This window comes from uncultured Sneathiella sp., from assembly GCF_963973085.1.
In the GTDB taxonomy this organism is placed as follows: Bacteria; Pseudomonadota; Alphaproteobacteria; order Sneathiellales; family Sneathiellaceae; genus Sneathiella.
The window spans coordinates 114,006-229,348 of the sequence record NZ_CAXAXA010000001.1 but is presented as its reverse complement, the minus strand read 5'-3'; the positions used below and the strand labels follow the sequence as shown (position 1 = coordinate 229,348).

Below are 115,343 nucleotides of genomic sequence, written 5' to 3'. Positions count from 1 at the left end.
GGAGAGGAATCCGACGGGGCGATGGCGAGGGCACCGGAATAGCCCGCCGTCCAGTTCACGTCGCCGGGGCCATGCTCCAGCTTGTTGGAGGCCTGCAGACCCGTGCCGACCCAGAGCTGGCCATGCTGCTGCGACAGGGTGATAAAGTAGGTGATGGTATTGAACTTATCACCATTGACCGAGGCGGAAGTCGTGAAGCCGCCCGCGACCTTGTCCTGCCAGGCGAGGGTTGCATATTGCTTGGAGCTTTCATCAGCAAATTTCTTGAACTGCCAGGCCGGGCCGCCCATATAGGTCGGGCTGCCATAGATGATGGCATCGGCATCGGCGAGGGTTGTCCAGACGCTGTCCTCAATGGTGCCGTCGGCCGGGATTTTTATGGTGGTGACAGTGACACCGCTGACCGAGGCCGCGCCTTTTTCGACGGCTTCCGCCTGCTTGACTGTGTGGCCGTAGCCGCTGAAATAGATAATGGCAACTTTCGTCATTTTTTTACTCCTGAGGCTTCCGAAGAAGCGTATAATTTTTTCGAGACAAAAAGCAGGTAAGCCCTTTACTTTCTTTTTGCAAGTAGTTACCTAAAGGTAAGTAATGAGATAATTTCAATTTTATTGGAGATTATGGTCATGGCGGCGAAAGAAGATCACACTCAATGCCCGATGGAGAGCATCCTCGGTCAGATTATGGGGCCCTGGACGCCCTATATCCTGTGGCTGCTCTCGAACGAGGAAACCTTACGATTCGGGGAAATTACGGCGCGGATACCCGGCATCTCGGCCAAGGTCCTGACGGATCGCCTGCGCAAGCTTGAGGCTTCGGGATTGATCCATCGCGACTACAAACCGACGGTTCCGCCGACGGTGAATTATTCCCTGACGGAACGCGGGGCGGAACTTCACAGCGTGCTACAGGGCCTGAACGAGGTGGCGATCCGCTGGGATGAGGAAGACCGCCAAGTCGCGGGCGATCCGGGCAAGGAGACAATTGCCGCGGAGTGAGCCGCGTGATAGCCTGAAAGAAAACGGCCGGGCATAGCGCGGCGCAACAGGGAAATCACGTCATGACCGAGATCAATATCCAGTTCACGCTTTTCTCCGCCTTTTACTCCCCGCTGATCTCGACCATGTCGGGTGGGTTCCTGCAGGAGGAAGGGCTGGAGCCGAAATGGTCCGTCTCCGCCCCCGGCGCGTCGGCCATCGATGCCCTGAAGGACGGCAGCGCCCATGTGGTGCAGTCGGCACTCAGTCAGGGGTTTAATGCGCTTGCCCGCGGCGAGACGATGGAGACCACCCATTTCGCGCAAATCAACGAGATGGACGGTTTTTTCCTGACCGCGCGCGAGCCCGATTCCAATTTTAACTGGAAAAAGCTGGAAGGGGCGGAAGTCGTCCTCTTTGGCGGCGGCCAGCCGCTCATGATGTTCAAATATGCCTGCTACAAGGCCGGGATCGATTTCGACAAGATCAAGGCGATCAATGTTGGCGGCGCGGCGGCCATGGACAAGGCGTTCCGCGATGGGCAGGGCCAATATGTGCAGCAGCAGGGCCCGTTTCCACAGCAGCTTGAAGCGGAGGGCATTGGCCATATCGTCGCCCAGGTCGGCAAGCAGATTGGTACTTGCGGCTTTTCCAGCCTGGCGGCGCGCAAGGACTGGCTGGAGACCGACATGGCGGTGGCCTTCATGCGCGCCTATCGCAAGACGCGGGCCTATATAAACGATGCCCCGGCGATCGAGATTGCAAAAGCTGAAAAACCCTATTTCCCGGACATCGAGGAGGCGGCGCTGGCCCAATGCATCCGGACATATCAGAAGCTTGGCTGCTGGTCCCGGCATCCGGAGATTACCCAGCCTGCCTATGAGGCAACCATGGATATCTTCGCTTATAATGGCCTTCTTGAGGAACGCTATCCTTACGGGCGTATCTGCAGCCTGCCGCCCGCCTAAGGGAGCAGGCTGAGGGCGACCGACGCCACCAGCATCACCGCGAACAGGATATTGACGATCCGGCCGATGGTCGGGTTGCGCAGGACGCGCGCAAGTAGCGCCCCGAAGTACAGCCAGATCGAATTGACGAGCAGGATCACAAGGCTGAGCGTGGCGATCTTGACGATGGTATCGAGCAGCAAATTGTCGGGCAGGAGGATGTTCCCTGAATAGACCGCCCCGATGGCGACATAGGCCTTCGGATTGGCGATGGCGAGCAGGAAACCGCCCGCGAAAGAGGGAGGCTTGCTGGCGGTCATGCCGCTGCCGATGACCGGCGCGGTGGCGATCCGGTAGGCGAGATAGAGGATATAGGCGGCGGCGAGCAGGCCGATGACCGTGGTCAGCGCCGGTTCGGCGAGAATGAGCCCCGTAACCCCGACGGCAATCAGCGAGAGCACCCCGGCTGTCCCGAGGATGATCCCGAAAAGATAGTTGGCGGACTTGCCCGCGCCGAAGGCGGCTCCCATGGCGGCAAGGCTCAGGGTTGCCGGTCCCGGGCTTCCCATCAGCGGTAGCGCCGCCAGCACCAGTAATATCAAATCCCCGGTCATTTCGTCTCCGGCATGGTTCTAGAGCAGGTAACTTAAGCCAAGTCCGCCGATGGCACAAACCAGTAATACCGGCGTGACAGACCATTTCCGGTAGAGCAACAGAAAGGCGGCGACGAATGCAAGGATCAGCACCTTGATATCGAAGCTGGCGAGCGTCGGCTGCCAGAGGGTGACCGGACCCGCCTGCTGTTTCGTCACCTCGGAGAAGAAGACATGCAGCGCGAACCAGATGGAGAGGTTGAGGATCACGCCGACCACCGCCGCGATAATGCTGTTCAGCGCCCGTTCCAGTCGCGGCTGATGGGAGATCCAGTCGATATAGGGGGCGCCGGTGAAGATCCAGAGGAAGCAGGGGATGAAGGTCACCCAGAGGGTGAGGGCGGCACCCGCGAGCCCGAGCCAGAAGCCGCCCGCCTGAAACGCCGCGAGGAAGCCGACGAATTCCGTCACCAGAATGAGCGGACCGGGTGTGGTTTCCGCAAGGCCGAGGCCGTCCATCATTTCGCCCGCACTCAGCCAGCCGAACTGGTTGACCACATCCTGCGCCATATAGGCAAGCACCGCATAGGCCCCGCCGAAGGTCACCACCGCGAGCTTGGAGAAGAACAGCGCGATGTCGGTCAGGATCGGCGCGCCGGAGAGCGGTCCGACCAGCAGCACCGGCGCCCACCAGAGGGCGAGCCAGAAGACAATCCAGAGCGCGGTTTTCAGGAGCGAGCGATCCTTCGGGAACGGCTCGGGCGCGTTTTCCAATTTTCCGCCTTCCCAGAAAAAGCCATAGAGCGCCGTAAGGAGGACGATGAGCGGGAAGGGCAGTTCCAGGAAGAAAATCCCGATAAAGGCGAGGGCGGCGATAATCCAGGGCATTATCCCTTTCAACGCCCGTTTTGACACCTTCAGCAAGGCCTCGATCACGATAATAACCACAGCGGCCTTGATGCCGAGAAACAGCATGCTGACTAGCGGCACTGATCCATAGAAAGCATAGATGCTCCCCAATGCGAGGATCACAAACGCGCCCGGCAGGACGAACAGCAATCCCGCGATCAGCCCGCCGATCACCCCGTGAAGCCGCCATCCGGAGTAGGTCGCGAGCTGCATGGCCTCGGGGCCCGGTAGCAGCATGCAGAAGCTGAGCGCGTTCAGATACTGCCGCTCGCTTAGCCAGGCTTTCTCTTCGACCAGCACGCGATGCATCAAGGCGATCTGCGCCGCCGGGCCACCGAAGGACAGGATGCCGATTTTCCAGAAGGCCGCGAACAACTCGGGCAGGCCGGGTGCGGGACGGGGGATGGCTTGGCTTGATCCGGTTTCCGTGGTCATCGTTTCAAGCTCCCGTCGTCGCAGCGGGCCAGTCGTGGCCCTCATTACTGGCATCCCGAACCCATCTGTAAAAGGCATCATAGAGCGCCATTCCCGCGTCAAGCTGTGCGAGATCATCGCGGTACATGCGCGAAAGACCAAGGGATGCCGCCATCAACCCGGCCGATTCCGGCGCCAGATCATGGCGGTTTGTGTCGGCACCGCGGATGATGGTGGCGAGATGTTTCATGGGCTCGGTTTCAAGGGCGAATTCCCGGATCATGGTGTCAAAGGTACATTGATCGCCGCGATGGCTCCAGAAGACATCTTCAACATCGAAGGGCGTGGCGTTGAACTTTTCGGCCACAGTTTGGACTTCCGACGGCTCGACAAACAGGAACTGGGCGTTGCGATCAACAAAGCGGCGGATCAGCCAGGGGCAGGAAATGCGGTCGATTTTAGGCCGATGACGGGTAACCCAGACGGTTCGTCCTTCCGGGTCGTGTACGGGAAGGGCGGACGCCGGGACCATGGGCAATTCCGCATCGCGCCAGCCGAAGACGCCGCCCTCAAGGCTCTCGGCGGCAATGCCGCAATTGCGGAGAACAGCTGCCGCACCCTGGCTGAGTTTCCGGCCTTTCTGGCATATAACGACGACGCGCTGGCCCGCGAGCTTTGGCGCGAGAGCGGCGATATCCTGATACGGATGACGGAAGGCCGTCGGCAACAGGCGTGGATCATCGGCAAAGTCTTCATCAATGCAGACATCGACAAGAACCGGCGCATCGGGCAGGCCGACCAGGCGGGAAAGCTGTGAAACGGTAATTTGTGTAGGAGACGTCATAGCGCCCATCCTTTCATTTAAAAGGTTGTCGGACGCGAAATTTGGGCTGACGCCTCACGGGGTACTTCGCAAACCCCATAACTACTTATGGGTAGCATCAGCCTGCTTTGTCAACCGGATTTTTATGAAGCTTTGGCGACGCGGGCCTCGACAATCTTCTTGATATTGGCAAGCGCCACCTCGGCCTCCGCATCCATGCGGGCGATCTGGTCGTCTGTCGGCGGTTTCGGGCGCGCCGGGTTGATCATGGTGCGGGTAAAGCGAACCTGACCTTCCTCGGCTTCCGCGACATCATAGCGAACGATGATGGTGCCGATAAAATCCGTGCTTGTCTCCCCGATCCAGACATGCGGCGGCTCGCATTCCGTGACCAGCCAGTCGAGCACGGCGGGGCCGCTCCGCGTATGCCAGTTTTCGCTGAAGGTATCGCCTTTACGAAGCGGGCGGTCCGGGCTGTCGATTTTGTGCGAGGCGGCGAGCCATTCGGGCCAGCTGTTGGGGTTGCAGACATAATCCAGCACATTCGCGGCGGGCGCCGTGATCAGGATATCGTGGCTGCGTTCGAAGGCATGGGTATCGCTCATTATTATTCTCCTTTTGCTTTATTAAACAGCGCGCGGGCGATCCGCTCATTCTGGATTTCGGTGGTGCCGTCAACGTAATTCGCAATGCGGGCGCAGGCGATCTGACGTCCGATCGGATAGTCGCGCCGGAGCCCGGCGGCGCCCATCACCTGCATGGCGCGGGTAAGGTGGGTGTCGGCCATGCGGGCGGCGAACTTCTTGGCATGGGCCGCGGGCAGTTCGGCCGCCGTGCCGTCCTCCACTGCCAGCACGGCGCGATAGGCGAGCAGGCGCGCGGCCTCGATATCCGTCTGGGCATCGGCAAGCTGCCAGCGCAGCCCCTGAAAATCCGCGATATGCCCGCCGAAGGCGGCGCGCTCGCTGGCATAGCGGGCGGCAAGCTCAATGGCCGCCTCGGTCATACCGCAGCACATGGTAGCGACATAGCTCCGCGCAGCATTGACCCCGGCCATGGCGGCCTTGAAACCGTCACCAGGTTCGCTCATCTGGCGGATGTCGGGCACAAGATGATCTTCTAGAATAAAACCGCCGACACCGATGGCGTGGCCCCCCATAATCTCGAACGGTGGCACGCGGGTCACACCCTCCTCACGCGCATCGATCAGGAACCCGGCGACACCCCGCCATCCTGCGGCGGGATCGGTCTGGGCGTAGAGGAACATCAGGTCCGCATGGGCGGCATTGGTGATCCAGGCTTTTTCCCCGTTGATTACCCAGCCGCCGTCGACCTTCTTCGCCGATGTGGTGATGGCGGCGAAATCGCTGCCCGCCTGCGGTTCGCTGAGCGCTGTGCAGCCGATGGCCTCTCCGGCCAGCATTTCGGGAAGATAGCGCTTCTGGATGTCGGCGGGGGCGTCGCGGGCGATTTTCCCGGCGAGGCCCATATGGTTGATCATGGAAAAGGAGAAAGCGAAGCAGTGACGGGCGATTTCCTCGGCGACGCGGGCCTTCAGGCGAAAGCGCATCCCACTGCCGCCAAGGCTTTCCGGCACTTCCAGCCCGGCCAGCCCCGCAAGTGAGGCGGTGCGCAGGGCCTCGATCGGCTGGCGACGCTCTTCCTCCCATGTTTGCGCGTTCGGCGCAACGTGCGTTTCGGCGAAATCGATGGCGCGGGCGAGCATCGCCGCTTCCGCATCGGTGAGTGGCAGTTCCATGAAAGCTCCCTGTTCTTGTTCTTTTAAAGCGACTATAGCTGAGGGCGCAGCTTCACGGAAGCGGCTTTTCCATGCGGAAGTTGATGAGCGCAACACCGCGCCCGTCACTGTGATCGCGTATCTGCGTGATCGATTTGTTCATTTGCAGGGACACTCGGCTTATGAGAAAATAGAGCGATCAGGCGCGCATGATAACAATCCCTTATTGCGTCTGGAAAGGAAAAGATGACACGAGTGTTGGTGGTGGGTGCGGGGCCGACGGGCCTGACGGCGGCGGTGGAGCTAAACCGGCGCGGCGTTGAGGTGGAGATTATCGACAAGCGGGCGGAGGGCTCCGGCCTGTCGCGCGCCGTCGGTATCACCCCGCAGAGCCTCTGCCTGCTGTATCCGTCCGGTGTGACCGACAAGTTGCTGGCCGAAGGCATTCATTTCCGCGAGGCCCGCATCTATCGCCGGTCGGAACTGGGGCTGACCCTGCCGATCCGCGCGACGCCGCCGAAATATGGCTATGACTTCATCCTAGGCCTGCCGCAGGACCGGACAGAAGCCCTGCTTCGGGAGACTGTGGAAGAGGCGGGGGTAAAGGTCCGCTTCTCGACGGAACTCACCGGCCTTAAGGAGGAAGAGAGCGGTGTTCTCGCGACTGTGGCGGATGGTAAAAGTGAGCGGTACGACTATGTACTCGGCGCCGATGGCGTGCATAGCACCACCCGCAAGCTGCTCGATATTCCATTCCCCGGCCATGATCTGCCGGAGACCTGGTCGATCGCCGATGTCAATGCCAAGGACTGGCCGCATCCGGAAACCCTGACCCTGTGCCAGCTGTCGCGAGGCGGGGTGGTGGTCGCCGTTCCGCTTGCAACAGATCGCTATCGCGTTATCTCCAACCGGCCGGACGCGCTCCGGCAGTTGCCACTGGAGATGGACGTGACCAAAATCCGCCGCGAAGGAGAGTTCACCATCTCCATCCGTCAGGTGCCGACCTATAACAGGGGCCTTGTGTATCTTGCCGGGGATGCCGCCCATAGCCATTCCCCGGTCGGTGGGCGGGGGATGAATGTCGGGATTGCCGATGCGGCCGAATTCGCAAAGCGGCTGGCAGAGGGATCGCTTGAGGGATACAGCGCGGCGCGCCTCCGGGAAGGGGCCAAGGTTATCGCCGGGAGCGAGCGGGTCCGGAAAATCGTCACCTCGACAAGTCCGATGACGGGCCGTCTCTTCCGGCTTGCGCTGAAAGCGGCCGCCCTGCTGCCGCCGGTCAGGCGGAAAATTGTCGATGTTCTTCTCTACGGGTGATCCGGCATGGGCGAAGGCGCGCTTATGCTGCGGTGCAACGTGAGTTCATCCGCCCAAGATTTTGTTGCAAAAGAGAAAAATTCATGAACAATGGAGTCTTGAGGCTCCTTGGGGCATCCAAGACGCTCCAAAGGGCGCAAAAAATTTCTGTGATATTTATTGGGAGGATATAAGAATATGCGTAAAGCATTAATGGTTGCGGCGGCCACCGCCGTCTTAATGGCATCCGGCTCCATGGCCTATGCCAATTGCGAACCGGGCGAGATCGTTATTAAATTTGCCCATGTGACGAATACGGACAAGCATCCCAAGGGGATTGCCGCCAGTCTGTTGCAGCAGCGGGTGAATGACGAGATGCAGGGCAAGGCCTGCATGGAAGTCTATCCGAACTCGACCCTTTACAATGACGACAAGGTTCTGGAAGCATTGCTGAACGGCGATGTCCAGCTCGCCGCGCCGTCGCTCTCGAAGTTCGAGCAGTTCACCAAGCAGTTCCGCATTTTTGACCTGCCGTTCATGTTCAAGGATATCCAGGCCGTTGACGCCTTCCAGAACTCCGACACCGGTCAGGCGATGAAGGAAAGCATGACCAAGCGCGGTCTTCTCGGCCTTGCCTTCTGGCATAATGGCATGAAGCAGTTCTCGGCCAACAAGCCGCTGGTCACGCCAAGCGATGCGGAAGGACTTAAATTCCGTGTGCAGTCTTCTGACGTGCTGGTCGCGCAGATGGACGCCCTCGGCGCCAATCCGCAGAAAATGGCTTTCTCCGAGGTTTACGGCGCCCTGCAGCAGAAAACCGTCGACGGACAGGAAAACACCTGGTCGAACATTTATGGCCAGAAATTCTTCGAGGTTCAGGACGGCACCACCGAAACCAATCATGGCGTGATCGACTATCTTCTCGTCACCTCGACGGAATTCTGGGAAGGTCTTCCGGATGATGTTCGCTCTCAGCTTGACACCATCATCAACGAAGTGACGGAAACCCGGAACGCCGAATCAACCAAGGTGAACGAAGAAGCGAAACAGGCGATTATCGCCGCCGGCGGCGTTGTCCGTCAGCTTTCCCCGGAAGAACGGCAAATGTGGGTTGATGCCATGAAGCCGGTCTGGACACAGTTCGAAGCGGATGTCGGTGCCGACAATATCGCCGAGGCCCAGAAGTTCAATATGACCAACTAGGCGTTTGAACCGCTGGCGCGGTGAGGGAGCCGCGCCAGCATCTTTTCGCGTACCGGGCAAGGGGGGAGGCCATGTCGGGGCACAATCCAAAGACAACGCGATCGTTCATCGACTCGCTTGAGGAAACGATGATCGCCATCATGCTCGGCATTATGACGCTGGTCACCTTTGCCAATGTTATGGCGCGCTATGTGTTCAACTCGAACATTCTCTGGGGGCTGGAGGTCACGTCGATCCTGTTCGCCTGGCTTGTCCTGTTCGGCGTCAGCTACTGCGTCAAGAAAACGGCGCATCTGGGCGTCGATGCCATCGTCAGCCTGCTCTCCCCCGCGGCGCGCAAAATCTGCACCCTCCTCGCGGTGGCCTGCTGTATTATCTATGCCTTCCTGCTGCTGAAAGGCGGCTGGGACTTCTGGGCGAATTTCGCCAATCTGCCGGCGACGACCGGACGCTGGTTCCCGACCGGGTTCCAGGAAAAATTCCTCGCCAAGGGTTGGTATGAGACCAACGATGTCTTCATGCCGGAGATGTTCCAGTTTATCGCTGACTGGTTCAACGACGGGGAGCGGTATGAGAAAATCCCGCGCCTGATCCCCTATGTCATGCTGCCGTTCGGCATGGCGCTGCTTCTCTATCGTTTTATTCAGGCCGGATGGGCCGTTTTCACCGGCAAGCAGATGCTGATTATCGTCAGCCATGAAGCCGAAGACGCGGTTGAAGAAGCCGCCGCAAAAGCCGCACGGGAGGAATAGACGATGGAAATTGCCATTCTGTTTGCCGTCGTCATCGCGCTGTTACTGCTCGGTGTCCCCATTGCCGTCGCCCTCGGGCTGACGTCCATCTTCTTTCTTCTCTCGGCGTCGGACAGCTCGCTTGCCTCCGTCGCCCAGACCTTTTACGAGGCCATGGCCGGGCATTATACATTGCTCGCCATCCCGTTTTTCATCCTGGCCTCCAGCTTCATGTCTACCGGCGGTGTGGCGCGGCGTATCATCCGCTTCTCGATTGCGGTTGTCGGGCATTTCAGCGGTGGCCTCGCGATTGCCGGTGTCTTCGCCTGCATGATGTTCGCGGCGCTCTCCGGCTCCAGCCCGGCGACGGTTGTAGCTATCGGCTCGATCGTCATCGCCGGGATGACCCAGGTCGGCTACAGCAAGGATTTCGCCGCCGGGATTATCTGTAACGCGGGCACCCTCGGCATCCTGATCCCGCCCTCCATCGTCATGGTGGTCTATGCGGCGGCGACGGATGTGTCGGTCGGACGGATGTTCCTCGCGGGTGTGATCCCGGGCCTGCTCGCCGGGCTGATGCTGATGGTCGGCATCTATATCGCTGCGAAATGGAAAGGCCTGCCGAAGGGCGACTGGCTGGGCTGGGGAGAGGTCTTCAACGCGGCGCGGGATGCGGGCTGGGGCCTGTTCCTGATCGTGATTATTCTGGGCGGTATTTACGGCGGTGTCTTCACCCCGACGGAGGCTGCGGCTGTGGCCTCGGTCTATGCCTTCCTGATCGCCAATTTCATCTATTGCGACATGGGGCCCCTACATCGGCCGGGGGAGTCGCCGATCCCGCTCTGGCGCGCGCCGCAGGCGCTGATCACCGTGTTCTTTCACAAGGATACCCGCGATACGTTGTTCGAGGCGGGCAAGCTGACCGTCACGCTGATGTTCATCATCGCCAATGCGCTGATCCTGAAGCATGTGCTGACCGACGAGCAGATCCCGCAGCAGATCGCCGGTGCAATGCTCGACGCGGGCTTTAACTGGTGGGTTTTCCTGATCATTGTCAATGTCATCCTGCTGATCGGCGGACAGTTCATGGAACCGTCGGGCCTGATCGTGATCGTCGCGCCGCTGGTCTTCCCGATTGCCATGGAACTCGGCATCGACCCGATCCATCTCGGCATTATCATGGTGGTGAATATGGAGATCGGCATGATAACGCCGCCGGTCGGGCTCAATCTGTTTGTCACCTCAGGGATAGCGGGGATGCCGATCATGAACGTCGTCCGGGCGGCGCTGCCCTGGCTCGGCATCCTGTTCGTCTTCCTGATTCTGGTGACCTATATCCCGACGTTGTCCACCTGGTTGCCGACGACCTTCATGGGCCCGGAACTCGTCATTAAATAGGATGATCCCTGGACAGCCGCTTCTTGATACGCCTGAGCGCAAACCAGACGGCGAGCAGAATGACGGGAATCGACGCGCCCTTGATAAGCTCGACATTGACCGCAAGCCCCAGCGGACGGGCCATCTCGGCGGCATACCCGACGAGGCTGACCAGGTAATAGCTGATAGCGGCGATGGAGAGTCCTTCTACCGTTTCCTGCAGGCGGAGCTGGCGCTGGGCGCGCTGGTTCATGGCGGCAAGCTGGGCCTGGCTCTGTTCGGCCAGCGCGAAGTCCGTCTTGGTCCGCAAGAGATTGGCGGAACGGGTTGCCCGCCGCGAAAGATCGGCGAGCCGGTCGGCAACGGAGTTGCAGGTTCTGACCGCCGGGGCAAGTCGGCGATCGAGAAATTCAGATATGGTCTGGTAAGGATCAACCGGAATTTCCTTCAGTTCGGCAATCCGGGACAGGACGATTTGGTAATAGGCGCGGGTCGCGCTGAAACGGTACGCGGTTTTTGACGCCAGCGTTTCGATCTCGGCCGATACGCGCGTCAGGTCGCGCAGCAGGTCCTTCTCGGCGGCGGCACTGTTTGTCTGGCCCAACTCTTCGGTAAGTTCCGCAAGCTCGCTATTGATCAAGGCAATCTTTACGCTGACTTCCCGCGCGAGCGGCAGCGCCAGCAATGAAAGATTGCGATAGACCGCGATCTCGAAAATACGGAGCAGTACGCGTCCCGCCTTGCGCGGCGACATGCCGCGATCGTAAATAAGCGAGCGGATGTAGCCGTCATTGTCGATCCGCATATCGGTCCAGCGCTGCGCGCCATTGCTGCCGATCAGGCTGCTGACCAGACTTTCGGAAACGAAATATTTATCCAGTTCGGCATCGCTGGGGCGGGATTGCCCCTTGTCCAGGATTTCAGCTTTGATCGCCGTCAAAAGGAGCCCCGGCAGCGCCCGCAACCATTCTTTTGGAACTTCCGAGCAGGCGGTCTTTGCAAATGGCTCCTCATCCTTGTTCTGGCGAAGAAAGGTATAGGTCGTGAATTCTGCATGCCGTTCCCACCTCAACCTGAAATTACCGAAATCCGCCGCAAAGTGGTTGGCGTTTTCCATCGGCGGATGCAGGCCATAGCGACGGCACAGATCGCAGATATGGCGATATTCCTGCTCCTCCTGATGCTCTTCGCTGAACATGGCGTAATGGGTCGCCGTTAGCGGGGCGACAATTTGCTCGAACGGACGGGCATGAATCTCGTTATTGATATCGAAACGCAAGGGGTGCGGTTTCAGTCCGGCGCAATCCCTAGGCATATTCAAGTCATCTTCTACCATCTTCAGACTGCACCTTTACCAATAGTCGTGATCCGGGTACGCAAGGACTAAACTGTCTTAAAATCCATGTCAATTAGCGAGCGCTGATACGCGGAACTATCAAGCGATTGCTGTTCCTTTTTGTGTGGATAACCCTTAAAACACTCTAAATATAGGGGGTTAGGGCCCTTTTTTGCCAGATTTGTCGAAAATATTTGCGTAATTTTTCCATTTGACTCATCATGGCGTCAGTTGGGGGTGGTAACAGTATGCGTAAATGTCATGATTCGATCAGTTGACGGTCATTTGCCGACACTGTCGGCGTCACGGAAACCGCGCCAGTTTGACCCGGTGCCACAGCGGAAAATCTTGCTGGTTTCCATCAATATTCCAAAGAATAATGATCCGTATGGATCACTCGATACCTTTGTCTTCGGCCATGTGCCCGTTGTCTTCCTGATCGCGGAGAACGCAGACGTGGCGGCGGACATGCTGGAGACGCATCCGGATATCGCCGTCGTGATTGTAGATGTGTCTGGTGAGAAGGGTGAGAGCGGTCTCGCGCTGGTACGCAAACTCCGCAAAGAGCTTGCCAACCAGACGATCCGGATTGTCTTGCTGGGGGAGGCGACGGCACCGGGGGAGACGCAGAACCAGTTCCTGGATTATGACGTCAGCGATTATCGCGATATTTCCGAGATCAACCTGCCCAAGCTGTTCACCAGCCTGACCATCGCCCTGCAATCCTATGAGCGCCTGGTCACCGAGGAGGATAACAAGCAGTCGCTTCAGACCATCCTCGATATCACGCGGGAGCTATACGGCGTCCGCTCGGTAGAGGATTTCTGCCTGACGATCCTGACGCAGCTTCAGGTCATCTGCAAGAATGTCGAGGATTGCTTCTTTGCCATCCCGAACGAGCATACCGGGGAACTTTCCGTCACCGCGGGTAAAGGGCATTATATCACCGCCAACAAGCAGCGGGTGAAAGAGGTTGTCGATGAGGAGCTGTTCGGCATGATCCTCGGCGCGACGGTCAGCCGGGAGAATATCTTCACCGAGGTGGTGAGTATCCTTTGTATCAGCCGGGACGACAAGCTGAAGGGGGTTGTCGTGCTGGAAAACGGTGCGCCGCTCACCTTCCTTGAAACCCGTCAGATGGAACTCATTTGCGCGAACATTACGCTCGGCCTTGAGAATGCCGATATGTTTGAGGAAATCAAGCGCCTTGCCTTCAATGACAGCCTGACCGGCCTTGACAGCCGAGCCAAGTTCCGCTCCGATGTGCAGCAATATATCGAGAAGGTGGCGCGGCCGGAGAAAAAGCGGCTCGCGGTGGTCCAGTTTACGCTGGAACATCTGCCGGAGCTGAATATTGCCCTTGGCCATGATGCGGGGGACGAGCTGTTGCAGTTCGTCTCCGAACAGCTGACGCAGCTCTTCCCGAACGCCATATCACTTGCCCGGACGTCGGGAAACGGCTTCGGCCTCTGCATTCCCTACAAGACGACACCGGAGCTCAAGCAAATTCCGAAAACCATCCATCGCCTGTTCGAGCATGGGCCGTCAACGCGGGAAAACTTGCCGCATATCATTCCGCGCATCGGGCTTGCCATTTACCCGGTGGATGCGGACAACGCAACGACGCTGTGGCGCAACACCAATATCGCGCTCGCCAATCTCAAGGTCCGGAACGGCTCTTATTTCTGTTTCTATAACAGCGCCATCGCCAATGACATCAATGCGCGGGTCGAGATGAACAATGCGCTGCGCACCGGCATCGGCCGCAAGGACCTGTCGCTCAAATACCAGCCGCAGGTCGATCTGGATACTGGCACCATCATCGGGGTCGAGGCGTTGATCCGCTGGCAGCGGGAGGCAGGGAAATTTGTCGCGCCGAACGAGTTTATTCCGGTTGCCGAAAGCTCCGGCCTGATCGCGCCGATCAGCGAATGGGTGCTTCAGGAGGCCTGCCGCCAGCGCCGCATGTGGCTGGACGAGGGCGCCGATGATTTCCGCGTGGCGGTCAATCTGTCGCTGTCGATCTTCCAGAATGATGATTTTGTCGACCTGATCCGGAAGACGCTACAGATGACACGCTGTCCGGCCCGGCTTCTGGAGCTGGAAGTGACGGAAAGCGTGATCATGGAGAACCCTGCGCAGACACTCCGGAATTTCCGTGAGCTGCGCGATCTCGGCGTCAGCTTCGCCATTGACGATTTCGGTACCGGCTATTCGTCCCTCAGTTACCTCCGGCAGTTGCCCGTTTCGGCGCTCAAGATCGACAAGACTTTTATCGACGGGCTGACCGAGAATGCGGATGATGCGGCGATTGCCCGGACGGTCATCTCACTCGGCCGCAGCCTCGGCATGAAGGTGTTGGCCGAAGGGGTAGAGACAACGGACCAGGTGGAATTCCTATGGTCCGCCAAATGTCATCAGGCGCAGGGCTTCCTGTTCTCGCGTCCGGCGGCGGCGGACGAGATTTTGCCCTTCATCCGCAACCCCGGCTTTACCACCTTCACCCAGAAATCGCTATTTTAAGAGCTTTCCGGGGTTCATGATGCCGTCCGGATCGAACGCCTTCTTGATCAGGCGCATGAGGTCGATCTCGACTTCCGGCTTGTAATGCACCAGATCGTCGGCCTTGAGCCGGCCAATACCATGCTCTGCACTGATGGAGCCGCGCATTTTCACGGCAATATCATGCACGGCGCGGCTGACTTCCTCCCAATGCCCAAGATATTCCTCCCGGCCCATATCCGCGGGCTGCATCGGATTGTAATGCACATTCCCATCGCCGATATGCCCGAACACGACGGAGCGGAACGTTGGGACGATCTTAGCCACCGCGATATCGGCCTCGCGGATGAAATCGGCATAACGCGAGACGGGGACGGAAATATCATGCTTGATGCTGCCGCCCTCGGGCTTCTGGGCGGCGGAGATTTCCTCGCGCAGGCGCCAGAGATGCTGTTGCTGCGCCTCGCTCGCGGGCACGACGGCATCAAGGACGATCTCCTTCTCGAAACCTTCGGCGAGGATGCTCTCCATCAACTCCTTCAACTCCGGTGTCGCGCTTGACGACAGCTCGACCAGCACCTGCCAGTCATACCGCGCGGGCATTGGATCGGTGAAATCCGGCACATGGCGCACGACCATATCGATGCAGTAGCGGGAGATGAGTTCGATCGCGGTTACCTGATCGCCGCTCATGGCGCGGGCGAGGCTCAGGAACTCGATCGCCGCGTCGACGGAGGGAACTGCCGCGAGCGCCACCTGCTGGTATTTCGGTTTGGGATACATCTTCACCACCGCGCCGGTAACGATGCCGAGCGTGCCCTCCGCGCCGATGAAGAGTTGCTTGAGGTCGTAGCCGGTGTTGTCCTTGCGCAGGCCCGTGAGCCCGTCCCAGATACGTCCGTCCGGCAGCACGACCTCCAGACCGAGCACCTGTTCGCGGGTGTTGCCGTAATGCAGGACCTGGACGCCGCCGGCGTTGGTGGAGATATTGCCGCCGATCTGGCAGCTTCCTTCCGAGCCGATGCGAAGCGGAAAGATGAAGCCGTTGTCTTCCGCCACTTGCTGCAAATTCGCGAGAATACAACCCGCATCGACAGTAAGCGTGCCGTTCAGCCGGTCAATCTCCCGCACAGTGTTCATGCGGTTGGTGGAGAGGACCACCTCATCGCCGCCGGTAAAGGGGATGGATCCGCCCACGAGGCTGGTATTGCCGCCCTGCGGTACGAGCGCGGTTTTTGTTTCGGCGCAGAGCTTGACGACGGCGGCGACTTCTTCGGTCGTTTTTGGCTGTACCACGGCGCGGGCACGCCCGACGAACTTGTCGCGCCATTCCACCACGAAGCCCTGCATGTCGGCCTCGTCGGTAATGACATGCGCCTTGCCGACGATATTTTCCAGCTCCTCGATAATGTTCATGGGCCGACCTCTTCCTTTGCTGGCTTCGGCGCAGCGGCACGACGAAGCCGGTCATTGATGGCAACGCCGAGGCCGATTTCCGGGATCGGACCGACGGCGATGCGCTTGAAATTCATCTCGTCGAGCAGATGCAGGGCGGAGAAGAGCCGTGCTGTCGCTTCGGTCAGGTCGCCTGCCTCGCTCAGGTTGATATCGGCCAGAGTATCATATTCCCGGCCAAAGCCAAGATAGGCCTCGCCGTCCTGTTTGTCGGTGGCGTTGAGGCGGATATCGGCCTTTGGCGCGTAATGACTTTTGAGCATGCCCGGGCTCGACGGCGCATCGTCTGCGTCCGGGCGGAGCAAGGGACCGGCGACGGCCGCAATTGCCTCGCGGGTGATGCCGCCGGGACGAAGCAGGACAGGCTTTTCACCGGCAAAACCGACAACCGTGCTTTCGACGCCCACGGCGCAGGCCCCGCCATCAAGGACCCCGGCGATCTTTCCGCCAAGCCCGTCGATCACATGATGTGCCGTGGTCGGGCTGATCCCGCCGGACGGATTGGCGCTCGGCGCGGCGAGGGGGCGGTCGCAGGCGATCAGGAAGTCGAGCGCCTGCCGGTGACCGGGAATACGGATGGCCAGCGTCTCCAGCCCGGCGCTCGCCAGTTTCGAAACTGGACAATTTTTTATGCGCGGCAGCACAAGGGTGAGGGCGCCCGGCCAGAAACTCGCCGCCAGCCGCTCGGCGAGCGGGCTGAAACTGACATAACGGCGCGCGATGTCGAGGGTGGGCACATGGATGATCAGCGGGTTGAAGCTTGGTCGGCCCTTCGCCTCATAGATGGCGGTAACCGCCCGGTCGTTCAGCGCATCGCCGCCAAGGCCATAGACCGTCTCGGTCGCGAAGGCGACAAGCCTGCCCGCCCGAATCTCCACCGCCGCCGCGTCATTTCCGGCCGGGCCGGGTTTGAATATCTTCATCTCTGGTCGATCCGCTGTTGTCCGTGAGCGAGGCTTTACCCGAAAACGCCGTCCGGTCAAGCGTCGCGGCATTGCGCGAAAGTCTTTTTTCTCATTGCGGGATATGCCATAACATCCCGAGAATGAGAAAACAAATTCGGGAAAGGCGTTTACATGGCAGAATATAGTGCTCCGCTGAAAGATATGGGCTTTGTTCTCAACAATATTGCGGACCTTCCGTCCCTTGCCAAACTGGACGGGTACGAACATGCGGAAGCGGATGTGGTTGAGGCGGTGCTGGAGGAGGCCGGGAAATTCGCGGCCAATGTGCTTTCGCCGCTGAACAAGCCCGGTGACGTACAGGGCTCCCATGTAAAAGACGGCGTTGTGACCACGCCTGATGGCTGGAAAGAGGCCTATGCAGGGTTTGTCGAGGGCGGCTGGAACGGGATTTCCGCGCCGGAGAAGTACGACGGCGGCGGACTGCCGAGCGCGGTGGCGCTTGCGACAGTGGAAATGTGGAATGCGGCGAACCTCGGCTTTTCGCTCTGTCCGCTGCTGACCCAGGGCGCCATTGAAAGCATCATGGCCCATGGTACCGAAGAGCAGCAGGACAAATACATGAAGAAGCTGGTCAGCGGTGAATGGACGGCGACCATGAACCTCACGGAAAGCCAGGCCGGATCCGATGTCGGCGCGCTACGGACCAAGGCGGAACCGGCGGAGGATGGCACATGGCGCATCTCCGGTCAGAAAATCTTTATTACCTACGGCGAGCATGAGATGAGCGAGAATATCATCCATCTGGTGCTGGCCCGAACGCCCGGGGCGCCAGCGGGTACACGCGGCATCTCCCTCTTTATCGTGCCAAAATATCTGGTAAATGACGACGGGACGCTGGGGGCGCGGAACGACCTTAAATGCGTCTCGCTGGAAGAGAAAATCGGTATTCATGCGAGCCCGACGGCAGTGATGTCCTATGGCGATAATGGCGACTGCGTCGGCTATCTGCTGGGGGCGGAGAACAAGGGCATGGCCTGCATGTTCACTATGATGAACAGCGCCCGGCTGAATGTCGGGGTACAGGGCCTTGCCGTTGCCGAGCGCGCCTATCAGCAGGCGGTGGAATATGCCAAGGACCGTCGGCAGGGGCAGGCGCCCGGCATGCCCAAGGGCGAGATGACGCCAATTATCAATCATGCCGATGTGCGGCGGATGCTGATGACCATGCGCGCGAATATCGAGGCCATGCGCTGCCTGATCTATCTGAACGGCGCGGCCCTCGACGAGGCCCATCACGGGGCCGACGAGGCGGCGCGGGAGAAGGCCATGGGCCTTGCGGAACTGCTGACCCCGATGTCCAAGGGCTGGTGCACGGATCTGGGCGTCGAACTGGCGTCAACGGCAGTGCAGGTACATGGCGGCATGGGCTTTATCGAGGAAACCGGCGTCGGGCAATATTACCGCGATGCCCGCATCCTCCCCATTTACGAGGGGACGAACGGCATTCAGGCACTCGATCTTGTGGGACGCAAGCTCTCCTTGCAGGGCGGTGCGCCGGTGAAAGCACTGTTCGGGGAAATGGACGCAACCGTGAAGGCACTGGCGGCGACTGGAGATGAGATGGCCGCCATGTCGCTTCAGCTCAATCTTGCCGTCAGCGCCCTGAAAGAGGCGACGGACTGGCTTTACAGCAACGCGCCCAATGATCCCCATGCGGCCCCGGCTGGAGCCACGCCGTACCTTCGGATGTTCGCAACGACGGTAGGCGGATATCTGCTGGCGAAATCGGCCCTGAAGGCGCGCGAAATGCGGACGGCGGGCGACGCGGACACGGCGTTTCTCGATGCCAAGATCGTGACGGCGCGCTTCTTCATGGCGCAGATCCTGCCGATGGCGACCGCGCTGCTGGGCCCGGTGACGGAAGGGGCGGAGACCCTGTTCGCCATTGACGATGCCCAGCTTTCGGCATAGAACAAAGACAGATATTAACGTTAACGTAAACGTTAAAGACGAAATTGCCGGAGCGGAAATCCCCCGTTCCGGCAAACCGATAATAGGGTTCATAATGAAAAATCAAGAAATAGAATACCCGCTGAGTACGCGTCCTGGCGACGGGGAAGTCCTGGAAGTCGCAGAGGGCATCCTATGGGTTCGGATGCCGATCCCCATCCCCGGGCTGGATTACATCAATCTCTATCTGCTGGAGGATGATGACGGCTGGACGATGATCGATTCCGGCCTCAAGACCCCGAAAATTCGCGAACTGTGGGAAAGCATTTTTAAGGCACATCTGAAAGGAAAGCCGGTAAGTCGTTTGATCTGCACGCATTTTCATCCCGACCATATGGGGCAGGCGGGCTGGGTAACGAAACGCTGGGATATCCCTTTGACCATGACCTTCGGGGAATGGACCTTCGGGCGGATGCTGTATCTGGAGGCGCAGGAGGAAACCCCGGACTTTGTGATCGATTTCTACACCTCCGTCGGCTTTGACGCGGAAATGTTGGAACGGGTGAAGAGCCGCGGGCACAACCATTTCCGCCAGATAATGTCGACGGTTCCTATGGGTTTCAAGCGTATCGCCGACGGGGATGCGATCAGAATCGGCAAGCGCGAGTGGCAGGTGATGGTCGGCAAGGGGCATTCGCCCGAACATGCCTGCCTCTATTCGAGAGCCGATGGTATCCTTATCTCCGGCGATCAGGTGTTGCCGCGGATCACGCCGCATATCGGCATCTACCCGGCGGAACCGCTCGCCAACCCTCTCAAGAAATTTATCCAATCTATTGATAAATTTGAAAAATTACCGCGCGATACGCTGGTCCTTCCGGCCCATAACGATGTTTTCACGGGGCTGCATAACCAGCTCGACTATTATAAATCACACCATGAAGATAGACTTAACCGGTTATTGAACGCTTGTGATTCGCCGCAGTCGGCACTCGACCTCCTGCCGGTCCTATTTGATCGGGAACTGAATGAGGGGGACAGGAGCATGGGCGTTGCCGAAGGGCTGGCCCATTGTCACTACCTGATCGGCGAGGGTCGGTTAGAGAGGGTGAAGGATACGGACGGTGTCTGGAAGTTCCAGCGCCGCGGCGCGGCGCACCTGGCGGTCGCCTAACGGGTTATTTTCTACAACAAACAACAACAAAGAAAAGGAATGAAAATGTCTGACGATCTTCTCTATGAAAAGAAGGATGGCATCGCCACCGTGACCCTGAACCGGCCAGAGGCGCGCAATGCCCTGTCACCGGATATGCGGGAGGGGTTGTTCCAGTCCTTTATCGATGCGGAAAGCGACGATACGATCCGGTGCGTCGTCGTGCGTGGCGAGGGTGAGCATTTCCAGGCGGGCGGCGACGTCAAGGCCTTCAATGAATTCGTCAAATTGAGCCCAAAGGAACGCGAACAGACGTTCGAGCGGCGCATCCACGGTTTGCACCCGACCATCTTTGCCATGCAGCGGATGCCGAAACCGATTATCGCCAGCGTTCGCGGTGGGGCGGCCGGGTTCGGTCTGTCGCTGATGATGGCCAGCGATATGGTGATTGCGTCTGAGGATGCCTTTATCACCCTGGCCTATATCAATATCGGGACGACGCCGGATGGATCGGGCACCTATACCCTGCCGCGCATTGTCGGCCTGAAAAAGGCGATGGAGATTGCCATGCTCGGGGACCGGATCAAGGCGGCGGAAGCCAGGGATCTCGGTCTGATCAATTTCGTGGTTCCGACCGGGGAACTGGAGGCGGAAACGGCGAAGCTGGCCAAGCGTCTCGCGAATGGACCGACGGTGGCCATCGGTCGGACGAAGCAGTTGCTTAATGCCTCACTTGGCAATACGCTGGAGACGCAGCTCTCCCTCGAAGCGCAAGGCTTTGCCTTCTGCGCCGCCAGCGATGACTGGGCCGAGGGAGTGCAGGCCTTTAAAGAGAAGCGGAAGCCTGATTATAAGGGAAAATGACGGGCTCTCCGGTTCTTAACAGAACAAAGGGAGAAATGCGATGGCTGATCTTAAGGGAAAGACCCTCTTCATTACCGGTGCAAGCCGGGGGATCGGCCTCGCTATCGGCAAGCGGGCCGCTGCCGATGGCGCCAATGTGGTGATTGCGGCCAAAACCGCTGAGCCCCATGCCAAGCTGCCCGGCACCATCTATACCGCGGCGGAGGAGATCGAAGCGGCGGGCGGCAAGGCCCTGCCGCTTATCGTCGATGTGCGCGAGGAGGAGCTGGTCGAGGCGGCAATGGCCAAGGCGGCCGGGACCTTCGGCGGGATTGATATTCTTATCAACAACGCCTCCGCCATCAGCCTGACCGGCACGCTCCAAACGCCGATGAAGCGCTATGACCTGATGCACCAGATCAATATCCGGGGCACCTTTCTTTGCTCACAGAAGGCTATTCCGTACCTCAGGAAAGCCGACAATCCGCATGTGCTCAACCTGTCCCCGCCGCTCAATTTCGAGGCGCACTGGTTCGCCCCGCATGTCGCCTACAGCATGGCGAAATACGGTATGAGCCTCTGTGTACTGGGAATGGCCGAGGAATTCAAAAAGGACGGTATTGCCTTTAACGCGCTCTGGCCGCGCACGGCGATCGCCACAGCGGCCATGGACCTGATCGGCGGGCCGGATGTGCAGAAGAATTGCCGCAAGGTGGAGATCATGGCCGATGCGGCGCATATTATCCTGACCAAGCCGTCCCGGGAGTTTACCGGTAATTTCTGCGTCGATGACGAGACGCTGGCCTCCGTCGGGGTGACGGACCTCTCGAAATACCGCTTTGACGGGGTGGCAGAAAAGGATCTTCTCCCCGATTTCTTTGTCTGATCAGGCGGCCTGACGCAGGCCGAGGCGGAGCCAGACATCCTTGAGCGCGCCGACCAGGTCGGCCATCATCGCATCGTCATGGAACGGCGTTGGCGTGATGCGCAGGCGCTCTGATCCGCGCGAGACCGTCGGGTAGTTGATCGGCTGGATATAGATGCCGTAGTCATCGAGCAGCATATCGCTCGCCTGCTTGCACAGCTCCGCATCATAGACCATGACCGGCACGATATGGGTGACCGAGGGGAGGAGCGGCAGAGCCGCCTCCGCGATCAGCTGTTTGAGGGTGGCGGCGCGTTCCTGATGGCGGTTGCGCTCGGCCTGGCTTTGTTTCAGATGACGGACACTGGCAAGCGCACCAGCGGACATCACCGGCGAGAGGGTGGTGGTGAAGATAAAGCCGGTTGCGTAGGAGCGGATGGCGTCAACAATATTCTCGCTGGAGGTGATAAAGCCGCCGACAACGCCGAACGCCTTGCCAAGGGTCCCCTCGATAATATCAATACGGTGCATCAGCCCTTCGCGCTCGGCCACGCCGCCGCCGCGCGGGCCATAGAGGCCGACCGCATGCACTTCATCCAGATAGGTCATGGCGTTATATTTATCGGCAAGATCGCAGAATTCGCGGATCGGCGAGATATCGCCATCCATGGAATAGACGGATTCGAACGCAATTACCTTGGGCCGCGCAGGGTCTATCCGTTTCAGCTTGTCCTCAAGGTCGCGGGCATCGTTATGGCGGAAGATGATCTTCTCGCAGCCCGAATGGCGCACACCGTCAATCATCGAGGCATGATTCAGCTCATCGGAGAGGATCACGCAGCCAGGCAACAGCTTGCCAAGGGTGGAGAGGGTCGCATCGTTGGAAACAAAACCGGAGGTGAAGACGAGCGCGCTTTCCTTGCCGTGGAGATCGGCGAGTTCGCGCTCCAGTTCGCAGATCATCCGGGTATTGCCGGAGATGTTCCGCGTGCCGCCCGCTCCGGCGCCGTAGGTATCGGCCGCGTTCTTGATTGCCGCAAGAACATCGGGATGCTGGCCCATGCCGAGATAGTCGTTGGAGCACCAGATAGTCACATCCTGCCGCTCGCCATTTTCAAGATAACGGGTGGCGCGGGGAAAGTCGCCTGCATGGCGGCGGAGCTCGGTGAAGACGCGATATCGCTTTTCCTGTTTCAGAGCGGCGATCGCCTGCTCGAACATGCTGTTATAATCCATCGCGCGCCCTTAACCTGTGACTGTCATCATCGATTGCCTTCGATAAATACCGAATTCGCCCTTTCCTTGACAAGGGACAAAAGGTCGCAATCGGCACATTGTCGCCATAACGTGATCCCCCCTACAGGGGCGGATGGATCAATTATACTTTCCTAATGCGCCATCAACACCGGGATCGGGCAGTTATTCAGCACTTCCTCGGTCACCGCGCCAAAGAACAGGCGGCGCAGGCGACTCCGGGTGTAGGCGCCCATCACCAGCAAATCCGCGTTGCATTTATCGGCCTGTGCGAGCAATGATTCGGCGGTTGACTTGCCATTTGTTCCGGTAATCTCGCAGCGGTCCGCTGTCACCCCGTACATGGCAAGGTAGCGCTGGACCGCCTCGGGGTGGATATCCTCATCCAAATCGTCGACGGCGGAGATCAGCATCACCTTCTCCGCGCTTTGCAGGAAGGGCAGCGAGAAGGAGAGGGCGCGGCTTGATTCCACCGAACCGTTCCAGGCAAACGCGACCCGCTTGCCGATATCCAACGGGATTGCCTTGTCCATCAGCAGAACCGGATGGCCGGTTTCGCGCAAGGCCGTATTGATCAGCAGGGAGTTGTTAATCTGTTCCTCCCCATCCTGTTTGCAGATCATAATCAGGTCGAAAAGGCGGCCATAGCTGTGGATCGTATCTTCGCTGTTGCCCTGTTTCTCAACAAACCGGCTGGACGGGCCATCTGCTGTCGGGCGGTCGGCGATATTGGTGATAACCGGGATTTCCATGCGCGAGGTGATTTCCTTGAACAGGGCCGCCGCGCGCAGGCGCCGTTCCTCCCCGTCCTTTTCTGCCATCTCGATAACGCTCTCGATCATGGTCGAGGTCATGCCCTCGCCGACGAAGGCGGCGGCCGAGCGCGGATCGATCTTGATATGAAGAGCGTTGACATGGGCGCCGAAACGGATGGCCATGTTGAACGCACTCTCCAACGCCTGGGCGTCGCTGTCATTGGCCGCACCGGACATGGGGACAAGAATATTCTTAAAATGCATCGGGCACCTCAACCTGCGAAATTTCATCCAAATGTAACACTAAGACCCTAAATCTTAAAGGTTTTTATGGCTCAATCCGCATTGCCGCCGGTTTTCGTCTCCGCATCGACATCCACCGGGTCCTGATGGACGATGGCTTCGGCCTCGGGATATTCCGCCATCAGCCGCACTTCGACTGTATCGGCGATGAGATGGGCGTCATGCAGGCTGATGCTGCCGTCCATATCGATATGCATCTGCATGAACACCTGCTGGCCGGAGCGGCGGGTTCGGAGATCATGCAGGCCGAGTACGCCGGGCTGGCTGAGGACGATCGTCTTGATATTCTCCCGTTCCTCGTCATTCAGCTCTTCATCCATTAGATCGGCGAAGGAGGTGCGGATGATGGCAATGGCGCTGTAGAGCAGGATACCGGCAATCAGGATCGCGAACAGGCCGTCCGCATAATGCCACAGGAAGACCATCTCAAGGACAAGTGCCAGGATCACGCTGCCGTTAATCAGCAGGTCGCCAAGATAATGCAGGGAATCGGCAGAAATAGCTACCGAGCGTGTTTTGCGGATAACATAGCGCTGATAGGAGACAAGGCCGAGGGTTAGCAGGATGGAGATCACCATGACGATAATCCCCATTGTCTCCGCCTGAATAGGTTTCGGGTTGAGCAAGCGCTCTCCCGCCTGGAACAGGAGGAAGACTGCGGATCCGGTGATGATGGCGGACTGGAAGAGCCCGGCCAGCGCCTCCGCCTTGCCATGGCCGAAACGGTGATCCCGGTCCGCCGGGACAAGGGCCTGACGTACGGCGAAGAGGTTGATGCCGGAGGCCACGAGATCGAGCAGGGAATCGACCAGCGTTGATAGCATGGCGACCGAATTAGTGGCGAAATAGGCGAACAGCTTGATGCCGATCAGGGTCAGCGCGACGCCCACCGCCGCATAGGTCGCTGAGCGCATCAGGCGGCTATGCTCCTCATTCGTATCTTGCGTAAAGACCTTATCCTGTTCTTCTGTCACGATACTGCTTTCCTATGGGAACAGGACGCTTTCCGTCCAGCCGTCGGCGCCCTTTTCGTAACGGCGGCGTTCATGCAGGCGGAAGGGGCGGTCGCGCCAGAACTCGATACGGTGCGGCATGACACGAAAGCCGGACCAGTATTCGGGACGGGGAATCGGACCAATGGCATACTTTGCTGCGTATTTCGCAACCTCCGCCTCCAGCGTGAACCGGCCCGGCATGGGCCGCGACTGCTGGCTCGCCCAGGCACCGATGCGGCTGTCGCGCGGACGGCTGTCGAAATAGGCGTCGGCCTCGGCATCGCTGACAACCTCGACAGTGCCTTGAATGCGGATGCTGCGCCGGAGGGTTTTCCAGTGAAAGCCGAGCGCGGCACGGGGGTTTGCGCGCAGCTCCATGCCCTTTTGGCTTTCGAAATTGGTATAGAAGACGAACCCCCGCTCGTCCGCGCCTTTCAGCAGGACCATCCGCACCGACGGCTGTCCATCGGCATCAGCGGTTGCCAGTGACATGGCGGTGGGATCGTTCGGCTCGCTTTTCTCGGCCTCCGCCATCCAGTCCTGAAATTCCGCCAGAAGCTCGGTAAAATTTTTCACAGTCATAATTATTCACTCGTTATCTTGCCGGTTAAGCGCAGATTTCCGCCAACCTAGCCCGCGCCGACGGAATTGTCGATCCATGTCGTTTAAACTAAGATAGCCTTTCCCGTAAGTTTTTGAAATTATTTGTGATGGGTCTTTACTACAAAAACGTATGCTGGCCCTATATAGTAGAAGGGAAGGCAATTGCCTGATTAATTGTCAGGGGTAATTTTTTACGATGACAAGGATTGAAGGATGTTTAAATCAAAATTATGGACGGTAACGGCACTGGCTGCAGCGCTTGCCTTGGCGGGTTGTGCGGACGCTCAGAATAACCCTAAAACAACAGGCGGGGCGATTATCGGCGGTATCGGCGGCGCGCTGCTTGGCTCCGCATTTGGTAAAGGAACCGGACGGCTCGTTGCTGTTGGTGTTGGCACGCTTGCCGGCGCGATGATCGGGAGTGAGGTCGGCAAGTCGCTGGATGCGGCAGACCGCGCGGCGATTGACCGCGCCGAGAGACAGGCAACGACCGCCCCGATGGGACAGACGATTACCTGGAACAATCCCGACAGCGGAAATTCCGGATCGATCACACCGGTACGGGATGGCAACCATCAGGATGGCCGTTATTGCCGGGAATTCCAGCAGACGGTTGAAATTGGCGGTGAGCTTGAAAAGGGTTACGGTACCGCTTGTCGCCAGCCGGACGGTTCCTGGCAGATCATGAGTTAGAATAGGGGGAGGGGCGGCCCGTTGGTTTGTAAAATGGCAAGGAAAGGGCCGATCAACAGTATTTATGAAACGGATTGAGCTTTTCACAACGGCGCTGGCAGCGGCGCTGTTGATGTCGTCAATACTGGCCCCTCTTTCCCGCGCCGGGTTTGAGGAGGGGGTCACGGCCTATGAGGCGAAAGACTATATGACCGCCTTCGAGGAATGGCTGCCGCTGGCCAAGAAAAATGATCCGGCGGCAATGCGGAATATCGGCCATATGTACCGCCGTGGCCTTGGTGTGCCGCAGGATTTCGGCAAGGCCATGACCTGGTACAAGCGGGCGGCGACCATCGGTTTCGACCGGGCGCAGGCCAATGTCGCGGGCATGTATCTCGCCGGGGAAGGCGTGAAGCAGGACTATGCCCAGGCGGCTAACTGGTTCGCCAGAGCGGCCCAGCAGGGGCATGTCATCTCGCAATATAACCTTGCGCTGCTGCTGGAAAACGGCCTTGGCGTCCAGAAGGATGAGCGCATGGCGCTCGGCTGGTTTGAACTTGCCGCCAAGGCAGGCCATCCCGGGGCTACAAAAAGGGCTGCGGAGCTAACCGCTGAGTTGAAGACCCGCCCACCCGTCATCGCCGACGCATCTTCACAACAAACAGCGCAGATGACGGAGTCTGCTGACGCAGCGGAAACGGATGTCAGCACCCAATCCGCCACTCAATCCGCGACGTCGGAACAAGATACGACGGCAACTGAAAAGACCCCTGCCATGGCGGAGACGCAATCAGCGGAAAACTCAGGTTCGGCAAAACCGGCAACCGTTGCGGCGGCGACCGCAACAGCCTCTGACCCCGCTTCGTCGGACGGAGTGCAGAAGAAAGGTTTTTATGAGGCCCTTCGGTCGCTGGTGACGAAGAAAGCGGCGGAAGAAAACGCGGTGGAGCCGGCTGTACCGGCCCCGTCGGTCGCCGCGGTGGAAACACCAAAGGATGTCGCTGCGACCAATGCCATAGAACCCGCGACCTCCGGGGCAGTCACCCGCGCGGAAGAGCCGCCGACACCTGCGGCAAAACCCACAGATAAACCGGTGGTTGCCGCCGCCCAGCAGGAGCCGGTGAAGGTTGCTTCCGCTCCCGCCCCGGCGGAGGCAAAAACAGCTCCGAAACCGTCTGCTCCTGCGAACGCGGTGCCCGGATCGGGCCTGAGCATGGCGGAGAAGCTGGAGATGGCGGATCTTGCTTATACCCTGCAACAATATCAGCAGTCCCTTAGTATCTGGGCGCCGCTTGCTGCCGACGGCAATGTCGAGGCGCAGTACCGGCTGGGGGTCCTTTTCAACAACGGGCAGGGGGTTCCGGTAGACCGGGTTCGGGCCTATTACTGGTGGGATAAAGCGCAGAAAAACGGCTCTACCGCCGCCGCATCAGCAATCGGCAATCTGGAACAGACCCTGACGCATCTCGAAAAAAGACAAATAGATCGCGTGAATTAGTTAAAACCTAAGGAAAGAAGTCATATATACTATGAAGGACGTTAGTTTTGACTGAGGTGACGCGTTTGCGTCTGGCATAGCAACGAATGAAGAACTTATACAGTATACTTGGTATTTCGAAGTCTGCGAGCCAGCAGGATATCAAATCCGCGTATCGCAAGCTCGCGAAAAAACATCATCCGGACGCCAATCCGGGGGATACGAAGGTGGAGGAGAAATTCAAGGAAATTTCTTCTGCCTATCATATCCTCGGGGACGAGAAACAGCGCGCCCGCTATGATCGCGGCGAAATTGATGAGAATGGACAGGAGAAAATGACTGGCTTCCACCAGAGCCATCGCGGTGCGGCGGGGGCAGGCGGTTTCGGCGGTGGTGGCGCAGCCGATGATATTTTCTCCGAGATTTTTGGTAATTTTCGCGGTGGCGGCTTTCGCGGCCGGGTGCCGGAAAAGGGCCGGGATCGGAAATTCGCCATCGAGATCGACTTTTCCGAGGCGGCACTTGGCGGCAAGCGGCGGCTCACCATGGGCGACGGTGGACGGACACTGGATGTTTCCATTCCTGCCGGGGTAACGGATGGACAGCAGATTCGCCTGAAAGGCCAGGGGGAGGAAGGTATTGCCGGTGGTCCGTCCGGGGATATCCTGATCAATGTTACCGTCCGTCCGCATAATTTTTTCCGCCGCGACGGCAAGAACATCCTGGTCGAATTGCCCATCAGCCTGCCAGAGGCAGTGCTTGGCGCCACTGTCAAGGTGCCGACCGTGGACGGAACCGTCAATCTCAAGGTGCCGGCGGGATCGAATACGGGAACAACGCTTCGCCTCAAGGGCAAGGGCGTCGGCAAGACTGACCGCGGGGACCAGCTGGTGAAGCTGAAAGTCGTGCTGCCGGAAAAGCAGGACAGCGAGCTTCAGGACCTTGTGGCGAAATGGTCGGAAAAGCATGATTATGACGCGCGATCCAAGCTGAAAGCGAATTAGTCTTTTGACTGCCTTTCACAAGCGGGATAAAAAGACTGTGACAGTTTAGGGTCAAACCCTAAATACGAGAACAGTAGCGAGGGGATCAGTATGACGCAGCAGCAAGGGCTTATGGCTGGTAAAAAGGGCCTGATTATGGGGGTTGCCAATAATCATTCCCTGGCCTGGGGGATTGCAAAAGCACTGAGTGAGCATGGCGCAGAAATTGCCTTTACCTATCAGGGGGAGGCGCTGGGAAAACGGGTGGTACCGCTCGCGGAAAGTCTGGGCTCGGATACGGTTCTGGAATGCGACGTGACCGATGATGCCTCGATGGACGCGGTGTTCGCGGCTTTGAAGGAGAAGTGGGGTAAGATCGATTATTTTGTCCATGCCATCGGCTTTTCCGACAAAACCCAGCTTCGCGGTAATTTTTCCGATACGACCCGTGAAAATTTTGCCATGACAATGGATATCTCCTGTTTTTCCTTCATTGCCCTTGCAAAGCGTGCCTCGGAACTGATGAATGACGGGGGCAGTATGGTGACGCTGACCTATTATGGGGCGGAGCGGGTTATTCCGCATTATAATGTCATGGGTGTCGCCAAGGCCGGACTTGAGGCGGCGGTTCGCTATCTCGCTGTCGAGATGGGGAAGAACAATATTCGCGTCAATGCGCTATCCGCCGGGCCGATCAAGACACTTGCAGCCTCCGGCATCGGCGATTTTCGCTACATCCTTAAGTGGAACGAATATAACTCGCCGTTGAAGCGGAATGTCACTATTGATGATGTCGGCGGATCAGCGCTGTATCTCCTGAGTGACCTTGGCGCCGGTGTGTCGGGGGAGACCCATCATGTGGATGCGGGCTATCATGTTGTCGGTATGAAGGCGGAAGATGCGCCGGATATCACCAAATAGGCCGATTGTCGCGGCGCAGAAAATTTTAAGACGGAAGACCTTATGTCTCACAATAGTTTCGGTCACCTGTTCCGGGTGACGACTTGGGGGGAAAGCCATGGCCCCACGCTCGGCTGCGTCATTGACGGATGTCCGCCGCTTATTGAGGTGAGCGAGGCGGAACTCCAGCACTGGATGGACCGGCGCAAGCCCGGCCAGTCGCGCTTCACCACCCAGCGCAAGGAACCTGATGCCGTCCGCATCCTCTCTGGTGTGTTCGAGGGGAAGACGACGGGCACGCCGATCAGCCTGATGATCGAGAATGTGGATCAGCGCTCCAAGGATTATGGTGACATCAAGGACAAGTTCCGCCCCGGCCATGCGGACTATACATACCATACGAAATACGGCATTCGCGACTATCGCGGCGGCGGACGATCCAGCGCGCGGGAGACGGCAGCGCGGGTCGCGGCGGGTGGTATTGCGCGAAAGGTTCTCGGCGATGGTATCAGGATCAAGGGCTATCTCACCCAGATCGGCGACAGGGAGATTGACCGCTCCCGCGCTGATTTCGACAGCATTGACAACAATCCCTTCTGGTCGCCCGATCCCGGCATCGTTGACGAATGGACGGTCTATCTCGATGCGATCCGCAAAGCCGGTTCCTCTGTTGGCGCGGTGATCGAAGTTGTGGCCTCCGGTGTGCCCGCGGGCCTCGGCGCGCCGATATACGGCAAACTCGATTCCGATCTCGCCATGGCGATGATGACGATCAATGCGGTGAAGGGCGTGGAAATCGGCGACGGTTTTTCTGCCGCCGCGCTGACCGGGGAAACCAATGCCGATGAAATGCGCGCCGGGAATGAAGGCTTCCCCCGGTTCCTGAGCAATCATGCGGGCGGCATTCTGGGCGGGATTTCATCGGGGCAAGATATCGTCGTCCGCTTTGCCGTAAAACCGACGTCCTCCATCCTGAAGCCGCGCGATACCATCGATATTGAGGGCAACGAGACGGAAATCCAGACCAAGGGCCGCCATGATCCCTGCGTCGGCATTCGCGCCGTGCCGGTGGGAGAGGCGATGATGGCCTGCGTCCTTGCCGATCATCTTTTGCGCCATCGCGGCCAGAACGGCTAGACTGAAAAACAATAACACCCAGCGAGAGGAGAGCCCCATGTCCCAACCGAAATATGTTCATGCCCTTGATATAGAAGTGCCCGCGCGCGAGGACCTGGACGAGGGGACCCGCAAGTATTTCGCCATTTGTGACGAGAAGCTCGGGATGGTGCCGAACGTGCTCGCCGCCTACAGCTTCGATGCAGCGAAGCTGCGCCCCTTTTCGGATATGTATGGAGAGTTGATGCTGGGCGAGTCGGGCCTCTCGAAGCTCGAGCGCGAGATGATCGCCGTCGCCGTCTCCTCGGTGAACAACTGCTTTTACTGCCTGACCGCCCATGGCGCGGCGGTGCGGGAGCTCTCAGGCGATCCGATCCTCGGCGAGTTGATGGTCATGAACTACCGCGCGGCGGAGATTTCGGCGAAACAACGGGCCATGCTGGATTTCGCCTACAAGCTGACCAAGACACCGAACGAGATGGAGGAAAGCGACCGTCAGGCGCTCCGCGATGCGGGCTGGACCGACCGCGATATCTGGGATATCTCGGCGACGGCCTCCTTCTATAACATGACCAACCGCATGGCCTCCGCCATCGACATGATGCCGAACCCGGAGTATCACTCCCAGGCGCGATAAGGTCGGCATTGCGGCGGATAACTATCTGTTGATGTTAGCACAGTTTTCTGACGTATTGAGCTGGGGCATTTTTTCAGGAGGTGGCTTTTATGGGTTCATTATATCCAATATTTGATCTCGTCGGGCGCATATTTATGGCGCTTTTATTCATCCCTGCGGGGGCCGGGAAGATTTCCGGTTATGCAGGAACGCAGGGCTATATGGAATCGATGAACGTGCCGGGCATCCTGCTGCCGCTGGTGATCATCGTGGAGCTTGGCGGCGGAATTGCCATCCTCCTTGGGTGGCAGACGCGCATTGTCGCCTTCCTGCTCGCTGGATTCTGTCTTGTCGCGGCGCTGCTCTTTCATTTGCAGCCAGATGACCAGATGCAGATGATTCTGCTGACCAAGAATGTCGCAATCGCTGGCGGTCTTCTGTTCCTTGTCGCCAACGGCGCGGGCGCGTTCAGCATCGACCGCTGGCGCCAGAAGAGCTGATAGGTTAATCGAACCGGGGGCTGCGCCATCCTGCTGCGAGGGCCTCGATCTCAGAGCAAAACCAGCGCTCCCCGTCTTGTTCATTTATGCGCGTCCGGCTGTACCACTTGCTTCCCGGTGTGTGATAGATTTTGCCATTCTCGCTGATATTGCCCTTGATGGCGCAATCATGCGTTTCTTGCGCAACCGTTCGGCTTTCCGCGCGCCAGACCCAGGGCATCCGGAAACTGCCTTGCCAGAGACCCTGGCCGGTGTCCTTTGCCGATTTCTCGACGGAGGCGTATTTTTCCGAATAACGACGATAGGCGACGGCCCAGCCAGCGCGGACCATCTCGGCATTGATATCCCGGGTATTAATATAGCAGGTGGCGATCAGGCGGCCATAGCGGTCGGCCGTGTCGCCTTCGCAGTGGACATCTTGCGATCTGATGAGTTCTTCAAGGGCGTTGCTGGCGGCAATCCCGCAAGGATAGGAGGCGCCGTCATCGGCGAAGCAACTCTGATCCTGTTCCGGCGCGTCAATGCCGTTCATGCGGATTTTTACTCCGGCGACCCAGATCGTATCCCCGTCGATGATTCGCGCAGGTCCGCTAATACTCCCGCCATCGGGGATAGCATCTTTTCCTGCATTGAACGGGGTGGCCGGCATTAGCGCAATAGCTGTTCCCGCGACAATACTGGCGGCACCGATGAGACAATACTGGACAAGGCCCTTCATCTGTCACTGCCTCGTCTGCGGTTTCAGGGAAATCATATTTTTCTTATGAGAAGGCGCACGCCATTTGCCATGCGGGCCGGACTTGCCGCGAAATTTCCTTGAACTGGTCTTCACATGCCTCATCACTGCTCCGTCAGGTCAGATATGACGAACTCAGTTCAATTATGTGATGTGGATATTAAGAAATTCGTAAGCGCGGCGGTTTTTACGGGCTCCCTAGCGGGATTTTGAGGCCGCTTCGGTGAGGATATCGATATCGGCGTCCTTTAGGTGCGCTTTTTCCGAGATATGGCGGCGCCAGGCGCGGGCGCCGGGGCGGCCCTGAAACAGGCCGAGCATATGGCGGGTGATCGAATTGAGCGGGACCCCCGCCGCCATTTCCCGGGTCACATAGGGCAGCATTTGCTCGACCACCTCGCGGCGTTCGGGCGTATCGTCATCGACGCCATAGTAGCGCCGGTCGATCTCGGCCAGAAAATAAGGGTTCTGATAGGCCTCCCGCCCGATCATCACGCCATCGACCTTTTCAAGATGGGCGTCGATCTCCTCACAGCTGCTGATGCCGCCGTTGAGAATGATTTCCAGCTCCGGGAAATCCTGCTTCAGCCGGTAGACCCGGTCGTAATCGAGCGGCGGGATGGTGCGGTTTTCCTTGGGGCTGAGGCCGGTGAGCCATGCCTTGCGCGCATGGATGATGAAGGTCTCGACACCCACCGCCTGCACGGTCGCGATAAAGCGGGTGAGATGGGCGTAGCTGTCGAGATCGTCAATGCCGATCCGCGTCTTCACGGTGACGGGGAGGGAAGTGGCCGCCTTCACCGCCGCCATGCAGGCCGCGACCGTCTCCGGCTCCGCCATCAGGCAAGCGCCGAAACGGCCATTCTGCACCCGGTCCGACGGACAGCCGACATTGAGGTTGATCTCCTGATAGCCGTAGTCTTCCGCAATGACGGCGCATTTTGCGAGCGCGTCGGGATCGCTCCCGCCGAGCTGGAGCGCCAGCGGCTGTTCCGCCGGATCGAAGCGCAGGAACCGGTCCGCGTCGCCATGAATGATCGCCCCCGTCGTCACCATCTCCGTATAGAGCAGCGCATGGGCACTGATCAGGCGCAGGAAATACCGGTCATGCCGATCCGTCCAGTCCATCATCGGGGCTATGCTTATGGTACGGTTGAGCATTTAATTTAAGACCTTAATCTTACTATGCCAATGTAATATATGAGAAATATGTTCAAATAAATGAAAAACATTTTCGCTCATACTCATACATTACTAAAACAGGTATTGTCTGATATTTTTTACACGTCTAGACTAACTTTCGGAGCAGCGTGATTACAAGGTTTAAGGCGCGAGTCGCGTCTACCGTTAAAGGAACCACTTGCTTTTCGTGTGTCGCGCTGCTCCACCATTGAAGGTAGGTTGATGACGAATTTCGACTATGATCTAAGGCTTGTAAAAACAAGAGTACAGCTTTTAAAATATTTAAGCTTGAATAACCATGATCTGAATCGCATTCTTCAATTTGACCCTCTCCAGTATGATGAACGCAATGATTCTGGAAGCCCAATTAGTGCCCTTCCGCCCGTTTTTTTTCGGCATGAAATACCGAAGCGAAATAAAGCGAGAGGATATCGGTCAGTTTGGGAAGCACATGAGTATTCGGATATTTATAAAGCTGCCTCCCGCCGGTTGGGTATTTTTTTAAGTGAGGTAAAAGAAGGTTTTCCGCATCCCGCAGCATACGGTTATGTAAAAGGACGCAATATTCGCGAGAATGCTAGTAGGCATATTGGCAAACGGTTTTTACTTAAAACAGATATAGAAAATTTTTTTCCGTCGATCAGTATTGAGCGTGTAGTAAATCTATTTAGTGACTTAGATGTATCAAACGATATTTCTAAACTTCTGGGAAATTTTCTTACTATAGGCGATCGCCTTCCGCTAGGACTCGCAACAAGCCCTTTAATTTCCAATGTTGTGTGTTTTGATTTGGATGCGGACTTGACAGCATTAGCGAATAAGATGGGTGCAGTTTACACGCGTTACGCTGATGACATTACTTTCTCAAGCGATGATGCTCTTCCTGAAACTATTCAAATTGCAAATATTATTGACAGGTATTGTTTTAAAATGGTCAATGAGAAGACGCGGCATTCAAAGCGCGGACAATCACATTATGTTACCGGATTAAGCATCTCGGACCCAAGGGCGCCTCACGCGCCCAAGCGAATGAAAAAATCGCTACGGCAAGAATTGTATTTTGCGGAAAAATTTGGCTTAAGAGATCATCTAAATAATTTGGGTATAGATCGCATAAGTCATCAGCATTTTATCAATAGACTTGATGGGTTGGTGAAATATGTTTCGCATCATGAGCCTAAACTAGCACCCAAGCTTTATGAAGTCTGGGCGGAGATTTTGACAGAAAGCGGCTGTAGCCCAAGCTTCGAGCCAAAAAATCAAAACAGAACTGGCTTTCAAATGTTCTTCGATGAAACTGAATTCGACTGGAAAAATAAAAAATATTTGGCGTTAGGAGTTTCTGTTTCGCAGCACCAAGAACAAATAAATGACGAAACCAAGAGAATATTGAACGACTGGATAGCTGACCCTCTTTCCGATGGTGATAAAAGCGCTATTCAAAAAAACGGGCTGCATTATGCTGACGCAACTGAAGATTTAAAGAAAATTTATGTTGAATGCCTTCAATGCCTTCCCTTCAGGGGGTATGTTGCATTTGCAAAACTTGATAGTGATTATTCTTATCAAGCTACTTACTTAAAATTACTGGCAGCAATTATAAAAAGGCGTTTGATGGCTGCGGAAAGTAGGTTTGCACGCCTATACTTCGAAAAGAACAACAAAGTTGATGAAAGTCTAATTGAAGATATCGTTAATAAGACGTATACGGCGCTACTTTTAGAGAAAAACCGTCGCCCAGTGGCGTGTAAATCTTTTTTCGTTTCAAAAAAATGTTATGGCGTTAGCGTTTCCGATTTTTTACTTGGCGTACTTCGCAAATACCTGATGTCAGAAAATTCCCCTACAACCAAACAAATTCCGCGAGAACACGTAATGTATGAACGATTACGTGATAAATACAGACTTATTTTAGACGTAGACTCCGGTATAGAGTACTCTCGTCGAAACCCAATTAAACCGTAGACAATTAGTTCCAGTATTTTTCTAACCCGCCCGGGAGAGGCGTTTGACGCAGTCGTTGAGCTCGTTGATGCCGGAGGAGAAGAACTCCATGCTCTGGGAAATCTCGTTGGTAACGACGGTCTGTTCCTCAATGGCGGAGGCGACGGCGGCTACATATTCATTGACCGAGGAGGTCGAACTGGAGATGACTTCCGTGCTGTCCACCACGTCATTGGCCGCCGTCTGCATGGCGTTGATCTCCTGATAGATATCGTCCGTTGCCTTCGATGTCTGGGTGGCGAGGGACTTGACCTCTCCGGCGACGACGGCGAAGCCCTTGCCAGCCTCCCCGGCGCGGGCGGCCTCGATCGTGGCGTTGAGCGCGAGGAGGTTCACCTTTCCGGCAATCTCGCGAATGATCTCGACGACGCTTTCCATGGATTTGGAGGTTTCCTGAAGCCGCGTTGTCAGCAGCTTCGCATGATCGGTCTTGGAGACGATATCCGTGACCGCATGTTGTGACTTGTTCATATTCTGGCTGATCTCCTGAATGGAGGCCTGCATTTCCTGGGTCGCGCCGGCCACGCTCTGGATTTTCTCCTGGGAATCCCGGGACAGATCGGCCGCCTGAAGGCGCGCCTGCATCTGGTCGGTAATGTCGGTCGCGAATTTAACCACCTTGAACGGGTTCCCGTTGAGATCGAGGATCGGGTTGTAGCTGGCCTGTATCCAGACTTCCTTGCCGTCCTTGCCAACACGCTTGAACTCATCAGAGAAAAACTCACCTTGCGCCAGTTTTTCCCAGAATGCCTTGTATTCCTTCGTCGCCGTATGGGCCGGATCGACGAACATGCTGTGGTGCTTGCCCTTTATTTCCGCGAGGCTGTAGCCCATGGCTTTCAGGAAATTCTCGTTGGCTGTGAGGACCGTGCCGTCGAGATTGAACTCGATGACCGCTTGCGATTTGCCGATGGCCGCAATCTGGCCCCGGAAATCGGCATTCTGCAGCCGTCGATCCGTAATATCCGACGCGTACTTAACGACCTTGAAGGGTTTGCCTTTGGCATCGAGAATGGCGTTGTAACTGGCCTGTATCCAGACTTCCTTGCCGCCCTTGCCAATGCGGCTGAAATCGTTGGAGATAAACTCTCCGTTCCCCAGCTTTCTCCAGAAGTCCTTGTATTCGCTGCTTTGTGCATAGGCGGCGTCCACAAACATGCTGTGGTGCTTGCCGGTGATTTCTTCCAGACTGTAGCCCATGGTGTTCAGGAAATTCTCGTTCGCGGAAATGATTGTGCCGTCCATCTCGAATTCGATCACTGCCTGGGATTTGCCAATTGCCTCTATCTGGCCTCGAAAATTGGCATTCTGCCTTTTCTGATCGGTGATATCGGTGGCGTATTTGACAACTTTGAAAGGCTTGCCGGTGGTGTCGAAGATCGGGTTGTAGCTCGCCTGTATCCAGATTTCCTTTTTCCCCTTACCATAGCGAAGGAATTCATCGGAGAAATACTCGCCCTCATTCAGCTTTTGCCAGAAGGCGGCATATTCCGCGCTCTCCCCATAGCCGGGCTCGACAAACATGCTGTGATGCTGGCCCTTGATTTCATCGAGACTGTAGCCGACCGCATTCAGGAAATTGGCGTTCGCATTGCGGATGGTGCCGTCCATGTTGAATTCAATTACGGCTTGAGATTTGCTAATGGCATCAATCTGGCCGCGAAAATCGGCATTCTGCTTTTTCCGGGCTGTGATATCGGTTGCGAATTTCACGACCTTGGAGACTTTTCCGTCGCGACCCATGATCGGATTATAACTCGCCTGTATCCAGACTTCCTTGCCGCCCTTGCCGAACCGCTGATATTCCTCGGACAGGAATTCTCCGCTCCTGAGCGTAGCCCAGAATTTCTCGTATTTATTGGAGGCAGCGAATTCCGGATCCACAAATATCCTGTGATGCTTACCCTTTATCTCTTCAAGTGTGTAACCCATCGCCGAGAGGAAATTGGCATTTGCGTGAAGGATGGTCCCGTTTGCATCGAATTCGATGACGGCCTGTGACCTGTCGAGTGCCTCCAGAAGTGGATTTGAAGTCTCTTTCTTGAAAAGCATGGCAAGCGCCTTTTCTATGGGTTGATTGGAAAGTCCTTCTATATTTGCGATTATTAATTCTGATCCTTAAATATTGATTAATTATCTAATATATAAATATTTAAATAATGTATAAGGTTAATATTTTCAATAAAAGCAAATACTTATCAGTTTAATATTTATGCGAAAAAATTCTGAAATCCAAAAACAACCAAAAATAGAGCGGTGGAAAATGGCTTTTGAAGGCTTTTGACTAACGGTTCCATTGACCTAAATCAATGCTGTGACCAATGGATCGTATAGTGTCTATTGTAATAAATTGTCCACATGGAGAGGAATATGTCGAATAAAAAGGAATCCCCCTCAAATGAAATGGATTTGTCGGGACTGGTCGTTCCCTTGGACATGGAAACATTATTCGGAATGAACCAGAAGATCTACAAAACAATGGTAGCCTGTAATGATGAGTGGATAAATTTCGGCCGTGCCCGCCTGAAGGAGGATCTTGATATCCCGCAGAAGTTGGCCGATTGCAAATGTCCTCAAGATGTTTTTGGTGTCTACGTCAACTTCTATCAACGGGCCGTGAAGCAATATGCAACTGAAGCCAGCAGCCTGACAAAAATCTGTTCGGAGTTGGCGACGGTCCAGCCGGAGGATGTAAAACAATCCGCAAAATGACTTTTTTCGAAGTTTTTTTGTTCGGACCAGAAGTGACTATACACCGGCACCTCAAGGCAGCAGCGGGAATTTGGTGGGGGTGCAATTTTCCGCAATAAAGTAACCATAGTCATTGTTTGCTTTGCCCCGCTTCGCATCTTCCTGTAAAAGAAGCGCAAATATCAAATTGAAGATGCACCCGAGGAAGCAGCGCCGCCCATGACCCGTCACCTGATTACTTCTGCCTTACCCTATATCAATGGCGTCAAGCATTTGGGAAATCTGATCGGCTCGATGCTGCCCTCCGATCTTTATGCCCGGTATCTGCGCGCCCGGGGGGAGGAAGTGCTGTTTATCTGCGCAACGGACGAGCATGGCACCCCGGCGGAGCTGGCGGCCCGTGAAAAAGGACAGGATGTGGCAGAATTCTGCGCCGAGCAGCATCAGGTGCAGGCCGATCTCGGAGCCAGATTTGACCTGTCTTTTGATTATTTTGGCCGATCCTCTTCCCAACAGAATAAAGAGCTGACCCAGCATTTCGGCCAGAAACTGATTGACAACGGCTTTATCGAAGAACGGGTGACACGGCAAGTCTACTCGATCGACGATGAGCGGTTCCTGCCGGATCGCTATGTTGAGGGAACCTGTCCACATTGCGACTATGACAAGGCGCGCGGGGATCAGTGCGAGAACTGCACGCGTTTGCTGGACCCGACAGACTTGCTTAACCCGCGCTCGGCGGTTTCCGGCAGCACCAACCTTGAAATCCGAGAGAGCAAGCATCTTTTCCTGCTGCAATCGAAGCTCGCCGATGAAATCCGCGTCTGGGTCAACCGCCATCAGGACTGGCCCGTGCTGGTTTCCTCTATCGCCCTCAAATGGCTGGATGAGGGGCTGCATGACCGCGGCATCACTCGCGACCTGAACTGGGGCGTGCCCGTCGATCAGCCGGGCATGGAAGGCAAGGTCTATTACGTCTGGTTTGATGCGCCGATTGAATATATCGCGGCGACCAAGGAATGGGCAGACGAAGACCCGTCGAACCGCGACTGGAAAAGCTGGTGGTACGAGGCCGATGATGTGCGTTATGTGCAGGTGATGGCGAAGGATAACGTCCCTTTCCATACGGTGACGTTTCCGGGCACGATCCTTGGCAGTCGCGAACCCTGGAAGATGGTCGATTATATCAAGGGCTTCAACTGGTTGAATTATTACGGCGGGAAATTCTCGACGAGCCAGAAACGCGGGATTTTCATGTCCGACGCGATCGAACTGCTGCCGTCGGATTATTGGCGGTATTACCTTCTGGCGAATGCACCGGAGACGTCTGACGCGAGTTTTACCTGGGACGGTTTCGCCGGCACGGTCAACAAGGACCTGGCTGATATCCTTGGTAATTTTGTAAACCGGACGCTGAAATTCTGTTCCTCCAAATTCGGGGAGCAGCTTCCGGCAGGTGGGGAAATAGGGGCTGCGGAAAAGGCGCTCGCTGACGCGCTGCAGCAGCGGCTGACCGCCTATAACACTCATATGGGCGATCTGCAGATCCGAAAAGCCATGCAGGAGCTCAGGGCGATCTGGGCGCTTGGCAATGAGTATCTGACCGAGGCAGCCCCCTGGACGGTGTTCAAGACCGATCCGGACGCCGCCGCGGCAAGCCTGCGGACAGCGATCAATCTGATCCGGATTTTTGCAATTTTGAGCGCCCCAGTTATCCCGAATGCGGCTGCGAAGATGGCTTCAGCCCTCGGGATTACACTGTCTGGCACCGATTGGATCGAGGGCGATTTTCTGGAGGAGTTGCAGATACTTGAGGCCGGGCATGATTTCGAGATTCCGGATGTACTATTCCGCAAGATTTCCGACGATGAGGTCGCGGCCTGGGAAGAGCGGTTCGGTGGGTCGGAGTAGGGGCCGCGCGGTCCCGCACGCGTCTGATTTCACTGAATTTTACCCAATTTCACTCTAATTCTTAACCTGGCTTTAAGGGCTTTGGGATATTCTCTCACAAAGATTTGTGGAAGGATCGACCATGACGTTACGCGGACTTCTTAAACGTAAAGTTATCAGGGCCTTGGCGCAGGATACCAAAGCGACAACGGCGGTTGAGCTGGCGATGGTTGCGCCCGTTTTGATTATTGTTTTGGTCGGCATCATCGAGCTCAGCCTGGCGATGTTCATCAATACGGTTGTCGAGGGCAGCCTGAAGGACGCCTCGCGTCTTGGACTGACCGGCCAGATCCAGGAAGGATCAAGCAACACGCAGGCCCTTGTCGATATGCTCAACGAGGCGTCTCTCGGTTTGCTCGGCCTGACAACTGCTGATGTAACAACACTTGTCTATGAGAATTTTGCCTATGTCGGGCAGGGAGAGGAATATACGGACCTCAGCGGTGACGGCAGCTGGACACCCGGTCCCTATACTCATTCGGACGGTACAGTCTACCCCGATGGTGAGCCCTGGGTGGAGGTGAACGGTAACGGTATCTATGACGAGGATTTCGGTGTCGCCGGGATGGGTGCGCAGGGCGATATTGTCCTTTACACCGTTGAATATAACTGGAACTTCCTGAGTGGGCAGGTAATCCCGATCCTGGGTGGCATCATTCCTATGCGGGCCTCGATCGTTGTCCGCAATGAGCCTTACTAAAATGTCGCTTGTTTTTATGAGAGGCGGGGACAAGTCCCCGATTTGAGGTTAAAATGAGCCGTTTATTCATTTCATTTTCCGATAAGATTACTCACCATGTGCAGGAATTTATCCGCAATCATCGGGGGGTTGCGATGGTGGAGTTCGCTATGCTTCTGCCGCTTCTGATGCTGCTGACGGCGGGAAGTTTCGAAGTGGCCCGCTACGCCCTGATGACGCAGAAACTTGACCGGATTACCGCGACCCTCTCTGACTTGATTGCGCGATCCGGTAATGAAACGATTACGGAAACGGAAATCTCGAATATTATTGATTCCGCGCTCTTTATGGCCCAACCCTTCGATATCAGTGATGGAAGCGTTATTTTCCTGACCTCTGTTCAGGGCCGCGCGGGCGACGCGCCGGAAATACTCAGCCAGCGGGTTTCCGGCAACCTCACCGGCTATACCAGCGCCATCGGCAGCACAATCGGCGGGGACGCGACCCTGCCGACCGCGTTTCCGGATGCCGGTTCAGGCGAGACCCTGGCAGATGGGGAAACCCTCATCATTGCGGAAATTATCTATGATTACAGCCCCTATCTGACGGGCCGGATCGGCTTCTTTGGCGATATGGCGTTGCGCGCCCGCGCGTATTTCCGGCCCCGCTTTACCGATACCATTACATTCCCTGCGGCTCCCTGAGTCTGACCTTTCTCCCATGAGAGGCCGGCTTGCGGTTGACCTTGCCTGATGCGTGCAGGCAGGCGGGTATAAGCCTAATCTCTCGTCTCTCTTCTCCATATCTGAAAGTATCTGCAGGCTGTCAAAGTCATGTCTCTGGCCTCAGTCCGTATGTCTATATGGCCTGCCATATCGCGGCTATTTCTTACTGGACAGCATGGGGCGCCTATTCAGGCTGAACCGTCCGTTGGAACAAAACCATAATCATTGTCTGAGCCGGACTGCCAAGAAAAAGGGTGGGAAAGGAAAGCTTTCAGGAAGAAGCCATCATGTGCGGAGCAGACTGGTACCATAAAAAATGCGGCGCCCAGAAGAGGAACGCCGCATTTATTTGTTTTGGCTGCTGTATCCCGGTTACTTCGAGATACGCAGGTTACTCAGCTCTTCACCGATGGTGTTGAAGTTATCCTGTAACTCGTCCGCTGAAGTGGCAACAAAGGCATGCTTGGGAGATGTCGCACAATCACGCATCATGCTGGAGTTTCCGTCAACGAGCAGGACGGTGTAGACGATGATGCCTGCGGCCTTCATGGCAGTGCAGGTTGCCAGTACCTTGTCGTCCAGGATATCGGGATAGTTTGAATAGCTACTGCTGTTCAACGCATCCTGATCCAGGAATCCTCTATAATCATAATAGATGGAGTTTGGGGTCTGATCAAAAAGTTCTGCACGGGCAAAAGCATGATAGATATCATAGGCACTGCTGTTGGTACCGAGTGTATTCAAGCCGTCTGTCATCAGGATGACAACCTTGTCCATATGGACTTCATCATACTCAAGCGGCAGAGCCGTATATGGCACGTTCGGCGTGACTTTTGTGTTTGTCGGCAGATTCAGCGTGGACGATCCGTGCCAGAATCCTCTCCAGCGGGGAGAAATCGCGCGCCATCCCCAGGTCATGCCGATATTAACGGCCGTTCCGCCATCATGATCCATACCGTCAATATGTGTTTTGATGGTGCTTTTCTCAGCCGTAAGCGGCAAAACCTTGGATGTGGGGCAGTATTTGTTCGGACCTTGTCCGCCCAGACCGGAGCTGATGGATACACTGCCGTCTGATTTTCGCCAGTCATTCCGCATGACGTTATCGCCGCCGCTGTTATCGCCGTTAAAATCATTGTCCGAATCGCGATGATAGTCGTTCCAGAAATAGGGAACGAAGTCATTTGACGGCGGATCATCTGAGATGTCAACCGTACCACCAAGGAGGTTATCCCGCATCTCGACACAACCTTCCCAGCCATAAACCGTGTCATTGGAGCCATTGCCGGTGACATCCCGACCGAGGGCTGTGTTGGAAGAATCCTGTGTAAAGATACTGTTTGAATTACTCGTCAAGTTGGTTATGTAATAATTTTTAAGCCACTCGATATTTTGCGGGCCAACGTTCACGGCCATTGTATAGGGAACGATACCCACCCAGAGCTTTTCCCGCGTTTCATCATTCCCATATAACGTGTCGATTAGTCCCTTCGCGGATGTTTTTAAAACTCCGAGACGGTCACTGCTGCCAAGCGACTTGTCCATAGACCCGGTATTATCGAGGACCAGCACAAGTTCCATACCACGGTTCTGCCGCTTGATTTCCGTCGCGGCACCGAGAGTAAGGGACGGTTGCCCGAGCACATTCATGAAGGTTGTGCCCATATTGGCATTGACATTCAGCGTGATATTCTCACGCGTGGCATCCCAGGTGACCGTGGTGGCGTCCATCGTAATCGGATCGGTGCCCATAAAGCCGGAGGGGAAGTTCGCATCGAAATACTTCTGCGCATCCGCATAGATTTCGGCGTCGGTCGGCGCGAAGATATTGCGTCCGACGGCAAGGCCTGCCGCATCCAGCGCCGTCGAGAGCTTTGATTTCAGGACATAGGCGCGGCCAAGATCGATTGATAGGCCGACAGCGCCAAAAATGGGAATCGCCAGGAATGCGATAATAACAGCGGACACTCCGCGGTTATCTTTGATGAAACCAGAGGCAATCCGGCGTAGTGAACCAAAAATAGTCTTCTTGTTCATGCTGACACCATGCAATTCAAAATTAAATTTTACTAAGCACAGCATCAGATAAAATTTTTAACAATTCATTAAAAACTAAAATCCATTTCAGTAAAATTGTACTAATTAAGACAATTAACTGGGGCGTAACTCTATATATGTGTATTTTATAATCTCATATAGAAATAAAAATACATTTCTAAGTAATTATTTGAGTATGATTAAGTAAAAATAAAAGTATGAATACTGATTTAATAAAAATTTACGTATTTTATACTATTTTTGAGCACTAAAAAAAATCGACACTTTAACTATTGATTAATGATTTGAGGTTTAAATGCTGATCAAGGCGCGAGGCAAGACGAACTTGGGAAGCGCTTTAAACCTTAAGGGGCTTTTCAGGTTGCGGGGTAAACGCGGGCTAAAAAGTCTGACTACCAATGGGTCTTGAAAACCCGGCGGATTGAAAGCCAAGTTTTGTTTAGTGTCAGGATAAAATCCTGAATTTTAGGAGACTCACTATGATTAAAGTAATCCGTTCTTTTGTAACAGACGAGTCTGGTGCTACGGCTATTGAATATGGCCTGATTGCCGCCCTCGTCGCTCTCGTTGGTGTTGTTGCGTTCACTGCAGTTGGTGATACAATCTTTGACGCCTTTGATGAAATTGCACTTCAGTTGTGTGAAGGTGCTGGTGGTGTATACACCGCTTCCACTTCATCTGTAGCTGGCAGCTGCGCTATCCCGTAATCCAGCTGTTTGACATTGGAGGTAACGTTTATTACGAACGACGTTACCTCCACTCTTTCAAAACAATATAATTACAGTTTCCAAAAAGCAGTAAGTGAATATGGAGGTTGCGATGATCAAGATTGGTACGTTTTTCGCCGATGAGTCAGGGGCAACAGCTATTGAATATGGACTTATTGCCTCTCTTGTCTCTCTCGTAGGTATCGTTGCCTTCACGGCGTTGGGGGACACGGTTCTTGTCGCCTTTACCGATATTTCCAAAGATTTCTGCGTCGCAATTGGCGGCACATTCAGTCTGACCGCAGATGGTGCCGACAGCTGCACCTGAGTAGCAAATTCCTTCTTTCGAGCCTGAACTTCCACTATAGTTAACGGCATTTTGAACGCATTGCTAGTCTGCAATATTACCTCAAATTTTCGGCATATTTTGCCAGTATTTTTCCGACGTGATTTTAGCGTAAATCCCTTTAAATTCCTCAAAATTTCCCACGTAAAGCCCGACAAATTTAACCTGAAATTAAGGTCTTTGGGTCTAGGCTCATTAATTATTGAAACATAATGGAATTAGCACCATGGCGCGAAAAATTATTCTGATCGTTTTTGCACTCCTGATCACCGGGTCCACGGTCTGGTTTGTCCGCAACTGGGCAGGCCAGCAGCAGGCAACAGTAATGGAAACCGCCGATGTTGAAGTGCAACGGGTGGAATCTAATGTTAAGATCCTTGTTGCGGCCACAGATTTGCCGGCCGGCACCCTGGTACAGGAACAGCATCTGACATGGCAGTCCTGGCCGGAAGATGACAGCAATAGCATCGAGGATGTTTATATTGTCGAAAATGTCCGTCCACTTGAAGATTTTATCGGAACGGTTGTTCGCCAGGGAATCGTCACGGGGGAGCCTATTACGGATGCCCGCATGGTTAAACCCGGGCAAAGCGGATTTCTTGCCGCCGTCCTCAACCCCGGTAAACGCGCCGTCTCTATTCCACTTGACATGACCTCTGGCATTGCCGGTTTTGTCTTTCCGGGCGATCGGGTGGATGTCATTCTCGTTCACTCTATTAAGGAATCAGAACTGGAAGAAGATACAGGAACTTCACGCAGAGCGAGTGAAACGATTCTGACTGATGTCCGCGTGGTTGCCATGGATCAGTCTACCAATGATCAGCTGCAGGAAGCCTCAATTCGCCGCGTCGCAACCTTGGAAGTTTCGCCCAAGGGCGCAGAAATTGTTGCAGTTGCAACCGAGCTAGGCCGCCTTACCCTATCACTTCGAAGCATTGCCCGTGTCGAGGATAGCGAGAAAAGCAAGGACGGCACTGTTGCCTTCAAGGCTGAACGGGGCCGGGGACATACCTGGGATAGCGAGGCGAGCCGCCTGATTACCGGGGGAACGCCGCGTACGGGTATTCCCACAACAGTCATCAATGTCGTACGTGCTGGCGAAGCCAAGCAACAGTTGTTCGACTAAGGAGTAGTTTCGATGTTGACAAGACTTTTTACACCATTGGCCGCGTTAGGGCTGGGATTCCTGTTGGCCTTCGGAGCATCGGGAACGATCCAGGCGGCGCAGGTGATCAATTCCAAGGGTGATATTCTTGCCCTGACCCTGAACTCAGGCAAGCTGGTGCAGCTCGATCAACCCGCAACATCGGTTTTTGTCGGAAACCCGGAACTTGCAGATGTGCAGATCCAGTCGCCGACGATTATCTATGTCTTTGGCAAGGGCACGGGCAGCACCAATCTTTTCGCGCTCGATAGCCAGGGCCGCGTGCTGCTTAACTCTCCGGTCTCGATCACCCATGATGTGACCTCTCTGAATGAATCCTTGCAGGAAATCAGTCCGAACGGCGGACTGAAGGCACGCTCGACCCCGACAGGCATCATGCTGACAGGACGGGTGAAATCAGCGGCGAGGGCCGAGGATGCCCGCCGGATGGCGGAGCTATATCTCAATGGAGGAACTGTCTTTAACCGGATTGAGGTCGCGGGCGCCATGCAGGTTAACCTCAGGGTGCGTGTTGCGGAAGTTTCCCGTTCGGTCACCAAACAGTTCGGTGTCAACTGGGAAGTCTTCGGGCGGATCGGTGATGGCTTTCTCGGGCTTGCAACGCCAACGGATATCGTGACGGATGCGACGACCGGGGCAATAACCCGCCTCGGCCAAGGCACAAACTTTCTGTCCGGCTATAGCGACGATAATGTTGATATCCTGAACGTAATTGATGCCCTGGATGAAGAAGGGTTGTTGACCATCCTTGCGGAGCCAAATCTGACGGCCCTGTCTGGTGAAACGGCGCAGTTCCTGGCCGGCGGCGAATTTCCCATACCGGTCCCGCAGGAAGACGGCGCGATTACGGTTGAATATAAACCGTTTGGTGTGTCGCTTGCATTCAAGCCAACCATTGTCGACGATAACCTGATCAATTTACAGGTGCGCCCGGAAGTCAGTCAGCTGTCATCCAACTCCGCCATTAATGTCGGTGGTTCTTTTATCCAGTCGCTTCTGACCCGTCGGGCGGAAACCACGGTTGAACTTGCCAGCGGTCAGAGCTTTGCCATTGGCGGCCTGTTAAGTAATGACGGCGACAACAACATCTCGAAAACACCATTCCTCGGGGATATCCCGATATTAGGCGCGCTTTTTCGCTCTTCCTCCTTCCAGCGGAATGAGACCGAGCTGCTGATTATCGTGACGCCATATCTGGTGAAACCGAGCAATTCACGCATTGCTGAGCCTACAGACGGTTATATTCCGCCGAACGACAAGGATCTTTATGTCGGTGCGCGAAATTTCCGTCCGACCCTGGGCGATGCCGCCCCGGAAAAAGATGGTCGTGATGTTGCCGCAACGACGCAAGCGGAAGATGTCAAACTTGTTGGCCCCGCCGGCTTTATCCTGGAGTAGATCTTATGAAACAGACATATCTTAAGAAAACGGCAACGCTGGCCGGACTGATGGGGTTTCTCCTGATGGCGGCGGGCTGTACATCGCCGGAGGGGTTGTTCGGCGCGATTGATGAAACTGCGAGCCCGGAGAAGGCAAAGCTGGAGAAAAAGATCTCTGTGAGCGAGCTGACCTCGACGGTAATCGTTGAATTCGAATCGGGCCGTTCCGGGCTTGCCGACATGGAAAAAGGCAAGCTGCTTGGCTTTATCGAGGCCCAGCGCCTGAATTTTGGCGAAGCGGTTGAAGTCGAATTGCCGACATTTGAAGGCAGTAACGGTTTGAACGAACAGCGCTTCGTGCAAGTTGCGGAATTCCTGCAGGATCGCGGCTTTAATGTGGCCCCGCGGGTGACCCGTGAAAATGCCCCTGATTCGCTGCGCGTATATTTCGTGCAATATGTTGCGACGGTTGATCCAAACTGCCGGAAGGGCTGGTACAAGCCCGAAGGCATTGGCTATGAAAACCTGCCGCTTCCTTATATGGGTTGCGCCAACGCTGACGCTCTTGCCGGCATGGTAGCAAACCCCAAGGATCTGGTCGCACCGGCGAATTCCGACGCAATGATTGGCGAACGCGCGGCGCGCCCGGTGGAAGTTTACCGTAGGGGCGCAGGATCATCGGCTGCGCCTGCTGCGGGCGGCGGGCAATAAGGGAGTCTGAGGAAATGGCTAAATCATCATCTTTAAGCACGCTTTTCGGTAATGCGGTTTGCGAAGATTTCATGGCTTTCGTCGAGGACGAAAAATCCCTTGAGGTCAGTCGGGAAGTCTGTAAAACCCTCGATTTTTCTTCCGATGCCACCCAGGACGGCGGAATAACAGCGGCATTAACCCGGATCGAGCCGGGACATTCCCCCAAGGTGGTTCTGGCAGACATCACGAAGAGCATTGACCCTGAAAGCGACATTACCCGGCTTGTCCGGAAAATGGGCCCGGAGAAAACACTGATTATTCTCGGTTCTTCAAATGATGTCGGTGAATTCCGGAAAATGATCGCGCTTGGTGCCAAGGACTACTTGGTCAAACCGATGACGGCGGACATCCTGAAAGATGCAGTTGAAAATGTCGATCGCCAGTCACAGGCCCTTCATGCCGCCCAGAGTGGCAAGCTGACCGTTCTCGTCGGCGTGCGCGGCGGTGTCGGGGCGACGACCATTGCCACGAACCTGGCCTGGATCATGGCCAATGAAGAGAAACTGCCGACGGCACTCCTTGACATGGACCTGCATTTCGGCACGACCACTCTTTCGCTTGATATTGAAACAGGTGGCGGCTTCCGCGAAGCGCTTGAAAATCCGCATCGGCTCGACAAGCTGTTTCTCGACAGCGCCATCGTCAAGGACGGCGATCGGCTTGCGGTTCTGGGCACGGAGGAGCCGATCGACGAACTTGTGGATATCAGTGAAGAATCCATCGATGCATTGATCGGAGAGATTAGCCAGGATTACAATCAGGTCATTGTTGATCTGCCAAGGCATCTTCTGCCCACGCAGGGCGCTTTGTTGGCATCCGCCGATACGGTTATTCTCGTTTCCGATCAATCGCTTGCCGGCATCCGGGATATCAACCGGATCACTCAAGCGATGACGACACTCCAGACCAAGGGTCGGATACTGAAGGTTGTCAGCCGCGTTGGATCGGAACGCGCCGCGCAGGTTTCCAAAGCGGACTTCGAGCGCGGACTGAACGAAGCGGTGGACTATGTCATTCCGGAGGATGCGAAATCGCTGACAATCTGCGCTAACGCCGGCAAGGCCATCGGAGAGGTTGCAGCAAAAGCGCCAATCTTGAAGGTCTTGCGCGACTTGTCAGCAGATGTATCCGGATACGAAAAGCCGCAGAAGAAGGGCCTGTTCACGCTGGTTCCGGGTGGCAAGAAAAAGAAAGAAGTGGGACATAAAACGTGAGTTTATGGCGTTCATCTTCATCGGACAGTAAAGGAAAGGTAACGCCGGTCGCCCCGAGCGTTGCCGGACCGCAGGCGGCTGATCTTCTGGCAAAATATATGCCGGAAATCACCGAGGCACTGTTGCCGGGCATTGATGTCAATGAGAACCGCTCTGCCATTGCGCAGATGGTTAAGACATATCTGCGCGATGCGATGAAGCGTGAAAAGATCGAACTGAATGTCCTTGAGCAACGCACGCTCGTCAATGACCTGACCCAGGGCCTCAGGGCGGAACTTTCAAAGAAGAAACCTTCCATTCCATTGGCCCCGGAACCTAATGTCCCGGTTCACGGCGGCGGCGAACAGCCGGAGCCTTATCTGAACGGCACGGATGATAATTCCGGCTATACCCAGATCGTCGAAGAAGGCGTGACCGTCTTTGGCGCCGATCCGGATGCGCCGGTCGAAGTACGGGCGCAATTTGACCGTCCGGCTGAATTAAGGCATTCCGATACCGACGTGGACAGCGAGGATGAAGAGGAAATAGCTCCGATCGTTCCCGTCGCCAAATCTGCGGAAGAAGAGGAAGAGCCCGACGAGAACGACAAATCCGCCTCGCTGTTCAATATATCAATGGCTCCGGAGACAACCGGGGTCAAGATTAATGCGCAACTGGAAGCGGTGAAAAACGTCATCCAGCCGCTGCTGATGGAGCGGATCGATATCAGCGCGGCCGTGACCATGGACCGCCTGGACCTTGCCCGCGATATTTCCGATATCGTCACCGATATCCTGATCGAGGAACGTATCCAGCTTAATCAGCGTGAACAGCGTGAGCTGACCGAAAGCCTCATGCACGACATGCTCGGTTTGGGTCCGCTGGAACCGCTTCTCGCTGACGAATCAATCACTGATATTATGGTCAATGGCCCCAAGCAGGTTTTTGTTGAGCAAAAAGGCAAGCTGGTGCTGTCCGACTGCCAGTTCCGCGACAATGCACATGTGATGCAGGTGGCAGGGCGCATCGTGAGTCATGTGGGGCGACGTGTGGATGAATCCAATCCGCTGGTGGATGCGCGCCTCGCCGATGGTAGTCGTGTGAATATCATCATCCCGCCGCTGGCAATTGATGGTCCGTCGATCTCTATTCGTAAATTTGCCAAGCAGAAAATCACTCTTGATGTGATGGAGCGGCAGAAGAACCTGTCGCCTGCGGCGGCCACCGTGCTTCGTGTTGCCGGTCGCTGCCGCCTCAATATCCTGATTTCCGGTGGTACGGGTTCAGGTAAGACGACCATGCTGAATGCTATCTCGCAGCTTATCGATCCGGGCGAGCGTATTGTTACCATCGAGGACGCGGCGGAACTCCAGCTGCAGCAGCCTCATGTCGTTCGCCTTGAAACCCGCAGCGCCAACCTTGAAGGCGGCGGCGAGATTGCCATGCGCGACCTTCTGAAAAACGCTCTGCGTATGCGCCCGGACCGAATTATCCTCGGCGAAATTCGTGGCAGTGAGGCGATTGACATGCTTCAGGCCATGAATACTGGCCATGATGGTTCACTTTCGACAATCCATGCCAACCGCCCGCGTGAGGCTCTGACCCGGCTTGAAAATATGGTTGGCATGTCGAGCGTCAACCTGCCGGCCAAGGCCGTCCGGACTCAGATCGCCTCGGCCATCGACCTGATTGTCCAGATCAGCCGTATGCGCGATGGTGTACGCCGTATTACCTATATTTCCGAAGTGGTCGGCATGGAAGAAGACGTTATCACCATGCAGGACCTGTTCTGGTATGAATTTCAGGGCGAGGATAAGGGCGGCCGGTTACTTGGCGAATTTAAGTCGACTGGCTTGCGCCCGCATTTCGCACCGCGCGCCGCCTATTTCGGATTGGAAAAAATGCTGTTGGGAGCCATGTGATGTTTGACGCTGCAGGACCTGGTGATCAGTTGACAATGATGCTTGTTGTGGGCGGGGCGACGCTTATGATTTCCCTGCTGTTGTTGCTTGCCTTTGCTGGCGGCGACGGTAATAGCCGCGAATCCAAACGTCGTTTGGACGAAATCAGCATGGGTCAGAAGCCAACAGGTAAAAGCCAGGCCCGCAGTTCCGCCCGCCGGGCACAGGATACCAGCGGTATCAAGATTGTCGACGGCATCGTAAGAGCCCTCATTCCGAAGCCGGATCAGCTGAAGATCAGGCTGGAAAAGACCGGTTTCAACATGACGGTGTCGAAATATGCGACTGTCACCGGAATGCTGATTGTCCTGATCATCGGCTATTCCCATTATCTGTATGGATTGAACTGGTTTCTGGCTGTGCCGGTCGGATTGGCATCCGGGCTTTTTATTCCGCATGTCACGGTCGGATATCTCGGCAAGCGCCGGATCAACAAATTCATGAAAACCTTTCCCGAAGCGATAGAGTTGCTGGTCCGGGGACTGCGGGCAGGTTTGCCGATCAGTGAGGCAATCGTGACCATTGGCAATGACGCACCCGATCCTGTGGGCAAGGAATTTCGCGGCGTCGCCGATGCGATGCGGGTGGGCCAGAGCCTGGAACAGGGGCTTTGGGACGTCGCACGGCGCATTGACCTTCCGGATTTTAAATTCCTGATTATCGCGATCTCCATTCAACGGGAAACCGGCGGTAACCTAGCAGAAACGCTGGGTGGACTGGCCAATACATTACGCAAGCGTCGCCAACTCAAACTCAAAATCAAGGCTATGTCATCAGAAGCCCGGGCGAGCGCCTGGATTATCGGCTCCCTACCGTTCATCATGTTCTTCCTGCTGTGGCTGGCGAATGAATCTTATGTCATGAAGCTCGTCGATGATCCACGCGGTATGTATATGATCGGTGCCGGTCTGACGATGATTGGCTCCGGCGTAGGGGTAATGGCCAAAATGGTCCGCTTCGAGATTTAGGAGACAGAAATGGTTGATATAGCCACCTTGCTGCCCGACTGGTTGCGCGACGAGAATATGCTGGCCCTGATTGCCGGAGCGGCTTCCTTCGCTGTGCTCCTGATGATGTGGAATGCCTTTTTGGTGAAAGATGCCCTGCCGGGCCGGATCAAGAATCTTGAAAAACGCCGCACCAAGCTGAAAACCGATATCGCCAACCAAACCAAGCAACGCAGCAAGCTGGTGATGCGCGAGAATTTCATGCATCGTGTGGTCAAGAAGCTCCAGCTCATGCGCGGGGAGCGGGCGAAGATCATTGCGGCGAAACTGGCAAAGGGGGGCTGGCGCTCGAAAGATGCACTTGTCGCTTATCTGTTTGCCAGAATTTCCCTGCCGGCTCTGTTTGCCATCCTGACCGCAACTTATCTGTTCGGTACTGGCGCCGTTGACTGGGGTGTTGCGGTCAAGATTGTTGTCTGCGCCGCGGCCGGTCTGGTCGGGTTTATTCTGCCCGATACGCTGGTCAAAAACCGGATTTCAAAACGCTATACCGCCATCCGCAAATCCCTGCCCGATGCGCTTGACCTCCTGGTGATCTGTACCGAGGCGGGGTTGAACCTCGATAGCGGGCTGGATCGGGTTTGCCGGGAAATTGCCAACTCCGCACCAGAGCTTTCCGACGAGATCGGGCTCACCTCTATCGAGATTGGCTTCCTGCCGGATCGTAAAATGGCTCTGGCAAATCTAGCCAGCCGTGTCGATTTTCAGGCCATGAGCACGCTGGTCAATACGCTGGTGCAGACTGAAAAATATGGCACGCCGCTTGCTGTCGCCCTGCGGGTGCTCGCAGCAGAAATGCGGGAGGAACGCATGATGAAAGCAGAGGAGAAGGCCGCCCGCCTTCCGGCCATCATGACCGTTCCGATGATTATCTTTATCCTGCCGGCCCTGTTCATTGTCCTCATCGGCCCGGCTGTCCTTAAAGCCATCGACGCCTTCGCTGGCGGTTGATACCCGACGGTTGCAGGGCAGGGACTTCACTTCTTACCCTGTCAGCATTATCTCCTTCAAAACACGAGCTATCCCTCCTGACGCCTTTTCTACAGAGTGTGTGGACTGTGGTCCTTGTCCGGGCCTTATAGGCATCATGTCGTAGTTGGGGCGCAAGGAGACCCACGGGCATGATCCAGCGTGGGAGCGGCTCGTGGACATCGGACCAAAGGGAGTATGCAGTATGGTCTACTGGCAGGAAGGTTACGACTGTCCGCCATGCGCAAGAAAGTTGCTAGCGATTTTCCATAAAAAAACGGGCCCGTATCAGGGCCCGTTTCTATTGGTTCAGTGTCAGGATCAGAGGGCGCCGCCGAAGCTCTCTTTCTCGAAGTCCGCGATCAGGTTGGTGTCACTATCCGATGTCGGGGTTTGATCTTTATTGTCCTTAGCCATCCGTTGGTTCGGGGCAAGGGTGGGGAGGCTGTCCTTTTTGACGGGCGTTTCGGTTTTCGGTGCGCTTGCCATGAAGCAATCGAAGCTACGATCCCGGAGGCTGCTGCACAGCTGCATGGTTTTCATTTTGTCTGAGAAGCCACCGATTTTCAGGCGATAGTAAAGGCCACCCTTTTCCTCACCGAGGTCAATTTCATGAATGACCGGATCGATATCGCCGAGCAGGTCAACATTCTGTGTCTGTACGATCTTCCAGCCTTTTTCTGCCAGCGGCTTTTCCTTGTAAGAGCCAATCTGAAGGAAATAGTTGCCGCCATCGGGCATATAGGCCTCGGCGTTGCTTTTCATTGGCTGGTCATCGGAACGCATCGCGATTTTTGTCGCCTTCGGCGTTTCATCCGCTGGCGTATCGGCGATCATGGGTGCTTCCGGAGCAACCGTCGTTGCTTTCCTGTCCAGCGTCCATTCACGGGCCGGAGCAGCCGATTCGTCCTTCTTCACAAATGTCACTGGCTTCTCATCAACCTGTGTATCGTTCTTTTTCACGAAGGTGACGGGCTTTTCTTCCGCTGGGGCCGGATCCTTTCTAACGAAGGTCACGGGCTTCTCAAGAGGTTTGGCAGGTTTATTGCTGGCGACCACTACCGGTTTTTCCATTGTCTCGGCTTCCGGTGCCGTCTTTTTCGCGACTACAACAGGGGCAACATCCTTTACTGGCGCTGTCTTGGTGGCCGGCGGCTCCGCCTTCGCCATCATCATCGGTGAATCAGAGGCCGGAACCAGAGGTTTGGGGGCTTTTGCTGCCGGAGCACGCTCTTTCTTGGCGCTTGCATCAAGAGACAGCTGCTCCGTTTCAGCGCGGGCCATCAGAACATCCGGGTCTTTCGGCAGTTGCGGCTCGGGCGCTGTCAGAACTTCGGTGACGATGTCGTCCTTAGATGCGTTCATCAGCTTGATCTGGTCATCCAGGGCAAGAACCTGCTCATCAGGCTTGCTGTTGAGGGCCTCGAAATACATGTTGTTGTTGCGGGCATCCTTTTCGGAAAGATCCATGCGCGAATATTTCAGCGCCTCGCCGGATTTGCCCGCCATGCCGTAGGCGAGGGCAAGCGTCTGACGATGTTCCGCCGTCGCCTTCGGATTTTCAGTTACAACGGACAGAATGGCAATTGCCTGTTCCGTCTCGCCCGAAAGAGCGAGGGACAGGGCCAGATTGCTCTTGTAATTGAGATTGTCCGGATCGGCCTTGATCGCAAGTTTATAATATTCCTGCGCCTTCTTGTGCTCGCCTGCCTTATCCATGGAAACAGCAATGCCGCCAAGAGACTTGGCGTTACTGTCATCGATTTTGAGCGCCTCTGCGAAAGTCTGGGAGGCCAGATATGGCTTGCCCATCTGCAACTGGCTGTACCCGATGCCGTGATAGGCCGCTATATTCATCGCATCGAAGCTATGAATGCGTTCATAAACCGCGATTGCATCGGCTGAGCGGCCGGTTTTGCGAAGGACCTCGCCGATCTTCAGAAATGCCGCCGGGTCGTTGGGATGCTGCTTTGCAGCCATGGCGTATAGCCGGAGGGCCGTTGCAGAGTCATTTTTTGCCCAGGCCCGGTCCCCGACGCGTAACATTTTTTCAATAGTCATGCCGTCGGTGGAGGTGGTTTCAGGAACGTTGCTGCTCACAGCAACAGGTTTGTTTTCCGACGGATCAGCTGATGCAGAATGATCAGAGACGGTGTTACATCCCGCAACAACCAGTCCGGTTGTCGCGAGGAGAACTGTCCGAAGACGGGCAGCAAATGGGTTATGTTGCGGCACAGCTTTTGGCCTCTCTTTTGAGAATTAACAAAAATCTATGCTCCAAACTAAAGCCATCTTCCTTAAAAACGGTTAATGTAAAGGGAAAATTATCCTAAAATTCCTTATCTGCCGTCTAAGCCCGGATTTGTGCCGTTTGAACGCTACAGCCGCCTGCGCTTAATGGCAGAGGCGGCGGGCTCCGGCTGGCTTTGCGACGGCTTGCCATGGCGATTGACATCGATAGGCTGTTGCTGTGTCACGCTGACCGGTTCACGATAGGGAGGCGCGGGATTGACCACGGCCGGGTGGGACGGATCGACAAACCGGTCGAACATGCCCGAACGAATCTGGTCCGGCAGAACCTCGAACAGGGAGACGGTATTCTGAAGTCCGATTCCGTTGACGAAATTGGCGATGGCGATGGTCAGCAGCCCTGTGCGCACGGTTCCGGCATCTATTCCCTGCTCGTTACAGCGGGCGAGAGCATCTGAAAATTCCTTGGCGACGATATTGTTCATGTTGTCCCTGTTCATCTGTGGCTCCTTTGGATTAACGCCGCGCCGGGCGGCGCCGTTTGACATGTACAGATAACGTCTGACTTGGCGATTTGTGACGACGGGAAATGAAATCTTTGAAAATGGCGTGTTTTGCTATTTGTCTCTATAATAAGATAAAAATGCAGGAGATTTGAATGTCAGCCGAGCTTGAGGAATTTGCGGATCTGATCAGGATGAGCCGCTCAATTGCGATCTTTACCGGGGCGGGGATCAGCACCGAATCCGGTATACCGGACTTCCGCAGTCCCGGCGGGCTTTGGGAGAAGAACCGCCCCATCGATTTTTCCGAATTCCTGCAATCGGAGGAAGCGCGGCGCGAAAGCTGGCGCCGCAAGTTCGCCATGGAATCTGTGTTGTCGAAAGCCGAACCAAATAAAGGACATATGGCTATTTCCTCACTTTATGAGCAAGGAAAAGTCTGCGCCGTTATCACCCAGAATATTGATGGCCTGCATCAGGCATCGGGCGTTAGCGATGCGGATGTGATCGAGGTGCATGGCAATACCACCTATGCCAAATGCCTTGACTGTGCGGGGCGGATGGAGCTGGAGCAAGTGAAGGAGATTTTCGCCGTCGATGAAACCCTTCCGAGCTGCGAGAAATGCGGCGGCCTGATCAAGACCGCCACCATTTCCTTCGGTCAGGCTATGCCGGTAGAGGAAATGCGCCGCGCGGCGGAGGCGGCGCTCGGTTGCGATTTGTTCGTAGCGATCGGTTCTTCCCTTGTCGTCTATCCGGCGGCGGAGATCCCGCTGACGGCCAAGCAGGCGGGGGCGCCTCTTGTTATCCTCAATCGCGAGCCGACACCGCTCGATGACTATGCCGATCTGGTTCTGCACCGGGAAATCGGGGAAACACTTGCCGCTGTCACAAAACTGTAAAACAAGAGTATCATATAGAGGCAGTCGCGCCATCCGCGACTTCATCACTTGGGCAAGAGAACTCTGAATGTACAACAGTAATGGTTACTTATGGAAAATGCTGCTGTTTATTGCGGTGGCGACAGTGCCCGTTGCTATTGTTTCATTTTGGTTACTGAGCCATGACTACATACAGATCGGCCATGTTGCGCTCCTCATCGGAGCGGCGGTGTTGCCGGCCTTTGTCCTGTTCACCAAACTGGTGCGGGAGATGCAGGCGGTCGCCTTCCGAATGGAGCGGGCGGCGATCATGTCGCCTCTGGAAGGGGAGGATCGGACTACCTTACGCGAGGGGTTGCTGCCGCTCGATAATGTCCTGCTGACCATGGAGCAGTATCGCCGGGTATTGCAGCATATGTTGCGGGAGGCGCAGTCACGCCAGGACGAGGCGTCGCTCCTCTTTGATATGCTGCCGGATCCGGTTCTGGTGCTGGGCAACAAGCGCCGCATTCGCCGGTCAAATGACGCGGCGAATCAGTTTTTCGACGTCCAGGAGATGGAGGGGGACCTGACCCGCTTCATTCGCCATCCGGCGCTGCTGAAGGCGGTTGATACCGCCTATGAGGGAAAGGAGCCGGACAGCCGGATCGAATTCACCATCTCCGATGTTGTGCCGCGCCATGTTGCAGCCTATATCGTCAACCTGAAAGGCGAGAGCAGCGAGGGGTTGCGGCTTATCGTGACGCTGCATGACCTGACGGCGTCCCGCCGGATGCAGCAGATGCGGGTTGATTTCGTCGCTAACGCCAGTCATGAACTCAGAACCCCGCTGGCCATCCTGATCGGCGCGCTTGAAACCCTGATAGGGCCGGCGCGCAACGATCTGGAGGCACATAAGCGATTCTTCACCATGATGCAGGCGCAATCCCTCAGGATGTCGCAGCTTATTGATGACCTTCTGTCCCTGTCCCAGATTGAGATAAATGAGCACAGCCGCCCCTCTGCTCGGGTTGACCTTGGCAAGGTCTTGTGCGGGGTCAGCAGCCTGATCAAGGCGAAAGCGGTCAATCTCGACAAGACGCTCACCCTCGATCTGCCGGAAGAGCCGGTCTTTGTGATCGGCGATTTTGATCAGTTGACCCAGGTCTTTACGAACCTTGTCGATAACGCCTTGAAATACAGCTTCGAGGAGAGTGAGGTTCGAGTCGAGGTCAGCGCGAATGGTCGCGAGGCCAGCGTTGCGGTTATTGACGAGGGGGAGGGGATCGCGGAAGAGCATCTTTCCCGGTTGACGGAGCGGTTTTACCGCGTTGATAGCGACCGCAGCCGCAAGCTTGGCGGGACCGGCCTCGGACTCGCCATCGTTAAGCATATCGTGAGTCGGCACCGTGGCCATCTGGAGATTGACTCAAATGTCGGAAAAGGCTCCCGTTTTACGGTCAGGCTACCCCTTTCGGCCGAATAAGTCTTGGTTTTCCGCCCTTTTTCCGCTGTAACATTACTGTCACAAAACTGTAGTATTTCTGTCGTCATTGAAGCGCATTGTCCCGCCATCGGCGGAGACGCTGTCGGAATAAATTAACGGAGAATGAAACGTGCTAAACAAAACTTTCGGTCTGGCAATCGCCGCAACGGTCGCCACTGTTGCCTTTTCAGGACAGGCCCTGGCTCGCGATCAGATCAGGATCGTTGGGTCTTCGACGGTATTCCCCTTTTCAACCGCAGTCGCAGAAGCCTTCGGCAGCAACGGCAAGTTCAAAACTCCCGTTGTTGAAAGCACCGGTTCAGGTGGTGGTCTCAAGCTCTTCTGTGCCGGTGTCGGCATTGATACGCCGGATATCACAAATGCGTCGCGCCGTATCAAGAGTTCAGAAGTTGAAAAATGCGCCGCTGCCGGCGTGACCGATATTACGGAAGTAAAAGTCGGTTATGACGGGATCGTAATTGCGAATTCCAAAGCGAATGCGCCATTGACCCTGACCAAGAAACAGATCTTCATGGCGCTGGCCAAGCAGGTGCCGATCGACGGCAAGCTGGTCGATAATCCCTACATGACCTGGAAGGATGTTGATCCGTCCCTCCCGGATACAAAGATCGAGGTTCTCGGCCCGCCGCCAACCAGCGGAACCCGTGACGCTTTCGTCGAGCTTGCCATGGAAGGCGGCGCGAAGGAATTCGACATGCTGGCGGAGATGAAGAAGTCAGACAAGAATGGCTTCAAGGCGGCGGCCCATACCATTCGCGAAGATGGCGCCTTCATCGAAACAGGTGAAAATGACAACCTGATCGTTCAGAAACTCGAAGCCAATCCGGATGCCGTCGGCATCTTCGGTTTCAGCTTCCTCGACCAGAATGCCGACAAGCTTCAGGGCGCGACGGTCGGCGGTGTTGAACCGACGTTCGACAATATCGCAGAAGGCAAATACGGCATTTCCCGCTCCCTTTTCTTCTATGTGAAGGATGCGCATGTCGGCGAAGTTCCGGGTATCAAGGAATACATTGCTGAATTCACCAGCGAAAAAGCCTTTGGCGAATTCGGTTACCTCACGGAAAAGGGCCTGATTCCGCTGACTGAAGCCGAGCGCGAAAAAGTTCGCTCTGATGCTATGGCACTTGCCCCTTTGAAACTGATGTAATCAGTAACGCGAGAGCGGATGGCAATAGCCGTCCGCTCTTTCTCTCTTCCCCGTGTCATAAGTAGCTGTGAAAAGAAACAGACATGAGCTTCTATCCTCTTCTTATCGTTCTTCTGCTGATGTCTGCTGTCGGATATTGGTTCGGATCGAAAAAGGCGCTTGGCGCGGTTCGCAAATCCTCCAGCTTTATTACCCCCCGGCCGCATCAGTTTGGCCTTTATGTGGTTATCTGGGCCCTTGTGCCTCCGGTATTACTCGGGGCCCTGTGGGTTATGCTGCAAATGACACCGCTTCAGATGGAGGCGGGGACGACACAACAGATCGACCGGATTTTCTTTCCGGTCCTTATCCTTCTGGCTGCTGGCGCCGGACTTTATATCTCCATCCTGCGGATCAATCCGGATCTTCGGGTGCGCAAGACGATTGAAGGACTGGTCTATATCGTCCTGATCCTGGCGTCGATTGTCTCTATCCTGACGACGCTCGGCATTGTCCTGTCGCTTTTGTTCGAGACGATCCAGTTTTTCAAGAAGGTTCCGATGACGGAGTTCTTCTTCGGCCTTAACTGGAGCCCGCAAACCGCCCTTCGCGCGGATCAGGTCGGCTCTTCGGGTTCCTTCGGCTCTATCCCGCTCTTTACCGGCACCCTGCTGATCACCTTTATCGCCATGTGTGTCGCGGTGCCGCTCGGGCTGTTGAGCGCGGTCTATATGACGGAGTATGCTTCCAGCAAGTTTCGCGCAGTCGTCAAGCCGCTGCTAGAGATTCTCGCGGGCATCCCGACAGTGGTATATGGCTTTTTTGCCGCGTTGACAGTTGGTGTGTTCTTTCGCGACGTTGGCGATGCCGTCGGGATCGATATCGTTTCGGAAAGCGCGCTTGCCGCAGGTTTTGTGATGGGAATGATGATCATTCCGTTTGTCTCCTCCTTGAGCGATGACATCATCATGGCCGTGCCGCAGAGCTTGCGTGATGGCTCATATGGTCTCGGCGCAACGAAATCGGAGACGGTGCGAAAGGTTATCCTGCCGGCGGCATTACCGGGCATTGTGGGCGCGGTCCTGCTGGCTGTCAGCCGGGCTATTGGTGAGACAATGATTGTGGTTATGGCCGCAGGCTTCGCCGCCAACCTGACGGCAAACCCGCTTGAAGCCGTTACAACGGTTACCGTCCAGATTGTTGGCCTGCTGGTCGGGGATCAGGAATTCGACAGTGCCAAGACACTGGCTGCCTTTGCCCTGGCCCTGGTGCTGTTTGTTGTCACTCTATGCCTGAACGTGATCGCCTTGATCGTGGTTCGGAAATATCGGGAAAAATATGACTGATACGAATTCAAATCCTGCGGGAACAAGCTGGAATTCCGAGAAATTTGCGGCAAACCTCGCGAAACGTAAGCGATCCGAGCGGCGCTTTCGCCTGCTCGGCCTGCTGGCGATCGTAACGGCGCTGACTTTGCTGGCAATTCTCCTGTTCAGTATTTTTAGCAAGGGGTATACCGCCTTTGTTCAAACCTACATCACTCTTGACGTCACTTTCACGGAATCTGTGATCGATAAGGACGGAAAGCGCGATCCGGAAATCCTTCGTTATGCTAACTATACAAAGCTGGTGCAGGATGCGTTGCGGGCGAAGTTTCCGGAAGTTGAAGGACGGCGTAACCTTCGAACCCTTTTCTCTCTGGTCAGCAATGACGCGAGCGATACTTTGCGGGATATGGTGGAACAGGACCCGGGCCTGATTGGCAAGACTGTCCAAGTTTCCCTGCTGGCGGGCGATGATGTGGATATGCTCAACAAGGGCTATATCGACCGGAATGCGGATCAAGACAACCGCCGTGTCAAGGATCAGGAGCTTCGCTGGCTGGATATCCTGCAAGACGAAGGCGATCTAGAGCTTCATTTCAATACCAACTTCTTTACCAACGGCGACAGCCGTGAGCCGGAGAAAGCAGGTATTGCGGGGGCCATGGTCGGGTCTTTCTATACCCTGATTATTACCATGGCGATTGCCTTTCCCATTGGTGTGATGACGGCCATCTATCTGGAGGAATTCGCTCCGCGCAGCAAATTCAATGACCTGATCGAGGTGAATATCAACAATCTGGCGGCAGTGCCCTCCATTGTGTTCGGTTTGCTGGGCCTCGCCATCTTCCTTAATGTTGCGCATCTACCGAGGTCGGCGCCGATTGTGGGCGGATTGACCCTCGCGCTGATGACTCTGCCGACGATTATTATTGCGTCCCGTGCTGCTATCCGTGCCGTGCCGGACAGTATCCGCCAGGCTGCGCTCGGCCTTGGCGCCTCGAAGCAGCAGGCTGCCTTCCATCATGTCCTGCCGCTCTCGATGCCGGGGATATTGACGGGAACGATCATCGGCCTCGCGCAGGCGCTCGGCGAGACCGCGCCGCTTCTGATGATCGGGATGGTCGCCTTTATCGCCGACATTCCCGGTGGGATCAACGATCCGGCAACCGTGATGCCGGTGCAGATCTTCCTCTGGGCAGACAGCCCGGAACGCGCCTTTGTCGAAAAAACCTCCGGGGCAATCATGGTATTGCTCGCCTTCCTGATCACGATGAACGCTTTGGCGGTCCTGCTTCGCAAGAAGTTCGAACGTCGCTGGTAAAAGGATATGAATGTGCAAATCCAACAAATAGACGAACAGCAGGCTGCCCGACGGGGCGAGACCGAAGACATGATTATCAAGACGCGGGATGTCGATGTTTTCTACGGCGACAATCAGGCGCTGAAGCATGTCTCGCTGAATATCCCGAAGCACCAGATCACCTCGCTGATCGGGCCTTCGGGATGCGGCAAGTCAACGTACCTGCGCTGCATCAACCGGATGAATGATACGGTCGACGGCTGTCGCGTGGAAGGGGAAATCCTGCTGGACGGCGTCGATATTTATGGACCGGATGTGGACGAGGTTCTGCTTCGGGCGCGGGTCGGGATGGTGTTCCAGAAGCCCAACCCGTTTCCCAAATCGATTTATGACAACATCGCCTATGGTCCCCGCATTCATGGCCTCGCCGCCAATAAGGACGAGCTGGACGAGATCGTGCTAACCAGCCTTGAAAAGGCAGGGCTGATCAAGGAAGTGCAGGATCGCCTGCATTCCTCCGGTACCGGCCTTTCCGGCGGACAGCAGCAGCGGCTCTGTATCGCACGGGCCCTTGCGGTGCGCCCTGACATTATCCTGATGGACGAACCTTGTTCGGCGCTTGATCCGATTGCGACGGCTAAGGTCGAAGAATTGATCGATGAGCTGAAAGAAAACTACACCATCATCATCGTCACCCATTCCATGCAGCAGGCCGCGCGTATTTCCCAGAAAACGGCGTTTTTCCATCTTGGCGAGATTGTCGAGGCCGGGGAGACGGAGAAATTGTTCACCAGCCCCTCCGACGAGCGGACCCAGGGCTATATCACTGGACGGTTTGGTTGATGAAACAGTCAGTTACAGGAGAATCCTATTATGAGTAGCGGCCATATCGTCAAATCCTATGACGAAGAACTTGAAGCGGTGCGCAATACCATTGTCGAGATGGGCGGGCTTGCCGAATCTCAGCTGGAGGCGGCGGTTCGCGCCCTGACCGAGCGGAACTCAGAACTGGCCCTCAAGACGATCGAGGGGGACAAGATTGTTGATGAACTGGAACATTCCGTCGATAACATGGCGATCCGGATGCTGGCGCTCAGAAGCCCGGTTGCGGATGATTTACGGCTGGTGATTTCGGCGTTGAAGATCGCCTCGGTATTGGAACGGGTCGCAGATTACGCGGCGAATATTGCCAAGCGCGTCGTTGCCCTCAATCAAGGACCGACGATTGCCGCAACCTCCACCATCCCGCGCATGGGAGCGATGGTACGGCGGATGATCGATGACGTACTGACGGCTTATTCCAACGGTGATGCGGAACTTGCCCATGATGTCTGGGTCCGTGATCAGGAAGTCGATCAGCTCTATAACAGCATGTTTCGCGAATTGCTGACCTTTATGATGGAAGATCCGCGTAGCATTACAAGCTGTACCCATCTAATATTCATGGCGAAGAATATCGAGCGGATGGGCGATCACATGACCAATATCGCCGAGATTATTATCTATCAGGTAAACGGCGAAATGCCGCGTGAACCGCGCCCAAAGGGCGACAAGACCAGCGTTACCATGATCGAGAATGATGGCTCTGAAAGTACTTGAGTAAGAAAATGAAGATACTTGTTGTTGAAGACGAGCCGGCCATGGTCGAGCTTTTGCGGTACAACCTCGAAAGTGAGGGTTTTGATGTCGCGACAGCCCATGACGGGGACGAGGCAATGCTCGCCTTGGAGGAGGAGCGGCCGGATATGCTGCTACTCGACTGGATGCTGCCGAAAGTCTCCGGGATTGAAATCTGCCGCCGCCTGCGCCGTGACCAGAGGCATGGTAACATGCCGGTTATTATGATCACCGCACGCGGCGAGGAAGCGGACCGGGTGCGGGGCCTTGATGTCGGGGCGGATGACTATGTGGCGAAACCTTTCTCACCGGCCGAACTGATGGCCCGCATTCGCGCCGTACTCCGCCGCCGCAATCCGGACGCAGGGAGTGAGCAGTTGAACGTGGCGGATGTGGTAGTTGATCTGGTCGCCTACAAGGTCCGGCGCGGAACAAGGGAACTGCGCCTTGGCCCGACGGAATTCAAGTTGTTGCGCTATTTCATGGAGCGGGCAGGGCGGGTCCTGACACGGGAGCAACTGCTCGACGGGGTGTGGGGCCAGAACGTCTATGTTGAGGACCGGACGGTCGATGTCCATATCCGCCGCTTGCGCAAGGCGCTCAATGAGAAGGGCGAGACGGACCTGATCCGGACAGTGCGCGCGGTCGGCTACTGCTTCGAAAAAGCATAAACGCCGCCCACAGAAGCCCGTGGACGGCGTTCAGGATAGGTTTGCGGTTTGCCTAGCTGGCGGAGGCAGTCTTGATTTGGTCTTTCAGCTTTTCAATCAGGCCGTCAACGCCGGATTGACTGACGACGGAGGCAAATTCTGACCGGTGCGTCTGCGCCATACTGAGGCCTTCAATGATCACATCGACTATTTTCTCGCCGTTGTCGGTCTTGCGGACACGCCAGTCAAGTTTGATGGGTGGGCCGTCGGGACGGACAATCAAAGAGTGAACAAGCGATTCCTTGTCGTTAAGCGAGGTCGCATTCTTGATCTGCAGGTCTTCCCCGGAGTAGGAGCCGATCTTGTCGCTGTAGCTCGCGACCATGAAGTCGCGAAAAACCTTCAGGAACTCTTCCCGCTGCGTTTCAGTCGCATTTCGCCAGGACTGCCCCAGGACAAAGCGTCCTATCCGCGGCATGTCAAAGCTGTCATCCAGGAATTTTTCGAACTTTTCCCGTTTTTGCGCTTCACTCAGGGACGCATCCGAGAGTGTCTTGACGGCTTCATCGCCGATATTCTTGACCAGTGTCAGCGCTGCCTGTTCTTTCGTATCGTCGGCAACCGCCGGAGAGGGGAGGGTAAGTGCCATTGCCAAGGCAGACATCACGAACCCGCTAAAGAACCTTCTATTCATCAACATTTACAACATCCTCAACGGAAAAAGCCCGTTTGAAAGAAATTAAATTTTGAAAATATTAAAACCAGCGGCGGCCTAGTTTTTCTTGGCCATGTTCTCGTCATCATCGTCAAAGTTCATACTTGGCAATTGTGTCGAATTGCTGGCGCCATTGTGGATTAAATTGTTCCTGTTCTGGCGATAGAGACTTCTGATGGCGGCGTAGAAATCAATGGAGGTCCGCTCAATCTCGTCGAGGGCCCCGAGAGACCGGGAGCGTTGATCGAGCCCCGTAGCGGCCGCGCGGATAATGCCGACATTGTCCATGTCATTCTCACGGGCGGCATAATTGATCGGGTCGAGATAGTAATCGGCAACCCCGCCAACAGCGGCGCGCGTTGTTCTCGGTCCCAGCACAGGAACCACAAGATACGGTCCCTCGCTAATTCCCCAGACGGCGAAGGTCTGGCCCATGTCTTCCGGCTGGGTATTCAGCTTGGCAACATCGAACAGGCCGCCGACCCCGAGGAACGTATTGGTAAAGAACGCGCCCATGTTGTCACCGGCGCGGTTGAGTTCGCCCTGCAGTACGTTATTGATCAGGTAAATGGGCTGTGACAGGTTGGTCAGGAAGTTGGTAACGCTGTCACGGACGGGTGTCGGGACAACCCCGCGATACATTTCCGCCACCGGCTTCAGGAACAGGGCATCGAGCGCATAGTTCACATCGAAGAAATAACGGTTCATGGGCTCCAGCGGATCATAAACCTCATCATTCATGACGGCGACCGCCTTGCCTTCTGTCTGCGGCGGTGTCGCACACCCACTAACGAGAACAAGCAGAACAGCGGCTGCAAGGCCGAATTTTAAGGAGGATGATATCGAACGCAAACCCATATTATTCTTTTCCAACTCTGTACCAAGGACCGAATATACTGAGCACTGTATCCGGGAACGGTTACGAAAGTCTTTAACCTTGTTTGTTAACCCTGTTTAACCGTTTTCGGCAATAAAACAATAGCCTTAGACAGAAATACATTGGCTTTAGTTGGTATCACAAGGTCCATATCAACGCGAGTCGCTGTCATTTAAGCAATTTAGAATCCTGATTTACTGTGGCGAAAAAGTCGCTGTTTATACATCTTTTCCTCTGTACAAAGATATAAGGATATGTTTATATCGTATAACTTTTTGGTTTCATTGAGGTTGCCTTGGAAAATTTGTTACATGGTTTGCGCGCTGCCGGGGAAGAGACCCGGCTTAGATTGCTTGTACTCTGTGCTCATTCCGAGCTGACAGTGAGTGAGCTTACGCAGATTCTCGGCCAGAGTCAGCCGCGTGTTTCCCGTCATCTAAAACTACTGTGCGATGCAGGCTTGCTGGATCGTTATCAGGAAGGAAGTTGGGTGTATTATCGACTCTCCGCCAAGAGCGGCGCGTCCTTGCTGGCGCGTACGCTGGTCGATCTCGTACCCGAGGCCGACCCGGTTGTTTCCCGCGATCTTGAGCGTCTGGAAGCGGTCAAGAAGGTCCGGAATATCGCGGCCGAGGAATATTTTCGGGAAAATGCGGCCCATTGGCGGGAAATCCGCTCGCTCCATGTGCCGGAAGAGGCGGTAGAGGCCGTTCTGCTGGAAATGACAGAGGAACATGATATTGCCGATTTCCTGGATATCGGCACGGGCACGGGGCGGATGCTGGAGCTTTTCGGCCCCCGGGTCGAGCATGCAATCGGCGTCGATACCAGCCGCGAGATGCTGTCTTTTGCGCGCTCCGCGATTGAAGAGGCGGGCCTGCGCAATTGTCAGGTGCGCCTTGCGGATATGTATAACCTGCCGCTCACCAGCGACACACAGGATGCGATCCTGTTTCATCAGGTGCTGCATTATGCGGAAAATCCCGCCACTGCCATTCGCGAGGCCGCTCGTCTTCTGAAAGGGAACGGCATTCTGGCGATTGTCGATTTCGCGCCGCATGATCTTGAAAGCCTGCGCACAGATCATGCGCACCGTCATATGGGCTTTTCCGAAGCCGAGATCTGGCGCTATTGCGAGCAGGCGGGCCTCGTGCCCGGTGATTTCAGAAAACTCGAGGGAGACCCCCTCACCGTGAATATCTGGACGGCGGCCCCGACGGCCGCGTCCCAATCCAAAGGAGCCGTTGCGTCATGATCATGTCAGGAATTCCGGTAAAGGGAACGGAGAGTGACGGCCTTTTGGTTGCCAACCCGTCCAGCCGTGTGAATGTCTCCTTTGAGTTTTTCCCGCCGACTTCCGATGCCCTTGCCGAAAAACATTGGCAGGCGTTGGAGCGCCTTGCGCCGCTGGGTCCGAAGTTTGTCTCCGTGACCTATGGGGCAGGGGGCTCGACTCGGGAAAGAACCCACGCCCTTGTCAGCAAGATCAGGAGGGAAACAACGCTGGAGCCGGCGGCCCATCTGACCTGCGTCGGCGCAACGAAGCAGGAACTCGAAGAGGTAATCGAGCAGTATTGGGAGAGCGGCATCAAACATCTGGTGGCCCTGCGTGGCGATCCGCCGGAGGGGTATCAATCCTTCGCGCCTCATCCGGGCGGTTTTTCTGGCTCCGTCGAGCTCATAGAGTTTCTGAAAAAGAAACATGATTTTGAGGTTTCGGTGGGCTGCTATCCGGAAATTCATCCTGATGCGCGCTCCAGCCTAGCGGATATTGACTACCTGAAGCGGAAAATGGATGCGGGAGCGACCCGGGCCATCACGCAGTTTTTCTTCGATCCGGATGTCTATCTCCGGTTCGTTGACCGGGCGCAGGCCCATGGCATCACCATTCCGATCGTGCCGGGAATCCTGCCCGTCACCAGCTATTCGAAAATCCATCAGTTCAGCAAGCAATGCGGGACGCAGGTTCCGGCCTGGTTGACCCATCTGTTCGAGGAACTGGACGACGATCCGTCCACCCGGAACCTCGTCGCGGCGATGGTCGCGTCGGAGCAATGCCTGCAGCTCCAGCGCGCCGGGGTGACGGATTTTCATTTCTATACGCTGAACCGGGCCGATCTAGTCTATTCCGTTTGCCATACACTTGGCCTCAGAGCGCAAAAAGAAGCCGTAACCGCTTAATATTATTAATTTTCGGACGAACAGGTCGTGTTTATGAAAAAGTCATCCGCCTTCACAGAAATTGAAGCGATCCTCGCCAAACGTATCATGGTTCTTGACGGGGCCATGGGCACGATGATCCAGGGGTGCCGCCTGACGGAGGAGGATTACCGTGGCGAGGCTTATGCGGATGTGCATAATGACCTGAAGGGAAATAATGACCTGTTGACCCTGACCAAGCCGGACGTGATCGAGAAAATCCACGATGATTTCCTCGCTGCCGGGGCGGATATTCTGGAAACCAACACCTTTAACTCAACCTCCATTGCGCAGGCCGACTACAAGCTGGAAAGCGCGGTCTACGAGCTGAACAGGCAAGGCGCGGCGCTTGCCCGCAAGGCCGCTGATCGCTGGAGCGAGAAAACGCCAGAGAAACCGCGATATGTCGCGGGCGTGCTCGGGCCAACCAATCGCACAGCCTCCATCTCGCCGGATGTAAACGATCCGGGCTATCGCAATGTGACCTTCGATGAACTGGTCGCGGCCTATGACGAGGCGCTTCGCGGCCTGATGGACGGCGGGGCGCAGATTATCCTGATCGAGACTGTCTTCGACAGCCTCAACTGCAAGGCAGCGATCTATGCGGTGCTGCGCTATTTCGACGAGACGGGCATCCGCCATCCGGTCATGGTGTCGGGCACAATTACCGACGCTTCCGGCCGCACCCTTTCCGGGCAGACGGCGGAAGCGTTCTGGGCCTCGATGGCGCATGTAAAGCCGATCAGTATCGGGTTCAATTGTGCGTTGGGTGCCAAGGACTTGCGGCCGCATGTTCAGGCAGTATCAAATGTTGCGACGGCGCATGTCAGCGTCCACCCCAATGCCGGTTTGCCTAACGAGCTGGGCGATTATGATGATACCCCGGCCTATATGGCGGAACAGCTGGCGGAGTTTGCGAAAAGCGGCCTTGTGAATATTGTCGGCGGCTGCTGCGGCACCCAGCCCGGGCATATTGCCGCCATCGCAGAGGCGGTCGCGCAATATGCACCGCGCAGTCTTCCGAAAATTGAACCGGTCTGCCGTCTGAGCGGCCTAGAGCCACTCTATATGGATGATGTCGCCGGTTTTGTGAATGTCGGGGAGCGGACGAATGTTGCCGGTTCCGCCAAGTTCAAGAAACTGGTGATGGACGGCGATTATGATACCGCCCTCGATATTGCCCGCGAACAGGTTCTGAACGGCGCGCAGATCGTCGATGTCAATATGGATGACGCCATGCTGGACGCCAAATCCGCCATGGTGACCTTTCTCAATCTCATCGCGTCGGAGCCGGATATCAGCCGGGTACCGCTGATGATCGACAGCTCGAAATGGGAAGTTCTGGAAGCGGGGCTCAAAACCGTGCAGGGCAAGGGCGTTGTCAATTCCATTTCGCTGAAAGAAGGCGAGGAGGAATTTATCGCTCATGCGCGGGAGTTGCGCCGCTATGGCGCGGCGGCAGTCGTCATGGCGTTTGATGAAGACGGGCAGGCGGACAGCAAGGAACGGATGATCGAGATCTGCACGCGTTGCTACAAGATCCTGACGGAAATTGTTGATTTTCCTCCTGAAGATATCATTTTCGATCCGAATATTTTCCCGATCGCGACGGGCATTGACGAGCATCGGAACTTCTCCCGCGATTATATCGAGGCGACGAAAGTTCTGAAGGAAACGCTTCCGCATATCCAGATCAGCGGCGGCGTCAGCAACATGTCCTTTTCGCTCCGCGGTAACAACCCGATGCGCGAGGCCATGCATTCGGTCTTTCTTTATCACGCGATCAAGGCCGGTATGGATATGGGGATCGTTAATGCGGGCCAGCTCGCCGTCTATTCCGATATCCCCGAAGATCTCCGTAACCGGATCGAGGATGTCGTCTTCAACAAGAGTGAGGAAGCAACCGAGCGACTGCTGGAAGTGGCGGAACAGGCCATCGGACAAAAACGCAGCAATGTCATAGACTTGTCGTGGAGAGAAGGGACGGTGGGTGAACGCCTGACCCATTCCCTGGTCAAGGGCATCACCGATTATATCATTGAGGATACGGAAGAAGCGCGCCAGCAGTTTCCGCGCCCCATCCAGGTGATTGAGGGGCCGCTGATGGACGGGATGAACGTGGTGGGCGACCTGTTCGGTTCGGGCAAGATGTTCCTGCCGCAGGTGGTGAAAAGCGCCCGCGTGATGAAGCAGGCGGTCGCGCATTTGCTGCCCTATATCGAGGCTGAAAAGGACAAGAGCGGTGAATCCCAGACCAAGGGCAAGATATTGATGGCAACGGTCAAGGGGGATGTCCATGATATCGGCAAGAATATCGTCGGCGTTGTCCTGCAATGCAATAATTTTGAAGTGATCGACCTTGGCGTGATGGTGCCCTACACCAAGATTCTGGAAACGGCGATTGCGGAGAAAGTTGATATTATCGGGCTTTCCGGGCTGATTACCCCATCCCTGGAGGAAATGGCGACTGTCGCGGCGGAGATGCAGCGACAGGATTTCCACCTGCCCCTGCTGATCGGCGGGGCGACAACGTCGAAGGTGCATACGGCCCTTAAAATCGCGCCGCAGTATGATGGCACGACGATCTATGTGACCGATGCGTCGCGCGCCGTCGGTATCGCGACGCGCCTCACCAGTAACGAGAATAACAAGGAACTGGTGGACAGCATCAAGGTGGAATATGAACAGGTGCGGGAGAATTACCTGAAAAAATCGCGTCCTGACCAGCAATCGACGCTGGAAGAGGCGCGGGCGAATGCCGTCCCGATCGACTGGGACAATTATCAGCCGCCGGTTCCCGCACAGCTGGGCCTGAATGAATTTGCGGATATCGATCTTGGCGCCTTGGTGGATTATATCGACTGGTCGCCTTTCTTCCGTACATGGGAATTGGCAGGGCATTTCCCGAAAATCCTTGATGACGAGGTGGTGGGCGCCACCGCGACAGAGCTTTATAGCGATGCGCGCGCCATGCTCGACAAGGTCATCGCCGAGAAATGGATGAGCGCCAGGGCGATTGTGGGGCTGTTCCCGGCGGCGCGAGACGGCGACGATGTCATTGTCTACACAAACGAGAACCGAGATGAAGTTCTTCACAGGTTCCATTTCCTCCGCCAGCAGATGAGCCGGAAAAACGGACGCGCGAACCACAGCCTCGCGGATTTCATCGCATCAAAAGAAAGCGGCATCCCCGATTATATCGGCGGCTTTGCGGTAACGGCGGGATTGGGAATTGAGGCGAAACTTGAGGAATTCAAGAAAACCCATGATGATTACAGCAGTATTATGCTCAAAGCCCTTGCCGACAGGCTGGCCGAGGCGCTCGCCGAATATATGCATGAAAAGACGCGAAAAGAGCTCTGGGGCTATGCGAAAGAAGAAGAGCTCAGCAATGAGCAGCTGGTGAAGGAGGCCTATCAGGGCATCCGTCCGGCGCCGGGCTACCCTGCCTGTCCCGAGCATTCGGAAAAGCGCGGGCTGTTTGACTTGCTGAAGGCGGAAAAGCGGGTTGGTATTGAACTGACCGAGAGTTTCGCCATGATGCCCGCCTCGTCGGTCTCCGGATTGTATTTTTCCCATCCCGACGCGCGCTATTTCGGGATTGGAAATGTTGGCCGGGATCAGGTTGAGGATTATGCGAAACGCAAGAATATCTCTCCCGATGCGGCGGAAAGACTGCTGGCATCGAACCTCGCCTATGAGCGGACGCGCCGGGCGAGCTAAGGTAACGACCCTAATGACGCAAATTTGATTTTCAGGTGATGAAACGGATGCGGATAATGGCGTCTGTCTAACAAGAGGATCGCCATGTTTCACCGTCTTACGCTTATCGGGTTTTTCTCACTCTTTCTGGGGATTGCAAATGCGTCGGCCTTTGACGAGGTCAACACGTCCTTTTTGGGCGGTCTGGCCGTCGATGGCCATGACAGTACTGCCTATTTCCAGAAGAGCGCGCCAACCGAAGGGGCGGAGGAGTATGTCGTCGAGTATAAAGGCGCGACATGGCGTTTTGCGGATGCCAAAAGTCGCGATCTCTTTGCCGCCGCGCCGGATTCTTACGCGCCGCAATATGGCGGTTACTGCTCCAACCAGATGAGTCTTGGCAATCTTGCCGATATCGACCCCGGTGTCTGGCTGATTTATGAGAACAGGCTCTATCTCTTCGGCCATGACGCGGGGCGCAACCGCTGGGAGACGACCGGCATTCCTGAGCGGATCAGGGATGCGGATGAAAACTGGTGGAAATTCCTCGCCGGAAAATAGCTACTTCCCGAAGCCGCCGCCGCTCGGTGTCTGGATAACGAAGATATCGCCCGCCGCCATGTCGGTCTTGTCGCGGCCCTCTAGCTCCTCGGTCTTTCCGTCCTTCCGGATCACCCATTGCTTGCCGACTTCTCCGTCCTTGCCGCCCATGAGGCCGAAGGGCGGGACCTTGCGGTGGCTGGACAGCAGCGCCGCCGACATCGGCTCATGAAAGCGGAGCTTGCGAAGCGTTCCGTCGCCGCCCTTATGCGCGCCCTTGCCGCCGGAACCTCGGCGAATTTCAAAACTCTCCAGCGTCACCGGAAATCGCCATTCCAGTACCTCCGGATCGGTGAGGCGGGAATTGGTCATATGGGTATGGACCGCACTGGTACCGTCGAAATCCGGCCCGGCGCCGGAGCCGCCGCAGATCGTCTCGTAATACTGGTATTTGTCGTTGCCGAAGGTGAAGTTATTCATCGTCCCCTGCGCCGCCGCCATCACTCCGAGTGCGCCGAACAGGCAGTCTGTGATGCATTGCGAGGTTTCGACATTGCCCGCCACCACGGCCGCCGGATATTCCGGTGACAGCATGGATTTTTCGGGTACGATAATCTCCAGCGGCTTGAGACATCCGGCGTTAAGCGGAATATCGCTCTCAACGAGGCAGCGGAACACATAGAGCACTGCTGCTGTGGTCACCGCCCGCGGCGCGTTGTAGTTGGTCGGATGCTGCCCGCTGGTGCCGGTGAAGTCGATGCAGGCCGTCCGCTCCTGCTTGTCGATCGAGATTTTGACCTTGATTTCATATCCGTCATCGAGGGCATAGGTAAAGCTGCCGTCTTTCAGCACATCCAGTACCCGGCGCACCGATTCTTCCGCATTGTCCTGCACATGGCCCATATAGGCATGAACCACTTCAAGGCTGAAATGATCGACCATCTTGCGGAGTTCCTGAATGCCTTTCTCGCAGGCCGCGATCTGCGCTTTCAGGTCGGCCATGTTCTGGTCTGTGTTGCGGGAAGGGTATTTCCCGGATTTCAGGATATTGACGATTTCCGCTTCGCACAGCTTGCCGCCATCGACGAGCAGGACGTTATCGAGGATGACGCCTTCCTCCTCCACCGTGCGGCTGTCGGGCGGCATGGAGCCCGGCGTAATCCCGCCGATATCCGCGTGATGCCCGCGGCTCGCGACATAGAACAGCACCTCGGTGCCGTCGAGGTCGAAAACCGGGGTAATCACGGTGACGTCCGGCAGATGCGTCCCGCCGTTATAGGGGGCGTTCAGGACGAAGACATCGCCCGCCTTCATGGTCGCCTTGTGCTTGCGGATGACGGCCTTGATGCTCTCCGACATGGAGCCGAGATGAACGGGCATATGCGGGGCATTGGCGATCAGATCACCGTTCAGATCAAAGACCGCGCAGGAGAAATCAAGCCGTTCCTTGATATTCACGGAATAGGCGGTTTTTTCCAGCACTGTGCCCATCTGCTCGGCGACATTCATGAAGAGATTGTTGAAAATCTCCAGCATAACCGGATCGACCTCGGTCCCGATCGCCATCTCCCGGGTGAGTTCCTTTACCCGCGTAAGGATGAGGTGGCCATGGCGGTTCATTTCCGCCTGCCAGCCGGGCTCGATCACATTCGTACCGGTTTTCTCGACGATTACGGCGGGGCCGTCGATGCGCGCACCGGCAGGCAGGGTGTTGCGATCATAAAACGGGCAGTCCTGCCATGTGTCGCCCATAAAGATCTGCTGACGGGAGAGGGGGGTGATGTTGACCTCGCCCTCCGCGTCCGGCAGGGCCGGATCCTCGATCTTGTCGCCAACCCCGACGACTTCGACAGCGGCGGCCTCGACGATCAGTGATTTTTCAGGGGTGGTAAAACCGAAGCGCTGACGATGTGCGGTTTCGAAGGCCTTGATAACCTCCGCAAGCGGCCCGTCATCGACAATCATCGTCGTATCGGAGCCCTGATATTTGATATGGAGTTTCCGCTCAACACGGATACGGGACTCCTCCGCACCTTGCGCCTGCATTTCGGCGTAGCCTTCCTTGGCGAGGGCATCCAGCGTTGCAGCGATGTCGGAAAGGGCGCTTTCGACAAGCGTAACCTCCATCGCCTTTTCCTTCAGCACCCGAAGGTCGGCAAGCCCCATGCCGAAGGCGGAAAGAACGCCTGCGTAAGGGTGCAGCATGATCTTCTTCATGCCAAGGCTGTCGGCCACGAGACAGGCGTGTTGTCCGCCTGCCCCGCCGAAGGAGGTGAGGACATATTCGGAGACGTCATAGCCCCGCTGGACGGAGATTTTCTTGATGGCATTGGCCATATTCTCGACCGCGATAAACAGGAATCCTTTCGCGACTTCCTCAGGCGTGCGGGCATCGCCGGTGGCGGCGCTGATCTCCGCGGCGAGGGTTTTGAATTTCTCGTGAACGGTCTCCACATCCAGCGCCTCGTCTGCATCGGGACCGAAGACCTTTGGGAAAAACTCCGGCGCGAGCTTGCCGAGCATGACATTGCAGTCGGTCACCGTGAGCGGGCCGCCCTTGCGATAGCAGGCTGGGCCGGGGTTGGCCCCGGCGCTGTCCGGGCCGACCTTATAGCGGGCGCCGTCGAACTCGAGGATCGAGCCGCCGCCCGCCGCCACCGTGTTGATCAGCATCATCGGCGCGCGCATGCGCACCCCGGCGACCTCTGTCTCGAAGGTCCGTTCATATTCCCCGCCGTAATGGGAGACATCGGTGGAGGTACCGCCCATGTCGAAGCCGATCACCTTGTCGAAACCCGCCATGGCCGATGTCTGCACCATGCCAACCACGCCACCCGCAGGGCCGGAAAGAATGGCATCCTTGCCTTGGAAAAAATGCGCGTCCGTCAGGCCACCGTTCGATTGCATGAACATCAGCCGAGTATCGCCCAGTTCCGATGCCACCCGGTCGACATAGCGTCTGAGAATAGGGGAGAGATAGGCATCGACGACCGTGGTGTCGCCCCGGCTGACCAGTTTCATCAGCGGGCTGGTCCCGTGACTGGTGGACACCTGTGTAAAGCCGATGTCCTTTGCAATCTCGGCCACCGCTTTTTCATGATCGGGATAGCGGTAGCCATGCATGAAGACAATGGCGCAGGCACGAAGACCATCCTCATAGGCTTTTTGCAGGGTCTTCCGCGCGGCATCGGTGTCGAGGGCACGGATAACCTCTCCGCCTGCGCCCAATCGTTCGGGCACCTCGATCACCTGTTTGTAGAGCATTTCCGGAAGTTCGATATGCAGGGCGAACAGTTTCGGTCTTGTCTGGTATCCGATCCGGAGGCTGTCGCGGAACCCCTCCGTCGTCACCAGGAGGAGCGGCTCGCCTTTGCGTTCCAGCAGGGCATTGGTCGCCACAGTCGTGCCCATCTTCACCGCATCGATCTGCGAGGCCGGAATATCGTCTGTCTTGTCAAGGCCCAAGAGGTCGCGAATGCCCTGAAGCGCCGCATCTTCATATTGCTCCGGGTTCTCGCTGAGCAGCTTGTGGGTGACAATGGCGCCCTCGGGCGTGCGGGCGACAAGGTCGGTAAAGGTGCCGCCGCGATCGACCCAGAATTGCCAGTCGCCGGTTGCTGTGTCATCCGTGGATTTTGTCATTCGTTGTCTCGATTGGTGTTGTGAAGGCTCGGTGGCGCGTTCCTTTTCCATATCATTCGGCAGAGGCCATCGTAAAGCTGTATCGGCAATTGTCCGGTTCTGTATTCACGAAATGACGCTGTCGCGCGTTGTTAGAGCGAAAAGAATTCACGAAAGCGCCCAGCATGACATTAGAAGAACAATCCGAAAACTATGTGCCTCTCTCCCGTTCGGCGATCTGGGAGTTGCAGCGGAGTTATTATTCCCGCCTCGGCATTAACGCCTGGCAGCCGAACATGGTGCCGAACTATGTCACGACCAATCCGTTCATCGCACGAAGCTATGCCCAGGTGATTGAGGGCTTTCTGGAGGATTTTGGAGTGGCCCGTGCGTCCGGCGGAGAACGCGAGCCATATTACATCATTGAACTCGGTGCCGGATCGGGCCGGTTCGCCTATGGATTCCTGAAGTTTTTTTTCTCCCCGGAACAGATGGCTGTTCGCAAGAAGCGTGACGTTGTCTATGTCATGACCGATATCAGCGAAACGACCATCAAATACTGGCGTCGGCATCCGCAGTTAAAATCCTTTATCGACATGGGCGTACTCGATTTTGCCTATCTGGATGCCCTGAAGGACCACCCGATCGACCTGTTGGTCTCGAAGAAAAGGATTGAGCCGGGCAAGCTTTCAAATCCGCTGTCCGTTATCGCCAACTATGTATTCGACAGCATTCCCCATGATCTCTACGCCGCATCGAACGGAAAGCTGATGGCACGACATGTCTGTCACAGGATCGAGACGGATAGCATGGAAATTGACGAGATTGTCCGGGATACGGACTTCGGCTATCACGAGGAACCCTGCGGTACGGACATTTACGACAATGAAGACTGGAACCGCATCCTTGAGATATACCTGAAGGTCAAAGGAGGTATAAATTTCTCCTTTCCGGTGGGCGGGTTGACGGCGCTGGACAGACTTGCTGCGCTTACCTCTGGGCCAATGTTCTGCCTCGCCGGGGACTTCGGGGCCTCGAATCTCTCGGTGCTCGCGGATATGCCGCCGCGCAAGATCGCCCGGAATGGCACCTATTCCCTGCATGTTAATTTCCATGCAATATCAGAATATGTGGCCTTGCGAAAAGGCCGGTATTTTTCACCCGGACATGCAAAATCCTCGCTGGAAATGGCGGGAATCCTGATGAACCCGGGGCGGCGGCAAAATAGGCATCTTGCGCATCGCTTCAATATGCATATCCGCGATACGGGACCGGATGAGTTTTTCATGCTGAAAAAAATGGCTGAGGAGAATTTTGAGACCCATAGTCTGTCAAGGATTCTTGCCCTCTTTCGAATGGGCCATGGCGATATCAAATTATTCCGTGGATGTAGTAACGCCTTGTTGAAGGCGCTTACCGGGGCGAATGAGTTTGAGAGAGACTCTGTTGTCGCAGAACTGATGAAGGTCGATGACATATTTTTCCGCTGCGACCGGACGGCAGACCCGGCCATCTTGATTCTTCAGATTTTACTGAGCCTGAATGCAAAGAAGGAAACCCTTCAGATTCTTTCGCGAAACCGGAAATTTCTGGAGCAGACACCAGAGGGAATCCTTGCCCTTGCGGATTCGCTGCACCGGCTCGGCCGGGCAGAAGACGCTGTTCCACCGCTGAAAATGCTTCTCTCGCGGGAACCCGGGCATCCCGAGGCGAAAGCCCTGATGGCGCGTCTGTCGAGCGGAAAAATGTGCGAAAAATCTGCCTAAGCTGCTGATTTCAGGGATGGAGTAAGAAAATTTAAACTCAATGCCGTTAGTGCTATGCTATGCATCATTCACGCAATCTGAAACGGTATTGAGACAGGATCACATGGCACATAAAGGTATTATTCTCGCGGGCGGAACAGGCAGCCGGCTTCATCCGTTGACACTTGCTGTCAGTAAACAGTTGATGCCGATCTATGACAAGCCGATGATCTATTATCCACTGACCACCCTGATGCTGGCCGACATCCGCGATATTCTGGTAATCACTACGCCGGAAGAACAGGCAGTTTTTCAGAAAGTTCTGGGAGATGGGGCACGTTGGGGTCTGAACATCAGTTATAAAGCACAGCCTTCTCCTGACGGATTGGCACAGGCCTTTATCCTCGGCGCGGAGCATATTGGCGATGACCATTCCGCGCTTATTCTCGGAGACAATATCTTCTATGCCAGTCGTTTTAGTGAACTACTCAAGAGCGCCAAGGCCCGCCAGCAAGGTGCGACCATCTTTGGCTATCATGTCTCGGACCCGACGGCCTATGGCGTCGCCGAATTTGATGAGACAGGTAAGGTCATTGGTGTGGAAGAAAAGCCGAAGCAGCCGAAATCGAATTTTGCCATTACCGGCCTCTATTTCTATGACAACCAGGTGGTGGATTTCGCGAAACACTTGAAACCGAGTGCGCGCGGGGAGCTTGAAATCACCGACCTTAACCGCCTCTATCTCGATCAGGGGGAACTCGGCATGGAATTCCTCGGTCGCGGCAGCGCCTGGCTCGATACCGGGACCCATGACAACCTGCTGGAAGCGTCCCATTTTGTGCAGACGATCGAGAAACGGCAGGGGCTTAAAATTGCCTGCCCCGAGGAAATTGCCTATCAGAAGAAGTTTATCACGGCGGATGAACTTGCGGCCCTCGCCGAACCGCTCCGCAAGAGCGGCTATGGCGAGTATTTGCTCGACCTCATCAAATAAACTCTAGATAAAACCGCGCATCTCCAGCGTGGCGATAATCTGGTCGGCGGCGTCTTCCGGGCTGGTCTTGGCGCCGTCGATGATAATCTCGGCATTCTCCGGCCGTTCATAGTCGGAGGAGATGCCGGTGAAATTCTTGATTTCGCCGGCGCGGGCCTTCTTGTAGAGGCCCTTGATATCCCGCGCCTCGCAGATTTCCAGCGGGGTGTCGACGAAAACCTCCAGAAATTCTCCGTCTTCCAGCAGGCCGCGGGCCATCTGTCGCTCGCTCCTAAAGGGGGAGATGAAGGAGACGAGGGTAATCAGCCCGGCATCGACCATCAGCCTGGCCGTCTCGCCGACGCGGCGGATATTTTCCACCCGGTCGGCGTCAGTGAAGCCGAGGTCCTTGTTCAGCCCGTGACGCACGTTATCGCCATCCAGCAGATAGGTGTGCTTGTTGAGCGCATGAAGCTTCTTCTCAACCAGATTGGCGATGGTCGATTTTCCGGAGCCCGAAAGCCCGGTAAACCAGAGAACGGAGGCTTTCTGCCCTTTCTGTTCGGCCCGCGCCTCTTTATGGATATCCACCGACTGCCAGTGAATGTTGTCGGCGCGGCGCAGGGCAAAATCGATCATGCCTGCGGCGACCGTCGCATTAGTGAAGCGGTCAATCAGGATGAAGGAACCCGTCTCTGGGATATCGGCATAGGGATCGAAGGAAATCGCCTTGTCGAGGGACAGGTTGCAGACACCGATTTCATTCAGCTCCAGCGTCGTGGTCGCCATATGCTCCATCGTGTTGACGTTGACCTTGTATTTGAGGCTGCTGATCCGGGCGGCGGTTGTCCCTGTCCCGAGCTTCAGCAGATAGGTTCGGCTCGGCAGCATCGGTTCGCTATTCATCCAGACGATTTTCGCTTCGAACTGGTCGGCGGTGGCGGGGCGGTTTTGCGGTGCGCAGAGAATATCCCCGCGGCTGATGTCGATTTCATCCTCAAGCGTGAGGGTGACGGCCTGTCCCTTGAAGGCTTCCTTCAAATCTCCGTCGAAAGTGACAATGCGCGCGATCTTGCTGCTCTGGCCGGAACCCGGTTGGACAATCGGATCGCCGACAAGGATGGTGCCACTCGCAACAGTGCCGGAGAAGCCTCGGAAGTCGAGATTCGGGCGATTGACCCATTGCACAGGAAATCGGAAAGGGTGGCTGTCATCGCCGGTACTGACATCGACAGTCTCCAGATGCCCAAGAACACTCGGCCCGTCGTACCAGGGCATGGCCGCGCTGGCGCCGATCATATTATCGCCCTTCAGCGCCGAGACTGGGATGGTCGTGATCTCATCGAAATTGAGTTGTTCGGCAAATTTCGTGTAATCGGCGCGGATTTTCTCAAAGACACCCTCGTCATAATCCACGAGATCCATCTTGTTGATGGCGAGGACAACTTTCTTGATGCCGAGCAAGGAGACGAGATAGCTGTGGCGCATGGTCTGGATCAGCACGCCTTTTCGCGCATCGATCAGGATGACGGCGAGATCAGCGGTTGACGCGCCGGTCACCATATTGCGGGTATATTGCTCATGACCCGGGGTATCGGCGACAATGAATTTTCGTTTGTCGGTGGCGAAGAAGCGATAGGCCACATCGATGGTGATGCCCTGTTCACGCTCGGCCTGAAGTCCATCAAGGAGAAGGGCGTAGTCGATCTCGCCATTCTGGGTGCCGACCCGCTTGCTTTCGGCGGTCAGCGTGGCGAGCTGATCTTCAAACAACAGCTTCGAATCCCACAGAAGGCGGCCGATAAAGGTGCTTTTGCCGTCATCGACGCTGCCGCAAGTGATAAAACGGAGGAGATTCTTCTGTTCCTGTGTCTTGAGATAGGCGTCGATTTCCGCTGTTACGCTGTCCGTCAGCTGATCCATCAGAAATAGCCCTCCTGCTTTTTCTTCTCCATCGATCCGGCCTGGTCCTTGTCGATCAGGCGTCCCTGGCGCTCGGAGTTACGGGCGACGAGCATTTCCTGGATAATCTCGGGCAGGGTAGCAGCGGTCGATTCAATCGCGCCGGTCAATGGGTAACAACCAAGGGTACGGAAGCGGATGGATTTCATCATCGGCGTTTCCCCCGGCTCAAGCGGCATTCTCTCGTCATCAACCATGATCAGCATGCCGTCGCGTTCGACCACCGGGCGCATCTCGGCGTAATACAGCGGGACGATGGGGATACTCTCCATATAGATGTACTGCCAGATATCGAGCTCGGTCCAATTGGAGAGGGGGAAGGCGCGGATGCTCTCTCCCTTGCGAACCCGGCCGTTATAGAGGGACCAGAGCTCCGGTCGCTGGTTTTTCGGATCCCAGCGATGAGCCTCGTTGCGAAAGGAGAAGACCCGCTCTTTCGCGCGGCTCGCTTCCTCATCGCGCCGTGCGCCGCCAAAGGCCGCATCGAACTTGTAGCGATCGAGCGCCTGTTTCAGCGCTTCTGTCTTCATGATGTCCGTATGCAGTGCCGAACCATGGGTGAAGGGCCCAATGCCGCGCTTCACACCTTCGGGGTTGATATGCACCAGCAGTTCTAGCCCGTATTCCTTCACGATGGTGTCGCGAAAATGAATCATCTCGCGGAATTTCCAGGTGGTATCCACGTGCAAAAGCGGAAAAGGAACGGGGGATGGATAGAACGATTTCCGCGCCAGATGCAGCAGCACTGCCGAATCCTTGCCGATAGAATAGAGCATGACCGGTTTTTCAAACTCTGCCGCTACCTCCCGGAAAATCTGAATGCTTTCCGCTTCCAGTTGGCGCAGGTGGGTCATATGCGATGGGCTCATGATGTCATGTCTCTGTTCAGTTACCGGGGCGCCGACGGGCCTGTTGTGCACGGGCTTACATAATATTGAGGGTTGCGACAAGAAGAAACAACCCAAATATACGGTAAAAAAATGTAAAATATTCATTTTATCATAATTTTATCGTGCAAAACGTCACATAGACATCCTGTTGCGGCAATGCAATGGGGAGTTCGGGAATTCAACAGCGGAGCCCAAATACTCTGGCGGGAAAATTCACGAAGGAAATCAATTGAATGCGCCGCATATGCGCTTTATTGTTGAAAATCAAATCGATTGGAGAAAGGGCGGCATGGCAATCGACAAGGATTTTACCTTTACCGACGCGTATCTTGCCTGTCCGGAATGTGACCTTGTGCATGCGGTGCCGTCGATCCGGGAAGGGGAGCAGGGGCGCTGTACCCGTTGCGGCGCCTTGCTCTATGTCCGCCATAAAAACAGCCTGGACCGGGCGCTGGCCTTTGCGCTCACCGGCCTCATGTTTTTCATCCTCGCCAATATGTTCCCGCTGCTCACCTTCGAGATGGAAGGGGTGTCCCAGTCGAACCGCCTGATTGACGGTGCCATCGCTTTCTGGAATGCGGGCTATTGGGAGCTTGGCATTGTCGTCTTTGTCTCCAGCGTCGTGGCTCCGCTGATGGTGCTGCTGGTTCTCATTACACTTTTATTGCCGATGCGCCTGAACCGGGTGCCGCCCAGCCCACAGTTTCAGATCCGCACACTCAACCATCTGCGGCCCTGGGCAATGTCGGAGATTTTTGTCCTCGGGATTATCGTTGCCTTCGTGAAATTGCAGGATTTCGCCGATGTCAGTGTTGGTCTTTCCCTGTTCGCCTTTGTCCTGATGGTGGCGGCGACGGTCATGGCCTATCTGACGCTGGATGAAAACGCGCTCTGGTCGCGGTTGCAGGAGATAAAGGCATGAGCGCCGCACCGGTGACGGCGAAAGCACTGGACGCCGTCTCCTGCCATGTCTGTGGGCTGCTGGTGTCCAACCGTTTTATCCGGGAACGCTCCCGCGACTGTCCGCGTTGCGCGGCAACCCTGCACAGCCGGAAGGTCAACAGCATGGCGCGGACCTGGGCGCTTCTGATCGCGGCGGCGGTTCTATATGTCCCGGCAAATGTCTATCCTGTGCTGACGCTGGTCTCTTTCGGTCAGTCGACGACAAACACGATTATGGGGGGTGTTATCGAGCTGGTGAAGTCCGGACAGGTCGTGATTGCGGTCATTGTCTTCGTGGCCAGTGTCTTTGTGCCTATTTTCAAGATCGCCGCATTGCTTTTTCTGGCCATTTCGGTGCAATTTGGTATGAAGGCGCGACGGCGGGAGCGGACCATGCTCTATCGTTTTACGGAATTTATCGGTCGCTGGTCCATGATTGATATCTTCATGATCTCGATCCTGATCGCACTGGTAAAGCTGCAGGCGCTGGCGACCGTCACGGCGGGACCCGGCGCGATCGCGTTTGCGGCGGTGGTGATTATTACGATGTTTGCGGCCATGACCTTTGATCCGCGTTTGATTTGGGATGAAGAGGGGGAAAATGATGACGGATGATAGTGAACAGAAGGTGCCGGAGGCACGTGTGCGCCGCGGATACGGCAGCCTGATGAGCATCTGGATCGTGCCGGTGATTGCGCTTGGTGTGGCCGCCTATCTGATTTTCCAGGCCGTTGCCGGACGCGGGACGGAAATTAGCATCATTTTTGACGATGCCGAAGGAATGGTTCCCGGCAAAACGCAACTCAAGTATAAGGATGTCAATATCGGCCAGCTGAACCGGATTGATATCCTCGATAATGACGAAGGGGTTTCTCTCGTTGTCGACGTTCAAAAGTCGGCGGAAAAATACCTGACCGAGGACGCGCGTTTCTGGATTGTCGCTCCTGCGATCGGGTTTCAGGGGATTACAGGATTGCAAACCCTGCTGTCCGGTTCTTTCATCGAGATTGATCCCGGTGAGGGCAAGGGCGAGAAGAAAACGGACTTTACAGGCCTTAAGACACCGCCGGTAATCACGTCCAATGACAAGGGGACCGAATATATTCTTTCCACCGGCAAGCTCCGTAATATCAATCGCGGAACACCAGTGATGTATAAGGGTCTCGTTGTCGGCAGCGTCCTCGGCTACAAGCTCGCGGATGACAAGCAGGCAATTGATGTCTATGCCTTTGTCGAAGCTCCCTATGATGACCTGGTACTGGAGGGAACGAATTTCTGGAATGCGGGCGGAATCAATGTGTCTGTCTCAACCTCCGGGGTCGAGCTGGGCGCAAATTCCCTGCAAAGCCTGATTGCCGGCGCGATCGAGTTTGGCACAGCTGACCTTTACAGCAATACTTTTCCGGCTGAGGCGCGCAATGTCTTCAAGCTGTATGATGATGAAAAGGCAAAGGAGGATGCGCGCTACACCGAAAAGATCGTCTATGTGCTGTATTTCGATGGTTCGGTCAGCGGTCTCTCTGTCGGAGCGAATGTCGAGTTCAAGGGAATCAAGGTCGGCAGCGTCCGGGATATTAGCTTGGAGATCGATGAAGAGAACCAGAAATACTATATTCCGGTGCTGATTGAGATTGAACCGCAGCGTATTAGCCTGACGGACGACGGAAAGAAAATCCGCTCGGTTCTGGAAACCCGGGAATTGCGCCAGAAGGTGATCAAGAACCTGATCGCGCGGGGCCTGAAGGCGAAGCTCAAGAGCGCCAGCTTTCTGACCGGCCAGCTTATCGTCGATCTCGACCTGCTGCCGGACAAGAAGGGTGTCTATGTCACCTCAAATGGTCAATATCCGGAAATTCCAACGGTTGAGGCGGATCTCGAAGCCATTACTACCTCTATCTCGCAGTTGATGACGAAGCTGGACAATCTTCCGATTGAGCGGCTGGGGAATAGCTTGACTAACACTGTGGAGGGGCTGGATAAATTCATCAATTCCGGCGAGTTGCAGAGTACGATTGCGCAATATCGTGAACTGGCCGCTTCTGTCCGGGTCGTGGCGCAGAATTTTGACAAGAAGACCTTGCCGTCCATCGACGCAACGCTGGAGAGCACGCGCGAGGCGGTCCAGAAGATCGACCAGACCCTGGCGTCGGCCCAGAGCATGTTCAGCGCCGTCAACGGAATGATTGCCGACGGGTCTCCCTTCAAATATGATCTGACGAACATGCTGCAGGAACTAGCAGCGGCCAGTCGCTCTGTGCGCAGCCTTGCCGATTTCCTGGAACGGAACCCCAGTTCCCTGATCAGCGGAAAGAGATAGGAAAATGCCTGTATTCAACATGATCCGACCCGCTTCGAGATATGCTGTCCTTGTCCTGATACTGTTCGCCATTGGTGCCTGTGCCGGCTTGCCGGGCTCTGCCCCGACGCGCTTCTACATCCTGAAGACGGCCGAGGATATCAAACCGGGAGAGGCAACAATCAATCTGCCGGAAGCCATGACCATTGGTATCGGACCGGTTCAAATTCCTGGCTATGCGGACCGACCGCAAATCGTCACCTTCGATAGCGGTGCGGAAATCAACGTATCGGACTTCGATCATTGGGCGGAACCGCTTAGCGATGCCATCAAACGCGTGGTCAGTAGCAATGTCGCCTTCCTGATCGGGGAAGAGAAAGTCTTCGCTTATCCAGCGGATTTCCGCCCGAACAAAGGCTCCGTTCAGGTTGCCCTTGATATTATCGACATTACCGAGACAGGCACCGGCGTTGCGCGTCTTTCCGTGCGCTGGCATCTGAAAGAGCTGTACGATAACACGGTGCTGGCCCGTCATGCGAAAACCTATGAAATGCCCGCAACAACCGGCGATTACAACAGCTATGCCAACGCGTTGAGCACTCTTCTTGGCCAGTTGTCGCGTGACATCGCGAACTCTCTTGATGGGTTGAATCTGTCCTCATGACGAAAACCAATGTTCTTTTTGTCACCCTTGATCAGTGGCGGGCGGACCATCTTGCGGCGACAGGCAACCCGACCATCCAGACCCCGACAATGGATGCTCTCTGCGCTGACGGGGTTACTTTTCGCAATCATTTCACTTGTATTGCACCCTGCGGCCCGTCTCGCACGACCTTTCTCACCGGCATGTATCCGAGCAATCACCGATCCATCCGAAACGGCACGCCGCTCAATCACAGCCTGACGAACCTCGCGTTTGAGGCCCGTACTGCCGGGTATGATCCGACCCTCTGGGGCTATACGGACACGACACCGGACCCGCGTGTGCTGGGAGAGGATCATGAGGCGTTCCTGACGTATGAAGGGGTGATGCCGGGTTTCAGCGTGGGCCAGCAGTTGCCCGCGAACAGCATTCCCTGGCTCGAATATCTGGCGGGTAAGGGGTATGACATTCCCGGCCCGGGCTACGCCATTTATTTCCCGGATCCGGATTATAAATTGCCACCCGGCCGTCATCCGCTTTTCGCCCCAAGCCGGTTCAAGGCAGAGGACAGCGAAACCCACTGGCTGGCGGATCAGTTGATCAAGGACCTGAAATCAAAGCCGTCAGACCCGTTTTTTCATCATTTGACCTTTCTGCGGCCGCATCCGCCCTTTATTTCGCCGCCGGAATATCATGATCTCTATAAGCCGTCCGATATGCCTTTGTCGGTCCGCGATGGGTCGCCCGATGACATGCGGGCAAAGCACCCGTCGCTGGCCCTGATGTACCAAGCGATTCCGCAGGATGCCTTCTTCATGGAAGGGGAAGGCCGTGCGGTTGATCTCGATGAGGAGGCAACTCAGCAGATCCGGGCAACCTATCAATCCCTGATCACCGAGGCGGATCACAATCTCGGCCGCGTTATCGCCACCCTGAAAGAACAGGGGCAGTATGACGAAACCCTGATTGTTGTGACCTCCGATCACGGGGAGCAGCTCGGCGATCATTATCTTTGGGGCAAGATCGGCTTTTACGATGAAAGCTTCCATATTCCGCTGATCATCAAGCCGCCCAAATGCTGGAATGTAACCACCGGCCGCGAGATCAGTGAATTTACCGAATCCGTCGATCTCATGCCGACAATTCTGGATGGCCTGAATCTTCCCATCCCGCGGCAGTGCGATGGCCACTCTCTGATGCCGTTTCTCAAAGGGGAGACTCCGGCGGGCTGGCGGCGGGCGGTGCACTGGCTTTATGATTTCCGCGATCCCGTGGGGCAGATGCCGGAGACGGCCCTCAATATAAAGTCGTCAGAATGTAACTTGCTTGTCCATCGGGATGCGGAATTCAAATATGTGCATTTTGCAGCTCTGCCACCGCTTCTTTTCGATGTGAAAAATGACCCGGACGAGACGCGCAATCTGGCTGAAGACCCGGATTACCAAGGCGTGGTCCTCGATTGCGTGCAAGAGCTTCTTTCCTGGCGGATGCGCTATGAATATGGCGAACTTGTTAATTTGAGCGCGTCCGACAATGGGCTTGTCGGCAACCGGATGAGCAGATGAACTGGCGAGCTGAGCGAGAGGAACTGATTGCGACGGTGCGGGAAATGAACGCCCGCGGGATAAATCAGGGAAGTTCCGGCAACGCCAGCGTCCGGGTTGACGGAGGGTATCTGATTACGCCGTCGGGCATGGCCTATGACGATCTTGCGCCCGAAGATATCGTCGAAATGTCTTTTGATGGCGAGGTGAGCGGCCGTCGCAACCCGTCCAGCGAATGGCGCTTTCATCATAATCTGCTGGAGTCGCGCGCCGATTTTGGCGCTGTTTTGCACACCCATGGCAAAGGGGTAATGACAATCGCCTGCCAACGGTTGGAACTGCCACCTTTCCACTACATGATCGTGATGGCGGGTGGAAACACAATTCGCTGTGCCGACTACGCGACCTTCGGCACCCAGGAACTCTCCGATAACGCCCTCAAGGCGATGGAGGAGCGCAAAGCCTGCTTGCTCGCCAATCACGGCCTGCTGGTGGGGGAGAAAAACCTGGAAAGAGCCCTCGCACTCGCCGTCGAGGTAGAGACGCTCTGTGAGACGTACTGGCGCATTCTACAGATCGGCACGCCGATCCTGCTCAGCGATGCGGAAATGGACGCAGTGAAAGAACAGTTCAGCAAAGGTTATGGCATGCCACAGGGAGAGGATAGATGAAAAGCCGATTTGCCGTTACCGCCCGCTTCGATGTAATTCAGGGGAAAGAGGCCGCCTTCATGGTGGAAATGAAGAAACAGGCGGAAAATTCCCTCAATCTGGAACCGGGCTGTCATTACTTCGATATCTGCGTGGATACAGAAAACCCCGGCCGTATAATTCTCTATGAACTGTATGAAAACAGCGCTGCCTTCGACGATCATCTTGCCTCCCGTCATTTTGAGGATTTTATCGAAACGGTGACGCCAATGATTATTGGGAAGAAAATTGAACGCTGGAACCGGGTATAGGGCCGCCTGCGATGGATAGGGACTATCGCGAGGGGCAAAATTTCGCTAGAAAAAACCCTTAAATTGATTTGGAGGAAACAATAATGACAAAGACAATATCCAAAGCTGAATTTCTAAATTCTTTCGGAACAGTTTATGGACCCGGGGAGTGGTTCAAGATTGATCAGGAGCGGATCAATAAATTTGCCGAAGCGACAGATGATTTCCAGTTTATCCATGTCGATCCGGAACGCGCCGCCAAGGAGACACCCTTCGGCACCACCATCGCCCATGGCTTCCTCACACTGTCGCTGCTGGCCGGGCTGGTCCCGAAAATCCGGCCGAATGTCGAGAATACCCAGATGGGCATCAATTACGGTATCGACAAGTTGCGGTTTTTACAGCCGGTCAAGGTAGACAGCGAAATTCGGGTTTCAGCCAAGATCCTCAGTATCGACGAGAAACGTCCGGGGCAATATCTCTCCAAAACGGAAGTCACGGTCGAGATCAAGGGCGAAGACAAACCGGCATTGATAGTTGAATGGCTTGGCATGACCTTCCTCGGCGATTAAAAATACTATAAAATCAGATATTTAAGGAGAGAATATGAGTATTCGCTTTGATGGCAAGGTGGCGATTGTCACCGGCGCCGGAAATGGACTTGGGCGCAGCCATGCGCTCGGCCTCGCGGCGCGCGGCGCGAAAGTGGTTGTCAATGATCTCGGCGGGTCCGTCGATGGCTGTGGCGGCTCTTCCGATGCGGCGAAGTCTGTGGTTGCCGAGATTGAGACGGCGGGCGGCGAGGCGATCGCCAACGGTGCGAATGTCACCGACATGGCGCAGGTCTCCCAGATGGTCGATGAGGCGATGGCGAAATGGGGCCGCGTCGATATCCTCGTCAATAACGCCGGGGTGCTGCGGGACAAGTCCTTCTCCAATGTCGAGATGAAGGATTTTGCCTTCGTACTGGATGTGCATTTGATGGGCTCGGTCAACTGCTCAAAGGCAGTGTGGAACATCATGCGGGAGCAGGGCTATGGCCGTATCGCCATGACCACCTCCTCAAGCGGGCTTTACGGTAACTTCGGCCAGACCAACTATGGCGCGGCGAAGATGGGCGTCATCGGCCTGATGAACACGCTGGTGATCGAAGGCGCAAAATACGGGATCAAGGTCAACGCCTTGTCGCCTTGCGCGGCAACCCGCATGACCGAGGATATCATCCCGGAAAATCTTCTGGAGCTGTTGACCCCGGAATCGGTAACTCCTGCGCTTCTTTATATCGTGTCCGAGGACAGCCCAAATCGCACGATCATCACGGCGGGCGCGGGCACCTATGCACGCAGCATCGTCTATGAGACGGGCGGCAAATGGCTGGCCGAGGGCGAACGGACGCCGGAGAAAATCGCCGAGCATTGGGGAGAGATTGCCGATCCAGCCACGCAGCTTGAATATACGAGTGGTAATGACCAGACGACAAATATGCTGACCAAGGCCGCGAACGGCCTCGGCATCAAGCTCTAGGGCTTATTCAAAAACGGCAGATTGAGGTCATTCTCTTTTGCGCAATTGATGGCCTCCTCATATCCGGCGTCGGCGTGGCGCATCACGCCCGTCGCCGGATCATTGAAGAGAACGCGGGCGATCCGCTCGTCGGCTTCCTCTGTGCCGTCACAGACAATCACCATCCCCGCATGTTGAGAAAAGCCCATGCCGACACCGCCGCCATGATGCAGGCTGACCCAGGTTGCCCCGCTCGCGGTATTGAGGAGCGCATTCAAGAGCGGCCAGTCAGAGACGGCATCCGAACCGTCCTTCATCCCCTCCGTCTCCCGATTGGGGCTGGCAACCGACCCTGAATCCAGATGATCGCGGCCGATCACGATGGGGGCGGAAAGCTCACCGGTCCGCACCATTTCGTTAAACGCAAGGCCGAGACGATGGCGCTGACCTAAGCCCACCCAGCAGATGCGCGACGGGAGCCCCTGAAACCTGATCCGTTCCTTCGCCATGTCGAGCCAGTTGTGAAGATGCGCATCGTCGGGGATCAGCTCCTTCACCTTGGCGTCCGTCTTGAAGATATCCTCAGGATCGCCGGAGAGGGCGGCCCAGCGGAACGGCCCGATCCCCCGGCAGAAGAGGGGGCGGATATAGGCGGGCACGAAACCCGGGAAGTTGAAGGCGCTGTCGACCCCTTCCTCCAGCGCGACCTGGCGGATATTGTTGCCATAATCGACGGTGGGGATGCCACGCGCCTGAAATTCGAGCATCGCCCGCACCTGCACCGCCATGGATTTCCGCGCCGCGACCTCGACGGATTTGGGATCGGTTTCGCGCATCTGCTCCCATTGATCCAGCGTCCAGCCTTGCGGCAGATAGCCGTTTACCGGATCATGGGCGGACGTCTGGTCGGTCACCAGATCGGGCAGCATGTCGCCGTCCAGAATCTCCGGGAAGATATCGGCGGCATTGCCGAGCAGACCGACGGAGACCGGCTTGCCGCGCTCAATAGCATCGCGGATGATAGCGAGGGCCTCGGCCAATGTGTCGGCCTTCTCATCGAGAAAGCCCGAGCGCAGGCGGAAATCGATGCTGCTTGGCCGGCATTCTACAGCGAGCATGGAGGCACTGGCCATGGTCGCGGCCAGCGGCTGCGCCCCGCCCATGCCACCGAGACCGCCGGTGAGTATCCATTTGCCGGACATATCGCCGCCGAAATGCTGGCGTCCGGCTTCCGCGAAGGTTTCATAGGTGCCCTGCACGATGCCTTGGCTGCCGATATAGATCCAGGAGCCCGCCGTCATCTGGCCATACATCATCAGGCCCTTCTTATCGAGCTCGTTGAAATGATCCCAGTTGGCCCAGTGCGGCACGAGGTTGGAATTGGCGATCAGGACACGCGGCGCATTCTCATGGGTCTTGAAGACGCCGACGGCCTTGCCCGACTGCACGAGTAAAGTCTCGTCCGCATTGAGATCACGGAGGGAGCGCTGGATCTGGTCGAAGCACTCCCAGTTGCGCGCCGCCCGGCCGATGCCGCCGTAAACCACCAGCTCCGCCGGGTTCTCGGCAACGTCGGGATCGAGATTGTTCATCAGCATCCGGAGCGGCGCTTCGGTCAGCCAGCTCTTGCAGGACAATTCCGGGCCTGTGGGGGCCTTGATCACGCGGCTGTTATCTCGTCTGTTCATCATTGTGGCGTTCCTTTATGCAACGATATTCCGCCGCCCGAAGTCGAGCATGGCATCCAGTATCTGTTTGAGCGTTGGCTGAAGCGCGGAGGCATTCTCTGTCAAGTAGGTGAAGGGGGCCTCCTCCAGCATATAGTCTTCCTGCGCGAGTTCCATCTGCAGCGCCTGGATATTGTTTGCCGGGTCGCCGTAATGGCGGGTGATATAGCCGCCCTTGAACCGGCCATTGAGTGCATGGCTGTAGGGGGAGGCGGCGGCAATTTTCTCCACTGTTTCTTCAAGCGCCGGATCGAGGGAGATTCCATCTCCTGTTCCGAGGTTGAGCGTTGGCAGGCGACCGTCAAAAAACCGCGGCAGGACGGAGCGGATGGAGTGGCAATCATAAAGCAGAACAAGCCCGTGCAGCGCCTTGATCCGCTCGATTTCCTCCGCTAGTACATCGTGATAGGGCTGCCAGAACACGCCACGTCGCGTTTCGATCTCCTCCTCATCCGGTTCCAGTCCGTCGAGATAGAGCTTGGAATTGTCAAATAACGTCGTCGGGCAGAGTTCCGTGACGCTCTGGCCGGGATAAAGCGACGCTCCGTCCGGATCACGATTGAGGTCGATCACGTAGCGGGAATATTTGGCGGTTACAACGGTCGCATCCAGTTCCTCCGCAATGTCCCGATAAAGCCGGTCGATATGCCAGTCCGTATCGGGACGGACTTTCGCTGGCTCCGTCAGGCGGCGCTCAATCGACGGCGGTATTTCCAGCCCGACATGCGGCTGACTGAGGAGGAGAGGGGACGATCCTCTATTTAAAGTAAAAACATCACCTTGCATTCTAACTCTCCAAAGTATCGGGAAGAAAGTCCGCGAACTGGGTCGCGAGCGCTCCGCTCATCACGAGGTTTTTCGCCGCCTCAATATCTGGTGCAAAGAAGCGGTCTTTCTCATAGGGTTCGACAATTTTCCGAATTTCTGCATGCAGTTTTTCGAGCGGTGCAGAGGTTCGAAGGGGGGCGCGCAACTCAATTCCCTGCGTCGCTGCCAGCAGTTCGATCCCGACGATAGCTGCTGTGTTCTCTGCCATACGCAGGAGTCGCCGCGCGCCATGGGTGGCCATGCTGACATGATCCTCCTGATTGGCGGAGGTAGGAATGCTGTCCACGGAAGCCGGATACGCCTGTTGCTTGTTCTCGCTTGCAAGTGCCGCTGCTGTCACATGGGCAATCATAAACCCTGAATTGATCCCCGCGCCCGTCACCAGAAAGGCAGGTAGGCCGCTGATGGAGGTATCGACCAGCATGGCGATACGCCGCTCCGACATCGAGCCGATCTCGGCAATGGCGAGGGCGAGGTTATCGGCGGCAAGAGCGATCGGCTCTGCGTGAAAATTGCCGCCAGAAATGACATCGCCGGTATCTACGAAGACCAACGGGTTGTCAGAGACGGAATTCGCCTCGATCGTCAGGACGCCTGCCGCATGGCGCATCTGGTCAAGGCAGGCGCCCATCACCTGTGGCTGACAGCGCAGGCAATAAGGGTCCTGCACCTTTTCGCATTCCGCATGGGATTTGCGGATCTCGCTGCCCTCGATGAGGGCGCGATAGCTCGCCGCCATTTCCATCTGTCCAATCTGTCCGCGGGCGGCGTGAATGCGGGTATCAAAGGGCGCGTCGGTGCCTTTTGCGGCATCGAGCGAGAGGCTGCCCGCAAGCGTTGCGGCAGCCAGAAGCTTCTCCGTCTCGAACAGGCCGGCAAGGGCAAGTGCGGTCGAGACTTGTGTGCCGTTGAGCAGGGCAAGCCCCTCCTTGGGCCCGAGGGTGAGCGGCATGATCTTGAGCGCCTTCAATGTCGCCTCGGCGGGGACGATCTCGCCATCGAGGCGGACATTGCCGATACCCATCAGCGCAGCCGTCATATGGGCGAGGGGGGCAAGGTCGCCGGATGCCCCGACGGAGCCTTTCGCCGGGATACAGGGATAGATTTCATGATCGAGAAAGGTCATCAGGGCATCGATCACCACCATGCGCACGCCGGAAAACCCGCGTGCCAGGCTGGCCGCCTTCATCGCCATGACCAGCCGGACAATGTCATCGCCGAGTAAGGTACCGGTTCCGGTGGAATGGGAGAGGACAAGGTTGCGCTGCAATTGTTCCAGCTTGTCGGCCGGGATGACTTCCTGAGCAAGCCGACCAAAGCCTGTATTGATGCCATATACCGTCCGGCCTTCCTTCAGGATTGTTTGCACGACCTCGGCGCTGTCGTCCACCATGTCACGGCAGGCCGGATCGAGCTCAATTTTAACCCCGCCCTCGAAAATTGCCCGCAGGTTATCGAGGGTCATATGTCCCGGCGCGAGGGTTAGTAAATTCGATTCGCTGTTCATGACTGACCTCCATAATACCGGGAATAAAGCGGGTTAGAGCCGATGGCCTGGGTTAGTTCGGACGGGTGGTCGATATCCCAGATCGCCAGATCCGCGCGCTTGCCAACCTCCAGCGTGCCAATTTCGCTGGAAAGTCCAAGGGCTGCGGCGCCGTTCCGGGTAAACCCCGCGAGCGCCTCTTCGGGCGTCATCCGGAACAGGATGGCGGCCATGTTCATCATCAGCTGCGGATTTGTCGTGGGGGAGGAGCCAGGATTGCAGTCAGTGGCGAGCGCCATCGGGACCCTGTATTCGCGAAACAACTCTATCGGGGGCTTTCGCGTCTCCCGCAAATAGTAGAAAGCACCTGGCAGGATCACGGCGACCGTCCCCGATTTCGCCATCTCCTTGACGCCCTTTTCATCGATATATTCCAGATGGTCGGCGGATAGCGCCCTGAAATGGGCAGCGAGTTCCGCGCCGTTCTGGTTGCTGAGCTGTTCGGCATGAAGTTTTATCGGCAGGCCCAGCCTGTCCGCCGCCTTGAAAAGCTGCCGTACTTGTTCTTCCGAAAAGGCGATTTTCTCGCAAAAGGCATCGATGGCATCAATCAGACCGAGGGCATGGATCGTCGGCAGCATTTCATGGATGACCTTTGCCATATAACCGTCGCTGTTTCCGGCAAACTCTTCGGGAAGAGCATGGGCGCCGAGAAATGTTTTCTGGACGCGAACCAGATTAATCTCGCCGAGCTGTTTTGCCACCTCCAACATTTTCATCTCTGTTTCCAGATCAAGGCCATAACCGGATTTGATCTCTACGGTCGTTACGCCCGCCTTTATCATCGCTTGAAGCCGGGGTTGGCTCTCGGCGGCGAGCTCACTCTCGCTGGCGTCGCGGGTCGCTTTGACGGTGGAGAGGATGCCACCTCCTGCCGCCGCGATTTCCTCGTAACTTGCGCCATTCAGACCCATTTCGAATTCCTGCGCGCGGTTGCCCGCATGGACCAGATGGGTATGGCAGTCAATCAGGCCGGGAGTGATCCACCGGCCTTCCAGATCAATAATATTTGTGGCATTGCCGGAGAATTCCTCGGCCTGTCCAATGCCGCTGATCCTGTCGCCGGTCAGAGTAAGGGCATCGGCGTTAGCTACTCCGTATGGCTCGCCTCCCGGTGTCATGGTCGCCAATCGGGCGTTGATGAAAAGCGTGTCGCATGTCTTCGTCGCCATATCTTTTTGCCCCCATTATTAATTTGTATATACAAATTATTATGATAGACTTGCCCTTATTATCAAGCATTTTTTTCTGACCATTTTATGGCGCGGAACGGGCACCGTCCGTCAGGAGATGCTGAACGGAACGAATAGAGATCGGCTTCAGGCAGTGGAATGAACATTATCAGTGAACTGAGTATCAACCGCACCGTACCGCTTTATCAACAGATCAAGGACTTGATCCTGTCCAGGATACAAAACGGGGAATGGCAGGTGGGTGACCGGGTGCCGACAGAACATGCCCTGGTTGCCGAGCTCGGTGCCTCCCGCATGACGATCAACCGCGCACTGCGGGAACTGACGCAGGAAGGCGTGCTTGTCCGGCGGCAGGGGTCGGGAACCTTTGTCGGGCCCAGCAAGCTGGAATCGGGCCTGCTGGAAATCCGCAATATTGCAGATGACATCGCAAGCCGGGGAAATAGCCATAGCGCCGAGCTGCTCCGTCTTGAGGAAGTGCCGGTCCCAAAACCTATCGCGAGACTAATGGCGCGGCATGAAGACTGCCTGTTTCATTGCCTGATGCTGCATTCGGAAAATGACATTCCGCTCCAACTCGAGGATCGCTATGTCAGCCCGGCGCTCGTCCCGGATTTCATCAAACAGGATTTTTCAACTGAGACACCGAGTGGCTTTCTGATCAGGACAACCCCCTATAGCCGCGCGGATCACCGCATCAGCGCCGATATGCCGACGGCGGATCAGCGGCGGCTGCTGCGTCTTCAAGAGGGAGAAGCCGTGCTGACGCTTGAGCGGCATACCTTTATCGGGGAGGACATGATCACGACGGTCCGGCTTTTTCATCCGGGCAGCCGTTTTGCCTTCGGCGGGACCTTTATCGCCGACCGTTAGACGTTCGAATCCGCAAATGAATTTTTGCGTTTCGTCATGAACTCCTTAAGCGCCTCGTCAATACTTTCCTCCAAAGCGGGCGCCTGGTAATCCCTCAGCATCTGCTTCCAGATCCCGTTGGCGCGCGTCGCGCTATCCTTGGAGCCGTCCGCCTGCCATTGCTCGACCGAATTGTTGTCGGCGGTGCGGGAGCGGTAGAAGGCTTCCTCAAAATTTGCCTGAGTATGGGCGCAGCCAAGGAAATGCCCGCCTGGGCCGACCTCGCGTACCGCATCCATGGCCTGTCCGTTCTCACTGACATCGATACCGCGGGCCAGCACTTCCATCATCGCGCATTGATCAATATCCATGACGAACTTTTCATAGGACGAACAAAGTCCGCCCTCGAGCCATCCCGCTGCATGGAGGGAGAAGTTAACCCCGGACAAGAGCGTCATCAGCAGGGTCTGGGCGCTTTCACTGGCGGCCTGCGCATCGGGTAGTTTCGACGCGGTAAAAGATCCGCCGGAGCGGAACGGCAGATTGAGTCGCCGTGAGAGCGCTGCCGCGCCGTTGAGCACAAGGCTGCTTTCGGGTGTCCCGAATGTCGGTGCGCCGGACTGCATGGAGATGGAACTCACAAAGGTGCCGAAGATAACCGGCGTGCCGGGCTTGATGATCTGTGTGAGTGCGCAACCCGCCATGGCCTCGGCGAGAAGCTGCGACAGGGTGCCTGCACCTGAAACCGGGCTCATTGCGCCGGACAGGATAAAGGGGGACACGACACAGGCCTGATTGTTCGCCGCGTAAGTTTTAAGCGCGCCCAGCATGGTCGAATCAAAGGTCATTGGGGAGTTGGCGTTGATCAGGTTCAGCATCACGCAGTTATTCTGCACGAACTCTTCCCCGAAGACGAGAGACGCCATATCGACGCTGTCCTGCGCCCGTTCCGGCGCGGTGACGGATCCCATGAAGGGTTTATCGGAATATTTGATATGGCTGTAGACCATGTCGAAATGCCGCTTGTTGACGGGCAGGTCGACCGGCTCGCACACCGTGCCGCCGGAATGATGCATCGCGGGCGCCATATATGCGAGCTTCACGAAATTCTCGAAGTCCTCAATCGTGCCATAGCGGCGGCCCTTATCGAGATCATGCACAAAAGGCGGACCATATACGGGGGCCAGCACCGTATTATTGCCACCAATCTGAACGCTGTTGGCCGGATTGCGGGCGTATTGAGTGAATTCCGCTGGGGCGGTTTTCAGAAGTTCACGGCAAAGCCCCTTCGGGAAATGTACCCGCTCTCCCTGAACATCGGCACCGACCGACTTCCAGAGCTCAAGCGATTCCGGATCATCGCGGAAATCAAGGCCGATTTCCTCGAGGATTATTTCGGCATTGGCCTCGATAATCTCAAGCGCCTCGTCACTCACCAGATTGGTGACGGGAATATTCCGGCTGATATAGGGAATATGGCGGCTGGCGTTGCTTGCCCTTGCTTCACGGCGGGCGTCGCGCCCCCGGCGGCCGCTACGGGATGTCGTTGCACTCATAAATTAACCCTCCAGCTCTAGTCACCAGACGAAAGCGCGTCTTCCATTTTCATTAAATCCGAAATTGCATATGCGACTAGCCAAGGCGCGTCTTTATGCGGCGTTCTCTGACGAATTCAGAACATTTTAAATCACCATTTGGGTGCAATGATTTCCATGGCGGTAAAGGGACAGCGAGCGTCGGAGATCGGTTAGCGATTCCCGGTCGTAATCGCCACGGTAATTTATCAACGCATTGATGCCTGGTGTCAGGGAACAGGGCAAAGGGGACGATAAAATGAAATCACATGCACGGGTAGTTGTCATAGGCGGCGGCGTCGTCGGAGTCAGCACACTATACCATCTGACCAAGAAAGGCTGGTCCGATGTGGTTCTGCTGGAACGGACCGAACTGACCGCCGGATCAACCTGGCATGCGGCGGGCCTGCTTCCACTCTTTAATATGAGCTATGCCGTCGGGCAGATCCATAAATACAGCGTCGATCTCTACAAGAAGCTGGAGGCAGAAACCGGGCAGAATGTCAGCTTCCATGTGACCGGCAATCTTCGCCTTGCGACCAACAAGGAACGCATGGATGAATATCTCAAATATTGCGGAACGGCGAATACCATTGGTGTGCCGTATGAGATTATCACACCTAAGGAAGTAAAAGAGCTTTGGCCCCTTGCGGATATCGACGGTCTTGTCGGCGCGCTCTATCATCCCGACGATGGCCATATTGCGCCAGTCGACGTGACCAATGCCATGGCCATCGGGGCGCGGAAAGGTGGCGCGGAGATCAACCGCCATACGGAAGTCCTCTCGATCGAGCAACAAAAGAACGGGGAATGGCTGATCCGCACCAACAAGGGCGACATTACCGCCGAGCATGTGGTGAGCTGCACCGGCAACTATGCCCGTCAGACCCTGTCCATGGTCGGTCTCGATATTCCGGTGATCCCGGTGGAGCATCAGTATATCGTCACCGACGAAGTGCCGGAACTCCTTGAGCGCAAGAAGGCGGGCCTTCCCGAGATGGCAGTGCTGCGCGAGAGCGATGCGTCCTATTACCTTCGCGAGGAGCGGCAGGGCTATATCCTCGGTCCCTATGAGAAGGGCGCGCCCGCCTGTTTTGTCGATGGCGTCCCGGACACCTTCGGGCAGGATCTGTTCCCGGGCGACCTTGAACGTCTCATGCCGCATGTCGAAGCCGCCATCAAGCGCGTCCCGACCTTTGCCGATGCGGGTATCAAGGATATCGTCAACGGGCCGATCGCCTATACGCCCGACGGCAGCCCTATGATCGGCCCGGCCTGGGGTCTTAAGAATTTCTGGATGAACGAGGGTCACAGCTTCGGCGTGACGGCGGCCGGCGGCTCCGGCTGGCAACTTGCCGAATGGATTACCGAGGGCGAACCCGGTATCGACATGATGGACGTCGATCCGCGCCGCTTCGGCGCCTATGCCACCAAACCCTATACGAAGATCAAAAACGAGGAATGTTACGAGCATGTTTTCGTCATCCATTATCCGGATGAGGAGCGCGGGGCAGGGCGTCCGCTGAAGATGTCCCCCTGTCATGACAGGATGGCGGCGCGGGGCGCTGTCTTCGGCCAGAGATACGGGTGGGAGCGGCCGAACTGGTTCGCGCCGGAAGGGGTGGAGCCGAAAGACCAGTGGAGTTTCCGCCGCTCGAATTATTTTGAGCATATCGGGAATGAAGCCATCAATATGCGCACCAATGCCGGGCTGATCGATATCACCAGCTTCTCGAAATTCGAGGTGTCGGGGCCGGGAGCGGAAGCCTATCTCGACAGGCTCGTCTGCCGCAAGCTGCCGAAGGGGATCGGCCGGATCAACCTCTCCCATGCGCTCAACAAGCGCGGCGGTATCCGTTCCGAATTCACCATCATGCGCGACGGGCCGGAACAATTCTATCTCGTGAGCTCCGGTGCGGCGGAACGCTTCGATCATGACTATCTGTTGAAAAATCTGCCGGGTGACGGATCCGTGCGGCTGGACAATGTGACAACAGCGCATGGGGTGCTTGTACTGGCGGGGCCGAAATCGCGGGATATCCTTCGCAAGATCACCGATGCTGACCTGTCCAACAACGGCTTTAAATGGTTGACCGGGCAGCATATCACGGTCGGCCTTGCGCCCTGCCGCGCGCTTCGGGTGAACTTCGTCGGCGATCTCGGCTGGGAGCTGCACCACCCGATCGAATACCAGAACCATATCTATGACGCGATTGTCGAGGCAGGGGAAGAGTTCGGCCTTGGCATGTGCGGCATGCGGGCTATGGACAGCCTGCGTATGGAGAAGAACTACCGCATGTGGGGGCAGGACCTGACCCGCGAATATTCGGTGTTTGAGGCCGGGCTGGAACGTTTCGTTCATCTCGACAAAGGCGATTTTATCGGTCGGGACGCCTTGATCAAGCAGAAAGAGGAGGGCGTGCCGCAATCTTTCGTCTGTCTTGAAGTGCATGGCATCACGGATGCCGACCCGCTCGGCAATGAGCCGCTCTATGATACAAGCGGAAATATCGTCGGACGGGCGACGGCGGGTGCCTATGGCCACTTTGTCGAAAAGAGCCTCGCGCAGGGCTATATCAAGGCCGGTATGGAGGCCGTAGGCACGAAGCTCGAGATCGAAATTCTGGGCGAGCGCTATCCGGCGACCATCATTGAGGAATCGATTTTCGATCCTGAAAATGAACGGCTCAGGGTGTGATTTCTGGGTCAATTGTTTCAATTTCGTCAAAAGTGTCGCAGGAAAATTATTCCATGTCTGGACGGGAATAGTTTTCCGGCCCCGCCTATATGACACTTTTACGACATAGGCTTCGTTTATTTTATTAGTCAGTGGAGCATTCGATGGAAGAAGAAGATATTGATCTCTCGGCCCTGGATGACGGCGAACTCGTCGAACAGATGCATGATGATCTATACGACGGACTGGCGGACGAAATTTGCGAAGGGGTGAATATCCTGCTGGAACGCGGCTGGGAACCCTATAGGGTTTTGACCGAAGCGCTGGTGGAAGGGATGCGGATCGTCGGCGTTGATTTCCGTGACGGCATCCTGTTCGTACCGGAAGTTCTCCTGGCCGCAAACTCGATGAAGTCAGGCATGGCGATCCTGAAACCGCTGCTGGCGGAAACGGATGCGCCAAAGGCTGGCAAGATGGTCATCGGAACGGTCAAGGGCGATATTCACGACATTGGCAAGAACCTCGTCATCATGATGATGGAGGGCGCCGGGTTCGAAGTAATTGACCTTGGCATCAATAACCCGGTCGAGAAATATCTTGAAGCTCTGGAGGAGCATAAGCCTGATATCATCGGCATGTCCGCGCTTCTGACCACCACCATGCCCTATATGAAGGTCGTGATCGACACCATGAAGGAAAAGGGCATACGGGACGATTATATCGTCATGGTCGGCGGGGCACCGCTTAATGAGGAATTTGCCGACAGCGTCGGGGCGGACGCCTACGGGCGCGATGCCGCCATGACGGTGGAAATTGCCCAGAAAATGGTGGCGGAACGGCGGGCCGCCTGACCAGATAGGGAAGCGGGGACGTATTATGACGGATGCGCCTAAAAAAACGCTTCTGATTGCATGTGGCGCTCTTGCAGAAGAATGCTTTGCGGTTCTCAAGGCCAATGGCTGGGATCATATAGAGGTCACTTGCCTGCCCGCCAAGCTGCATAATCGTCCGGCCCTGATCCCGGAGGAAATGCGTCGCAAGATCCGTGAAAACCGCGATCAGTTCGATACCATCCTCGCGCTTTATGGCGACTGCGGCACTGGTGGCCAGCTCGACAAGGTGCTGGCGGAAGAGGGGGTCGAGCGGATCGCGGGCGCCCATTGCTATGAATTCTTCACCGGGACAGCGATTTTTGATGCCTTGCAGGAGGCGGAAGTCGGCACCTTCTACCTCACCGATTTTCTCGCCCGGCATTTTGAGAAGCTGACGATCGAGGGGCTTGGTATCGATAAACACCCGGAACTTCTGCCACTCTATTTTAGTAACTACACGCGCCTTGTGTACATATCGCAACAGGAAGACCCGGCATTGCAGAAAAAAGCAAAGGCGGCAGCGGATCAGTTATCGCTTGCCTACGAATACCGCTTTACCGGCCTCACGGGTCTTCAGGATTTTCTCACGCGCAAAGCAGGTTAGGAGACGCCTTGGCACAGCTCAGCATTTTATACTGGCGGGACATTCCCTCTCAGGTCGTTGTCAAGCAAGGTCGAAGTAATGCGAAAATCATGCTCTCTGACCGGTTTCAGGAGGCCATCGACGTTGCTGCAATGCGCGACAAGGCGCATGAGTCGGACGCCTATCTTGAAGGCTGGCGACGCGGGGAAGCGGAGAGCGTGGATGGCGATATCCAGGCCGTCGCGGAGGCGCGGGCCGGGGAGATTGAAAGTGATTACGATGCCGAAAAGCTGCGCGCCCTTGTCGTGAGCGGCGGACGGGAGGGACTATAGATGACCAAATCCGCTTATCAGCCCGCCGATACGCACCATGTTGCCCGGACAAGCGCCTTCTATACAGTTCGGCACTGGTCCGTCCGCCATTCCCGCGGGCTGGAACGCATTTACCAGATGCTGGCTACCATCTTCCTGAAACTGCATCCCTTGTGGAAGGCCATCGGCTACCGCCGGGTTGAAAAGCCGGTTGTCGTCGTTGAGAAGACGGTCAAGAGTTTTCTCTTTGATTGCCGGATGTGCGGGCAATGTGTGCTTAGCGATACCGGCATGTCCTGCCCGATGAACTGCCCTAAATCCCTGCGCAATGGTCCCTGCGGTGGCGTGCGGGCGAACGGGAACTGCGAAGTGGAACCGGATATGCCCTGTGTCTGGGTGCAGGCCTGGAAAGGGAGCCGGAACATGCGGGCAGGGGACAATATCCTGCAGGTCCAGCCACCAGTGGATAACTCATATCGGGGCTCCTCAGCCTGGCTGCGAGCAACGGCGGCGGCCGCCGAGAAGGAGGACGCGTGATGAATGTTGAAACATCTGCGGATATCAGCGCCCCACTGCCGCCATCGCCGGGCCATACGTCACGCGGGAGGCTGGAACGGGTTCTGCGCGCCGGTGAATTTGCGGTCACCGCGGAACTGAACCCGCCGGACAGCGCAGATCCGAACGAGGTGTTCGAGCGCGGCGCCATTTTCGATGGCTGGGTCGACGGGATCAATGCAACCGATGGATCGGGCGCTAACTGCCATATGTCGTCGGTCAGTATCTGCGCCCTGCTGACGCGCGTCGGCTATTCGCCGATCATGCAGATTTCCTGCCGCGACCATAACCGCATCGCCATTCAGGGGAATGTGCTCGGTGCCGCCGCCATGGGGGTGAACAACATCCTCTGCCTTACCGGAGACGGTGTGCAGGCGGGCGATCAGCCGGGCGCGAAGCCGGTTTTCGATCTCGATTGTATGTCGCTGCTCCGGACGATTCGCCAGATGCGGGATGAGGGGCGGTTCCTCTCGGGCCGCAAGATTACTTCTCCGCCGCAGGTATTTTTGGGTGCCGCCATCAATCCTTTTGCGCCGCCTTATGATTTCAGGCCCTATCGCCTCGCCAAGAAGATCGATGCCGGGGCGCAGTTCGTGCAGTCGCAATATTGCTTCGATATCCCGATGCTGGAGCGCTACATGACACAGGTGCGCGATATGGGGCTGGATGAAAAATGCTTTATCATGATCGGTGTTGGCCCGCTGGCCTCGGCCCGTGCGGCGAAATGGATTCGCGGCAACGTACCCGGCATCCATATCCCGGATACAATCATCGACCGTCTGGAAGGCGCTGAGGATCAGAAGCTGGAAGGCAAGAAAATCTGCATTGAAATGCTTCAGCAAGTACATGAAATGAAAGGGGTTTCTGGGGCCCACGTTATGGCCTACCGGCAGGAGGAACTGGTCGCGGACATTGTCTACGAATCCGGTGTTCTTAAAGGCCGCAAACCGTGGAAGCGCGAGAGCAACCCCGATTTCGAGGCCGTCACCGATGCCGTTGAAACGGTCCGTGAACAGATCAACAATCCCATCGATCCGGCGGAGGCGGTTGCTGCCGTTTCTGAGGAACAGTAAGTCGGTCCTGAGCAAGAGGAAATGCGGACGGATCGTTTAATGAAGCAAGAGTGACAATCGGCGAAAGCCCCGTATTTTAAGGTATGGCAATATGACGGATACCCTCGTTTCCTCCGCGACCAAGGAAGTCATCATCGGCTTCGATCGACCTTTCGTCATTATCGGGGAGCGAATCAACCCGACAGGCCGGAAACTCCTTGCTGAGGAGATGAAGAACGGCGACTACAGCCGCGTCGAGGCGGATGCCCTGGCGCAGGTTGCGGCGGGGGCTCATATGCTGGATGTGAATGCCGGTATACCGCTGGCAGACGAGCCGCGTATCCTTGCCGAAACGATCCAGCTCGTGCAGAGCCTGACCAATGTCCCGCTCTCCATCGACAGTTCCATCGTCGCGGCACTTGAGGCTGGATTGGCCGTTTATCAGGGCAAGGCGCTCGTCAATTCCGTAACCGGAGAGGAAGACCGGCTGGAAACTGTCCTTCCACTGATCAAGAAATACGGTGCGGCCGTTGTCGCTATTTCCAATGATGAAAGCGGCATTTCCGAAGACCCGAACGTGCGTTTCGAGGTGGCAAAGAAAATTGTCGAACGGGCGCAGGATTACGGAATCTCTCCTGCCGATGTGGTTGTTGACCCGTTGGTGATGCCGGTCGGGGCGCTCAATGACGCTGGGCGGCAGGTCCTGACACTTGTCGGGCGGCTCCGGAATGAACTTAAAGTGAATACGACCTGCGGCGCCTCCAATTTCAGCTTTGGCCTGCCGAATCGCCATGGAATGAACGCAGCGTTTCTCTCCATGGCCATTGGCGCCGGAATGACATCGGCAATTACCAACCCGCTGCATGAGCCGGAAATGGCGGCTGTCAAAGGCGCCAATGTTGTTATGGGACGTGATCCGAACTGCGTCAGCTGGATCAAGACGTTCCGTGAACCAGCAGCCGAGGGCAGTGATGAAGCGCGCCGCGCAGGTCGCCGCCGCAGACGCAATGCCTGACCGCCTCCTGAAAAAAGAAAAAGCCCATCTCGTCGCCTTTATGCCGTCCGGCAAACGGGGACGCTTTCCGGACGGCACACCTGTGCTGGAAGCGGCGCGTGTTCTTGGTGTCGATATTGACAGCGTCTGCGGCGGCCGCGGGATTTGCGGGCGTTGCCAGGTGGATGTGACGGTTGGCAAATTCTCCAAGCACGGGGTGGTCAGTCAGGAAGGATCTCTTTCTGCGTTCAACGAAGTTGAACAGAAATACAAGGATCGTCGTCCGCTGAAGGATGGCCGCCGGTTAAGCTGTCAGTCGTTATTGCATGGGGACGTCGTGATCGATGTTCCGGCAACCAGCCAGGTTCACAAGCAGGTCATTGTCAAGCAGGCAGATGACCGCAAGATCGAGATGGACCCGGCGATCCGCTTGCATTTCGTGCAGGTGCTGGAACCGGACATGCATAATCCGACCGGTGATTTCGAGCGTTTATGTTATGCCCTGAAACAGCAATGGGATCTCGATAATCTTGAATGCGATCTGCGCACCTTGCAGGCGCTTCAGAAAACCCTGCGGAAAGGAAACTGGAGCGTCACCGTTGCAGTTCACCGCGGCACCCGGATTACAAAAATCTGGCCCGGTTTCAATAACCAGGCCTATGGCATTGCCGTCGATGTCGGCTCGACAACCATCGCCATGCATCTGTGCGATCTGTCGACCGGTGCGGTCATTGCGTCATCGGGCATGATGAACCCGCAGATCCGATATGGGGAAGATTTGATGAGCCGGGTGTCCTATGTGATGATGAACCCCGGCGGGGAACTGTTGCTGACAGAGGCGGTGCGCGGCGGTATCAACGACCTGATCGGGGAAGTGACGGACAAAGCGAATGTCGATCCGGATGATATCCTGAACGCGGTTTTTGTCGGCAACCCGATCATGCATCATCTGCTCCTCGGGATTGATCCGACGGAGCTGGGCGGTGCCCCCTTTGCATTGACGACCAATTCGGGGATGATCGTCTGGGCGAGTGAGGTCGGCATGATCTCCAATCCAGATTGCCGCGCCTATTTCCTGCCTTGTATCGCCGGGCATGTCGGGGCGGATACGGCGGCTGTTATTCTTTCCGAGGCCCCGCATTTGCTGCAGCAGATGACCCTGATCATCGATGTCGGGACCAATGCGGAAATCGTACTGGGGAACAATGAGCGGCTGCTCGCGGCGTCGTCCCCGACCGGACCGGCGTTCGAGGGCGCGCAGATTTCCTGCGGCCAGCGGGCGGCGGCCGGCGCGATCGAACGGGTGCGGATTGATCCCGAAACGCTGGAGCCGCGCTACAAGGTGATCGGGTCCGATCTCTGGTCGGACGAGGAGGGGTTCGAAGCGGCGACGAGAAAATCTGGCATAACCGGAATCTGCGGCTCCGGCATCATCGAAGTGATCGCCGAGATGTATCTCGCGGGGATCTTGAGTTCCGACGGAGTTATTGACGGCGCGATGGCGGCAAAAAGTCCGCGGATTGTCGCCGATGGCCGGACTTTCTCCTATGTCCTCCGCGACGGGGAGAGCGAGATAAAGATTTACCAGACGGATGTCCGGGCGATCCAGCTGGCAAAGGCCGCGCTCTATGCCGGGGCAAAACTGCTGATGGATCGGCTCGGGCTGGAAAAGGTGGACCGTATCAAGCTTACCGGTGCCTTCGGCAGTCATATCGACACCAAATATGCCATGATCCTGGGCATGATTCCCGATTGTGAGCTGGATGAGGTTCAGGCCGTTGGCAATGCCGCCGGGATCGGAGCGCGGATTGCGCTGTTGAATAATTCAGCCCGCGACGAGATTGAGGAACTGGTGAAAACGGTCGAAAAGGTCGAAACGGCGGTCGAGCCGAAGTTCCAGCAGTATTTTGTCGAGGCCATGGCCATTCCGCACAAGACAGCCAGCTACCCCAATCTGTCAAAGGCCGTGAAAATGCCGCCGCCCAAGATTATCTCCGATGGTGGCGGGGAGGGCGGTCGCCGCCGTCGTCGCCGCGTATAGGGATCAGTGCCGGACGCGCCGTTCGTCACTCGGGGTGCGGCCGAAATGTTCCCGATGGCATTTCGAGAAATGTGACGCCGAAACAAACCCGCAGGCAAGCGCTACTTCGATAATCGGCAGGCTGGTCTGGGTCAGCAGATAACGCGCGCGATCGAGCCTGAGGCCGAGATAGTAGCGCGTGGGCGAGTAATCGAGATATTTCTGGAAAAGCCGCTCCAGCTGCCGGGTCGACAGCCCGACATTTGTCGCAAGGTCGCTACAGCTCAAGGGTTCCTCAAGATTGTCTTCCATACAGGCAATGGCTGCCAGCAGCTTGGGATGTGAAATACCTAGGCGGGCGCGAAGCTCCATGCGCTGACGTTCCGTTCCCTCACGGATACGGTGATAGATGAGTTGGTCGGCGACAGCGAGGGCCAGTTCCTGTGTCGTCTGCTTCGCAATCAGGCTCAGCATCATATCGAGGGCGGCTGTCCCGCCCGCGCAGGTGTACCGGTTGCGGTCAATCTCGAACAGTTCGGACGTAATGTCGAGATCGGGAAAATCCTCGATAAAGCCGGAGAGATTCTCCCAGTGGATCGTGCAGCGATAGCCTTTCAGGAGTCCGGCCTTCGCCAACACATGGGACCCGGTGCAAATGGCGCCAAGGCTCGATCCATGGGACGACAACCGCCGCAGGTTGGACAGTATCTGCGTATTCGTATGGTTCTGGATATTGACGCCGCCGCAGGTGAAGACCGTTGGCAGCGTGGGCATGTCCGAAATACCACCCTGAACCGAGAATTCAATGCCCGCTGAACTGATGGCGGGCTTGCCATCAATGGAGTAGCATTCCCAGCTATACAACTTTTCTCCATTGAGGCGATTCGCCAGCCGCAGGGGTTCTACAGCCGAAATAAATGCAAGCGATGAAAATTCGGGCAGCAAACAGAATCCAATTCTGAATTTTGCGGCTCCGGTATCCGTTTTACTGTTCAAATTGGCGACTTCCAGCAAAAAAACCTGATAGCGTGACGCTACTTCACATGGCAGAAAAGACAATCATTTTTTTTGCAGCTGTCCGCACAAAATAACTGCTTTGGTCAAGCCATTGGGAGGTTGCTAGAAAAGCCCGATAATTTCTCCGCTCTCATCTACATCGATTGAGTTGGCCGCCGGAACCCGTGGCAAGCCGGGCATCGTCATGATATTACCGCAGACCGCAACAACAAATTCCGCGCCGCTCGCAATCCGGATTTCCCGTATGGGCACCACATGGTTGCTGGGCGCGCCTTTCAGGTTGGGATCGGTGGAGAAGCTGTATTGCGTCTTGGCAATGCAGACCGGATAATGGCCGAAACCGCTTTCCTGCAGGTCCTGAAACTGGTCGCGGACCTTTTTGTCGGCAATAATGCCTTGCGCCCCATAGAGATTCTGGGCGACGGTCCGGACCTTGTCCCAGAGCGGCAACTCGTCCTCATAGAGCGGGGCGTAGTTGCCGCCATTCTGATCAAGCTTCGCGACAACAGCCTCGGCCAGTTCTTCCGCGCCCGCGCCGCCGTTACCCCAATGATCCGACTCAATCGCGTCCACGCCAAGTTCGGCGCAAATCTGGCGAACCTGATTGACCTCGTTCTCCGTATCTGCAGAGAATTTGTTGATGGCGACAATGACCGGCAGGCCGAATTTTTTCAGATTCTCGACATGGCGGGCGAGATTCTCGCCGCCTTCCGTGACCGCCTTGACATTTTCCGCTCTGAGGTCCTCCTTCGCAACGCCGCCATGCATCTTGAGAGCCCGGATGGTGGCGACGACAACGGCGATCTCCGGCTTCAGACCTGCTTTGCGGCATTTGATGTCGAGGAACTTTTCAGCGCCGAGATCCGCGCCGAAGCCCGCCTCGGTCACCACATAGTCGGCCAGCTTCAGTGCGGTTTTTGTGGCCAGCACAGAGTTGCAGCCATGGGCGATATTGGCGAAAGGACCGCCATGGATAAAGGCGGGGTTGTTCTCCAGCGTCTGCACGAGATTGGGCTGGAATGCGTCTTTCAAAAGGACCGTCATCGCCCCATGAGCATTCAGGTCCTTGGCATAAACCGGTTTCTTCTCCCGCGTATAGCCGACAATGATATTGCCAAGGCGCCGCTTGAGATCGTCAAGGTCGGTTGCAAGGCAGAAAATTGCCATGACTTCCGACGCTACCGTAATATCGAAATGATCTTCCCGCGGGAACCCGTCGGCGATGCCGCCCAGGCTGTTGACGATATTGCGAAGCGCGCGGTCGTTCATGTCCATCACGCGCCGCCACAGGATGCGCCGCTCATCCAGCCCCAGCTCATTGCCCCAGTAAATATGATTATCCACCATCGCCGCCAGAAGATTGTTCGCGACGCCGATGGCGTGAAAATCGCCGGTGAAATGCAGGTTGATGTCGGTCATCGGTACGACTTGCGCATAGCCACCGCCTGCGGCGCCACCCTTCATCCCGAAACACGGACCGAGGGAGGGTTCTCGCAGGCAGATGATCGTCTTCTTGCCGATGCGATTGAGGCCGTCACCAAGGCCGACTGTGGTCGTTGTCTTGCCTTCACCGGCAGGCGTCGGGGTCATGGCGGTGACAAGAATCAGTTTGCCATCCGGTTTGTTGTTGAGAGTTTTGATATATTCCAGGGAAAGCTTGGCCTTATAATGACCATAGGGCTCAAGGTTATCACTATCGATACCGAGGCTGTCACTGGCAACTTCCGCAATTCGCTTCATTGAAGCCGCCTGCGCAATCTCGATATCGCTTTTAGGATTTGTATGCTGGTCTGTCATCCTGGTCTGTCCTCCCCCAGAAAAGCCGGGACATTTATTGTCCAACGTCTGCGAACACAGTGGCTGTGCGGTCATCGTAGGTCTATTCATAATGCGACACAAAATCTCCAACAAGCGGACTGGGGCCGGGTTATGGGGAATGTCGCGAATATTCTACTAAATGACCGTTTGCGACGGATATATCTGCCGCTAAACTGTCATGGTCCCGAAAGTCAGGACCGAGCAAGGAAGTTTGATGGTGAAATATTCGATCTTCACGATCGCGCGCAATGCGTTGAGCAGCCATAAGAACTGGCCGCAGCAGTGGCGAAGCCCGGAGCCGAAGCCGGAATATGAGGTGATTATCATCGGCGGTGGCGGTCACGGGCTCGCAACGGCCTATTATCTCGCGAAAGAGCATGGTGTGCGCAATATCGCCGTGCTGGAAAAAGGTTGGCTCGGCGGCGGTAACACGGCGCGAAACACAACGATTGTCCGCTCCAACTACCTCTGGGATGAAAGCGCGGCGATATATGAGAAATCCCTCCAGCTCTGGGAAGGGCTGTCGCAGGAGATCAACTACAATGTCATGCTGAGCCAGCGCGGTGTCCTCAATCTTGCCCATAGCCTTGGCGACGTTCGCGAAGGGGTGCGCCGGGTCAATGCGAACCGCCTGAATGGTGTCGATGCAGAATGGCTGGATGCGGAGGGCGTGAAGGAATTTTGCCCGATCATCAATATCTCCAAAAAATCGCGGCATCCAGTCATGGGCGCCACCTTGCAGCGGCGCGGCGGCGTTGCCCGCCATGACAGCGTCGCTTGGGGCTATGCGCGGGCGGCGGACGCGCTCGGCGTCGATATCATCCAGAATTGCGAGGTTACCGGCATTAGGCGTGAAGGCGGCAAGGTGACCGGCGTGGAAACCACGCGGGGCGATATCGCGACCAAAAAAATCGGCGTTGTCGCGGCAGGGCATAGTTCTGTTATTGCGGAAATGGCGGGCATTCGTTTGCCGGTCACCAGCCATCCGTTGCAGGCGCTCGTCTCCGAACCGGTCAAGCCGGTGATCGACTGTGTCGTCATGTCGGGCGCGGTGCATGTCTATGTCAGCCAGTCGGACAAGGGCGAACTTGTCATGGGCGCCGGGATCGACAGCTTCAATTCCTACGCCCAGCGCGGCAGCTTCCATGTGATCGAGCATCAGCTTGGCGCCTGTCTGGAGTTGTTCCCGATCTTCAGTCGGGTCCGCATGATGCGGAGCTGGGGCGGAATCGTCGATACCTGCCCGGATGCGTCGCCGATCCTCTCCGGCACATCGGTGGAGGGGCTGTATTTCAACTGCGGCTGGGGCACCGGCGGGTTCAAGGCGACGCCGGGATCCGGCTGGTGCTTTGCCCATACGCTCGCAAAGGACGCGCCGCATGCCCTCAATATGCCGTTCAGTCTGTCGCGGTTTGAGAGCGGGGCGCTTATCGATGAACATGGCGCTGCTGGCGTTGCACATTAAGGAGGGGAAGAAATGCTGAATATCGAATGCCCCTGGTGCGGCAAACGGCACGAGACGGAATTCCGCTATGGCGGGGAGGCGCATATCGCGCGGCCGGACGATCCTTACAACCTCGATGATGCGGCATGGGCGGAGTTTCTCTTTATGCGCAAAAATACAAAGGGTTACTTTGCGGAACGCTGGCTGCATACCCATGGTTGCCGTCGCTGGTTCAACGTTATCCGCAACACCGTCACCCATGAGATCGTCGGTTCCTACGAGATGGGCGGTAAGGCACCGAGCCCGGCGGGAGACAAGTCATGACGGGCCGTTTTCGCACTGCCGCCGGTGGCCGTATCGACCGGAGCAAGGCGCTTCGCTTCACCTTCAACGGGGTAAGCTATACAGGATTTGACGGCGATACACTGGCCTCCGCCCTGCTGGCCAATGGCGTTCATCTGCTCGGCCGCAGCTTCAAATATCACCGGCCCCGCGGCATTGTCGCGGCGGGCGCGGAAGAGCCCAATTCCATGGTCCAGCTGGGGGAGGGCGCGACGACCGAGCCGAATATCCGGGCGACGCAGATATCGCTCCATGACGGGCTGGTCGCGAACAGCGTGAATGTCTGGCCAAGCGTCAATTTTGATATCAGCGCGGTCAACGGCCTGTTTGCCAAGATCATGACGGCGGGATTCTATAACAAGACCTTCATGTGGCCGCGCTCCATGTGGATGAAACTCTATGAGCCGGTGATCCGCCGCGCGGCGGGCTGGGGCAAGGCGCCGACGTTGAGTGACCCGGATATCTATGACCATATGCATCTGCATACGGATGTGATGATCGTTGGTGGCGGCCCGTCCGGCCTCATGGCGGCGCTCGCGGCGGGGCGGGCAGGCGCGCGGGTCCTGCTGGTCGATGAACAGAGCGAATTTGGCGGCAGCCTGCTGTCGCAGAATATCCAAATCGGCGCCAAGGACGGGGCGGACTGGATCGCGGCGGTGGTTGAGGAACTGAACGCCATGCCCGAGGTAACGATGCTCTCGCGCTCGACTGCTTTTGGTTATTACGATCATAATTATCTTTGCGTGCTGGAACAAAAAGCCGACCATCTGCCGGCAGCGGAGCGCAAGGGCAAGGTGCGGCAACGCGTCTGGCATGTCCGCGCGGGCCATGTGGTGCTGGCGACCGGCGCCCATGAACGGCCGCTGGTGTTCGCCGATAATGACCGGCCGGGCATCATGCTGGCTGGCGCGGTCCAGACCTATGTGAATCGCTATGGTGTCCTGCCGGGTCGGAAAATGGTGCTGTTCACCAATAATGATAGCGCTTACGCCGCCGCGATCGACCTGAAAGCCGCGGGCGGCGAAGTTGCGGCGATTGTCGATTGCCGTACAGAGAGCAGTGGCGCTCTCGCGGACGAGGCCCGCGAGCAGGGTATTGAGATAATCGAGGGCCATGCGATTACCGGAACGAAAGGCGGCAAGCGGGTGCGCACTGTTGAAGTCCGGGCCATCCAGAAGGGGGCGAAAGTCTATACCTCGGCTGCGCGTGAAATAGAGTGCGATCTTGTGGCCATGTCCGGCGGCTGGAGCCCGGTCGTCCATCTTTTCAGTCAGTCCCAGGGCAAGCTTGAGTATGATGAGGAGAAAGCCTGTTTCCTCCCTGGAAAGCCAATGCAGAAGCTTGAGGTCGCCGGTGCGCTTGCCGGTCAGTTTACATTGAAAGACTGTCTGGCGGGCGGATACAAGGCCGGGGCCGATGCGGCGCGCGCCACCGGCTTTACACCGAAACGCAAACCACCCGCGCCGGAAATAGACGAGCAGGAGGCTACGGCGATAGAGCCCTACTGGATCGTACCGGGCGCCCGACCAATCGGCGAGGGGATGGTTAAGCATTTCGTGGATCTGCAGAATGACACCACCGCGGCGGATATCGAGCTTGCGGTGCGCGAGGGCTTCGAATCGGTCGAGCATATCAAGCGCTATACCCTTACGGGTTTCGGCACGGATCAGGGGAAAACCTCAAATATCAATGCGCTCGCGATCCTGTCGGGCATTCTGGACAAGCCGATCCCGAAAGTCGGCACGACCACCTTCCGGCCGCCCTACACGCCCGTTTCCTATGGGGCGCTCGCCGGGCTTAATCTCGGCGACTGGTCCGATCCGGTGCGCGTGACCAGTATCCATGACTGGCATGTCGAAAATGGCGCATTGTTCGAGAATGTCGGCCAGTGGAAACGCCCTTGGTATTTCCCGAAAACCGGCGAGAGTATGCAGGACGCCCTTAATCGGGAATGCCTTGCGGTACGGAACAGTGTCGGGGTGCTGGATGCATCGACATTGGGGAAAATCGACATTCGCGGAAAAGACGCGGCGGAGTTCCTCAACCGTATCTATACGAATGCTTGGCTCAAGCTCGGCATCGGGCGGGTACGCTATGGCCTGATGTGCCATGAAGACGGCATGGTTTTCGATGACGGCACGACGGCGCGGCTTAGCGATGACCGCTTCCTGATGACGACCACAACCGGCGGTGCGGCCGGGGTTCTCGACTGGCTGGAAGAATATTTGCAGACGGAATGGCCGGAGCTTGAGGTTTATTGCACCTCCGTTACCGAGCAATGGGCGACTGTCTCCATCACCGGGCCGAAAGCGGGCGCCTTGCTCGCCAAGATCGCCCCGGAAATGGACTTATCCCAAGATAATTTCCCGTTCCTCTCCTTCAAGGAAGGGGTGGTCGCCGGGATCGATGCGCGCGTCTTCCGCATCAGTTTCACCGGGGAACTCACCTATGAGATCAATGTCCCCTGGGCCTGCGGCCGGGCGCTGTGGGATGCCGTGATGGCGGCAGGCGAAGAGTTCGGCATTACTCCTTACGGCACGGAAAGCATGCATATCCTGCGCGCCGAAAAAGGCTTTATCATTGTCGGGCAGGAAACCGACGGAACCACCACGCCGCAGGACCTTGGCATGGACTGGATCGTCTCGAAGAAGAAGCCCGATTTTGTCGGCAACCGCTCCTTCACCCGAAGCGATACGGCGCGATCAGACCGCAAACAGCTTGTCGGGCTGCTGACCGATAACCCGGAAGACATCCTGCCCGAAGGGGCGCAGCTGGTGTTTGATCCGAATGCCGCCAAGCCGATGCCCATGGTTGGCCATGTGACATCGAGCTATCACAGCGCCACCCTCGGCCGGTCGATCGCGCTCGCGCTCGTCAAGGGCGGGCATAAGCGCAAGGGGGAGAAGGTTTTCGCGCCGCTTGAGGACAAGACTGTGACGGCGGAGATCGTCGATCCGGTTTTTTACGATAAGGAAGGGGAGCGGCTCAATGGTTGATACTGCTTTTTGGGTAACCCCCGCTGCCGCGATTTCCAGCACCTTTCCCGAAGGCTTGAGAGAACTGGCGCCAACGGGACAGGTCAATCTCCGCGGCAAGGCAGGCGAGGCGGCCTTCACCGGCGGGGTCAAATCCGTCCTCGGGCTTGATCTGCCGACGGAGCCGAACAAGGTGGCCACAGGCAAAGACTGGAAAGCCCTTTGGCTCTCGCCGGACGAATGGTTGATCGTCGGGGGGAATGACGCGGGCGAGTTGGTTGTCACGTTGGAGGAAAAGCTTGCCGGACAGCATGTCGCCATAAATGATCTGAGCGCGAATCGTACGATCTTCGCGCTTGAGGGCCCGCATAGCCATAAGGTGCTGATGAAAAGTTCAGAAGTGGATTTTCATCCCCGTGTCTTCGCGCCCGGCGACTGTGTCCAGACCCTGATTGCAAAATCCCAGGCGATTGTCGAGCAGGTCGATCCGGAGACATTTCATATCTATGTGCGCGCCTCCTTTAACCGTTATGTCGGCGGCTGGCTGGCGAGGGCGCTAGAGGAATATAAACCTGGTACCTGAGCGTGACATGTTTTGTTGATTTAAGCGGATATTTTGCGGAAATATGTGGAGTTGAGACGGGACTGCTGCTATGTAAGCCCCTCCTGACATCATGCAAACCGGAAACATATGTCCAAAGCATTTCAGATGACGGCCCCTGTTACGGGTGACCTCGCCGAACTGGCGCAATTCACCTGTTCTCTTGCCGAGGCGGCAGCATCCGTTACCCGGCCCTATTTCCGCAAGCCGATAGATATCATCCAGAAACTGGATAATTCACCGGTCACGATCGCTGATCGGGAGTGCGAGACACGCATTCGCGACCTGATCACGGAACGCTATCCCAGTCACGGTATCCTGGGGGAGGAGCATGGCTTCGACGGGGCGGATCTTTCGGAAATATGGGTGATAGATCCCATAGACGGTACCAAGAGCTTTATTTCAGGCCTGCCGCTTTATGGGACATTACTCG

The 115,343-nt window shown here is 56.3% G+C and carries 100 protein-coding genes (2 of these 100 cut by a window edge); 69 read left to right on the top strand and 31 right to left on the bottom strand.

What is annotated here, in order from left to right; all coding sequences use genetic code 11:
• Positions 1-488 carry the 5' portion of a flavodoxin family protein gene (locus AACZ19_RS01025; RefSeq protein WP_339630302.1) on the bottom strand. The gene continues 100 nt to the left of window position 1, outside the view, so 488 of the gene's 588 nt are visible here — the first part of the coding sequence; its start codon is at positions 486-488; the stop codon falls past the left edge of the window.
• 138 nt (positions 489-626) lie between these two features.
• On the opposite strand from AACZ19_RS01025, the gene AACZ19_RS01020 reads away from it, so the two are divergent.
• Positions 627-998, top strand: coding sequence for a helix-turn-helix domain-containing protein (locus AACZ19_RS01020; protein ID WP_339630300.1), 372 nt, complete (start codon positions 627-629; stop codon positions 996-998).
• A 62-nt stretch (positions 999-1,060) separates the two neighbouring features.
• Positions 1,061-1,945 carry an ABC transporter substrate-binding protein gene (locus AACZ19_RS01015; RefSeq protein WP_339630297.1) on the top strand — a complete coding sequence of 295 codons (885 nt, stop codon included), beginning with the start codon at positions 1,061-1,063 and terminating at the stop codon, positions 1,943-1,945.
• On the opposite strand, the gene AACZ19_RS01010 is transcribed toward AACZ19_RS01015, so the two are convergent.
• The 5 genes from AACZ19_RS01010 to AACZ19_RS00990 all read right to left on the bottom strand — a co-directional run bounded on the left by AACZ19_RS01010 (position 1,942) and on the right by AACZ19_RS00990 (position 6,515).
• The gene (locus tag AACZ19_RS01010; RefSeq protein WP_339630296.1) at positions 1,942-2,538 is read right to left on the bottom strand and encodes a LysE family transporter; all 597 of its coding nucleotides are present in this window, start codon (positions 2,536-2,538) and stop codon (positions 1,942-1,944) included. The two genes, AACZ19_RS01015 and AACZ19_RS01010, sit on opposite strands and share 4 nt — an antisense overlap.
• Before the next feature lie 18 nt (positions 2,539-2,556).
• Positions 2,557-3,906, bottom strand: a complete 1,350-nt coding sequence (chrA, locus tag AACZ19_RS01005) for a chromate efflux transporter (protein WP_339630295.1) — start codon at positions 3,904-3,906, stop codon at positions 2,557-2,559.
• The gene (locus AACZ19_RS01000; RefSeq protein ID WP_339630294.1) at positions 3,866-4,684 is read right to left on the bottom strand and encodes a sulfurtransferase/chromate resistance protein; all 819 of its coding nucleotides are present in this window, start codon (positions 4,682-4,684) and stop codon (positions 3,866-3,868) included. Before AACZ19_RS01000 ends, chrA begins: the two co-directional genes overlap by 41 nt.
• 122 nt (positions 4,685-4,806) lie before the next feature.
• Entirely contained in the window at positions 4,807-5,268 is a 462-nt protein-coding gene (locus AACZ19_RS00995; RefSeq protein ID WP_339630292.1) for an SRPBCC family protein, read from the bottom strand.
• A gap of 2 nt (positions 5,269-5,270) precedes the next feature.
• The gene (locus AACZ19_RS00990) at positions 5,271-6,515 is read right to left on the bottom strand and encodes an acyl-CoA dehydrogenase family protein (RefSeq protein ID WP_339630291.1); all 1,245 of its coding nucleotides are present in this window, start codon (positions 6,513-6,515) and stop codon (positions 5,271-5,273) included.
• A gap of 132 nt (positions 6,516-6,647) precedes the next feature.
• Between AACZ19_RS00990 and AACZ19_RS00985 the strand changes: the two genes are divergently transcribed.
• The 4 genes from AACZ19_RS00985 (at position 6,648) to AACZ19_RS00970 (ending at position 11,029) form a co-directional block, all read left to right on the top strand.
• Complete coding sequence (locus tag AACZ19_RS00985) at positions 6,648-7,718, top strand: FAD-dependent oxidoreductase (protein ID WP_339630290.1); 1,071 nt, start codon at positions 6,648-6,650, stop codon at positions 7,716-7,718.
• A 177-nt stretch (positions 7,719-7,895) separates the two neighbouring features.
• On the top strand, positions 7,896-8,900 hold the full coding sequence (locus AACZ19_RS00980; protein WP_339630289.1) for a DctP family TRAP transporter solute-binding subunit: 1,005 nt from the start codon (positions 7,896-7,898) through the stop codon (positions 8,898-8,900).
• Positions 8,901-8,971: 71 nt separating this feature from the next.
• Positions 8,972-9,652: a TRAP transporter small permease gene (locus tag AACZ19_RS00975; RefSeq protein ID WP_339630288.1), complete on the top strand. Its 681-nt coding sequence runs from the start codon at positions 8,972-8,974 to the stop codon at positions 9,650-9,652.
• 3 nt (positions 9,653-9,655) lie between these two features.
• Complete coding sequence (locus AACZ19_RS00970) at positions 9,656-11,029, top strand: TRAP transporter large permease (RefSeq protein WP_339630287.1); 1,374 nt, start codon at positions 9,656-9,658, stop codon at positions 11,027-11,029.
• Here the strand turns inward: AACZ19_RS00970 and AACZ19_RS00965 are convergent.
• A complete protein-coding gene (locus AACZ19_RS00965) occupies positions 11,022-12,344 on the bottom strand; it encodes a DUF3422 domain-containing protein (RefSeq protein ID WP_339630285.1) in 1,323 nt (440 codons plus the stop codon). The two genes, AACZ19_RS00970 and AACZ19_RS00965, sit on opposite strands and share 8 nt — an antisense overlap.
• A gap of 261 nt (positions 12,345-12,605) precedes the next feature.
• Here AACZ19_RS00965 and AACZ19_RS00960 point away from each other — a divergent pair, with 261 nt between their 5' ends.
• Positions 12,606-14,867 carry an EAL domain-containing protein gene (locus tag AACZ19_RS00960; RefSeq protein ID WP_339630283.1) on the top strand — a complete coding sequence of 754 codons (2,262 nt, stop codon included), beginning with the start codon at positions 12,606-12,608 and terminating at the stop codon, positions 14,865-14,867.
• Here the strand turns inward: AACZ19_RS00960 and AACZ19_RS00955 are convergent.
• Positions 14,859-16,142 (bottom strand): FAD-binding oxidoreductase, encoded by a 1,284-nt coding sequence (locus tag AACZ19_RS00955; protein ID WP_339630282.1) that lies wholly within the window; start codon positions 16,140-16,142, stop codon positions 14,859-14,861. The two genes, AACZ19_RS00960 and AACZ19_RS00955, sit on opposite strands and share 9 nt — an antisense overlap.
• A gap of 116 nt (positions 16,143-16,258) precedes the next feature.
• Positions 16,259-17,224 carry an L-threonylcarbamoyladenylate synthase gene (locus AACZ19_RS00950; protein ID WP_339630281.1) on the bottom strand — a complete coding sequence of 322 codons (966 nt, stop codon included), beginning with the start codon at positions 17,222-17,224 and terminating at the stop codon, positions 16,259-16,261.
• Between the two features lie 153 nt (positions 17,225-17,377).
• Here AACZ19_RS00950 and AACZ19_RS00945 point away from each other — a divergent pair, with 153 nt between their 5' ends.
• The 4 genes from AACZ19_RS00945 (at position 17,378) to AACZ19_RS00930 (ending at position 22,038) form a co-directional block, all read left to right on the top strand.
• Positions 17,378-19,177, top strand: a complete 1,800-nt coding sequence (locus AACZ19_RS00945; RefSeq protein WP_339630280.1) for an acyl-CoA dehydrogenase — start codon at positions 17,378-17,380, stop codon at positions 19,175-19,177.
• 94 nt (positions 19,178-19,271) lie between these two features.
• Complete coding sequence (locus AACZ19_RS00940) at positions 19,272-20,330, top strand: MBL fold metallo-hydrolase (protein ID WP_339630278.1); 1,059 nt, start codon at positions 19,272-19,274, stop codon at positions 20,328-20,330.
• 45 nt (positions 20,331-20,375) lie between these two features.
• Positions 20,376-21,173 carry an enoyl-CoA hydratase gene (locus AACZ19_RS00935; RefSeq protein ID WP_339630276.1) on the top strand — a complete coding sequence of 266 codons (798 nt, stop codon included), beginning with the start codon at positions 20,376-20,378 and terminating at the stop codon, positions 21,171-21,173.
• Between the two features lie 40 nt (positions 21,174-21,213).
• The gene (locus AACZ19_RS00930) at positions 21,214-22,038 is read left to right on the top strand and encodes an NAD(P)-dependent oxidoreductase (protein ID WP_339630274.1); all 825 of its coding nucleotides are present in this window, start codon (positions 21,214-21,216) and stop codon (positions 22,036-22,038) included.
• On the opposite strand, the gene hemA is transcribed toward AACZ19_RS00930, so the two are convergent.
• From hemA to pdxH, 4 genes are all read right to left on the bottom strand, one after another.
• The gene (hemA, locus tag AACZ19_RS00925) at positions 22,039-23,253 is read right to left on the bottom strand and encodes a 5-aminolevulinate synthase (RefSeq protein WP_339630273.1); all 1,215 of its coding nucleotides are present in this window, start codon (positions 23,251-23,253) and stop codon (positions 22,039-22,041) included.
• Positions 23,254-23,405: 152 nt separating this feature from the next.
• Entirely contained in the window at positions 23,406-24,290 is an 885-nt protein-coding gene (locus AACZ19_RS00920; protein WP_339630271.1) for a universal stress protein, read from the bottom strand.
• A 71-nt stretch (positions 24,291-24,361) separates the two neighbouring features.
• Positions 24,362-25,303 carry a cation diffusion facilitator family transporter gene (locus AACZ19_RS00915; protein WP_339630269.1) on the bottom strand — a complete coding sequence of 314 codons (942 nt, stop codon included), beginning with the start codon at positions 25,301-25,303 and terminating at the stop codon, positions 24,362-24,364.
• A 12-nt stretch (positions 25,304-25,315) separates the two neighbouring features.
• The gene (gene pdxH, locus AACZ19_RS00910; protein ID WP_339630268.1) at positions 25,316-25,906 is read right to left on the bottom strand and encodes a pyridoxamine 5'-phosphate oxidase; all 591 of its coding nucleotides are present in this window, start codon (positions 25,904-25,906) and stop codon (positions 25,316-25,318) included.
• A gap of 234 nt (positions 25,907-26,140) precedes the next feature.
• Between pdxH and AACZ19_RS00905 the strand changes: the two genes are divergently transcribed.
• The 7 genes from AACZ19_RS00905 (at position 26,141) to AACZ19_RS00875 (ending at position 32,191) form a co-directional block, all read left to right on the top strand.
• Positions 26,141-26,620, top strand: a complete 480-nt coding sequence (locus tag AACZ19_RS00905) for an RT0821/Lpp0805 family surface protein (RefSeq protein ID WP_339630266.1) — start codon at positions 26,141-26,143, stop codon at positions 26,618-26,620.
• Between the two features lie 64 nt (positions 26,621-26,684).
• Positions 26,685-28,097 (top strand): hypothetical protein, encoded by a 1,413-nt coding sequence (locus AACZ19_RS00900; protein ID WP_339630264.1) that lies wholly within the window; start codon positions 26,685-26,687, stop codon positions 28,095-28,097.
• An 86-nt stretch (positions 28,098-28,183) separates the two neighbouring features.
• Positions 28,184-29,080, top strand: a complete 897-nt coding sequence (locus tag AACZ19_RS00895) for a J domain-containing protein (protein WP_339630263.1) — start codon at positions 28,184-28,186, stop codon at positions 29,078-29,080.
• Positions 29,081-29,170: 90 nt separating this feature from the next.
• Positions 29,171-29,980 (top strand): enoyl-ACP reductase FabI, encoded by an 810-nt coding sequence (gene fabI / locus AACZ19_RS00890; RefSeq protein WP_339630261.1) that lies wholly within the window; start codon positions 29,171-29,173, stop codon positions 29,978-29,980.
• A 42-nt stretch (positions 29,981-30,022) separates the two neighbouring features.
• Positions 30,023-31,096 carry a chorismate synthase gene (gene aroC, locus AACZ19_RS00885; RefSeq protein WP_339630259.1) on the top strand — a complete coding sequence of 358 codons (1,074 nt, stop codon included), beginning with the start codon at positions 30,023-30,025 and terminating at the stop codon, positions 31,094-31,096.
• 37 nt (positions 31,097-31,133) lie between these two features.
• Positions 31,134-31,712 (top strand): peroxidase-related enzyme, encoded by a 579-nt coding sequence (locus tag AACZ19_RS00880; RefSeq protein WP_339630258.1) that lies wholly within the window; start codon positions 31,134-31,136, stop codon positions 31,710-31,712.
• An 89-nt stretch (positions 31,713-31,801) separates the two neighbouring features.
• Positions 31,802-32,191: a DoxX family protein gene (locus AACZ19_RS00875; RefSeq protein WP_339630257.1), complete on the top strand. Its 390-nt coding sequence runs from the start codon at positions 31,802-31,804 to the stop codon at positions 32,189-32,191.
• Positions 32,192-32,195: 4 nt separating this feature from the next.
• Here the strand turns inward: AACZ19_RS00875 and AACZ19_RS00870 are convergent, their stop codons facing one another.
• Together AACZ19_RS00870 and dusA are read right to left on the bottom strand one after the other, a co-directional pair.
• Complete coding sequence (locus AACZ19_RS00870; protein WP_339630255.1) at positions 32,196-32,909, bottom strand: thermonuclease family protein; 714 nt, start codon at positions 32,907-32,909, stop codon at positions 32,196-32,198.
• A gap of 216 nt (positions 32,910-33,125) precedes the next feature.
• Positions 33,126-34,088: a tRNA dihydrouridine(20/20a) synthase DusA gene (gene dusA / locus AACZ19_RS00865; protein WP_339630253.1), complete on the bottom strand. Its 963-nt coding sequence runs from the start codon at positions 34,086-34,088 to the stop codon at positions 33,126-33,128.
• 243 nt (positions 34,089-34,331) lie between these two features.
• On the opposite strand from dusA, the gene AACZ19_RS00860 reads away from it, so the two are divergent.
• Positions 34,332-36,074, top strand: coding sequence for a reverse transcriptase family protein (locus AACZ19_RS00860; protein ID WP_339630251.1), 1,743 nt, complete (start codon positions 34,332-34,334; stop codon positions 36,072-36,074).
• 21 nt (positions 36,075-36,095) lie between these two features.
• On the opposite strand, the gene AACZ19_RS00855 is transcribed toward AACZ19_RS00860, so the two are convergent.
• Positions 36,096-38,165: a PAS domain-containing methyl-accepting chemotaxis protein gene (locus AACZ19_RS00855; RefSeq protein WP_339630249.1), complete on the bottom strand. Its 2,070-nt coding sequence runs from the start codon at positions 38,163-38,165 to the stop codon at positions 36,096-36,098.
• A 318-nt stretch (positions 38,166-38,483) separates the two neighbouring features.
• Here AACZ19_RS00855 and AACZ19_RS00850 point away from each other — a divergent pair, with 318 nt between their 5' ends.
• From AACZ19_RS00850 to AACZ19_RS00835, 4 genes are all read left to right on the top strand, one after another.
• Positions 38,484-38,825, top strand: a complete 342-nt coding sequence (locus AACZ19_RS00850) for a phasin family protein (RefSeq protein ID WP_339630247.1) — start codon at positions 38,484-38,486, stop codon at positions 38,823-38,825.
• A 198-nt stretch (positions 38,826-39,023) separates the two neighbouring features.
• Positions 39,024-40,715 carry a methionine--tRNA ligase gene (gene metG, locus AACZ19_RS00845; protein ID WP_339630246.1) on the top strand — a complete coding sequence of 564 codons (1,692 nt, stop codon included), beginning with the start codon at positions 39,024-39,026 and terminating at the stop codon, positions 40,713-40,715.
• A 121-nt stretch (positions 40,716-40,836) separates the two neighbouring features.
• Positions 40,837-41,454, top strand: coding sequence for a TadE/TadG family type IV pilus assembly protein (locus AACZ19_RS00840; protein ID WP_339630244.1), 618 nt, complete (start codon positions 40,837-40,839; stop codon positions 41,452-41,454).
• A 53-nt stretch (positions 41,455-41,507) separates the two neighbouring features.
• A complete protein-coding gene (locus tag AACZ19_RS00835; RefSeq protein ID WP_339630242.1) occupies positions 41,508-42,137 on the top strand; it encodes a TadE/TadG family type IV pilus assembly protein in 630 nt (209 codons plus the stop codon).
• A gap of 393 nt (positions 42,138-42,530) precedes the next feature.
• On the opposite strand, the gene AACZ19_RS00830 is transcribed toward AACZ19_RS00835, so the two are convergent.
• Entirely contained in the window at positions 42,531-44,195 is a 1,665-nt protein-coding gene (locus AACZ19_RS00830; RefSeq protein WP_339630240.1) for a TadE/TadG family type IV pilus assembly protein, read from the bottom strand.
• Positions 44,196-44,695: 500 nt separating this feature from the next.
• Between AACZ19_RS00830 and AACZ19_RS00825 the strand changes: the two genes are divergently transcribed.
• From AACZ19_RS00825 to AACZ19_RS00785, 9 genes are all read left to right on the top strand, one after another.
• On the top strand, positions 44,696-44,923 hold the full coding sequence (locus tag AACZ19_RS00825; protein WP_339630238.1) for a Flp family type IVb pilin: 228 nt from the start codon (positions 44,696-44,698) through the stop codon (positions 44,921-44,923).
• Between the two features lie 112 nt (positions 44,924-45,035).
• Entirely contained in the window at positions 45,036-45,251 is a 216-nt protein-coding gene (locus AACZ19_RS00820) for a Flp family type IVb pilin (protein ID WP_339630236.1), read from the top strand.
• Positions 45,252-45,495: 244 nt separating this feature from the next.
• The gene (gene cpaB, locus AACZ19_RS00815; RefSeq protein WP_339630234.1) at positions 45,496-46,395 is read left to right on the top strand and encodes a Flp pilus assembly protein CpaB; all 900 of its coding nucleotides are present in this window, start codon (positions 45,496-45,498) and stop codon (positions 46,393-46,395) included.
• 12 nt (positions 46,396-46,407) lie between these two features.
• Entirely contained in the window at positions 46,408-47,832 is a 1,425-nt protein-coding gene (locus AACZ19_RS00810) for a type II and III secretion system protein family protein (protein ID WP_339630233.1), read from the top strand.
• Positions 47,833-47,837: 5 nt separating this feature from the next.
• Positions 47,838-48,524, top strand: a complete 687-nt coding sequence (locus tag AACZ19_RS00805; RefSeq protein WP_339630232.1) for a CpaD family pilus assembly lipoprotein — start codon at positions 47,838-47,840, stop codon at positions 48,522-48,524.
• Between the two features lie 14 nt (positions 48,525-48,538).
• Positions 48,539-49,780 carry an AAA family ATPase gene (locus AACZ19_RS00800; RefSeq protein ID WP_339630230.1) on the top strand — a complete coding sequence of 414 codons (1,242 nt, stop codon included), beginning with the start codon at positions 48,539-48,541 and terminating at the stop codon, positions 49,778-49,780.
• Positions 49,777-51,681: a CpaF family protein gene (locus AACZ19_RS00795; RefSeq protein WP_339630229.1), complete on the top strand. Its 1,905-nt coding sequence runs from the start codon at positions 49,777-49,779 to the stop codon at positions 51,679-51,681. The genes AACZ19_RS00800 and AACZ19_RS00795 overlap by 4 nt, the downstream gene beginning before the upstream one ends.
• Positions 51,681-52,688, top strand: coding sequence for a type II secretion system F family protein (locus AACZ19_RS00790; RefSeq protein WP_339630228.1), 1,008 nt, complete (start codon positions 51,681-51,683; stop codon positions 52,686-52,688). Before AACZ19_RS00795 ends, AACZ19_RS00790 begins: the two co-directional genes overlap by 1 nt.
• A 9-nt stretch (positions 52,689-52,697) precedes the next feature.
• Positions 52,698-53,678 (top strand): type II secretion system F family protein, encoded by a 981-nt coding sequence (locus tag AACZ19_RS00785; protein WP_339630226.1) that lies wholly within the window; start codon positions 52,698-52,700, stop codon positions 53,676-53,678.
• Positions 53,679-54,017: 339 nt separating this feature from the next.
• Here the strand turns inward: AACZ19_RS00785 and AACZ19_RS00780 are convergent, their stop codons facing one another.
• Both AACZ19_RS00780 and AACZ19_RS00775 read right to left on the bottom strand, forming a co-directional pair.
• Entirely contained in the window at positions 54,018-55,931 is a 1,914-nt protein-coding gene (locus AACZ19_RS00780) for a tetratricopeptide repeat protein (RefSeq protein WP_339630224.1), read from the bottom strand.
• Positions 55,932-56,074: 143 nt separating this feature from the next.
• Entirely contained in the window at positions 56,075-56,446 is a 372-nt protein-coding gene (locus AACZ19_RS00775) for a hypothetical protein (RefSeq protein WP_339630222.1), read from the bottom strand.
• 158 nt (positions 56,447-56,604) lie between these two features.
• Between AACZ19_RS00775 and AACZ19_RS00770 the strand changes: the two genes are divergently transcribed.
• The 8 genes from AACZ19_RS00770 (at position 56,605) to phoB (ending at position 64,858) form a co-directional block, all read left to right on the top strand.
• On the top strand, positions 56,605-57,351 hold the full coding sequence (locus tag AACZ19_RS00770) for a Sir2 family NAD-dependent protein deacetylase (RefSeq protein WP_339630220.1): 747 nt from the start codon (positions 56,605-56,607) through the stop codon (positions 57,349-57,351).
• Between the two features lie 67 nt (positions 57,352-57,418).
• Positions 57,419-58,795, top strand: a complete 1,377-nt coding sequence (locus AACZ19_RS00765; protein ID WP_339630218.1) for an ATP-binding protein — start codon at positions 57,419-57,421, stop codon at positions 58,793-58,795.
• Positions 58,796-58,925: 130 nt separating this feature from the next.
• Entirely contained in the window at positions 58,926-59,966 is a 1,041-nt protein-coding gene (locus tag AACZ19_RS00760) for a PstS family phosphate ABC transporter substrate-binding protein (protein ID WP_339630216.1), read from the top strand.
• 83 nt (positions 59,967-60,049) lie between these two features.
• Entirely contained in the window at positions 60,050-61,291 is a 1,242-nt protein-coding gene (gene pstC / locus AACZ19_RS00755; RefSeq protein WP_339630214.1) for a phosphate ABC transporter permease subunit PstC, read from the top strand.
• Positions 61,284-62,591: a phosphate ABC transporter permease PstA gene (pstA, locus tag AACZ19_RS00750; protein WP_339630212.1), complete on the top strand. Its 1,308-nt coding sequence runs from the start codon at positions 61,284-61,286 to the stop codon at positions 62,589-62,591. The genes pstC and pstA overlap by 8 nt, the downstream gene beginning before the upstream one ends.
• 12 nt (positions 62,592-62,603) lie before the next feature.
• Complete coding sequence (pstB, locus tag AACZ19_RS00745; protein WP_339630210.1) at positions 62,604-63,413, top strand: phosphate ABC transporter ATP-binding protein PstB; 810 nt, start codon at positions 62,604-62,606, stop codon at positions 63,411-63,413.
• 30 nt (positions 63,414-63,443) lie between these two features.
• Complete coding sequence (gene phoU / locus AACZ19_RS00740) at positions 63,444-64,169, top strand: phosphate signaling complex protein PhoU (protein ID WP_339630208.1); 726 nt, start codon at positions 63,444-63,446, stop codon at positions 64,167-64,169.
• Positions 64,170-64,177: 8 nt separating this feature from the next.
• Complete coding sequence (gene phoB, locus AACZ19_RS00735) at positions 64,178-64,858, top strand: phosphate regulon transcriptional regulator PhoB (RefSeq protein WP_339630206.1); 681 nt, start codon at positions 64,178-64,180, stop codon at positions 64,856-64,858.
• Between the two features lie 52 nt (positions 64,859-64,910).
• Here phoB and AACZ19_RS00730 read toward each other — a convergent pair whose 3' ends face one another.
• Together AACZ19_RS00730 and AACZ19_RS00725 are read right to left on the bottom strand one after the other, a co-directional pair.
• Positions 64,911-65,537 carry an ABC transporter substrate-binding protein gene (locus tag AACZ19_RS00730; RefSeq protein WP_339630205.1) on the bottom strand — a complete coding sequence of 209 codons (627 nt, stop codon included), beginning with the start codon at positions 65,535-65,537 and terminating at the stop codon, positions 64,911-64,913.
• 72 nt (positions 65,538-65,609) lie between these two features.
• Positions 65,610-66,410 (bottom strand): VacJ family lipoprotein, encoded by an 801-nt coding sequence (locus AACZ19_RS00725; protein ID WP_339630203.1) that lies wholly within the window; start codon positions 66,408-66,410, stop codon positions 65,610-65,612.
• A 314-nt stretch (positions 66,411-66,724) separates the two neighbouring features.
• On the opposite strand from AACZ19_RS00725, the gene AACZ19_RS00720 reads away from it, so the two are divergent.
• The 4 genes from AACZ19_RS00720 (at position 66,725) to AACZ19_RS00705 (ending at position 72,891) form a co-directional block, all read left to right on the top strand.
• Positions 66,725-67,684, top strand: coding sequence for a metalloregulator ArsR/SmtB family transcription factor (locus tag AACZ19_RS00720; RefSeq protein WP_339630201.1), 960 nt, complete (start codon positions 66,725-66,727; stop codon positions 67,682-67,684).
• Positions 67,681-68,610 (top strand): methylenetetrahydrofolate reductase [NAD(P)H], encoded by a 930-nt coding sequence (metF, locus tag AACZ19_RS00715; RefSeq protein ID WP_339630199.1) that lies wholly within the window; start codon positions 67,681-67,683, stop codon positions 68,608-68,610. The genes AACZ19_RS00720 and metF overlap by 4 nt, the downstream gene beginning before the upstream one ends.
• Positions 68,611-68,643: 33 nt before the next feature.
• On the top strand, positions 68,644-72,351 hold the full coding sequence (gene metH, locus AACZ19_RS00710) for a methionine synthase (protein WP_339630198.1): 3,708 nt from the start codon (positions 68,644-68,646) through the stop codon (positions 72,349-72,351).
• Positions 72,352-72,435: 84 nt separating this feature from the next.
• Positions 72,436-72,891, top strand: coding sequence for a YHS domain-containing (seleno)protein (locus tag AACZ19_RS00705; protein WP_339630197.1), 456 nt, complete (start codon positions 72,436-72,438; stop codon positions 72,889-72,891).
• On the opposite strand, the gene AACZ19_RS00700 is transcribed toward AACZ19_RS00705, so the two are convergent.
• Positions 72,892-76,512 carry a hydantoinase B/oxoprolinase family protein gene (locus AACZ19_RS00700; protein ID WP_339630195.1) on the bottom strand — a complete coding sequence of 1,207 codons (3,621 nt, stop codon included), beginning with the start codon at positions 76,510-76,512 and terminating at the stop codon, positions 72,892-72,894.
• Between the two features lie 164 nt (positions 76,513-76,676).
• Between AACZ19_RS00700 and AACZ19_RS00695 the strand changes: the two genes are divergently transcribed.
• Together AACZ19_RS00695 and rfbA are read left to right on the top strand one after the other, a co-directional pair.
• Positions 76,677-78,257 (top strand): SAM-dependent methyltransferase, encoded by a 1,581-nt coding sequence (locus tag AACZ19_RS00695; RefSeq protein ID WP_339630193.1) that lies wholly within the window; start codon positions 76,677-76,679, stop codon positions 78,255-78,257.
• A 103-nt stretch (positions 78,258-78,360) separates the two neighbouring features.
• Positions 78,361-79,230: a glucose-1-phosphate thymidylyltransferase RfbA gene (gene rfbA, locus AACZ19_RS00690; protein WP_339630191.1), complete on the top strand. Its 870-nt coding sequence runs from the start codon at positions 78,361-78,363 to the stop codon at positions 79,228-79,230.
• A 3-nt stretch (positions 79,231-79,233) separates the two neighbouring features.
• Here rfbA and cysN read toward each other — a convergent pair whose 3' ends face one another.
• A complete protein-coding gene (gene cysN, locus AACZ19_RS00685; RefSeq protein WP_339630189.1) occupies positions 79,234-81,132 on the bottom strand; it encodes a sulfate adenylyltransferase subunit CysN in 1,899 nt (632 codons plus the stop codon).
• Positions 81,132-82,166 (bottom strand): sulfate adenylyltransferase subunit CysD, encoded by a 1,035-nt coding sequence (cysD, locus tag AACZ19_RS00680; protein ID WP_339630187.1) that lies wholly within the window; start codon positions 82,164-82,166, stop codon positions 81,132-81,134. Before cysD ends, cysN begins: the two co-directional genes overlap by 1 nt.
• A gap of 124 nt (positions 82,167-82,290) precedes the next feature.
• On the opposite strand from cysD, the gene AACZ19_RS00675 reads away from it, so the two are divergent.
• From AACZ19_RS00675 to AACZ19_RS00635, 9 genes are all read left to right on the top strand, one after another.
• A complete protein-coding gene (locus tag AACZ19_RS00675) occupies positions 82,291-82,983 on the top strand; it encodes a paraquat-inducible protein A (RefSeq protein WP_339630185.1) in 693 nt (230 codons plus the stop codon).
• Positions 82,980-83,618, top strand: coding sequence for a paraquat-inducible protein A (locus AACZ19_RS00670; protein WP_339630183.1), 639 nt, complete (start codon positions 82,980-82,982; stop codon positions 83,616-83,618). The genes AACZ19_RS00675 and AACZ19_RS00670 overlap by 4 nt, the downstream gene beginning before the upstream one ends.
• On the top strand, positions 83,605-85,320 hold the full coding sequence (locus AACZ19_RS00665) for an MlaD family protein (protein WP_339630181.1): 1,716 nt from the start codon (positions 83,605-83,607) through the stop codon (positions 85,318-85,320). Before AACZ19_RS00670 ends, AACZ19_RS00665 begins: the two co-directional genes overlap by 14 nt.
• Positions 85,321-85,324: 4 nt before the next feature.
• A complete protein-coding gene (locus AACZ19_RS00660) occupies positions 85,325-85,963 on the top strand; it encodes a PqiC family protein (RefSeq protein WP_339630179.1) in 639 nt (212 codons plus the stop codon).
• Positions 85,960-87,507 carry an alkaline phosphatase family protein gene (locus AACZ19_RS00655; RefSeq protein ID WP_339630177.1) on the top strand — a complete coding sequence of 516 codons (1,548 nt, stop codon included), beginning with the start codon at positions 85,960-85,962 and terminating at the stop codon, positions 87,505-87,507. Before AACZ19_RS00660 ends, AACZ19_RS00655 begins: the two co-directional genes overlap by 4 nt.
• Complete coding sequence (locus AACZ19_RS00650) at positions 87,504-88,157, top strand: class II aldolase/adducin family protein (protein WP_339630175.1); 654 nt, start codon at positions 87,504-87,506, stop codon at positions 88,155-88,157. The genes AACZ19_RS00655 and AACZ19_RS00650 overlap by 4 nt, the downstream gene beginning before the upstream one ends.
• Positions 88,154-88,447, top strand: a complete 294-nt coding sequence (locus tag AACZ19_RS00645; protein WP_339630173.1) for a putative quinol monooxygenase — start codon at positions 88,154-88,156, stop codon at positions 88,445-88,447. Before AACZ19_RS00650 ends, AACZ19_RS00645 begins: the two co-directional genes overlap by 4 nt.
• 83 nt (positions 88,448-88,530) lie before the next feature.
• On the top strand, positions 88,531-88,998 hold the full coding sequence (locus AACZ19_RS00640; RefSeq protein WP_339630171.1) for a MaoC family dehydratase: 468 nt from the start codon (positions 88,531-88,533) through the stop codon (positions 88,996-88,998).
• Positions 88,999-89,032: 34 nt separating this feature from the next.
• A complete protein-coding gene (locus AACZ19_RS00635) occupies positions 89,033-89,950 on the top strand; it encodes an SDR family NAD(P)-dependent oxidoreductase (RefSeq protein WP_339630170.1) in 918 nt (305 codons plus the stop codon).
• Here the strand turns inward: AACZ19_RS00635 and hutU are convergent.
• The 4 genes from hutU to hutI are packed head-to-tail and all read right to left on the bottom strand — an operon-like array spanning position 89,947 to position 95,202.
• Positions 89,947-91,620: a urocanate hydratase gene (hutU, locus tag AACZ19_RS00630; protein ID WP_339630169.1), complete on the bottom strand. Its 1,674-nt coding sequence runs from the start codon at positions 91,618-91,620 to the stop codon at positions 89,947-89,949. The genes AACZ19_RS00635 and hutU overlap by 4 nt on opposite strands.
• Before the next feature lie 12 nt (positions 91,621-91,632).
• A complete protein-coding gene (gene hutG, locus AACZ19_RS00625; protein WP_339630168.1) occupies positions 91,633-92,442 on the bottom strand; it encodes an N-formylglutamate deformylase in 810 nt (269 codons plus the stop codon).
• A gap of 1 nt (position 92,443) precedes the next feature.
• Complete coding sequence (hutH, locus tag AACZ19_RS00620; RefSeq protein ID WP_339630166.1) at positions 92,444-93,991, bottom strand: histidine ammonia-lyase; 1,548 nt, start codon at positions 93,989-93,991, stop codon at positions 92,444-92,446.
• Positions 93,988-95,202: an imidazolonepropionase gene (hutI, locus tag AACZ19_RS00615; protein ID WP_339630164.1), complete on the bottom strand. Its 1,215-nt coding sequence runs from the start codon at positions 95,200-95,202 to the stop codon at positions 93,988-93,990. Before hutI ends, hutH begins: the two co-directional genes overlap by 4 nt.
• A gap of 159 nt (positions 95,203-95,361) precedes the next feature.
• Between hutI and hutC the strand changes: the two genes are divergently transcribed.
• A complete protein-coding gene (hutC, locus tag AACZ19_RS00610; protein WP_339630162.1) occupies positions 95,362-96,096 on the top strand; it encodes a histidine utilization repressor in 735 nt (244 codons plus the stop codon).
• On the opposite strand, the gene AACZ19_RS00605 is transcribed toward hutC, so the two are convergent.
• Positions 96,093-97,631: a trimethylamine methyltransferase family protein gene (locus AACZ19_RS00605; RefSeq protein ID WP_339630160.1), complete on the bottom strand. Its 1,539-nt coding sequence runs from the start codon at positions 97,629-97,631 to the stop codon at positions 96,093-96,095. The two genes, hutC and AACZ19_RS00605, sit on opposite strands and share 4 nt — an antisense overlap.
• A 277-nt stretch (positions 97,632-97,908) precedes the next feature.
• Between AACZ19_RS00605 and AACZ19_RS00600 the strand changes: the two genes are divergently transcribed.
• The 8 genes from AACZ19_RS00600 (at position 97,909) to AACZ19_RS00565 (ending at position 106,734) form a co-directional block, all read left to right on the top strand.
• Positions 97,909-100,347 (top strand): FAD-dependent oxidoreductase, encoded by a 2,439-nt coding sequence (locus tag AACZ19_RS00600; RefSeq protein WP_339630158.1) that lies wholly within the window; start codon positions 97,909-97,911, stop codon positions 100,345-100,347.
• A gap of 143 nt (positions 100,348-100,490) precedes the next feature.
• On the top strand, positions 100,491-101,177 hold the full coding sequence (locus tag AACZ19_RS00595) for a B12-binding domain-containing protein (protein ID WP_339630156.1): 687 nt from the start codon (positions 100,491-100,493) through the stop codon (positions 101,175-101,177).
• Positions 101,178-101,202: 25 nt separating this feature from the next.
• Positions 101,203-101,802, top strand: a complete 600-nt coding sequence (locus AACZ19_RS00590) for a DUF1638 domain-containing protein (RefSeq protein ID WP_339630154.1) — start codon at positions 101,203-101,205, stop codon at positions 101,800-101,802.
• Positions 101,803-101,810: 8 nt separating this feature from the next.
• Positions 101,811-102,113 carry a virulence factor gene (locus tag AACZ19_RS00585; protein ID WP_339630152.1) on the top strand — a complete coding sequence of 101 codons (303 nt, stop codon included), beginning with the start codon at positions 101,811-101,813 and terminating at the stop codon, positions 102,111-102,113.
• On the top strand, positions 102,114-102,629 hold the full coding sequence (locus tag AACZ19_RS00580) for a methylenetetrahydrofolate reductase C-terminal domain-containing protein (protein ID WP_339630150.1): 516 nt from the start codon (positions 102,114-102,116) through the stop codon (positions 102,627-102,629). It abuts the gene before it with no gap.
• Positions 102,629-103,720, top strand: a complete 1,092-nt coding sequence (locus tag AACZ19_RS00575; RefSeq protein ID WP_339630148.1) for a methylenetetrahydrofolate reductase — start codon at positions 102,629-102,631, stop codon at positions 103,718-103,720. Before AACZ19_RS00580 ends, AACZ19_RS00575 begins: the two co-directional genes overlap by 1 nt.
• A 91-nt stretch (positions 103,721-103,811) precedes the next feature.
• The gene (locus tag AACZ19_RS00570) at positions 103,812-104,714 is read left to right on the top strand and encodes a methyltetrahydrofolate cobalamin methyltransferase (RefSeq protein WP_339630147.1); all 903 of its coding nucleotides are present in this window, start codon (positions 103,812-103,814) and stop codon (positions 104,712-104,714) included.
• Positions 104,647-106,734: an ASKHA domain-containing protein gene (locus tag AACZ19_RS00565; RefSeq protein WP_339630146.1), complete on the top strand. Its 2,088-nt coding sequence runs from the start codon at positions 104,647-104,649 to the stop codon at positions 106,732-106,734. Before AACZ19_RS00570 ends, AACZ19_RS00565 begins: the two co-directional genes overlap by 68 nt.
• A 3-nt stretch (positions 106,735-106,737) precedes the next feature.
• Here the strand turns inward: AACZ19_RS00565 and AACZ19_RS00560 are convergent, their stop codons facing one another.
• Both AACZ19_RS00560 and AACZ19_RS00555 read right to left on the bottom strand, forming a co-directional pair.
• Positions 106,738-107,577: a GlxA family transcriptional regulator gene (locus AACZ19_RS00560; protein WP_339630145.1), complete on the bottom strand. Its 840-nt coding sequence runs from the start codon at positions 107,575-107,577 to the stop codon at positions 106,738-106,740.
• A gap of 255 nt (positions 107,578-107,832) precedes the next feature.
• Positions 107,833-109,527, bottom strand: coding sequence for a formate--tetrahydrofolate ligase (locus tag AACZ19_RS00555; protein ID WP_339630144.1), 1,695 nt, complete (start codon positions 109,525-109,527; stop codon positions 107,833-107,835).
• A gap of 235 nt (positions 109,528-109,762) precedes the next feature.
• On the opposite strand from AACZ19_RS00555, the gene AACZ19_RS00550 reads away from it, so the two are divergent.
• From AACZ19_RS00550 to hisN, 5 genes are all read left to right on the top strand, one after another.
• Entirely contained in the window at positions 109,763-111,013 is a 1,251-nt protein-coding gene (locus AACZ19_RS00550) for a sarcosine oxidase subunit beta family protein (protein WP_339630142.1), read from the top strand.
• 12 nt (positions 111,014-111,025) lie between these two features.
• Entirely contained in the window at positions 111,026-111,316 is a 291-nt protein-coding gene (locus tag AACZ19_RS00545; protein WP_339630140.1) for a sarcosine oxidase subunit delta, read from the top strand.
• Positions 111,313-114,330 (top strand): sarcosine oxidase subunit alpha, encoded by a 3,018-nt coding sequence (locus AACZ19_RS00540; RefSeq protein WP_339630138.1) that lies wholly within the window; start codon positions 111,313-111,315, stop codon positions 114,328-114,330. Before AACZ19_RS00545 ends, AACZ19_RS00540 begins: the two co-directional genes overlap by 4 nt.
• Complete coding sequence (locus AACZ19_RS00535; protein ID WP_339630136.1) at positions 114,323-114,892, top strand: sarcosine oxidase subunit gamma family protein; 570 nt, start codon at positions 114,323-114,325, stop codon at positions 114,890-114,892. Before AACZ19_RS00540 ends, AACZ19_RS00535 begins: the two co-directional genes overlap by 8 nt.
• A 108-nt stretch (positions 114,893-115,000) precedes the next feature.
• Positions 115,001-115,343, top strand: partial view of a histidinol-phosphatase gene (gene hisN / locus AACZ19_RS00530; RefSeq protein ID WP_339630134.1) — the beginning only. Its footprint extends 464 nt past the window's final position; 343 of the gene's 807 nt are visible here — the first part of the coding sequence; the start codon lies at positions 115,001-115,003; the stop codon falls past the right edge of the window.

Bases quoted from the DNA above. Each gene is read 5' to 3' on its own strand.
- AACZ19_RS01020 (WP_339630300.1), top strand. From the start codon at position 627: ATGGCGGCGAAAGAAGATCACACTCAATGCCCGATGGAGAGCATCCTC.
- AACZ19_RS01015 (WP_339630297.1), top strand. From the start codon at position 1,061: ATGACCGAGATCAATATCCAGTTCACGCTTTTCTCCGCCTTTTACTCC.
- AACZ19_RS01010 (WP_339630296.1), bottom strand. From the start codon at position 2,538: ATGACCGGGGATTTGATATTACTGGTGCTGGCGGCGCTACCGCTGATG.
- chrA (WP_339630295.1), bottom strand. From the start codon at position 3,906: ATGAGGGCCACGACTGGCCCGCTGCGACGACGGGAGCTTGAAACGATG.
- AACZ19_RS01000 (WP_339630294.1), bottom strand. From the start codon at position 4,684: ATGACGTCTCCTACACAAATTACCGTTTCACAGCTTTCCCGCCTGGTC.
- AACZ19_RS00995 (WP_339630292.1), bottom strand. From the start codon at position 5,268: ATGAGCGATACCCATGCCTTCGAACGCAGCCACGATATCCTGATCACG.
- AACZ19_RS00985 (WP_339630290.1), top strand. From the start codon at position 6,648: ATGACACGAGTGTTGGTGGTGGGTGCGGGGCCGACGGGCCTGACGGCG.
- AACZ19_RS00980 (WP_339630289.1), top strand. From the start codon at position 7,896: ATGCGTAAAGCATTAATGGTTGCGGCGGCCACCGCCGTCTTAATGGCA.
- AACZ19_RS00975 (WP_339630288.1), top strand. From the start codon at position 8,972: ATGTCGGGGCACAATCCAAAGACAACGCGATCGTTCATCGACTCGCTT.
- AACZ19_RS00970 (WP_339630287.1), top strand. From the start codon at position 9,656: ATGGAAATTGCCATTCTGTTTGCCGTCGTCATCGCGCTGTTACTGCTC.
- AACZ19_RS00965 (WP_339630285.1), bottom strand. From the start codon at position 12,344: ATGGTAGAAGATGACTTGAATATGCCTAGGGATTGCGCCGGACTGAAA.
- AACZ19_RS00960 (WP_339630283.1), top strand. From the start codon at position 12,606: ATGATTCGATCAGTTGACGGTCATTTGCCGACACTGTCGGCGTCACGG.
- AACZ19_RS00950 (WP_339630281.1), bottom strand. From the start codon at position 17,224: ATGAAGATATTCAAACCCGGCCCGGCCGGAAATGACGCGGCGGCGGTG.
- AACZ19_RS00945 (WP_339630280.1), top strand. From the start codon at position 17,378: ATGGCAGAATATAGTGCTCCGCTGAAAGATATGGGCTTTGTTCTCAAC.
- AACZ19_RS00940 (WP_339630278.1), top strand. From the start codon at position 19,272: ATGAAAAATCAAGAAATAGAATACCCGCTGAGTACGCGTCCTGGCGAC.
- AACZ19_RS00935 (WP_339630276.1), top strand. From the start codon at position 20,376: ATGTCTGACGATCTTCTCTATGAAAAGAAGGATGGCATCGCCACCGTG.
- AACZ19_RS00930 (WP_339630274.1), top strand. From the start codon at position 21,214: ATGGCTGATCTTAAGGGAAAGACCCTCTTCATTACCGGTGCAAGCCGG.
- hemA (WP_339630273.1), bottom strand. From the start codon at position 23,253: ATGGATTATAACAGCATGTTCGAGCAGGCGATCGCCGCTCTGAAACAG.
- AACZ19_RS00920 (WP_339630271.1), bottom strand. From the start codon at position 24,290: ATGCATTTTAAGAATATTCTTGTCCCCATGTCCGGTGCGGCCAATGAC.
- pdxH (WP_339630268.1), bottom strand. From the start codon at position 25,906: ATGACTGTGAAAAATTTTACCGAGCTTCTGGCGGAATTTCAGGACTGG.
- AACZ19_RS00905 (WP_339630266.1), top strand. From the start codon at position 26,141: ATGTTTAAATCAAAATTATGGACGGTAACGGCACTGGCTGCAGCGCTT.
- AACZ19_RS00900 (WP_339630264.1), top strand. From the start codon at position 26,685: ATGAAACGGATTGAGCTTTTCACAACGGCGCTGGCAGCGGCGCTGTTG.
- AACZ19_RS00895 (WP_339630263.1), top strand. From the start codon at position 28,184: ATGAAGAACTTATACAGTATACTTGGTATTTCGAAGTCTGCGAGCCAG.
- fabI (WP_339630261.1), top strand. From the start codon at position 29,171: ATGACGCAGCAGCAAGGGCTTATGGCTGGTAAAAAGGGCCTGATTATG.
- aroC (WP_339630259.1), top strand. From the start codon at position 30,023: ATGTCTCACAATAGTTTCGGTCACCTGTTCCGGGTGACGACTTGGGGG.
- AACZ19_RS00880 (WP_339630258.1), top strand. From the start codon at position 31,134: ATGTCCCAACCGAAATATGTTCATGCCCTTGATATAGAAGTGCCCGCG.
- AACZ19_RS00875 (WP_339630257.1), top strand. From the start codon at position 31,802: ATGGGTTCATTATATCCAATATTTGATCTCGTCGGGCGCATATTTATG.
- AACZ19_RS00870 (WP_339630255.1), bottom strand. From the start codon at position 32,909: ATGAAGGGCCTTGTCCAGTATTGTCTCATCGGTGCCGCCAGTATTGTC.
- dusA (WP_339630253.1), bottom strand. From the start codon at position 34,088: ATGCTCAACCGTACCATAAGCATAGCCCCGATGATGGACTGGACGGAT.
- AACZ19_RS00860 (WP_339630251.1), top strand. From the start codon at position 34,332: ATGACGAATTTCGACTATGATCTAAGGCTTGTAAAAACAAGAGTACAG.
- AACZ19_RS00855 (WP_339630249.1), bottom strand. From the start codon at position 38,165: ATGCTTTTCAAGAAAGAGACTTCAAATCCACTTCTGGAGGCACTCGAC.
- AACZ19_RS00850 (WP_339630247.1), top strand. From the start codon at position 38,484: ATGTCGAATAAAAAGGAATCCCCCTCAAATGAAATGGATTTGTCGGGA.
- metG (WP_339630246.1), top strand. From the start codon at position 39,024: ATGACCCGTCACCTGATTACTTCTGCCTTACCCTATATCAATGGCGTC.
- AACZ19_RS00840 (WP_339630244.1), top strand. From the start codon at position 40,837: ATGACGTTACGCGGACTTCTTAAACGTAAAGTTATCAGGGCCTTGGCG.
- AACZ19_RS00835 (WP_339630242.1), top strand. From the start codon at position 41,508: ATGAGCCGTTTATTCATTTCATTTTCCGATAAGATTACTCACCATGTG.
- AACZ19_RS00830 (WP_339630240.1), bottom strand. From the start codon at position 44,195: ATGAACAAGAAGACTATTTTTGGTTCACTACGCCGGATTGCCTCTGGT.
- AACZ19_RS00825 (WP_339630238.1), top strand. From the start codon at position 44,696: ATGATTAAAGTAATCCGTTCTTTTGTAACAGACGAGTCTGGTGCTACG.
- AACZ19_RS00820 (WP_339630236.1), top strand. From the start codon at position 45,036: ATGATCAAGATTGGTACGTTTTTCGCCGATGAGTCAGGGGCAACAGCT.
- cpaB (WP_339630234.1), top strand. From the start codon at position 45,496: ATGGCGCGAAAAATTATTCTGATCGTTTTTGCACTCCTGATCACCGGG.
- AACZ19_RS00810 (WP_339630233.1), top strand. From the start codon at position 46,408: ATGTTGACAAGACTTTTTACACCATTGGCCGCGTTAGGGCTGGGATTC.
- AACZ19_RS00805 (WP_339630232.1), top strand. From the start codon at position 47,838: ATGAAACAGACATATCTTAAGAAAACGGCAACGCTGGCCGGACTGATG.
- AACZ19_RS00800 (WP_339630230.1), top strand. From the start codon at position 48,539: ATGGCTAAATCATCATCTTTAAGCACGCTTTTCGGTAATGCGGTTTGC.
- AACZ19_RS00790 (WP_339630228.1), top strand. From the start codon at position 51,681: ATGTTTGACGCTGCAGGACCTGGTGATCAGTTGACAATGATGCTTGTT.
- AACZ19_RS00785 (WP_339630226.1), top strand. From the start codon at position 52,698: ATGGTTGATATAGCCACCTTGCTGCCCGACTGGTTGCGCGACGAGAAT.
- AACZ19_RS00775 (WP_339630222.1), bottom strand. From the start codon at position 56,446: ATGAACAGGGACAACATGAACAATATCGTCGCCAAGGAATTTTCAGAT.
- AACZ19_RS00770 (WP_339630220.1), top strand. From the start codon at position 56,605: ATGTCAGCCGAGCTTGAGGAATTTGCGGATCTGATCAGGATGAGCCGC.
- AACZ19_RS00765 (WP_339630218.1), top strand. From the start codon at position 57,419: ATGTACAACAGTAATGGTTACTTATGGAAAATGCTGCTGTTTATTGCG.
- pstC (WP_339630214.1), top strand. From the start codon at position 60,050: ATGAGCTTCTATCCTCTTCTTATCGTTCTTCTGCTGATGTCTGCTGTC.
- pstA (WP_339630212.1), top strand. From the start codon at position 61,284: ATGACTGATACGAATTCAAATCCTGCGGGAACAAGCTGGAATTCCGAG.
- phoU (WP_339630208.1), top strand. From the start codon at position 63,444: ATGAGTAGCGGCCATATCGTCAAATCCTATGACGAAGAACTTGAAGCG.
- phoB (WP_339630206.1), top strand. From the start codon at position 64,178: ATGAAGATACTTGTTGTTGAAGACGAGCCGGCCATGGTCGAGCTTTTG.
- AACZ19_RS00730 (WP_339630205.1), bottom strand. From the start codon at position 65,537: ATGTTGATGAATAGAAGGTTCTTTAGCGGGTTCGTGATGTCTGCCTTG.
- AACZ19_RS00725 (WP_339630203.1), bottom strand. From the start codon at position 66,410: ATGGGTTTGCGTTCGATATCATCCTCCTTAAAATTCGGCCTTGCAGCC.
- metF (WP_339630199.1), top strand. From the start codon at position 67,681: ATGATCATGTCAGGAATTCCGGTAAAGGGAACGGAGAGTGACGGCCTT.
- metH (WP_339630198.1), top strand. From the start codon at position 68,644: ATGAAAAAGTCATCCGCCTTCACAGAAATTGAAGCGATCCTCGCCAAA.
- AACZ19_RS00705 (WP_339630197.1), top strand. From the start codon at position 72,436: ATGTTTCACCGTCTTACGCTTATCGGGTTTTTCTCACTCTTTCTGGGG.
- AACZ19_RS00700 (WP_339630195.1), bottom strand. From the start codon at position 76,512: ATGACAAAATCCACGGATGACACAGCAACCGGCGACTGGCAATTCTGG.
- AACZ19_RS00695 (WP_339630193.1), top strand. From the start codon at position 76,677: ATGACATTAGAAGAACAATCCGAAAACTATGTGCCTCTCTCCCGTTCG.
- rfbA (WP_339630191.1), top strand. From the start codon at position 78,361: ATGGCACATAAAGGTATTATTCTCGCGGGCGGAACAGGCAGCCGGCTT.
- cysN (WP_339630189.1), bottom strand. From the start codon at position 81,132: ATGGATCAGCTGACGGACAGCGTAACAGCGGAAATCGACGCCTATCTC.
- cysD (WP_339630187.1), bottom strand. From the start codon at position 82,166: ATGAATATTTTACATTTTTTTACCGTATATTTGGGTTGTTTCTTCTTG.
- AACZ19_RS00670 (WP_339630183.1), top strand. From the start codon at position 82,980: ATGAGCGCCGCACCGGTGACGGCGAAAGCACTGGACGCCGTCTCCTGC.
- AACZ19_RS00665 (WP_339630181.1), top strand. From the start codon at position 83,605: ATGATGACGGATGATAGTGAACAGAAGGTGCCGGAGGCACGTGTGCGC.
- AACZ19_RS00660 (WP_339630179.1), top strand. From the start codon at position 85,325: ATGCCTGTATTCAACATGATCCGACCCGCTTCGAGATATGCTGTCCTT.
- AACZ19_RS00655 (WP_339630177.1), top strand. From the start codon at position 85,960: ATGACGAAAACCAATGTTCTTTTTGTCACCCTTGATCAGTGGCGGGCG.
- AACZ19_RS00650 (WP_339630175.1), top strand. From the start codon at position 87,504: ATGAACTGGCGAGCTGAGCGAGAGGAACTGATTGCGACGGTGCGGGAA.
- AACZ19_RS00645 (WP_339630173.1), top strand. From the start codon at position 88,154: ATGAAAAGCCGATTTGCCGTTACCGCCCGCTTCGATGTAATTCAGGGG.
- AACZ19_RS00640 (WP_339630171.1), top strand. From the start codon at position 88,531: ATGACAAAGACAATATCCAAAGCTGAATTTCTAAATTCTTTCGGAACA.
- AACZ19_RS00635 (WP_339630170.1), top strand. From the start codon at position 89,033: ATGAGTATTCGCTTTGATGGCAAGGTGGCGATTGTCACCGGCGCCGGA.
- hutU (WP_339630169.1), bottom strand. From the start codon at position 91,620: ATGATGAACAGACGAGATAACAGCCGCGTGATCAAGGCCCCCACAGGC.
- hutG (WP_339630168.1), bottom strand. From the start codon at position 92,442: ATGCAAGGTGATGTTTTTACTTTAAATAGAGGATCGTCCCCTCTCCTC.
- hutH (WP_339630166.1), bottom strand. From the start codon at position 93,991: ATGAACAGCGAATCGAATTTACTAACCCTCGCGCCGGGACATATGACC.
- hutI (WP_339630164.1), bottom strand. From the start codon at position 95,202: ATGGCGACGAAGACATGCGACACGCTTTTCATCAACGCCCGATTGGCG.
- hutC (WP_339630162.1), top strand. From the start codon at position 95,362: ATGAACATTATCAGTGAACTGAGTATCAACCGCACCGTACCGCTTTAT.
- AACZ19_RS00605 (WP_339630160.1), bottom strand. From the start codon at position 97,631: ATGAGTGCAACGACATCCCGTAGCGGCCGCCGGGGGCGCGACGCCCGC.
- AACZ19_RS00600 (WP_339630158.1), top strand. From the start codon at position 97,909: ATGAAATCACATGCACGGGTAGTTGTCATAGGCGGCGGCGTCGTCGGA.
- AACZ19_RS00595 (WP_339630156.1), top strand. From the start codon at position 100,491: ATGGAAGAAGAAGATATTGATCTCTCGGCCCTGGATGACGGCGAACTC.
- AACZ19_RS00590 (WP_339630154.1), top strand. From the start codon at position 101,203: ATGACGGATGCGCCTAAAAAAACGCTTCTGATTGCATGTGGCGCTCTT.
- AACZ19_RS00580 (WP_339630150.1), top strand. From the start codon at position 102,114: ATGACCAAATCCGCTTATCAGCCCGCCGATACGCACCATGTTGCCCGG.
- AACZ19_RS00575 (WP_339630148.1), top strand. From the start codon at position 102,629: ATGAATGTTGAAACATCTGCGGATATCAGCGCCCCACTGCCGCCATCG.
- AACZ19_RS00570 (WP_339630147.1), top strand. From the start codon at position 103,812: ATGACGGATACCCTCGTTTCCTCCGCGACCAAGGAAGTCATCATCGGC.
- AACZ19_RS00555 (WP_339630144.1), bottom strand. From the start codon at position 109,527: ATGACAGACCAGCATACAAATCCTAAAAGCGATATCGAGATTGCGCAG.
- AACZ19_RS00550 (WP_339630142.1), top strand. From the start codon at position 109,763: ATGGTGAAATATTCGATCTTCACGATCGCGCGCAATGCGTTGAGCAGC.
- AACZ19_RS00545 (WP_339630140.1), top strand. From the start codon at position 111,026: ATGCTGAATATCGAATGCCCCTGGTGCGGCAAACGGCACGAGACGGAA.
- AACZ19_RS00540 (WP_339630138.1), top strand. From the start codon at position 111,313: ATGACGGGCCGTTTTCGCACTGCCGCCGGTGGCCGTATCGACCGGAGC.
- AACZ19_RS00535 (WP_339630136.1), top strand. From the start codon at position 114,323: ATGGTTGATACTGCTTTTTGGGTAACCCCCGCTGCCGCGATTTCCAGC.